General features: G+C 39.1%; 85 protein-coding genes, 2 pseudogenes and 1 riboswitch. Of the genes and pseudogenes, 78 read left to right on the top strand and 9 right to left on the bottom strand.

What is annotated here, in order from left to right:
- Positions 1-258 (top strand): integrase core domain-containing protein (locus BLR54_RS12220; RefSeq protein ID WP_143008443.1); only part of this gene is annotated, 258 nt, incomplete at its 5' end.
- 326 nt (positions 259-584) lie between these two features.
- On the opposite strand, the gene BLR54_RS12215 is transcribed toward BLR54_RS12220, so the two are convergent.
- Positions 585-977 carry a pyridoxamine 5'-phosphate oxidase family protein gene (locus BLR54_RS12215; RefSeq protein WP_090421488.1) on the bottom strand — a complete coding sequence of 131 codons (393 nt, stop codon included), beginning with the start codon at positions 975-977 and terminating at the stop codon, positions 585-587.
- Positions 978-1305: 328 nt separating this feature from the next.
- Here BLR54_RS12215 and BLR54_RS12210 point away from each other — a divergent pair, with 328 nt between their 5' ends.
- From BLR54_RS12210 to BLR54_RS12130, 18 genes are all read left to right on the top strand, one after another.
- Positions 1306-6012: a YDG domain-containing protein gene (locus BLR54_RS12210; RefSeq protein WP_090421487.1), complete on the top strand. Its 4707-nt coding sequence runs from the start codon at positions 1306-1308 to the stop codon at positions 6010-6012.
- Between the two features lie 230 nt (positions 6013-6242).
- Positions 6243-6467: an acyl carrier protein gene (gene acpP / locus BLR54_RS12205; RefSeq protein ID WP_090421486.1), complete on the top strand. Its 225-nt coding sequence runs from the start codon at positions 6243-6245 to the stop codon at positions 6465-6467.
- 2 nt (positions 6468-6469) lie between these two features.
- On the top strand, positions 6470-6949 hold the full coding sequence (gene accB / locus BLR54_RS12200; protein WP_090421485.1) for an acetyl-CoA carboxylase biotin carboxyl carrier protein: 480 nt from the start codon (positions 6470-6472) through the stop codon (positions 6947-6949).
- Between the two features lie 71 nt (positions 6950-7020).
- The gene (gene accC, locus BLR54_RS12195; protein ID WP_090421483.1) at positions 7021-8403 is read left to right on the top strand and encodes an acetyl-CoA carboxylase biotin carboxylase subunit; all 1383 of its coding nucleotides are present in this window, start codon (positions 7021-7023) and stop codon (positions 8401-8403) included.
- Complete coding sequence (locus BLR54_RS12190) at positions 8404-9180, top strand: acetyl-CoA carboxylase carboxyltransferase subunit beta (RefSeq protein ID WP_090421481.1); 777 nt, start codon at positions 8404-8406, stop codon at positions 9178-9180.
- 21 nt (positions 9181-9201) lie between these two features.
- The gene (gene accA, locus BLR54_RS12185; RefSeq protein ID WP_090421479.1) at positions 9202-10053 is read left to right on the top strand and encodes an acetyl-CoA carboxylase carboxyl transferase subunit alpha; all 852 of its coding nucleotides are present in this window, start codon (positions 9202-9204) and stop codon (positions 10051-10053) included.
- Positions 10054-10983, top strand: a complete 930-nt coding sequence (locus BLR54_RS12180; RefSeq protein ID WP_090421477.1) for a beta-ketoacyl-ACP synthase III — start codon at positions 10054-10056, stop codon at positions 10981-10983.
- A gap of 191 nt (positions 10984-11174) precedes the next feature.
- Entirely contained in the window at positions 11175-12110 is a 936-nt protein-coding gene (locus tag BLR54_RS12175) for a nitronate monooxygenase (RefSeq protein ID WP_090421475.1), read from the top strand.
- 24 nt (positions 12111-12134) lie between these two features.
- On the top strand, positions 12135-13085 hold the full coding sequence (gene fabD / locus BLR54_RS12170) for an ACP S-malonyltransferase (protein WP_090421473.1): 951 nt from the start codon (positions 12135-12137) through the stop codon (positions 13083-13085).
- Positions 13082-13807: a 3-oxoacyl-[acyl-carrier-protein] reductase gene (fabG, locus tag BLR54_RS12165; RefSeq protein WP_090421471.1), complete on the top strand. Its 726-nt coding sequence runs from the start codon at positions 13082-13084 to the stop codon at positions 13805-13807. The genes fabD and fabG overlap by 4 nt, the downstream gene beginning before the upstream one ends.
- Positions 13807-15042, top strand: a complete 1236-nt coding sequence (gene fabF, locus BLR54_RS12160; protein WP_090421469.1) for a beta-ketoacyl-ACP synthase II — start codon at positions 13807-13809, stop codon at positions 15040-15042. Before fabG ends, fabF begins: the two co-directional genes overlap by 1 nt.
- Before the next feature lie 177 nt (positions 15043-15219).
- A complete protein-coding gene (gene fabZ, locus BLR54_RS12155; RefSeq protein ID WP_090421467.1) occupies positions 15220-15648 on the top strand; it encodes a 3-hydroxyacyl-ACP dehydratase FabZ in 429 nt (142 codons plus the stop codon).
- A 73-nt stretch (positions 15649-15721) separates the two neighbouring features.
- On the top strand, positions 15722-16180 hold the full coding sequence (locus BLR54_RS12150; protein ID WP_090421494.1) for a MarR family transcriptional regulator: 459 nt from the start codon (positions 15722-15724) through the stop codon (positions 16178-16180).
- Between the two features lie 139 nt (positions 16181-16319).
- Positions 16320-17858 carry a DHH family phosphoesterase gene (locus tag BLR54_RS12145; protein WP_090421465.1) on the top strand — a complete coding sequence of 513 codons (1539 nt, stop codon included), beginning with the start codon at positions 16320-16322 and terminating at the stop codon, positions 17856-17858.
- 61 nt (positions 17859-17919) lie between these two features.
- Positions 17920-18055: riboswitch (FMN riboswitch) on the top strand.
- A 154-nt stretch (positions 18056-18209) separates the two neighbouring features.
- Positions 18210-18854, top strand: coding sequence for an ECF transporter S component (locus BLR54_RS12140; protein ID WP_242871248.1), 645 nt, complete (start codon positions 18210-18212; stop codon positions 18852-18854).
- Positions 18855-18985: 131 nt separating this feature from the next.
- The gene (locus BLR54_RS15010; protein ID WP_176761943.1) at positions 18986-19138 is read left to right on the top strand and encodes a hypothetical protein; all 153 of its coding nucleotides are present in this window, start codon (positions 18986-18988) and stop codon (positions 19136-19138) included.
- 109 nt (positions 19139-19247) lie between these two features.
- Positions 19248-20561 carry a DUF3298 and DUF4163 domain-containing protein gene (locus BLR54_RS12135; protein WP_090421463.1) on the top strand — a complete coding sequence of 438 codons (1314 nt, stop codon included), beginning with the start codon at positions 19248-19250 and terminating at the stop codon, positions 20559-20561.
- 111 nt (positions 20562-20672) lie between these two features.
- Entirely contained in the window at positions 20673-21692 is a 1020-nt protein-coding gene (locus BLR54_RS12130) for an SPFH domain-containing protein (RefSeq protein ID WP_090421461.1), read from the top strand.
- A 196-nt stretch (positions 21693-21888) separates the two neighbouring features.
- On the opposite strand, the gene BLR54_RS12125 is transcribed toward BLR54_RS12130, so the two are convergent.
- Positions 21889-22251 carry a hypothetical protein gene (locus BLR54_RS12125; RefSeq protein ID WP_090421459.1) on the bottom strand — a complete coding sequence of 121 codons (363 nt, stop codon included), beginning with the start codon at positions 22249-22251 and terminating at the stop codon, positions 21889-21891.
- 145 nt (positions 22252-22396) lie between these two features.
- Between BLR54_RS12125 and pepF the strand changes: the two genes are divergently transcribed.
- The gene (pepF, locus tag BLR54_RS12120) at positions 22397-24193 is read left to right on the top strand and encodes an oligoendopeptidase F (protein WP_090421457.1); all 1797 of its coding nucleotides are present in this window, start codon (positions 22397-22399) and stop codon (positions 24191-24193) included.
- Positions 24194-24319: 126 nt separating this feature from the next.
- Here pepF and BLR54_RS12115 read toward each other — a convergent pair whose 3' ends face one another.
- Both BLR54_RS12115 and BLR54_RS12110 read right to left on the bottom strand, forming a co-directional pair.
- Positions 24320-25648, bottom strand: coding sequence for a right-handed parallel beta-helix repeat-containing protein (locus tag BLR54_RS12115; protein ID WP_090421454.1), 1329 nt, complete (start codon positions 25646-25648; stop codon positions 24320-24322).
- Between the two features lie 229 nt (positions 25649-25877).
- Positions 25878-27101 carry a DUF4317 domain-containing protein gene (locus BLR54_RS12110; protein WP_090421452.1) on the bottom strand — a complete coding sequence of 408 codons (1224 nt, stop codon included), beginning with the start codon at positions 27099-27101 and terminating at the stop codon, positions 25878-25880.
- A 335-nt stretch (positions 27102-27436) separates the two neighbouring features.
- Between BLR54_RS12110 and asnS the strand changes: the two genes are divergently transcribed.
- From asnS to BLR54_RS12030, 16 genes are all read left to right on the top strand, one after another.
- Positions 27437-28837: an asparagine--tRNA ligase gene (gene asnS, locus BLR54_RS12105; protein WP_090421450.1), complete on the top strand. Its 1401-nt coding sequence runs from the start codon at positions 27437-27439 to the stop codon at positions 28835-28837.
- Between the two features lie 177 nt (positions 28838-29014).
- The gene (gene asnA / locus BLR54_RS12100) at positions 29015-30025 is read left to right on the top strand and encodes an aspartate--ammonia ligase (RefSeq protein WP_090421448.1); all 1011 of its coding nucleotides are present in this window, start codon (positions 29015-29017) and stop codon (positions 30023-30025) included.
- A 269-nt stretch (positions 30026-30294) separates the two neighbouring features.
- The gene (locus tag BLR54_RS12095; RefSeq protein ID WP_090421446.1) at positions 30295-30582 is read left to right on the top strand and encodes a YerC/YecD family TrpR-related protein; all 288 of its coding nucleotides are present in this window, start codon (positions 30295-30297) and stop codon (positions 30580-30582) included.
- Between the two features lie 68 nt (positions 30583-30650).
- Positions 30651-31259 (top strand): DUF1836 domain-containing protein, encoded by a 609-nt coding sequence (locus BLR54_RS12090; protein ID WP_090421444.1) that lies wholly within the window; start codon positions 30651-30653, stop codon positions 31257-31259.
- A gap of 83 nt (positions 31260-31342) precedes the next feature.
- Entirely contained in the window at positions 31343-33685 is a 2343-nt protein-coding gene (locus tag BLR54_RS12085; RefSeq protein WP_090421441.1) for an ATP-dependent helicase, read from the top strand.
- A gap of 1 nt (position 33686) precedes the next feature.
- On the top strand, positions 33687-35357 hold the full coding sequence (rlmD, locus tag BLR54_RS12080) for a 23S rRNA (uracil(1939)-C(5))-methyltransferase RlmD (protein ID WP_090421438.1): 1671 nt from the start codon (positions 33687-33689) through the stop codon (positions 35355-35357).
- A 116-nt stretch (positions 35358-35473) separates the two neighbouring features.
- Positions 35474-35710, top strand: a complete 237-nt coding sequence (locus tag BLR54_RS12075; RefSeq protein WP_090421436.1) for a hypothetical protein — start codon at positions 35474-35476, stop codon at positions 35708-35710.
- Between the two features lie 126 nt (positions 35711-35836).
- Positions 35837-36703 (top strand): phosphate ABC transporter substrate-binding protein, encoded by an 867-nt coding sequence (locus BLR54_RS12070; RefSeq protein ID WP_176761942.1) that lies wholly within the window; start codon positions 35837-35839, stop codon positions 36701-36703.
- Positions 36704-36712: 9 nt separating this feature from the next.
- Entirely contained in the window at positions 36713-37615 is a 903-nt protein-coding gene (gene pstC, locus BLR54_RS12065; RefSeq protein WP_090421432.1) for a phosphate ABC transporter permease subunit PstC, read from the top strand.
- Complete coding sequence (pstA, locus tag BLR54_RS12060; RefSeq protein ID WP_090421430.1) at positions 37602-38468, top strand: phosphate ABC transporter permease PstA; 867 nt, start codon at positions 37602-37604, stop codon at positions 38466-38468. Before pstC ends, pstA begins: the two co-directional genes overlap by 14 nt.
- A 2-nt stretch (positions 38469-38470) precedes the next feature.
- On the top strand, positions 38471-39229 hold the full coding sequence (gene pstB / locus BLR54_RS12055; RefSeq protein ID WP_090421428.1) for a phosphate ABC transporter ATP-binding protein PstB: 759 nt from the start codon (positions 38471-38473) through the stop codon (positions 39227-39229).
- Between the two features lie 43 nt (positions 39230-39272).
- Positions 39273-39926, top strand: a complete 654-nt coding sequence (gene phoU / locus BLR54_RS12050) for a phosphate signaling complex protein PhoU (protein ID WP_027114864.1) — start codon at positions 39273-39275, stop codon at positions 39924-39926.
- Entirely contained in the window at positions 39910-40572 is a 663-nt protein-coding gene (locus BLR54_RS12045) for an HD domain-containing protein (protein WP_035790314.1), read from the top strand. Before phoU ends, BLR54_RS12045 begins: the two co-directional genes overlap by 17 nt.
- Before the next feature lie 117 nt (positions 40573-40689).
- Positions 40690-42486: a Na/Pi cotransporter family protein gene (locus BLR54_RS12040; protein WP_090421426.1), complete on the top strand. Its 1797-nt coding sequence runs from the start codon at positions 40690-40692 to the stop codon at positions 42484-42486.
- Positions 42487-42495: 9 nt separating this feature from the next.
- Positions 42496-43164, top strand: coding sequence for a response regulator transcription factor (locus BLR54_RS12035; RefSeq protein ID WP_090421424.1), 669 nt, complete (start codon positions 42496-42498; stop codon positions 43162-43164).
- The gene (locus BLR54_RS12030; RefSeq protein WP_090421422.1) at positions 43161-44486 is read left to right on the top strand and encodes a sensor histidine kinase; all 1326 of its coding nucleotides are present in this window, start codon (positions 43161-43163) and stop codon (positions 44484-44486) included. The genes BLR54_RS12035 and BLR54_RS12030 overlap by 4 nt, the downstream gene beginning before the upstream one ends.
- A 2-nt stretch (positions 44487-44488) precedes the next feature.
- On the opposite strand, the gene BLR54_RS12025 is transcribed toward BLR54_RS12030, so the two are convergent.
- Positions 44489-45301, bottom strand: a complete 813-nt coding sequence (locus tag BLR54_RS12025; RefSeq protein ID WP_090421420.1) for a helix-turn-helix domain-containing protein — start codon at positions 45299-45301, stop codon at positions 44489-44491.
- Between the two features lie 206 nt (positions 45302-45507).
- On the opposite strand from BLR54_RS12025, the gene BLR54_RS12020 reads away from it, so the two are divergent.
- The 19 genes and pseudogenes from BLR54_RS12020 (at position 45508) to BLR54_RS11935 (ending at position 60806) form a co-directional block, all read left to right on the top strand.
- Positions 45508-45858: a plasmid mobilization protein gene (locus tag BLR54_RS12020; protein WP_090421418.1), complete on the top strand. Its 351-nt coding sequence runs from the start codon at positions 45508-45510 to the stop codon at positions 45856-45858.
- Positions 45859-46023: 165 nt separating this feature from the next.
- Entirely contained in the window at positions 46024-46218 is a 195-nt protein-coding gene (locus tag BLR54_RS12015) for a hypothetical protein (RefSeq protein ID WP_044931394.1), read from the top strand.
- Between the two features lie 64 nt (positions 46219-46282).
- Positions 46283-46666 carry a helix-turn-helix domain-containing protein gene (locus BLR54_RS12010; RefSeq protein WP_242871247.1) on the top strand — a complete coding sequence of 128 codons (384 nt, stop codon included), beginning with the start codon at positions 46283-46285 and terminating at the stop codon, positions 46664-46666.
- 143 nt (positions 46667-46809) lie between these two features.
- Positions 46810-47823, top strand: coding sequence for an ORF6N domain-containing protein (locus tag BLR54_RS12005; protein WP_090421414.1), 1014 nt, complete (start codon positions 46810-46812; stop codon positions 47821-47823).
- Positions 47824-47837: 14 nt separating this feature from the next.
- Positions 47838-49511, top strand: a complete 1674-nt coding sequence (locus BLR54_RS12000) for a recombinase family protein (protein WP_090421412.1) — start codon at positions 47838-47840, stop codon at positions 49509-49511.
- Between the two features lie 24 nt (positions 49512-49535).
- Complete coding sequence (locus BLR54_RS11995; protein ID WP_090421410.1) at positions 49536-49931, top strand: Fur family transcriptional regulator; 396 nt, start codon at positions 49536-49538, stop codon at positions 49929-49931.
- A 101-nt stretch (positions 49932-50032) separates the two neighbouring features.
- Positions 50033-50449: a TIGR03943 family putative permease subunit gene (locus tag BLR54_RS11990; RefSeq protein ID WP_090421408.1), complete on the top strand. Its 417-nt coding sequence runs from the start codon at positions 50033-50035 to the stop codon at positions 50447-50449.
- A gap of 15 nt (positions 50450-50464) precedes the next feature.
- Complete coding sequence (locus BLR54_RS15120; RefSeq protein ID WP_242871246.1) at positions 50465-50821, top strand: CobW family GTP-binding protein; 357 nt, start codon at positions 50465-50467, stop codon at positions 50819-50821.
- A pseudogene (locus BLR54_RS15115) lies at positions 50775-51287 on the top strand (GTP-binding protein). Before BLR54_RS15120 ends, BLR54_RS15115 begins: the two are co-directional and overlap by 47 nt.
- Positions 51288-51493: 206 nt before the next feature.
- Positions 51494-52750: a Glu/Leu/Phe/Val family dehydrogenase gene (locus BLR54_RS11980; protein WP_090421406.1), complete on the top strand. Its 1257-nt coding sequence runs from the start codon at positions 51494-51496 to the stop codon at positions 52748-52750.
- A 104-nt stretch (positions 52751-52854) separates the two neighbouring features.
- On the top strand, positions 52855-53322 hold the full coding sequence (locus BLR54_RS11975; RefSeq protein WP_090421404.1) for an Lrp/AsnC family transcriptional regulator: 468 nt from the start codon (positions 52855-52857) through the stop codon (positions 53320-53322).
- A gap of 136 nt (positions 53323-53458) precedes the next feature.
- Positions 53459-54757 (top strand): proline reductase-associated electron transfer protein PrdC, encoded by a 1299-nt coding sequence (gene prdC / locus BLR54_RS11970; protein ID WP_090421402.1) that lies wholly within the window; start codon positions 53459-53461, stop codon positions 54755-54757.
- Between the two features lie 13 nt (positions 54758-54770).
- The gene (gene prdA, locus BLR54_RS11965; RefSeq protein WP_090421400.1) at positions 54771-56546 is read left to right on the top strand and encodes a D-proline reductase (dithiol) proprotein PrdA; all 1776 of its coding nucleotides are present in this window, start codon (positions 54771-54773) and stop codon (positions 56544-56546) included.
- Positions 56546-56989 carry a CBO2463/CBO2479 domain-containing protein gene (locus BLR54_RS11960; protein ID WP_090421398.1) on the top strand — a complete coding sequence of 148 codons (444 nt, stop codon included), beginning with the start codon at positions 56546-56548 and terminating at the stop codon, positions 56987-56989. Before prdA ends, BLR54_RS11960 begins: the two co-directional genes overlap by 1 nt.
- Positions 56990-57002: 13 nt before the next feature.
- The gene (gene prdB / locus BLR54_RS11955) at positions 57003-57725 is read left to right on the top strand and encodes a D-proline reductase (dithiol) protein PrdB (RefSeq protein ID WP_090421395.1); all 723 of its coding nucleotides are present in this window, start codon (positions 57003-57005) and stop codon (positions 57723-57725) included.
- Positions 57726-57879: 154 nt separating this feature from the next.
- Positions 57880-58527, top strand: a complete 648-nt coding sequence (locus BLR54_RS11950; RefSeq protein WP_090421393.1) for an amino acid ABC transporter permease — start codon at positions 57880-57882, stop codon at positions 58525-58527.
- A 4-nt stretch (positions 58528-58531) separates the two neighbouring features.
- The gene (locus BLR54_RS11945; RefSeq protein WP_090421391.1) at positions 58532-59272 is read left to right on the top strand and encodes an amino acid ABC transporter ATP-binding protein; all 741 of its coding nucleotides are present in this window, start codon (positions 58532-58534) and stop codon (positions 59270-59272) included.
- A 16-nt stretch (positions 59273-59288) separates the two neighbouring features.
- Entirely contained in the window at positions 59289-59885 is a 597-nt protein-coding gene (locus tag BLR54_RS11940; RefSeq protein WP_090421389.1) for a cytidylate kinase-like family protein, read from the top strand.
- Positions 59886-59924: 39 nt separating this feature from the next.
- Entirely contained in the window at positions 59925-60806 is an 882-nt protein-coding gene (locus BLR54_RS11935; protein WP_242871244.1) for a substrate-binding periplasmic protein, read from the top strand.
- 85 nt (positions 60807-60891) lie between these two features.
- Here the strand turns inward: BLR54_RS11935 and BLR54_RS11930 are convergent, their stop codons facing one another.
- Positions 60892-61758, bottom strand: a complete 867-nt coding sequence (locus BLR54_RS11930) for a LysR family transcriptional regulator (protein ID WP_090421387.1) — start codon at positions 61756-61758, stop codon at positions 60892-60894.
- A 225-nt stretch (positions 61759-61983) separates the two neighbouring features.
- Here BLR54_RS11930 and BLR54_RS11925 point away from each other — a divergent pair, with 225 nt between their 5' ends.
- From BLR54_RS11925 to BLR54_RS11910, 4 genes are all read left to right on the top strand, one after another.
- Positions 61984-63024 carry a proline racemase family protein gene (locus BLR54_RS11925; protein ID WP_090421385.1) on the top strand — a complete coding sequence of 347 codons (1041 nt, stop codon included), beginning with the start codon at positions 61984-61986 and terminating at the stop codon, positions 63022-63024.
- 20 nt (positions 63025-63044) lie between these two features.
- Positions 63045-64262 carry an aspartate aminotransferase family protein gene (locus BLR54_RS11920; RefSeq protein ID WP_090421383.1) on the top strand — a complete coding sequence of 406 codons (1218 nt, stop codon included), beginning with the start codon at positions 63045-63047 and terminating at the stop codon, positions 64260-64262.
- A 13-nt stretch (positions 64263-64275) separates the two neighbouring features.
- Positions 64276-65424, top strand: coding sequence for an iron-containing alcohol dehydrogenase (locus BLR54_RS11915; RefSeq protein WP_090421381.1), 1149 nt, complete (start codon positions 64276-64278; stop codon positions 65422-65424).
- A gap of 154 nt (positions 65425-65578) precedes the next feature.
- The gene (locus BLR54_RS11910) at positions 65579-68149 is read left to right on the top strand and encodes a PEP/pyruvate-binding domain-containing protein (protein WP_090421379.1); all 2571 of its coding nucleotides are present in this window, start codon (positions 65579-65581) and stop codon (positions 68147-68149) included.
- 13 nt (positions 68150-68162) lie between these two features.
- On the opposite strand, the pseudogene BLR54_RS15260 reads toward BLR54_RS11910, so the two are convergent.
- Positions 68163-68264, bottom strand: a pseudogene (locus BLR54_RS15260) (DegV family protein); the annotation flags it as partial.
- A 387-nt stretch (positions 68265-68651) separates the two neighbouring features.
- Between BLR54_RS15260 and BLR54_RS11905 the strand changes: the two are divergent.
- The 7 genes from BLR54_RS11905 to BLR54_RS11875 all read left to right on the top strand — a co-directional run bounded on the left by BLR54_RS11905 (position 68652) and on the right by BLR54_RS11875 (position 74293).
- The gene (locus BLR54_RS11905; RefSeq protein ID WP_090421378.1) at positions 68652-68936 is read left to right on the top strand and encodes a hypothetical protein; all 285 of its coding nucleotides are present in this window, start codon (positions 68652-68654) and stop codon (positions 68934-68936) included.
- A gap of 102 nt (positions 68937-69038) precedes the next feature.
- Positions 69039-69389: a helix-turn-helix domain-containing protein gene (locus BLR54_RS11900; RefSeq protein WP_090421376.1), complete on the top strand. Its 351-nt coding sequence runs from the start codon at positions 69039-69041 to the stop codon at positions 69387-69389.
- A 164-nt stretch (positions 69390-69553) separates the two neighbouring features.
- Complete coding sequence (locus BLR54_RS11895; protein WP_090421374.1) at positions 69554-70336, top strand: hypothetical protein; 783 nt, start codon at positions 69554-69556, stop codon at positions 70334-70336.
- A gap of 100 nt (positions 70337-70436) precedes the next feature.
- Positions 70437-70865: a hypothetical protein gene (locus BLR54_RS11890; RefSeq protein ID WP_090421372.1), complete on the top strand. Its 429-nt coding sequence runs from the start codon at positions 70437-70439 to the stop codon at positions 70863-70865.
- A gap of 233 nt (positions 70866-71098) precedes the next feature.
- Complete coding sequence (locus BLR54_RS11885; protein WP_090421370.1) at positions 71099-71554, top strand: hypothetical protein; 456 nt, start codon at positions 71099-71101, stop codon at positions 71552-71554.
- 123 nt (positions 71555-71677) lie between these two features.
- Positions 71678-73045 (top strand): MFS transporter, encoded by a 1368-nt coding sequence (locus BLR54_RS11880; RefSeq protein ID WP_090421369.1) that lies wholly within the window; start codon positions 71678-71680, stop codon positions 73043-73045.
- Positions 73046-73144: 99 nt separating this feature from the next.
- Positions 73145-74293 carry a substrate-binding domain-containing protein gene (locus tag BLR54_RS11875; RefSeq protein WP_090421367.1) on the top strand — a complete coding sequence of 383 codons (1149 nt, stop codon included), beginning with the start codon at positions 73145-73147 and terminating at the stop codon, positions 74291-74293.
- Here BLR54_RS11875 and mscL read toward each other — a convergent pair.
- On the bottom strand, positions 74290-74736 hold the full coding sequence (gene mscL / locus BLR54_RS11870; RefSeq protein ID WP_090421365.1) for a large conductance mechanosensitive channel protein MscL: 447 nt from the start codon (positions 74734-74736) through the stop codon (positions 74290-74292). The two genes, BLR54_RS11875 and mscL, sit on opposite strands and share 4 nt — an antisense overlap.
- A 198-nt stretch (positions 74737-74934) precedes the next feature.
- On the opposite strand from mscL, the gene BLR54_RS11865 reads away from it, so the two are divergent.
- From BLR54_RS11865 to BLR54_RS11815, 11 genes are all read left to right on the top strand, one after another.
- Positions 74935-76203, top strand: a complete 1269-nt coding sequence (locus BLR54_RS11865) for an SseB family protein (RefSeq protein ID WP_090421363.1) — start codon at positions 74935-74937, stop codon at positions 76201-76203.
- Between the two features lie 109 nt (positions 76204-76312).
- Complete coding sequence (locus BLR54_RS11860; protein WP_090421361.1) at positions 76313-77047, top strand: glycerophosphodiester phosphodiesterase; 735 nt, start codon at positions 76313-76315, stop codon at positions 77045-77047.
- A gap of 31 nt (positions 77048-77078) precedes the next feature.
- Complete coding sequence (locus BLR54_RS11855; RefSeq protein ID WP_090421359.1) at positions 77079-78050, top strand: alpha/beta fold hydrolase; 972 nt, start codon at positions 77079-77081, stop codon at positions 78048-78050.
- A gap of 18 nt (positions 78051-78068) precedes the next feature.
- Positions 78069-79586, top strand: a complete 1518-nt coding sequence (gene clpX / locus BLR54_RS11850; RefSeq protein ID WP_090421357.1) for an ATP-dependent Clp protease ATP-binding subunit ClpX — start codon at positions 78069-78071, stop codon at positions 79584-79586.
- Positions 79587-79767: 181 nt separating this feature from the next.
- A complete protein-coding gene (locus BLR54_RS11845) occupies positions 79768-79971 on the top strand; it encodes a cold-shock protein (RefSeq protein WP_028235478.1) in 204 nt (67 codons plus the stop codon).
- Positions 79972-80107: 136 nt separating this feature from the next.
- Positions 80108-81247 (top strand): transglutaminase domain-containing protein, encoded by a 1140-nt coding sequence (locus BLR54_RS11840; RefSeq protein ID WP_090421355.1) that lies wholly within the window; start codon positions 80108-80110, stop codon positions 81245-81247.
- A gap of 171 nt (positions 81248-81418) precedes the next feature.
- Complete coding sequence (locus tag BLR54_RS11835) at positions 81419-82255, top strand: DegV family protein (RefSeq protein ID WP_090421353.1); 837 nt, start codon at positions 81419-81421, stop codon at positions 82253-82255.
- 6 nt (positions 82256-82261) lie between these two features.
- On the top strand, positions 82262-83464 hold the full coding sequence (locus BLR54_RS11830) for a bifunctional folylpolyglutamate synthase/dihydrofolate synthase (RefSeq protein WP_090421352.1): 1203 nt from the start codon (positions 82262-82264) through the stop codon (positions 83462-83464).
- A gap of 18 nt (positions 83465-83482) precedes the next feature.
- A complete protein-coding gene (locus BLR54_RS11825; protein WP_090421350.1) occupies positions 83483-83953 on the top strand; it encodes a J domain-containing protein in 471 nt (156 codons plus the stop codon).
- Positions 83934-85265, top strand: coding sequence for an MATE family efflux transporter (locus tag BLR54_RS11820; RefSeq protein WP_090421348.1), 1332 nt, complete (start codon positions 83934-83936; stop codon positions 85263-85265). The genes BLR54_RS11825 and BLR54_RS11820 overlap by 20 nt, the downstream gene beginning before the upstream one ends.
- Before the next feature lie 139 nt (positions 85266-85404).
- A complete protein-coding gene (locus BLR54_RS11815; RefSeq protein WP_090421346.1) occupies positions 85405-85767 on the top strand; it encodes a hypothetical protein in 363 nt (120 codons plus the stop codon).
- Between the two features lie 367 nt (positions 85768-86134).
- Here the strand turns inward: BLR54_RS11815 and BLR54_RS11810 are convergent, their stop codons facing one another.
- A complete protein-coding gene (locus BLR54_RS11810) occupies positions 86135-86797 on the bottom strand; it encodes a DUF3879 family protein (RefSeq protein ID WP_090421344.1) in 663 nt (220 codons plus the stop codon).
- A gap of 662 nt (positions 86798-87459) precedes the next feature.
- On the opposite strand from BLR54_RS11810, the gene BLR54_RS11800 reads away from it, so the two are divergent.
- Positions 87460-87840 (top strand): hypothetical protein, encoded by a 381-nt coding sequence (locus BLR54_RS11800; protein WP_090421340.1) that lies wholly within the window; start codon positions 87460-87462, stop codon positions 87838-87840.
- The last annotated feature ends 57 nt before the right edge of the window (positions 87841-87897 follow it).

Raw genomic sequence — 87897 nt, 5'->3', positions numbered from 1 at the left:
TCTAAAAGTTTTAATGAACTTTTACCTTTGTACAACATCGTTCATTCAATGTCCCGTGCTGGAACACCTACAGATAATGCAGCGATGGAGGCAATAAATGGATGGATGAAAGCAGAAATGTTCATGGATCTACATCTTACAAGCACAGAAAATATAGCTGAAGAAATAGCTAATTATATCGTGTTCTTCAATGAGGAACGCCCTGCTTACTCTTTAAACTACCTGACTCCAAAACAATACCGGGAGTACTATGCCTAAAATGAATGACGAAAAATTAGAAATCGTGTCTACTTTTAGTTGACTAGTGCACTTCATATGAATTTGAGATGGTATTTACGGAAAATGGTAGTATATTGAATGTGTTTACCGTAAATGATTTCAATTTAATAAAAATGGTTACGGAAGAAATGATAGAAAACCTATCGTGTTCCGTAACCAGCTTCATTTTACTATTTTTAACCTTTCCTGCGCATGCGATTAAACCTCAAATAATATGACTAGAGGATTAAACATATTGCAAAAATCCAAACACAATGTTGGAACTCAAGCACAGTGTTGGAACTATATATGATAATGTCAATTAATTAAAATGTTACACTGCGTGGAGCTTCTGTAAAGGATGAGAAGGTTGCTGTTGCATTCTTGAAGTAAAGCACCTCTGTGTTGTCATCCTCAGCAGAATACATATTTTGAAGAGAAGGGTATGCGTCAAGCATGCTCTTTTTTGCTTCGATTCTGTCGTCACGTACAAGTTCGCCAGCAACACGAACCCATTTTCCATCAGCAAAGCCACAAATCTCTACCTTAGGATTCTTCTGAATCTGCTTTGATACATCCTTAACCTTACCAGTTTGGATATAAAGCTTATCCTCAAAGATATTGATTGTACCGAAAGGACGAACTCTTGGCTGATCACCGTCAACTGTTGCTAAATAATATGTACCGCATTTCTTAAGAAACTCATAAACCTCTTGCATAATAATCCTCCTATATTATTGATATTTTAAGAATAGGTTCTTGATTTTCATCAGAAAAACAAGAACCTATAGATTACTGCAGACAAATCATGAATTTGTCAGTAGCAATCAACTTTATTTCTGTTTTCTATAGTAATATATCTGACAATAATAATCTAGTATTTGTGGGAAGAAAAAGTATGTATACAATATTTTGCGTATTATTATCAAAAAAGTCAGTCAAATTCGAAAATTTTGTGAACGATATTTAAATCAAGAATTAACTAGCCGATATAATCTTAGAAATGGGTAACTCTATGGAGTTTTTGAAGTATGGAGGGTCACAAAAATGAAAGGAATCAGATTGAGACAGCTGTCAGCACTTGTTATGTCGCTGTTACTCATTGTGACTGGCTTAAATATAAATGCTATAGCAGACGAGCTGAGAGGGTCGTCTGGAAGAATTGTGTCTTTTGAAGCAATTCCAGAAAACGTGCAATATCAAGAGCTTACAGTTGGAGCTAGCATAAATGACATTATTTTTCCTGCAACTTTGACTGCAATTGTTGAAAAAGATGAGCAAATTGAAACCAGGCAATTGAAAGAAACAACTCCTGAAAATGTTGTGCCACAGGAAACAATTGCCCCAGAGGAAGATGAAGTGAGTGAGGATTCAGATGAATCTCCAGAAGAATCGGTAACTCAAAATGAAGAGGTGATTGTAGGCAATTCTGAAGGAGCAGAGGACTCTGAAAATACAGTAAATTCAGATGAGACAGACGGCCTTGGAAATACAGAGAATGCAGATCAGACAGATGAAGAAAGTGAGTCCACAAATGAAAGTGTACCTCAGTCGGAAACAATAACTAATGGGGGGAACTCAGAGGTAGAATCAGGAAGTGGAGAATCTGGAGATGCTGGAAATTCTTCAGAAACAGCTGAGCCAGAAGAACCAATACTAACTGGGATTATGGATAAGCTTTTCCCAAGTATTGTTGCTAAGGCTGAAGAATTAGATGAAGAAGAACCTCAAGAAGAACCTCAAGAAGAACCAGAGCAGATGGAACAACAAGGGGAAGCTATAAAACCTGATGAATATGAGATAGTTACACAGACTATCACTACAACAGAAGCAGTAACCTTTGATGATCTAAAATGGAAAATAGATGCTGATAGAAGCACCTTTGGGAATTTTGATTTCTCCCAGGAATCTACCTATATCATTGTGCCGGAGATTTCTTGGCTATATGAGGTAGCTTGTGAACTGCCAACTATAGTGGTGCAGGTGATACCTGAGATGCAGGCAGCTCCACAGATGAGAATGATGATGCTTGGTGCAACAGCATCGGACCATGAACATAATTGGAACTACACTGTAGATGGAGCAACAGCAACTGCAATATGTGATGTTGAAGGTTGTACTATAGGAGCCCAGACAGCAACTATTACTGTAAATGACATTATTTATGGAGAAGAAACGGTTGTAGCTAGTGTTGTTAAAACTGGTGAGTTCCCTACGGAAGCGTTCTCTGACTCTATTCGTTTTAAAAGCATAGATACGAATATTATCAATTATCCGCAGACAACAGTACCACCAACTGAGTATGGTAAGTATAGAGCCTATGTTAGGTACCAGGATGTTTCATTAAGCATTTATAAAGATTTCAATATATTAGCAAAAGAATTAACAGATAGTGATATCAATCTATCATCAACTAGTTTAACCTACAACGGCATAGAACAGTGGCCAGATGTTATGTATGGCACTACCACATTAGAAAAAGATGTGGACTATGACATTGTGGAGACAGAAAGCAAAACTCCGATTGAAGTTGGAAGCTACACTGTAGATATAACCTTTAAAGGAAACTATTCTGGCACAGCAACTAAGAACTTTAACATAATTCCACAGAACCATGCTATCACTACCACAACAGACGGAAATGGAACTATTTCCTGTGCCTCTACAGCCAAGGCTCGTGATGAGGTAACTATTGAGATTACTCCAAACCAAGGCTATGCCCTTAGAACTCTTACTGCAGAAACAGCCTCTAGCCAGGCAGTAGCCATTACCAAGGATGGAGATAACTACAAGTTCATAATGCCAGAGGAAGATGTGAATGTATCAGCTACCTTCTATCAATATGTTTCGCTGGAGGATGCAGCAGTAACAATTTCAATTACGAGAGATGAAGTCGCAGTGACAGGTTCACCAAGATATGGGGACACTTTGACAACCAGTCTATCTGTAGCTGCCACTGATGTTACTTATAAATGGTACCACCATGATGATATAGAAGCAGGCACACCTGTGGATAACGCCCAGGTTCTTGGAACAGGGACAACCTACCAGGTGGCTGGAACGGATATAGGAAAATCCCTTGTTGTTGTAGCAACTCAAGAAACATGGCTTCCATTACAGCAGACAAATGGAACTCCTATAACAAAGTATGCTTTAACAGCAGCAGTAACCCAAAAGTCTGGGGCGGCCATTACCTCAGAACATGCAAGAGGTTTATTAGATATAGATTATGCAAATGAAACTATAACAGTTAACGATGATGTATATGAGCTTCAGCTGTCAGGTCAGCTTCCTGATTTGCTAGAAGATAATAGTTTTATTGTTAAAGTAAGAAAGAAAGCCTCTGAAGATGGCTATGTTGCAGCAGGCGATTGGGTTGAAGTGACCATAGTTGGAAGACCATCAGCACCATCGGTCACAGGACATAAAGCTAGTACTTCTTCTGCAGAGGATGGCTATATTACAAGCTCAGTGGAGGGACTTGAATACAAAGCAACTGGAGCAACTTCATATTCAAAACTTGCGGCAACAACAAAGCTTACTGCAGGAGAATATCTTGTAAGAGTAGCGGCAACAGTATCGGCCTTTGCAAGTAAGCCTGCAACTGTGACAATTGGAACAAAAGCCACTCCTGAAATCAGCACAACTACAGATATTGTTCTGACCTATGGCAGTGAGGTTTCTGATTTAGTAATGAACAACCGGTGCCAGGCAAAGGTTGAATCAACAGATGTAGCAGGCACATTTGCAATAGTTGGATCGGTTTCAAATCCGTTGTCAGTCAAAACAGAACCATATGAAATTACTGTAAAATTCACTCCGGAGAATACAGAGGAATACAATGAAGTCACTGGCATTGTCAGTGTCACAATCACAAAGGCAACTCCAGTAATCACCTGGCCTACAGCTACAATGCTTACTGTGGGACAGAGCCTTAACGAAAGTACTCTGTCTGGCGGAAGCGGAACACCTACTGGTAGCTTTGCATGGAAGAGTTCAGGCACAGAGATGACAGAATCTGGCCAGCAAAGTTATCCGGTGGTTTTCACACCAAATGATACAGACAATTACAAGACCGCTGAGCAGAATGTGAATGTCCAGGTCAGTGACAAGGAAATTGCAAGTGCTGCAACACCACCTGAAGCAAAGGCAAATCTCATATACAGTGGTGAAACACAGGCTCTTATCACAGCAGGCACTTCAATCACAGGCACGGTGAAGTATTCAACTGCAGAGAATGGTGAGTACACCACCACAATACCAACAGGAAATCTGCCAGGCAACTACAAGGTTTGGTGGATGATAGAAGGTGACAGACTACATGAGAATTCTGCTAAAGCGTCTATAGATGTGACAATGGCAAAGAAGACGCTTACACCGTCGATAAACTCGACCCCAGAGAAGACCTATGATGGAACAACTGACGTATCCATAGATTGGAACGATGTAGAACTAGCCGGAATTGTAACTGATGACGAGGTGTTTGTCATAAGTGGTCAAGCTGCTTTTGAGGATGCAGAAGTAGGAGAAAATAAAGTAATAAATATAACTAGTTTGACCTTGGGCGGAGGTGATAAAGATAACTATGCCCTTGGAACAGATGTCCTTGAAATAACTGGAACCATAAAAGCTACGACAACACCTGCTGGAGGAGGTGGAAGCTCCAGCTCATCTGGAGGTTCAGGTGGTTCATCATCAGGAGGCTCAAGCAGCTCATCATCAGGAGGCTCATCAGGAGGCTCAAGCAGCTCATCTTCAGGAGGAGCAACAGGAGGTTCAGGTAGTTCATCCGCAAGTGGCACATCTTCAGGAAGTGCGAGCGCTGGTGCAACAGGAAAATCAACTGCTTCACCGCAGCCATCTGCCACAACAGGAACCACACCAGCCACAACCCAGCAGGAGCCTGGTACAATCATCGATAGACTGAAGAAAAAAGTATCAGCTAAGAAAACACAAGAGAGGGAAGAGGCTGAAGCGGCTAAAATAGATGAAGAGGACCAGCAGAATCTTGAGAATCAAGCTGAAACTGAAGACACTGAAAATCAGCAAGACCAAACAGACTCAGAACTTGCCCTAAAGGATGTTCCAGTCAGCTTTGAAGTGGGCGAGGGTGCAATTGTAATGCAGCTTGAAAATAGCGATAAGGAGCTTCTTTCAGCCTATTTGCCAGACGCAAAGGCAGCAGCAAAATCCATCCTCACTGAGGAGCAATACTCCAAGGTTGAAGCTGGTAGTATAGTGGAAATTAAAATTGAAATGACCCCTATAAATGAGTCTGAAATTCCTCCAGCTGAAAGAGCTTCAATTGAAATAGGTATGGAGTACCTTAAGAAAGAGGTACCTAATATTCAGATGGCAGATTATATGGACATCAGTATGTACCTGAAGATGGGTAATGAGAGCTGGAACATAGTCTCCGAAACAGTAGAGCCTATTAGCATAGTCATTAAAATTCCTGATACATACAAAGGATTATCGGATGATTATTACATTCTAAGGTTGCATGATGGAGAGTTAACACTTCTTCCAGATCAGGACAATGACAAGGATACTATCACTATATCTACCAGTCATTTTTCTACGTATGCTTTGATGTATGACCAAACAAAAAAGACAGGATTAATGAAGTTTGTAACAGGAGCCAGTGCCCTATCACCAACGGTAAAGAGAAATTTCGCTCTTCTTGTTGGAATCCTAATACTAGCAGTTTCGTTTATCCTACTAAGAAGCAGAAAAATGGCTGAACATAAATAACGTATATACGAAATAGAGACCTTGCAGGTTATGACAAATTCATAGCTTGCAAGGTCTTTTTTTACGCTCATTGCTTAATCAACACACGAGGAATATTTAAAATTTTTTAACTAGTACCTTGACAAGTTATGAAAGTCGAGTATTATATGGGTAGTTGATTAAAATTTTTTAACTAAAATAATTTAAACAACATGTAATTTATTAAATTTTCATTGAAAAGGAGAAAGACTATGTTTGAGGTAGTAAAGGAAGTAATCATCGACACACTTAGCTGTGCAGCAGAGAAGGTAACAATGGAGGCAAATCTTTTTGAAGATCTTGGCGCAGATTCTCTTGATGCTGTAGAGCTTTCACTTGCAGTTGAGGAAAAGACAGGCATCACAATTGATGAGGATGCAATGGCTGAAATTAAGACAGTAGCAGATATCGTTAATTATCTTGAGGCACATAAATAATCATGGATACAAAAGAAATCAAGGAGCTGCTTAAGGCTTTTGATGAGAGCGGCAGCTCATACCTTAAAATCAAAGAAGATGGTTTTGAAATACAGTTCAAGAAGCCAGAGGCTAATCAGCAGGTGGTTGTTGCTGCACCAGTTCAGACGGCACCACAGCAGGTTGCCGTAGCTCCTGTAACTGAAATAACAGAGTCTGTAGCTGCATCAGCAGCATCTGATAAAGCTGCAATTTCACCTGAGGATGGTGAGGTAGTAAAAGCTCCTTTAGTTGGAGTATTTTATTCTGCACCATCTCCTGAGGAAAAACCTTATGTTCAGGTGGGAGATAAGGTTCAGGAAGGTCAGGTCCTCTGTCTTATTGAAGCTATGAAGATGATGAGCGAAATCACCGCACCAAAGGACGGAATTGTAAAGGATATCTTTGCAAAGAACCAGGATGTGGTTGGTTTCGAAGAACCATTGTTTCTTATTGCTGAATAAGAATTCATAGATTTCAGCTGGCCATTTAATAGCTGCCAGTCTGGAATCATCATTTTCATAGGAGAGTAGTTATGTTTAAGAGAATACTGATTGCTAATAGAGGAGAGATTGCTGTTCGAATAATTCGAGCTTGCATGGAGATGAATATTGAATCCGTGGCAGTCTATTCCACAGCTGACAAGGAATCTCTTCATGTAAAGCTTGCTACAAAAAGCATTTGTATTGGACCTGCTCGAGCTCAGGATAGCTATTTGAACATGGATGCCATCATCACTGCCGCTCAGGTTACAGGCTGTGATGCTCTTCATCCAGGTTTTGGATTCCTTTCTGAAAACTCAGAGTTTGTTCGTAAATGCGAAGCAGCAGGAATTACTTTTATTGGACCAACAGCTGATGCAATGGATGCCCTTGGAAACAAGGCCAGCGCCAGACATATGATGATGAAAGCCGGAGTTCCTGTAGTGCCAGGTTCAGATGGACCTGTAGAGGATTTTCATAAGCTTGAAAAAATAGCCAAGAAAATCGGATATCCGGTGCTTATCAAAGCCAGTGCAGGTGGCGGTGGACGTGGAATGCGTCGAGTGTATCAGCCAGAGGATTTGAAAAAGCTTTATGAGGAGGCTAAGGCCGAGACTAGAGCTTGTTTTAATGATGATGAAATGTACATTGAAAAGCTCATTTTGAATCCAAGACACATTGAGTTTCAGATTTTGGCAGATGAGCATGGAAATGTCATTCATCTCGGGGAGCGCGACTGTTCTATTCAGCGAAAGAACCAGAAGCTGATAGAAGAAAGTCCATGTATGTTTATAAAGGATGATCTTAGAAAATCCATGGGAAAGGCAGCGGTTTTGGCAGCAAAGGCAGCCAATTATACCAATGCTGGAACGGTAGAGTTCGTATTGGATGAAAAGAATCACTATTATTTTATTGAAATGAATACCCGTATTCAGGTAGAACATGGTGTCACTGAAGCTGTTACGGGAATTGATTTGATTAAACAGCAGATACGTATTGCTTTTCATGAGCCATTAAAGCTTAAGCAGAAGGATGTGAATCTTAAGGGACATGCTATTGAGTGTCGAATTAATGCGGAAGATCCATCAAAGGGCTTTATGGCAAACACAGGAAAAATTAGCTTCTTGAACGTACCCGGTGGTCCTGGTGTGAGAGTGGATACATTGCTTTACAACGGTTATGAAACTAGTCCTTTTTATGATTCCATGATGGCAAAAATCATTGTCCATGCAGAGACAAGACTTGAAGCTATTAGAAGAATGAGAAGGGCATTGCTTGAGCTAGTAACAGATGGAATCACCACGAATGGAGATTTCGATTATCTTTTACTTCATCATCCAGATTTTGTTAAAGGAAATTATAATGTTAGCTTTATAGAGAATCACTCAGAGGAAATTTTGTCCTGGGATAAAGCTGCCTGTGATGAGGACTTATAAATGAACATAGTAGATCAAAGAAAGAATAAATTTGCAAGATATAAGAATCTAAGGGAAAATCCCGAGGAACTACTTGAGCCTTTAATAAAGCCTGCGAAGGAATATAGTGCTAGAGACAGGATTGAGGATATAGTAGACCAGGGAAGTTTTGAGGAATTTCAGTTTGAATTTCCAGAGACTAATCCCTTGGAGTTCGAAGGCTATGTAGAGAAAAAAGAAGAGCTTAGAGAAGAATTAAACATTCATGATGCAATCATAGCAGGTGAGTGTACCATTGATGATAAAAAGGCTGTTCTTGTAGTAATGGATAAGCACTTCATGATGGCTTCCATGGGAATGGAGCTTGGTGAGGTGGTTTGTCAAAGCGCAGAGCACGCAATGGAAAACAAGCTTCCTCTTATAATCTTTACAGCCAGCGGTGGTGCCAGAATGCAGGAGGGGATTCTTAGCCTGATGCAGATGGCAAAAACCAGTGCAGTAATAGAAAAGTTAAAAAATGCTGGTGGCTTATACATAGCAGTATTGACACATCCTACCACAGGAGGAGTAAGTGCCAGCTTTGCTACTCTTGGGGATATTACCTTGGCAGAAACAGGAGCTTTAGTTGGTTTCGCTGGTCCAAGAGTTATTGAACAAACCATTGGAGAAAAGCTTCCTGAAGGCTTTCAAAGAGCTGAGTTTTTACAGGAACATGGCTTTGTTGATGCAGTGGTTGAACGTGAGAATATGAGGGAGACCTTAGGAAGAATCCTAAGGCTACATCCTAGAGCATGTTAATGTCTTTATGGAGGAAATGAGATGAAAGCAATCGATAGAGTATTAGCAGCTAGAGATAAGGACAGACCAAAGATTACAGATTATATTGATAACGTATTTACGGATTTTTTCGAGCAAAAGGGAGATTTGCTTGGAAAGGAAGATGCCAGTATTTATGGTGGTATTGCCCTGTTTCATGGTAAGCCTGTTACAGTGCTTGGTCATCGTAAGGGAAATGATGTTAACGAAAATGTAACCTGCAATTTTGGTATGCCTGGTCCTGAAGGATACCGAAAGGCCCTTCGAATTATGAAGCAGGCAGAAAAATTTGGTAGACCTATTATTACTTTTGTGGATACTCCAGGTGCTTATCCTGGTCTTGAAGCAGAGATGTACGGGATTTCCCAAGCAATCTCAGGAAATCTTGCAGCCATGAGTTCCCTAAAGGTACCAGTGATTTCTATTGTTACCGGCGAAGGAAGTAGTGGTGGTGCACTTGGAATCGCAGTGGCAAACAGAGTCTATATGCTGGAAAACGCAGTGTATTCCGTGCTTTCTCCAGAAGGCTTTGCATCCATTCTTTGGCATGACAGTGCAAGAAGAGATGAAGCAGCTGAGGCTATGAAACTGACAGCAAAGGATTTGCTGGATTTTGGAGTTATCGATGGAATTATCTCCGAAAGAGGTAGCAGTCTTAAGGTTGTTTCGGAGGATGAAAACGCAAATACGATAATTCGTTTATACGATAGAATTGATAAGCAGATTTCAAAGGCACTAAAGGAATTGGAAGGTAAATCAGGTGATCAGTTGGCTGAGGAAAGATTTGAAAAGTTTAGAAGCTTTGACAGTGCTTTCTTGAAGGCAGACGAATCAGCTAGAATGGAAAATATATAAATGACAGGAATAAAAATAATAGCCACTGGAGCTAGTGCTCCTAAGAAGGTTGTCACAAATGATGACTTGGCAAAAATAGTAGAAACTAGTGATGAATGGATTAGCCAGCGCACAGGAATGAAGGAACGTCATTACGTTGCTGATGGGGAAAATCACACTAAGTTAGCTGAGAATGCGGCAATGCAGGCAATTGAAAAGGCTGGTATTGATAAGTCAGAAATTGGTGCTGTGATTGTTTGCACTGTATCAGCAGATTATTTTTCTCCTTCATGTGCATGCTTGATTCAAGGCAGACTTGGTCTTTCCAAGGATATAATCGCCTTTGATTTAAGTGCAGGCTGTTCAGGCTTTGTGTTTGGACTGGAAACAATTAGAGCGTTAATGATTGCTCGAAACATACAGTATGGCTTGGTGGTTGGAGCAGAGGTTTTATCCAAGAAAATGGATATGACAGACCGTGGAACATGTGTATTGTTTGGTGACGGAGCTGCTGCAGCAGTTGTAAGTCTTTCAGATACCAACTATACTTCGGTAATCGGTGTGGACGGTGATGAAGAAATGATTAACATCAAGTCACCAGATGGATTCATCCATATGGATGGCCAGGGTACCTACAAATTTGCAGTAGCAACAGTACCAAAGGTTATTGAGGAAGTGGTTAATAAGGCAGGGCTCACCTACGATGAAATTGACCACTATGTACTTCATCAGGCAAATCTTCGCATCATCGAATCCATTGCCAAAAAGGTGAAGCAGCCTATGGATAAATTCGTTGTAAATATTGATAAATACGGCAACACCTCAGCTGCCAGTGTGGGCTTAGCACTAGATGAAGCGTTGGAAGACGGACGCATCCGCCCAGGCGAAAAAGTTTTACTTTGCGCCTTCGGAGCAGGCCGCACCTGGGGCGCCGTCGTATTAGAGATGTAAAATATTAAATAATTAAGTGAGCTGTAACGGAACAAAATACAAGTGTTATCAATGAACCCTTGTTGAGCCATCCCTACTTAGATGGTACCAAAGGTAGCATCTTATGTAGGGTAATGAGCGAATAAGAGCGAAAGCGTGGTGAATGATAATACTTGTATTATGTGAGGTTACTAGCGGAATAGAGGTACTTGATGAATTTAACAGATTTAACAGGAACTAAATATCCAATAATTCAAGGTGGCATGGCCAACATCGCCACAGGCGAATTCGCAGCAGCTGTTTCTAACGCAGGAGGCTTAGGTCTTGTGGCAAGCGGAGGTATGGATGCTGAGGCTTTGCGTGAGCAGATTAAAATTTGCAAAAGCAAAACAGATAAGCCTTTTGGTGTGAATTTAATGTTGATGAATCCAGATGTAGAAAACATTGCACAGATGCTTATTGAAGAAAAGGTGCAGTTCATTACAACTGGTGCAGGTAATCCAGGAAAGTATATGGCTGGCTGGAAGGCAATGGGAGCAAAGGTTTTCCCTGTTGTAGCTTCTGTTGCTCTTGCAAAAGTTATGGTTAGATCAGGAGCCGACGCTGTAATCGTTGAAGGTGGAGAATCAGGTGGACATGTGGGAGACATGACAACAATGACTCTTCTTCCTCAGGTGGCTGCAGCAGTAGATGTGCCTATTATCGCAGCTGGAGGAATTGCCAGTGGTGAGCAGATGGCAGCAGTAATGCTTCTTGGAGCTTGTGGTGTTCAGATTGGAACTTGTCTTTTGGTTTCAGAGGAATGTCCAATCCATGACAACTATAAGGAGGCTTTAATCAAGGCAAAGGATAATGCAACAACTGTTACAGGAAGAAGCCAGGGTGCTCCTGTTCGTATTATCAAAAACGAAATGGCCCGAGAGTATTTAAAGCTTGAGGCTGAGGGCGCAGGACGCGAGGAACTAGAGCGAATCACACTAGGCGGACTTCGAAGAGCCGTTGTGGATGGGGATATCATTCGAGGCTCAGTAATGGCTGGTCAAGTATGCGGACAACTTTCAGCCATCCGTCCCGTAGCCGACATCCTTGACGACCTCTACGTAAATGCGAAGCATACGTTATCGAATGCGTCAACTATCGCAATATAGTAACTAAGACTAGGAGAACGAGTAATGTTAGGAATTGTGTATGCAGGCCAGGGTTCACAGCGTGTGGGCATGGGCTTGGACTTTTATGAGAAATATGATGAATTCAAGGAGACTATAGATAACGCCACCGACGCAGTAAAGTCTGTGACTGACATGGATGTGGCGGACTTAAGCTTTAACGGCCCAATGGAGCAGCTTTCAGATACAAAGTATACTCAGCCAGCAATGGTTGCCTTTGCAATCGGTGTTACAAAGCTTCTTCACAAGAAGGGAATCAAGGCTGATTATACTTGCGGTTTAAGCCTTGGTGAGTATTCAGCTCTTTACGAGGCAGGCGTGTTGGAGGAGGATACAATCCTTCAGCTTATTGCAAAAAGAGGAAAGTACATGGCAGAGGCTGCAGAGGGCTTACACGTAAAGATGGCAGCTGTGCTTGGAATGGATAGAGAAACTGTCCTTGAGTGTTGTGACAAAGCAAACAGTGAGCTTGCTGGAGAAAAAATCGTTCAGCCTGCAAACTATAATTGCCCAGGTCAGATTGTTATTTCTGGTGATGCTGTTGCAGTAGATAAAGCAAGCGCATATTTAAAGGAAGCCGGAGCAAAGCGAATCCTTCCACTTAAGGTGAGCGGTCCTTTCCATACAAAGCTTATGAAGCCAGCTGGAGATAAGCTTGCAGAGGAGTTTGAAAAGGTAGATTTCAAGCAGCCAAAGTCTAAGGTGGTGTTCAACTGCTTAGGTAAGGAAAAGAAGGATGAGGATTCTGTTGCAAAGCTTTTGGAGAAGCAGGTTCAGTCTTCAGTTTATCTTGAAGATTCCATCAAATACATGGCAGATGCTGGTGTAGATACAATCATCGAGATAGGACCAGGAAAGGCCATTAGCAAGTTTATTAGTAAGACAGTTGATAATGTAAAGGTTTACTCAATTGATTCAGTTGAGGATTTTGAAAACACATTGGAGGAGTTAGCATGAGTGTAGCCTTAGTTACAGGTGGTAGCCGCGGAATTGGTCGTGTAATAGCAGAGAAGCTTGCACACGCAGGATATGATATTGCTATTTGTTATTCGGGAAATGAATCGGCAGCACAGGAAACAATTGCTGAGTGTAAGAAATACGGTGTACAGGCTATGTACATCAAGGCGGATGTAAGCAACGCTGATGATGTTGCAAATATGTATGAAGAGATTAAATCTCTTATGGGACCAATTGAAGTGCTTGTAAATAATGCAGGAATCACAAAGGATGGTCTTCTTCTTCGTATGAGCGAAGCGGATTTTGAAGCAGTTGTAGATATTAATCTTAAGGGAACCTTCCTTTGCACAAAGGCTGCCATTAAGGACATGATGAAGGCTCGCACAGGAAGAATTATCAATATCACATCAATTGTTGGCGTGGTAGGAAATCCTGGACAGGCTAACTATTGTGCAAGTAAGGCAGGAATCATTGGATTCACAAAATCAGTGGCTAAGGAATACGGTGGAAAAGGAATCACTGCAAATGCAGTTGCGCCTGGCTTCATCCAGACAGCCATGACAGATCAGCTTCCTGATAATGTGAAGGAAGCATATTTAAAGCAGATTGCCCTCGGTCGTTTTGGAACACCAGAGGACATTGCAAACGTTGTTGAATTCTTGGCATCAGATAAAGCGTCCTACATCACAGGACAGGTAATCGAAGTCACTGGAGGTATGTAATGAGAAGAGTTGTAATCACTGGAATGGGAACCGTTAACCCTCTTGCAAATAGCCTTGAGGCCACATGGGAGGCTGTAAAGCAGGGAAAATGCGGAATCGGTCCTATTACACATTTTGATCCTTCGGATTTGAAGGTTAAGCTTGCTGGCGAGGTTAAAAACTTTGATGCAGCCGAAGTTCTTGGACCAAAGGAAGCAAGAAGAATGGACGTTTATTGTCAGTATGCATGTGCTGCAGCAAAGGAAGCTATGGAGGATGCAGCCCTTGATATGGAAAAGGAAGATGCAGACAGAATAGGATGTATCGTTTCTTCTGGTATCGGTGGTCTTTCTACTATTGCAGAGGAGCATTCAAAGGGTGAAACAAAGGGTTATGGCAAGATTTCGCCATACTTTATCCCTATGGCAATCACAAATATGGCAGCAGGTCAAATCGCTATTATGTATGGCTTGAAGGGTATTTGTACATCTGTTGTAACTGCATGTGCCAGCTCAAACAACGCCATTGGTGATTCCTTCCATAGAATTCGTGATGGCTATGAGGATGTTATGGTATGTGGTGGTGCTGAAGGAACAGTTATTCCACTTGCAATCGGCGGCTTCCAGTCAATGAAGGCTCTTTGCACCAGTGAAGATCCTAATCGTGCTTCTATTCCTTTTGATAAGGAACGTCATGGCTTCGTTCTTGGTGAAGGAGCAGGCGTGCTTGTTATTGAAGAGCTTGAGCATGCAAAGGCTCGTGGCGCAAAGATTTATGCAGAAATTGTAGGTTACGGTTCAAATTGCGATGCTTATCATATTACAGCACCTAATCCAGAGGGAGAAGGTGGAGCAAAGTGTATGACACTTGCTGTGAAGGATGCAGGTCTTGAAATGACAGACGTGGATTATATCAATGCCCACGGAACCAGCACAAGCTTAAATGATGCTGGCGAGACACTTGCAATTAAAAAGGCTTTTGGCGACCATGCCTACAAGCTTATGGTTAGCTCAACAAAGTCTATGACAGGACACTTGCTTGGTGCAGCCGGCGCCATCGAGGCTATCATCACATCTATGGCTTTAAAGGATGGCTTCGTACCAGCCACCATCAACTACCGAGAAAAGGATGAAGCCTGCGACCTTGACATCGTACCAAACATCGGCCGTAAGGCAGATATCAACGTAGCCCTCTCCAATGCATTAGGATTTGGAGGACATAACGCATCACTGGTATTTAAGAAGTATATGGGTTAAAAGTTAAGTGAGCTGAGAAATAGAATATAAAGTGTTATCAATGAACCCTTGATGAGCCATCTCTACTTAGATGGTGCGATAGCAGCATCTTATGTAGGGCAATGAGCGAATAAGAGCGAAAGCGTGGTGAATGATAATACTTTATATTCTGTGGATTAGCGGATTATAGGAGTTTATATGCAGTTAAGTAATAGAGAAATTCAAGAGATTTTGCCACACCGCTACCCATTTCTTTTGGTAGACAAAATCGTAGATTGTGAACCAGGCCAATACGCCAAAGGTATCAAGTGTGTATCCGCAAATGAAATGCACTTCCTTGGCCACTTCCCAGGTCACCCTGTTATGCCAGGTGTCCTTATTATAGAAGCTTTGGCTCAGGTGGGTGCAGTGGCACTTCTCACAGAGGAAGAGAATAAAGGAAAGCTTGCTTTCTTTGGCGGAATCAAGAATGCCCGCTTCAAAAAGCAGGTTGAGCCAGGGGATGTTTTAGAACTTGAATGTAAGCTTACAAGCCGAAAGGGACCAGTAGGTTTTGGAGAGGCTGTGGCTTATGTGGATGGTCAAGTTGCTGCAAAGGCAGAAATTTCCTTTGCCATAGGAGAATAATTTAGTTATGATATTTCTAGGAAATAAATATTCCAACGGGAGTAATATATTAAAAAAGGAACAGGTACTAGAAATGTTAGAACAAACACTTTCAGAGGTGTATACCAAGTTTAAGATACACTTCTATCAGGAGATGTTTAAGCAGCTCAACTCACGCGAGACATCTCTTACAACTGTAGAGCTCTTTTGTGTGGAGATTATTCACGCTCTTAAGAATCCTACCATCGCTGAGTTTGCAAACTTTATCAACGTGTCATCGCCAAATGCAGCTTACAAGGTAAACAGCCTTATCCAAAAGGGCTATATCGAAAAGGTGCAGTCTACTGTTGACCGTCGTGAATATCATATTCATGTTACAGACAAATACTACAACTATTTCAATCTTTCTCAAAAGTATGTTAACAAGGTTGTTGAGAGAGCTCAGGATTATTTTTCTGCTGAGCAGGTTGAGATTCTTGATAATATTTTAAAGGATATGTCTAATGAACTTATGACTGAGGTAGTTATTCCTCCAGTAGAGGTTCAACCCTAAAAATTTGTGGTGGATTTAATTTTTCAATAGGATTTGTTGAACACAAGGTTTGAGACTTTTACAGTTTCGAACCTTTTTTTGTTAACTTTTTCTGAAAGTTATTTTGTATAATGATTTCGAGGGAAGGAATTATAATCCAATGAAATTATCACAGCTATTAAAATTCGATAATATAATTGTGCAGTGCCATAACACACCAGATGCAGATGCATTGGCTTCAGGTATGGCTCTTACAAAATATCTTAAAGAAAAGGGTAAAAATGTCTGCTTTGTATACGGGGGCAACTTCGAAATCACAAAGAGCAACCTTAAGCTCATGATCTCCGATTTACAGATAGATGTTCATTATGTTGGTCATCAGGTTCAGCTTGCTCAGCTTTTAGGTCTTAGAGAGCAGGAAATCCCTGAGCTACTTATCACCATCGACAGCCAGTATGGCGAGGGAAACATCCGCAAGTTCAAGGCAAAGGAAATCGCCGTCATCGATCATCATCAGGTTTCAAATCCATTACCAGAGCTTTCAGAGGTTCGTTCATATCTTGCCAGCTGTTCCACTCTTGTGTGGGAAATGCTTAAGGAAGAGGGCTTCTCAGTGGCCGACGATTTAAAGCTTTCAACAGCCCTTTATTATGGTCTTTTAACAGACAGCAACAACTTCTCAGAAATCCATCATCCTATGGACATGGATATGCGAGACGAGCTTAAATACAGTTCTTCTATCATCACAAAATTCAAGAACTCAAACATCTCCCAGGAAGAGCTCCGCATAGCCGGAATTGCGCTTCTTGGCTCAGAATACTATCAAGATAATCATTATTCCATCGTCAAGACAGATCCTTGCGACCCAAACATCCTTGGTATAATTTCAGACATGCTTTTAGAGGTTGAGGATGTAGATTGCTGTCTAGCCTTCACCATTCACGAGGGCGGAGTTAAGCTTTCAGTTCGAAGCTGCGTAAAGGAAGTTAAGGCAGACGAGCTTGCCAAGTTCATCTGTCAGGGCGTTGGAAACGGCGGCGGTCACACTGTAAAGGCCGGTGGTTCAATTATCCGCTCCCTTCTTGAAAAGCAGGAGCTTGAATACAACCCATCATCTATCCAGCAGTTCTTCAGAGAGCGTATGAAGGAATACTTCCTTGATAACGAAATCATCGAAGCTGCTGACTATACACCAGATATTTCAGAGATGGCTGTTTACAAAAGTAGACAGATTAATATCGGTTATGTTAAGGCCTCAGATATTATGCCTGTAGGCTCTCACTTCACCATCCGAGCTTTAGAGGGTGATACAGAAATTAACGTTTCCGAAGATACAATGATTCTTGTTGGTGTAAAGGGTGAAATCTTCATTAGCATGGAGTCAGCTTTCAATGACTATTACAAGGCTTGCGATTGTGCATACACCTATCCAGGTGAGTACGAACCAACCATCCGTAATCTTAAGGATGGAAACAGCACCAGCCTCTTACCATACATAAAGAGTTGCGTTTTTGTAGGAAATGGAAATATCTATGCCAAGGAGCTACAGCGCCGTACGAAGCTGTTCACACAGTGTCATCCAGATGATTATTCACTTGGACGTCCAGGTGATTTCATCGTTGTCACAGGCACAGACTTATCTAAAATCGCTATCATTGATAGAGATGTATTTATGAAAACCTACGAATCGGTGGAATAGTCAATCTTTTCAGAAATTTTATTGCTTAAAACCAAACAATATAGTATGATTTATTCAAATAGGAAATCTTCAGGGCAAGGTGCGAAAACACTTATTTGTTTTCAATTCCTGACCGGCGGTATAGTCCGCGAGTCCTTTGGGACTGAACTGGTGTGATTCCAGTACCGACAGTATAGTCTGGATGGAAGAAGATGTGCAGATTCTATTATTGTACGTTACGCCCTGAGTATATCTCAGGGCTTTTTCTTTATTCAAAGGCTTCCCCTTGAGGGGAAGCTGTCACCGAAGGTGACTGATGAGGTGTAAAAGAAGACTTCCTAGCAAAAATATTAATCTCAGGGAGGATTCAAAATGGATTCAGCATTCAATTCAAAAATGGAGACAAAAACTATGAAGAAGGTAAACGTGCGCAACATGACTGTAACAGCTATGTTGTCAGCAATAGGTTTTATTCTAATGTATCTTGATACAGCAACACCATTTGCACCATCATTTTTAAAAATGGATATATCTGATTTACCAGCATTAATTGCTTCATTTGCATTAGGACCAGTATGGGGAGTGGCAGTTAGTTTAATTAAGAATGTATTACATTTACCAGTATCTAGTTCATCTTGTATTGGTGAGTTATCCAATTTTATTTTATGTTCTTCATTTGTTTTGCCAGCAGGACTTATTTATCATCATAAGAAAACTAAGAAGAATGCAATTTTAGGAGCTTTTGTTGGATTAGTAGTAATGTCTGCTATGGCATTACCTTCAAATTTATTCTTAATTTATCCTTTATATTATAAGATTGGATTTGCAAAGGAAGCTTTAATGGGAATGTATCAGGAAATCGCAGATAAGGTATTCCCATTCATGAATTTGGACTCTATGGCTAAGTGCATTTTATATTTCAATGTTCCTTTTACATTTGTTAAAGGTATGCTTTCAGCTGTAATTACAATTTTTATCTACCAGCCACTTAGACCACTTCTCAAGGGAAACAACTAAAGAATTTTTGCCAAAATAAAGCAGTATTTGCCAAAGGACAGGTTTTCAGTTGACCTGTCCTTTTTTTGTGTGTAGATTGTCTAATTAATAAAGTGGGAAATTAGGTTTAAAAATATTAGGAGAGTTTACATATGGATAAGAAAACACTTATTGAAATAATCGTGATGCTATTAATCACTTTCATATTGATTTGGATCAAACCCTTCAGTACAAGGTATACCTACGACAGATCTGAAGGTAATGCATACACAGAGTATCTAGAAAAGATAGGTATTGAACACTAATCTTCACAATTCATAAAGATTTCTTAAATATCTCTTGATTCTGTTGAATTGAATTCTCACTCAGGTATACTAACCTTAAATCGGATTATGAGAAAAATGGAGGTTAGATATGAAGAGACCAATAGCCTTATTGATTGCATTGACTTTGACTGCATCGTTAGTTGCCTGCAGTAATAATACAAGAGAAGAAAAACAGGAGCCTCAAAGCACTGGAGCAGACAATACCACAATAAATGATGAGCAGCCAGCTGAAAGCTTGCCACAGACAGCTCCTACCTACGCCACAACTTCTGTTAGTTATGAAGAGGGAAGTGAATACTTCACTGGTAGCGTTCAGTGTATTCAGATTACAGATGCTGAACATACAGCCTTAACAAAGGCAGTGGATGATAAGTTTTCTGAGATTGTAAAGAGCTTCAATAAAACCGCTGACGGATTAGTAAAGGAAGCTAACGAAACAAACAAGGATTACAACGAGGATAAAAGCTCAGATGAAGATACAGCTGAGAATATGGTTTTCAACTACAGCTATTATGTTACAGCTGAGGTAACAAGAGCAGATAGCCAGATTTTCAGCATTAAGCTTATTAGCGAAATCTATACGGGCGGTGCACATCCTAGTCACGCTGTAGAGGGCTTAGTTTTCGATTCTAAAACTGGAGACTTACTTTCTCTTGAAGACCTTGGGGTAGATTCAGATATTGCCAAAGATTATATTTTAAATGTAATCAATGAGAGTGATGAGTATGCCAAGGAAAATCTTTTTGAGGAATATAAGGATACTATTCAAAAGGATTTTGAGAAACCAGAAGATACACTTGGTTTATGGCTTGATAACAGAGGTCTTGTGGTTGGTTTCCAAGAATATGACATTTTGCCTTATGCAGCAGGCCTTGCATCTTTCACCGTGCCTTATAGCCAGCTGACAGGCTTCAAAACCGATTATATTCCTGAGGATGGCTTCTATGCCTTTGAATTATCATATTTAGGCTTTATAGATAAGGTTGATTTAGATGGAGATGGACAGCTAGATAATATCTCAATCACAACTACCGTTGAAGAGAATAATTATGGATTCAATACCTACACCTTGAATGTAAAGGATACAAACGTAGTGATAATCGATGGTCATGATGCTAATGGCTATACCTATGCCGAAGGTTATTTTATCCATAGAAAAGATGGAAACTACGTGCTGGTTGCAATGAGTGGTGATTCAGATATTTATCTTACAAAGCTTTTCAAGTATGACAATGATACTCTTCGAGAGGTAGGTTCTGTAGACAAAAGTTTAAAGGCCGTTTACGAGGATTATGTTGAAATGTATGTTTCAACTGCAATCCCAGAAGAGGGGGAAGAGTCTACTGCTGGAAAGGTAATAAAATACAGCTACGACAACACAGGATTTACTGAGAAAGAGTAATAATAGATAATACATAAAGGAGCAATTTTCGTATAGAAACTTGCTCCTTTAATGATTATAATAAAAGGTAATTAGTTAGGTTTAATCACCTAAAAAACAGGAGGTAATGATATGGAATTTATAATTGTTTTACTAGTTCTTCTAGTAGTATTGATTGCCTTTGGAATTCGAATCGTCCCACAGGGATATGTATTTGTTATCGAATTCCTTGGTAAGTATCATGCAACATGGCAGGCAGGTTTCCATGTGATGATTCCTTTCCTTCAGAGAGTGTCAAAGCGCGTTTCATTGAAGGAACAGGTGGCAGATTTTCCACCACAGGATGTTATCACAAAGGATAACGTTATCATGAAGATTGATACTGTTGTTTACTTTAAGGTTGCAGATCCTAAGCTTTACGCTTACGGTGCTGAGCGTCCAATCCTCGCTCTTGAAAACCTTACAGCAACAACACTTCGTAACCTTGTTGGTGAGCTTGAGTTAGACCAGACACTTACATCTCGTGATTCTATCAATGACCGAATGAGAGTTATTCTTGATGAGGCTACTGATCCTTGGGGTATCAAGGTAGGCCGTGTAGAGCTTAAGAACATCATTCCACCTGAAGAGATTCAGCGTTCAATGGAAAAGCAGATGAAGGCAGAGCGTGATCGTCGTGAGACTCTTCTTGAGGCAGAAGGTCACAAGCAGGCTTCAATCACAAGAGCAGAAGGTGATAAGCAGGCTCTCGTTCTTAAGGCTGAAGCTGAAAGAGATGCAGCTATTGCTAGAGCAACAGGTCAGGCTGAGTCAATTCGTCTTGTATACGAGGCAGAGGCTCGCGGTATTGAAATGCTTAAGGAAGCAAACATGGATGAGCGTGTTCTTCTTATCAAGAAGCTCGAAGCTTTAGAGAAGATGGGTGATGGCAGAGCTACAAAGATTGTAGTTCCTACAGATTTGGCATCAGCAGCTGCTGACCTTACCTTCAAGACAGAAATGCTTGGCTTTGGAGAGAGCACTCCAATCGACAAAACAGCTCCAAAGGCTGCCGCTCCTAAGAAGGATGATCCTTGCTGCAGCGACGCCGACAAAGGCGCCACAACTCGTCACTTCGTAGAAGACCACGTAGCTTTTGAAGGGGCTAATTAGAAAACTAAAGATAGCCTGTAGCTATCAAGCTATAATATGTCTCAAGCTCATCGTGTTAGATGAGCGGAGATATATTAGGCTTGAGAGTGTAACAGGCGAGCCATTGGCTATAGAAATAGCCCCTGGGTTCCATCTAAACTGGGTGGTCCAGGGGCTTTTATTATATCAGCGCACAAGGTGCGCAGTTTACAATCTCTTAAATTGATACTACTGAGTATCCATCCTTTAATCCAGGAACCTGAAGATAAGACTTCACATTCAAAACCTTCTTGGTTAGTCGGTGTCCAGTCTGTGTGATTCCATCTGATTCAACCTCATTAAAAATAATATCGTTTCCAGCTTCAATTCCCCTGCGGTCAGTAACGTAATATCTTACTACGCTACCAGCGATGTCGGCAAATTGCTGTTTAGAAACAAGCACACTAACTTCAACGTTTGATGCAGCGCCAGTTGTAAGGGTGTTTGTGTCGGCGTGATAGGTACGACCAAGCTCATCCTCTTTGTTGTTGTTCATTGCATCGCTTAATCCCTTAATTAAATCAGCTCTAAGGTCTGCCATATATTTCTCCTTTTCAAACCGCATTTAGTAGTGTAATCATAGGATACAATTTATTTTTGAATATTCTGTGTAGAAAAAATGAATTATGATAAAATCATAAACAGAGGTTAAAATACAAAGGGTAATTTACGATTGGAGACAAAAAATGGCAAAAGAGTTGATTACTAGAGATCAGGTTCGTGAAGAGGATACCTGGAATTTAAAGGATATGTATGTAAATGTAGCTGCCTGGGAGGATGACTTAAAGTATATCCAGCAGCAGATGGTAGAGCTTGAAAAGTTTGAAGGAAAAGTTTGTGAAAGTGCTGAAAACCTTCTTATGGTATTGGATATAAGCGCAGCAGCTTCCGAGAAGTTTGAACTTGCCTTTAACTACGCAGAAAGACTTTTTGATCAGGATCAGGGAAACACTGAGCATCAGGCAATGTCTCAGAGAATGTTTGGTATGTATGCACAGTTTAGCGCTGCCACAGCCTTCATTTCTCCTGAAATATTAGCTTGCCCAGTGGATAAAATCGAAAAGTATTTTGTTGAAAAGCCAGAGCTTGAACTATATAGAATTCAAATAAAAGAAATTCAGCGTTTGAAGGAGCACACCCTTTCTTCAGAAATGGAAAAGGTGGTGGCTATGACTCAGGAAATGGGCAACACTCCTACCGAAGTTTATAGTGCCTTCAAAAATGTGGATATGACCTTTCCATCTATAAAGGATGAAAATGGAGAGGATGTTGTAATTACAGACGGCCGTTTTGTTCCACTTCTCATGTCTGCAGACAGACGCGTTCGACAGGATGCCTTCAGAGAGTATTATGGAGTTTACAAGCAGTTCTTAAACACAATGGCTGCAATATATAACGGTGAAGTAAAGCAGCATATTTTCTATTCTAAAATTCGTAAATACGAATCAAATCTCAAGGCTGCTGTAGATGAAAATAATGTAAGTCCTCAGGTATATGAGAATCTTGTTAATACCGTAAATGCGAATTTGGATAAGCTTCATGCCTATGTATCTCTCCGCAAGAAGTGTCTTGGGGTGGACGAGCTTCACATGTACGATATCTACACACCTATGATTGCAGATGTGGCCAAGCCTATCAAGTATGAGGAGGCTCAGAAGACTATCTGTGAGGCATTGGCAGTCCTTGGAGAGGACTACGTAGAGCTTCTTAAAGAAGGTTTTGCAAACCGTTGGATAGATGTATATGAGAACAAGGGTAAACGGGGCGGAGCATATTCTGCTACAGCCTACGGTGTACATCCATATATGCTTCTCAATTACAACGATACCTTTGATGATATGTTCACAACAGCTCATGAAATGGGCCATTCAATGCACAGCTATTACAGCAACAAGACACAGCCATATATTTATAGCAATTACAAGATTTTTGTTGCGGAGGTAGCGTCTACCTGTAACGAGATTCTTCTATTAGAATATTTACTTAAGAATTGCACAGATAAGAAAGAGAAGGCATATCTTCTTAACCATTACTTAGATAGCTTCAAGGGGACTGTTTTCCGTCAGACTCAGTTTGCAGAGTTCGAAAAGATTACAAATGAAATGGTAGAGTCGGGTGAGAATCTGAACTCTGAAAATCTTTGTAATTTGTATAAGGAAATCAACGAGAGATATTATGGTACAGATATGATTTCTGATGAGGAAATCGCATACGAGTGGGCACGTATTCCTCATTTCTATTACAACTTCTATGTATATCAGTATGCTACCAGCTTCTGTGCTGCAGTTGCCATAGCAGATATGATTTTAAAGGAAGGAGAGCCTGCTGTGGCTCGGTACAAAAAGTTCCTTTCATCAGGTTGCACGGATGCACCTGTAGAGCTTCTTAAAATAGCGGGAGTGGACCTTACAACACCTGCGCCTATTGAAGCAGCTCTTGCAAAGATGGGGGAGATAGTAAAGGAGCTTGAAAGCTTGGTATAGAAGTTTTTTGGGACTAGTTGGTCCTGACTACAAAAAATGAAGAAAGCAAAAAGATGAGCCTCTAGTGTCGAAGCTAGAGGCTCTTTTGTTATTCATTATTCAATATATTATATTAAGAAGGGGAGGTTAATTATTAACTACGGTTCTTGATGAACCACAGTCGAAAAGTTCATCATCAGCTCCGATAGCAATGGTACGGTCTTCATCGTCGATAGAAACGCCGGTGATTTTCACAACATTGTTTTCTGAGTCTGAAGTGATTCTTGAATTGGATGTATTACCAGTTACTGTATTGCCTGCACTGTTGTCTCCAAAACATTCTGTGTATAGCTCAGCTGCATTCTGAGCAATAAACAGATTGGATGTGATGATATTGGAAGAATCACATGCATATTGGATTACAAAGGCAGTGCCATCAGTATTGTAGACTGTGTTATTAGTGAAGGTGCAATTTTTAGCACAGCCGGTATCATCCACATCATAACCGCCAAAGCTGATTCCAGCCCAGCCGTTATTATTAACAAGTGTGTTATTATTGACTTTAATTCCAGTGGTAACTGTGTCTTTGTGCTCACTGGCGATTTCAATACCGATATCGCAGTTTGTAACATAGTTATCATATATCTGGATGTTTTTGCCGCCATCCACATATATGCCACCGGCACACTTGCTGTCGTAGGTAACATTTACAGCTGGGTCGGAAGAAATGCTATCTACAACATTTTTGAAAATTTTGCCATTTCGTGCTCTATCCAAATCGTTGGAAGAGTCATTCTCAAATCCGATTGCGTCAATGCCGATGTTATCACAGTCATGAATATAATTCTCTGAGATAGCAAAGTTTGACACATTTCCATTTAAAGCAAGAGCTTCGCTATTTCCTAGGTTTAGCTTGTAAAGCTCGCACTTTTTAATAGAGATATTCTCAATTGGTTCGTCTACATCCGCTGCTACCAAAATTCCGTGTGCGTTGTATTCTGTAGAATCTTTAGTGTACAAGCATCCCATGTCGTGTATCTTGCAATTAGTGATGCTGATGTCGCGTGAGCCAGCATCTACTTCTATACCAATAGGAGTAATTGAAGAAGAAGGTTTTTTTAGCTTTAATCCCTTGATTTCAAGATTGTCCACGGTGACGCCTGAGGCTTGGATATAGACCATAGAACTGTCACCTGACGATGGCTTAAGTCTGGAGCCGTCTAGGACCGCTCCATCCTCCGCAAGAATTGTGATACCGTCAGTTTCAACAGAAATCTGTTCAGCGTAGGTTCCTGCTGGAATGATGATGGTATCTCCGCTGTCTGCCATATCAAGTGCGTCCGAAATAGTTGGGGCATCTGAGCCTACTCTAATAGAACTAGAGGCGGCATATATATTAGAAAATGCGGGTGTGCAAGTAACGGCCAACGATGCAGCAAGTACACCAGGGGCCAACATTCTAGTAAAGTCTTTCATAACATTTCCTTTCGCGTGTCCCAATACATAGATTCCTGTGATTAAACACAAGAACCGGACATGTAATTTTCTGATCAGGTAATTACAGATAATACTTTAACACATATTTTCACAAAAATGAAGTAAAAGTTACAAATAAATTACATTTGTTTCTTTAAGGAGAAAATAAAAAGGAGTGAGAATTAATCTCACTCCTTGATTTTACTGGGTTTTATTAGTTAAAAAAGATTTAAATTTGTTCACCATTAAGCATAAAAATTTCATCTGGCTCAATAGGAACACATACACATTTCTTTCCATCAACAAAAGCTGTGGTAACATCAGCAGCCTTTGTATCAGAAACCTTTACAACAATGTCTGCCTGCTTTCCGTCCTCGGTAACACCGTTGACTTCCTTAAGCTGTTTTGTAAGATCTACAACTCGCTCCTTTAGCACATTCTTTTCTACACGAAGCTCATTGTTCTTAAGGGCCTTCTCATCTAGGATTTCTTCTGCAAGAGGAAGCTGCTCCTCAAAGTAGTTTTCAAACTTTGCCTGAATCTTTTCTACCTTTATATCAGAAAGGCCTGAGTCTGTAAGAATGTTTGCAACATCCTGAGGCTCTAAAACGATTGTTTCCTCCTCGCCTAAGCGCTCCTTTTCAACAGTGATGAAGTCTGAAAGATTCTGCTGGATATCAAGCTTTGTCTCGATGGTCTCGTCAGTTTCTTCTCCGAGAGCCTGGTCAAGAATGTTGTTGAAGGCGTTCTTCTTCTGAGTTGTAGTTTTCTTTGAACCACACTCAATACAATTCTCCCAAAATTCTACATGAGGCTCCTTTGTGTTCTTTGTGTAAGCAAGGCAAGCGTGTAAATCTGTAGTACGCTCTGAGAAGCAGGGGAAGGTGAAGGCTGTATCTACAGGCCCAACTACCCAGTCACGGTCTCTAGCGCCAATGCGATTTTCTGCTTCACGATAACCGAGTCCTGGCTTTGAAAGAGCAACTGGACAGATAGCGCAGATGATGTAGTCGTATACTTCCTCAGATTCATCAAGCTTCAAATCGTCAGTGGTCTTTACTGGGATATCATAAGTATCGTGATAGAGAAGAATCAGATAGTTTCCAACGAAGTCGTATGACTCGATAATTCTGTTGTAATACTCTATAAGAAGCTTTTCATCCTGAAGACGTGTCTCACGAAGCTTCATAAGAAGGTCGTGACCGCTTCCTTCGATTTCTCTTTCTGGATCAAATGGAAGCTCTAACAAGTTGTTACCAACAGTTCCTGAAAGAGCCTTGTTTGCAATCTCCAGATATTTGTGAAACTCTTCATCCTCAAGATTAAGGAAGGTTTCTTTGAAGGTGAGCACCATCTCTTTATTGGCGTCTACATAGCAGCCTACCATCTTGTCGAAGTTACAAGAATCCTTCTTAAAACGGCGCTTTATTTCGTTTATTTCTTTTTTATTCATAAATATATCTCCTAATAATTTATGTCGTGATACCTATTATAAGTATGAAAAAAATCTATAGCAAGGGGAAAATAAATGTAGCTTGCACTTGACATTGAAAATCTAAATAACTATACTTTACTCAAATAAAGAAGGGGAACAATCATGGCATTTACATCTATGCTTAATAATCTCAATAATAACAATAATAATTCCGTGAATAATAATCAGGGGATTTAATTTTATTGTGTTGATGAGATTTGAAGATTGTTCAAATATGTAAGAATTTTAAGCCTCATCAAGCGCAAGTTTGATGGGGCTATTTTTAAGCCAATTTATAATAAGGAGTTAGAACAATGAGCGTTAAAACTACAGACGTTAGAACACTTTCAAGAAACTTTGCAGATTACGCTGACAAAGAAGTTACAGTATCCGGCTGGGTTCGTAACATGCGTGATTCAAAGACATTTGGATTTTTAGTACTTGCTGATGGTACATTCTTCAATCCTGCACAGGTTGTTTTCAACCAGGACAAGATTGACAACTTTGATGAGGTTAGACACCTTAATGTTGGTGCAGCAGTTTATGTTACAGGTACTGTTGTACTTACACCAGAGGCTAAGCAGCCATTCGAAATTCAGGCTACAAAGATTGACGTAGAGGGTAAGTCAACACCTGATTATCCTATTCAGCCAAAGAGACATACAATGGAATACCTTCGTACACAGACACATCTTCGTCCACGTACAAACACATTCCAGGCAGTATTCAGAGTGCGTTCTCTTTGCGCATATGCTATTCACAAGTTCTTCCAGGAGCGTGATTTCGTATATGTTCACACTCCACTTATCACAGGTTCTGACTGTGAGGGTGCTGGCGAGATGTTCCAGGTTACAACAATGGACCTTAACAACATTCCTAAGACAGAGGATGGCAAGGTTGATTTCTCACAGGATTTCTTCGGACATGCTACAAATCTTACAGTGTCAGGTCAGTTAAATGGTGAGACATATGCTCAGGCATTCAAGAACATCTACACCTTTGGACCTACATTTAGAGCTGAGAACTCAAACACAACTCGTCATGCAGCAGAGTTCTGGATGATTGAGCCAGAGATTTCTTTTGCTGACCTTGAGGATGATATGCAACTTGCTGAGGATATGATTAAGTTCATTATTAATTATGTTCTTGAGCATGCTCCAGAGGAGATGGAGTTCTTCAACAACTTCATCGACAAGGGACTTCTTGATAGACTTCATAACGTTGCTACTTCAGACTTCGGTCGCATCACATACACAGATGCTGTAGCAGAGCTTGAGAAGCACAACGACGAATTTGATTACAAGGTATCTTGGGGCTGTGATCTTCAGACAGAGCACGAGAGATATCTTACAGAAAAGATTTTTGGAAAGCCTGTATTTGTTACAGATTATCCAAAGGAAATCAAGGCTTTCTATATGAAGCTTAACGAGGATGGAAAGACTGTTGCAGCTATGGACTGTCTTGTTCCTGGTATCGGCGAAATCATCGGTGGTTCACAGCGTGAGGACGACTACGATGTACTCGTTAAGAGAATGCAGGAATGTGGTCTTAAGGAAGAGGATTACCAGTTCTACCTTGACCTTCGTAAATACGGTTCATCACGTCACGCAGGCTTCGGACTCGGCTTCGAGCGTTGCGTAATGTACTTAACAGGCATGGGCAACATCCGTGATGTAATCCCATTCCCACGTACAGTAGGAAATTGTGATCTATAATTCGTAGTTATTTGCAAACAGGGCGACTACATAACCTTGGCAGGCGCGAGCAAGGGGGCCCCATGGGGACAACAGAGGGGACCCACACCGGCGGGGAGTTTCTGTTGTTCCCAATGGGAGTTGACTTGCGGGAGCATGGGAAAATAGAGGGTCGCCATATTAGGAGGACAACAAGTTATGAGCAAAATATACATCCCAGAGGGTTACGCTTCGGCGCTGAATTTAAAAGAGACACAGATTGCAATTAAGAAGGTGAAGGACTTCTTCCAGGCACAGCTTACTGCAGAGCTTAATTTGCATCGTGTTACTGCACCTTTATTTGTAGAGCCTGAGTCAGGTTTGAACGACAACTTAAATGGTGTTGAGCGTCCAGTTGCTTTCGGTGTAAAGGAACAGGGCGATAAAGAGGTGGAGGTTGTTCATTCTCTTGCAAAGTGGAAGAGAATGGCACTTGGACGTTATGGCTTCAATGTAGGTGAAGGTCTTTACACGGATATGAACGCTATTCGTCGTGATGAAGACACAGATAATATCCACTCAATCTATGTTGATCAGTGGGACTGGGAATGTATCATTGAAAAGTCTGCTCGTAACGAAGAGACTCTTAAGAAATATGTAAAGAGCGTTTATGCAGCTCTTCGTGTTACAGAAAAATATATTGCAAATTCGTACGATTATGTACAGTGCATCCTTCCAGAGGAGATTCACTTTATCACTACTCAGGAGCTTGAGGATAGATGGCCAGACCTTGACCACTCTCAGCGTGAGTATGAGGCAGCAAAGGAATACGGTGCAATCTTCCTTATGAAGATTGGAGATTTGCTTAAGTCAGGTGAGAAGCATGATGGTCGTGCTCCTGACTACGATGACTGGCAGTTAAACGGTGATATCATTGTTTACTATCCTGTTGATGATATTTCACTTGAGCTTTCTTCAATGGGTATTCGTGTTGATGAGGATAGCCTTGCATCTCAGCTTAAGAAGGCTGGCTGTGAGGATAGAGCAGAGCTTCCATTCCAGAAGGCAATCCTTAACAAGCAGCTTCCATATACAATCGGTGGTGGTATTGGACAGAGCCGTATTTGTATGTTCTTCCTTCGCAAGTGCCACATCGGTGAAGTACAGTGTTCTTTCTGGCCAGAAGCAGATGTTCAGTATGCTAGCGAAAAGGGTGTTGTTATCCTTTAAAAGACAGATGAGGCGTAGTGTCTTTCTGTGGCAAACAAAATCCTTTACATTTACATATTTTTATCGTAAAATAATCATCGGCTCTCAATTAGGGGGCCGATTTTCTTGTGTAAATATTGCTTCTAGAAATAGCAGCAATATTTTTTATTGTGGTTCTTTACTTTAAAACTTTACTGTGCTAAACTAAAGCTATGCAGAGCAAAGTATTACTGCGTCCAGTTCAGCACAATAGGGTGGGGATTTTGATTTTTAGTAGGAGTATTTAGATAATGAATAAGAAACTAGAAACAGCAGAAATGGATGAGCTCCTTAGAGCCATACTTAGCCTCGAAACCGTGGAGGAGGCATACGAATTTTTTGAGGATCTTTGTACAGTAAATGAAATGGTAGCTATGAAGCAGCGTTTTGAAGTTGCTAAAATGCTTCGCGAGGAGCGTACATATCAGGATATCGCTGACGAGACAGGGGCAAGTTCAGCTACAATCAGCCGTGTGAATCGTGCACTTAATTATGGCAACGATGGCTACGATTTGGTTCTCAAGCGTATTGGAAAGTAATATCAGACATGTTAAAATATGGGATGTGGTTCATAAAACCGCATCTCATATTTTTTTTGGAGGAAGATATGGACAACTCAAGAAAAAGATTAAATTCAATACTTCATCAACTTGCAGAAATAGATTATGTCCATCCAGAGGACATTCCAAATATAGATTTATATATGGATCAGGTTCTAACCTTTTTGGATCAGGAGCTAGGTACAGTTCGTGAAGCCACAGAAGATAAAGCTATGACCAAAACCATGATTAACAACTACACTAAGAATCAGCTTATGCCTCCTCCGGAGAAAAAGAAATACTCTAGAGACCATATGTTGAATCTTATCTTCATATATTATTTCAAGAATTTCCTCGGCCTTAAGGATATCAAAAGTATCCTTGATCCAATCAATGAAAAGTACTATGGAGATAATGAGAGTCTAGATATATTCGACATCTATTGTGATATGGTTGGCTACGAAAGAAGGGTTGCAAAAGAGGTCACCAAGGACATTATTAAAAAATACAATGAGAGCCGTGAGGCTTTTGCTAATCAGGATGAGGAAAGCAAGGATATCCTTCAGGATTTCACCTTTATTTGTCTTCTTTCCTTCGATGTATTTGTTAAGAAAATGATGATTGAACAGTACATTTCTGGTCGTCGTGAAGAAGAAAAGAATACCAAAGAAAAATAATTTAAGGTAGCTAGAATATTCATTCTATGTTACAATATTAGAACATATTTTCGGATTATATCCGGTAGTTAGGAAAAAGTGTTATGGATTTAAGTATGTTAAATGACAAGCAACGTGAGGGCGTTGAGACTATAGACGGCCCAGTCTTGATATTGGCTGGAGCCGGCTCTGGAAAGACTAGAGTGCTCACCCATCGTGTTGCTTATTTAATTGAACAGGGGGTTATGCCATACAATATCATGGCCATTACCTTCACTAATAAGGCAGCTCGCGAAATGCGAGAGCGTATTGATAATATCGTTGGCTTTGGCTCAGATGGTGTTTGGGTTGCCACCTTCCACGCTTCTTGTGTTCGCATTCTCCGTCGTTTTGGAGAGCGCCTTGGCTATGGCAGCAATTTCACAATTTACGATACAGACGATTGCAAGACTCTTATGAAAGAGGTTTGCAAATATCTTCAGATAGATACAAAGCAGTTTAAGGAGCGCACCTTCTTAAACGTGATTTCCGATGCTAAGAACAAGCTTATCGGACCTGAGGAATTTACTAATCGAGCCATGGGAGATTTCAATATGTCTCGCCAGGCCACAGTTTATCGTGAATACCAGGCTCGTCTCCGTCAGAACAATGCTTTTGATTTTGATGATTTGATTATGAAGACTGTAGAGCTTTTGAAGATGGATTCTGAGGTTCAGGCCTACTATCAAAACAAGTTCCATTACATTATGGTGGATGAGTATCAGGATACAAACGCAGCTCAGTTTGAGCTTGTGCGTTTGCTTTCCAGCGGTAGGGAAAATCTTTGCGTAGTTGGTGATGACGACCAGTCTATTTACAAGTTCCGTGGTGCGGACATTTACAATATTTTGAATTTTGAACAGCATTTTCCAAATGCTCATGTAATAAAGCTGGAGCAGAATTATCGAAGCACAGGAAATATCCTTGATGCTGCCAACTCTGTCATCGCTAACAATGAAGGGCGTAAGGAAAAGGCTCTTTGGACAGAGGCTGAGGCTGGTGACAAAATCGAATTCCAGCAGTTTGATAGCGCTTATGAAGAGGCCAGCTATATCGCCAGCAATATTGCCAGCTATGTTCGCAAGGGTGAGGCTGATTATCGTGATTGCGCGGTGCTTTATCGTACCAATGCACAGTCGCGTCTCATAGAAGAAAAAATGATTTACGAGGGCATCCCTTACAAGATTGTAGGTGGTGTAAACTTCTACAGCCGTAAGGAAATTAAAGATGTTCTTGCATATTTAAAGACTGTTGATAACGGTAGTGATGATATCGCTGTACAGCGTATTATCAATATTCCAAAGCGAGGAATCGGTGCTACCACAATCTCAAAGGTATCTGATTTTGCTCGTGAACGTGGTTTGAATTTCTATGAGGCACTTGTTCATTGCGAAGAGATTCCATCCCTTGGAAAAGCTGCTACAAAAATCCAGGGCTTTACAGGCTTGATCGAAAAGCTTCGTAAGATAGCTGATGAGGAGTCGGTTTCTGCGTTGGTGGAAGAGATTTTAGATCAGACAGATTATGTGGCAGAGCTTAAGGCTGAGGGCACTGACGAGGCAAAGGCTCGTATCGAAAATATCGACGAGTTGCTTACAAAGGCAGTTGCCTATGAAAAGGATGCCAGACTTGACGGTGAAGAGCCTACACTTTCAGGTTTCTTAGAGGATGTAGCTCTTGTTGCTGATATTGATAGCTACGAGGAAAGCGACAATTATGTGGTGCTTATGACTTTGCATGGTGCAAAGGGTCTAGAGTTCCCACGTGTATATATGGCAGGTATGGAAGACGGTCTTTTCCCAGGTCAGAGCGCAATCTTTGACGGTGGCGGAGCTGATTCGGAAATGGAAGAGGAACGTCGTCTTGCCTATGTTGGTATCACTAGAGCAAGAGAGCATCTTACCATGACTTCCGCTCGCATGCGAATGGTTCGTGGAGAGACAGCCTTCCACAAGATATCTCGTTTTGTTAAGGAGATTCCAGAGGATTTACTTCATGGCAATCTCTGGGAACCAAAGCCAATGGAGGATTATTCAAGCACTCCTATTGGAGAGTATTCTGTTTATCAGAAGCCAACAGGTTTTGGAAAGCCATTTTTAGGAACAACTTATGGTAGCTCCTCTGGATCAAAGCCAACTAGCAGCTTCAACGGTGGTTCTAGCTATAGCAAGCCAGCCAGCTTCACAGTAGGCAGCTCTACCACGGCAGTAGCCAATAAAAACGGCACTAAAATCGAAAAAGGTGAGTTAGAATATGGCATTGGCGACCGCGTCAGTCATATCAAATTCAAAGAAGGAACAGTTAAAGATATTATTGATGAAGGTCGCGATTACGAAGTCACTGTTGAGTTCGATGGTGTAGGCGTAAAGAAAATGTTCGCGAGCTTCGCAAAGTTAAAAAAGGTGTAATATGAAACGTGGAGAAATAGTACAAGGCAAAGTAGTAAAGGTAAACTTCCCAAACAAAGGTATAGTCGAGACAGCTGAGGGTGACCGCCTTCGCGTAAAGGGCGTTCTTCCAGGCCAGACTGTGTCTGTCCGTGTAAGGAAGTCTTCAAAGGAAAAGGCTCAGGGAAACCTTCTCTCGGTGGATGAGCCATCACCACTTGAGATGGATACTCCTGCCTGTGTTCATTTTGGAAAGTGCGGCGGTTGTACATACCAGTCTCTGCCATATGAGCAGCAGTTAAAGATAAAGGAAGGTATGATTCATGACCTTATGGCTCCAGTTATTGGAGAGGATGTTTGGAATGCTACATATGAAGGCATCAAAGCCAGTCCTAAGCAGTTTGAATATAGAAATAAGATGGAGTTTTCTTTTGGTGACGAAGTAAAGGATGGCCCGCTTACTCTTGGAATGCACAAGAAGGGAAGCTTCTACGATGTTGTTACAGTGGATGGCTGCCAGATTATTGATGCTGATATGAGACGTGTTCTCAACATCACTTTGGATTACTTCGCAAATGCGAAGCAGCCATATTATCGTAAGAATACTCATGAGGGATATCTTCGTCATTTACTTGTCCGTAAGGCAGCAAAGACAGGTGAAATTCTTGTGGACTTGGTTACAAGTACACAGATTTCATCAATCTATGAAATTGCTCTTTTAGAGGGATGGAAACAGGCGCTGATTAATTGTCCAGATTGGGAAGGAAAGCTTACTGGTATCCTTCATACAAAGAACGATAGAGAAGCAGATGTTGTTGCTGATGAAGGTACAGAAATCCTTTATGGCCAGGATTGGTTTAAGGAAGAGCTTCTTGGTTTGTCCTTTACTATTAGCCCATTTTCTTTCTTCCAGACCAACTCCCTTGGAGCAGAAGTGCTCTACAGCACTGCTCGTGATTTCATAGCTTCAGGTGCAGATGGTGCAGAAGTTTATGATCTTTATTCAGGTACAGGTACTATTGCTCAGGTTATCGCACCAGCAGCAAAGCATGTAACAGGTGTTGAAATTATCGCTGAGGCAGTAGAGGCTGCCAAGGAAAACGCCAAGCTCAATGGCCTTGATAACTGCGATTTCATTGCAGGAGATGTACTCAAAGTTTTGGATGATATTACTGAAAAGCCAGACTACATTATTTTGGATCCACCTAGGGATGGTATTCATCCAAAGGCTCTTGAGAAGATTATTGACTACGGTGTAGACTCCCTTGTCTACATTTCATGTAAGCCAACCAGCCTTGCTCGTGACCTTGAGGTATTTCTCGCCCGCGGCTACAAGGTTACACGCCTTGCCTGCGTCGATATGTTCCCTGGAACTTATCATTGCGAGACGGTATGTTTATTGTCCAAACTTCACGAAGCGAAGCATCATATTAACGTTAAGGTTGATATGGACGAGCTTGATCTTACAAGTGCGGAAGCTAAGGCAACATACAAAGAGATTGAGGAATGGGTGCAGGAGCACTACGGATTTCATGTAACAAACCTGAATATTGCACAGGTGAAGCAGAAACATGGAATTATAGAAAGAGAGAATTACAATAAGCCGAAATCTGAGAATAGCAGACAGCCTGGATGTCCGGAAGAAAAGGTTAAAGCAATTGAAGAAGCTTTAAAACATTTTCAGATGATATAAATAAAAACTCGTGACTATCGGTATTTGGTGGTCACGAGTTTTTTTACGTACTTTTTACCAATGTTGATAATAGATTTTACATGTATCTGCTAGCATTGCGCTAGGAGGTGCAGAGCATGTCTAAAATATGGAGTTTTGTAAATGACTTGAAGGTCAAGAAGAATCATAAAATCACAATGTTTATTTGGCTTACAACAATACTATATGGATTAACTGGCGGTTTGATATGGGGATTGATTGGAAGATTGATATTACCTGAAATAACTTGGCTATTTTGCTTTATAGGGTACCCTGCGGTGTTCATGGGACTGTTTGGCGGGGTAATCTATCTATACAATCATGAGTTCATATGATTTTTCAAGACTTTTACTGAACTTTTACATAAAGATGGTTATGGATTTTACATTAGGCGAATATTATTGTCATTGTAAAAAATACGGCGCCAAATTATGTAAGTTTAGAAAGGAATGAAAAATATTATGAAGAGAAGAATAATTGCTATTATGGCAGCAGTAAGCATAATGACATTTGGGCTAGTAGGATGTGGAAGCGAGAGTCCCCAAAGTGCTGATGCTGCAGAGCAGGGAAAAAATGTGGAATCTGTAGAATTAAATGGAACTATTAAACTTGCAGGCTCAACTTCTATGGAAAAACTTTGCGAGGCTATGGCTGAGAGTTTCATGGAGAGAAACCCAGGAGTGACAGTTACCGTTGAATATACTGGCTCAGGTGCAGGTTTGGAATCTCTTGCAGCCGGTTCTGTAGATATCGGAAATGCTTCCAGAGGCCTGAAGGATGAGGAAAAGGCAAGTGGTGCAGTAGAAAATATTGTGGCAATTGACGGTATTGCAGTGATTACTAATAAATCTTGTAGTATCAAGGATGTGACATCAAAGGATCTTGCTAAAATCTATTCGGGCGAAATTACAGATTGGGCTGAGCTTGGTGCTAAGGAGCAGCCAATCATTGTAATTGGTAGAGAGGCAGGTTCAGGCACAAGAGATGCATTTGAAGAGTTACTTGAAGTAAAGGATGGTTGCGTGTATGCACAGGAGTTGGATTCAACAGGAGCAGTTCTTGCAAAAGTAGCAACTACACCAGGAGCAATCGGTTACGTTTCGCTTGATGTGGTTGATGACACCGTGTCAGGATTAAAGATTGATGGAGTGGAGCCAACAGAAGAAGAAATCCTAGCAGGAAATTACATGCTTCAGAGACCGTTTGTAATGGCTACAAAGGGCGAAATGTCAGGGCAGAATGAATTGGTTCAGGCTTGGTTTAACTATATCAATTCTGATGATGGTAAGGAAGTTATCAAACAAGTTGGACTTATTATTCCACAATAAGGGGTATACATGAAGAGAAAAGCATTTATAGAAAAAACTGCCAAAACATTATTCGAGCTTTGTGCAGTAGTGGCTATATTTGCAGTTTGTGCTATTACTATCTATATGTTCATGAAAGGTGCCCCGGCTTTAAAGGAAGTCGGGGTTTTTGATTTACTTTTTAAAACCATATGGAAGCCAACTGCAAGTGAACCATCTTATGGTATTGGATTTATTATTTTGGCTTCGGTAGTAGGAACTACCACTGCACTTTTTCTTGGAGTTCCGATAGGATTGTTAGCTGCTGTATATATATCAGAAATGGCAGGAAAAACAACAGGAAACATTGTACGAACTGCAATAGAATTATTGGCTGCCATTCCATCAGTAATATATGGATTAATTGGAATGATGGTACTTAATCCGATTATGTTTGGATTTGAGCAAATAATATTTGAAGACGATAGTTCTCATCAGTTTACTGGAGGAGCAAACATGCTTTCTGCAATTATTGTACTGACAATCATGATTTTGCCAACGGTAATAAGCGTAAGCACATCGTCGTTAAAAGCTGTATCTGACACTCTTAGAGCAGCGTCGTTAGCACTTGGTGCAACAAAAGAACAGACAATATTCAAAGCAGTTATTCCAGCGGCGAAATCAGGAATACTTACAGGTGTAGTGTTAGGTACAGGTAGGGCACTTGGTGAGGCAATGGCTATAAATATGGTTGCAGGGGGAGCAGTTAATATTCCGTTACCATTTAATTCTGTACGTACTCTTACCACTCAAATTGTAAGTGAAATGGGTTATGCCCAAGGTACGCATAGACAAGTATTATTCACAGTGGGATTAGTCTTATATATTTTTATCATGATTGTGAACTATGCATTGCTAAGAGCAAGGAAAGCGGGGATTGATGATGTCGATTAGTAGAAGAAAGTTTATCGATTGTATCCTGCGTTTTTTAATAAATATCTGCTCGACATTTTCAGTACTTTTGTTACTTGGAATTATTGGATATGTGTTAATAAGAGGGATTTCTGCGGTTAACATAACATTTCTTACTTCAGTAACAAGCGTATTGAAAGGAACTGTGGGGATTGCAGGTAATATTGTAAATACATTACTGATTATTCTTATCACCATGATAATTGCAACTCCAATCGGTGTAGGTAGTGCAATATATCTTAATGAATATGCAAGGTCTGGGAGAGTTGTAACAGCAATAGAATATGCAACAGAAACCTTGACCGGTATACCATCCATTATCTTCGGCCTATTTGGAATGATGTTTTTTGGAGAAAAGCTCGGATTAGGTTATTCACTTTTGACAGGATCTTTAACATTGATTCTCATGGTTCTTCCTTTGATAACACGAAATACTCAGGAAGCATTAAAAACTGTACCAAGTTCGTATCGGAATGGTGCAATCGGACTTGGAAGTGGCAAATGGCACATGATACGAACAATACTTCTTCCAAGTGCTATGCCAGGAATAATCACAGGAGCAATACTTGCCATAGGAAGAATTGTGGGAGAATCAGCAGCACTTTTATTTACAGCTGGAAGTGCCAAGTTATTACCCAAAGGGATTAGCGGACTTTTAGCTAAACCATTTCAGTCTGGAGGAACCCTTACTATTCAGATGTATCTATCTGCCACAAGTGAAGGTGATTTCGAAACAGCATTTGGAATAGCTGTAGTGCTTTTGATTATCGTATTGGCTATAAACCTTGCAACAAAAGCATTAACAAAACGATTTGATGTGACAAGAAAGGAATAGTAATGGGAGAAACAAAAATCAGTGTTAATGATTTGAATTTATATTATGGAAAAAATCATGCATTAAAAAATGTAAGCATGGAAATAAAGGAGAAGGCTATTACGGCATTTATTGGGCCATCAGGTTGCGGTAAATCTACCTTTTTGAAAACTCTAAACAGGATGAATGATTTAGTTGAGGGAGTAAGAATTGACGGGACGGTAAAAATCGATGGAGAGGATATTTATGGTAGAGATATAGACACTACGCTACTTAGAAAAAAAGTAGGCATGGTATTTCAGCAGCCAAATCCATTTCCAATGAGTATATATGATAATGTGGCTTATGGTCCAAGGGTCCATGGCATTAAGGACAAGAAAAAGCTTGATAAAATTGTAGAAGATAGCTTGAGAGGAGCTGCGATTTGGGAAGAGGTGAAAGACAGATTAAAGAAATCCGCTTTATCACTTTCCGGGGGACAGCAGCAAAGAATATGTATAGCCAGAGCTCTGGCCGTAGAACCTGAGATTCTGCTGATGGATGAACCTACATCGGCTCTTGATCCTATCTCTACCACAAAGATTGAAGACCTTATGGAGGAATTAAAAAAGAACTATACAGTAGCTGTGGTCACACATAATATGCAGCAGGCCGTGAGAGTATCGGACTATACTGCATTTTTCCTTGTAGGTGAGATGGTGGAATTTGGTACAACCAAGCAGATTTTCTCTTACCCAAATGATAAAAGAACTGAGGATTATATCACCGGAAGGTTTGGCTAATATGCTTAGTGAATTAGTAAGAATTATAGAAGGGAATATTCGAATGAGAAGTAAATTTGATGAACAGCTTTTAGAACTTAATCATAAGATGATTGAGATGGGAAACAATATAATATCCTCGATTCAGAAGGCTATAGAAGCGTTGGTAGCCCGAGATATTGATCAGGCAAAGCTGATTATGGATGGTGACGCAGAAATTGATCATCTCCAGAAAGTAATCGAAAGTATATGCTTTAATCTTTTGATACAACAGCAGCCAGTTGCAAGAGATCTTCGAACAGTGACAGCAGCAATGAAAATGGTTACTGACATGGAGCGAATAGGTGATCATGCGGCAGATATTTCGGAAATGACTATACTTATGGGGCAGAATAGTCAAATAGATAAGTTTAATCATATTTCAGAGATGGCAAGCGAGACAATGATAATGCTCAATCATAGTATTGAAGCTTATGTAGAAAAGGATGTTGTAAAAGCTAGGGAAGTTATTGAACATGATGATATTGTTGATGAGCTGTTTGTAAAGGCAAAAAAGGATGTTATCCAACTTATCTTAAATAATCCTGAAGAAGGTGAGGAGGCAGCCGATATTTTGATGATAGCAAAGTACTTTGAACGAATAGGGGATCATGCAACAAATATAGCAGAGTGGGTAATTTATTCACTAAAGCAGAAGGAGAATGAAGATGAAGTATAAAGATATTAAAGAGAATGAAGAGGTACTGGCATTAATAGCGAAGGGAAATGAAAACCTTGGAATATTGGGGTATACAGACCATTCAGAAGTACATGCAGCTTTGGTAGCCGAGCGTGCCACCAATATTCTTGAGATTCTTGGATACAGTAAGAAACAGATTGAACTTGTTAAGGTGGCTGCATTTATGCATGACATTGGGAATGCTATCAATCGTAGTAGGCATGCAGAGTATGGTTCATTACTTGCAAATGACATATTAAAGGAAACAGGCATGGATAGGCAGGAGAGACTTACAGTGGTTTCTGCAATCGCCCATCATGACGAGTCAACAGGTGGAGCTACAGATGTAATATCAGCTGCACTCATTATAGCAGACAAAACAGATGTTAGAAGAAACAGGGTGCGTCAGAAACCAAAAGCCAACTTTGATGTTCATGATAGAGTGAATTATGCTGTTACCAAAACAGATCTTATTATTGATAAGGATAAAAAGCAAATTTCATTAAATCTCGAAATTGATGAGAAAATCTGTACCATGTATGAATATTTTGATATTTTTCTCGGTAGAATGCTGATGTGTAGAAAAGCTTCAGAACTATTGGGAGTAACGTTTAGATTAATGGTTAATGGAAATAAAGCATTGTAATAGTAAGCAAAGTTTATAATTTTACATAGATTTTACATAGGACATTCATACATTTTACTTTCATTCAGTATGCTAATAATTGGCGTATTTTTTTAGCATACCCAGAAAGGAATTTGTATGGATATTTTTAATGTTCTAAATATGATAGGTGGGCTATCCCTGTTTCTATATGGAATGAGTATGATGGGGAATGAACTGTCAAAGATGGCAGGCGGAAAGTTGGAAATAATTCTTGAGAAGCTTACTTCAAAGAGGATATTTGCGGTGTTGCTTGGCGCAGGAGTTACGGCAGTTATTCAATCATCATCTGCAACTACTGTCATGGTAGTTGGATTTGTAAATTCAGGCATTATGAAGCTAAATCAGGCTGTAGGTATTATTATGGGGGCAAATGTGGGTACAACTATTACATCCTGGATGCTTTCACTTACAGGAATCGAGGGAAGTACCATTTGGCTTAAGATGCTAAAGCCTTCATCATTTTCGCCTATATTAGCGGCAATAGGTATTATTTTAGTTATGTCAAACAAAGAAGAATCTAAGAAAAAGGATGTTGGTGGAATCTTACTTGGATTTGCGATTCTCATGTTTGGAATGGAAACAATGAGTGGAGCTGTGTCTGGGCTAGCAGACAATACTTCTTTTACAAGAATGATGACAGCTTTTAGGAATCCTATACTTGGAATGGCTGTTGGTGCAATTCTAACGGCAGTAATTCAAAGTTCATCTGCATCTGTTGGTATTTTGCAGGCACTTTGTTCTACCGGAGCTGTACATTATGCAGTAGCGCTTCCGATCATTATGGGGCAGAATATCGGAACCTGTGTAACCTCAATTATTTCATCTGTTGGGGCAAACAGAAACGCACGTCGCTCAGCGATGATTCATTTATATTTTAATCTTATAGGAACAATTATTTTTATGGTTGTATTCTATTCTTTGAATACAGTTATAGATTTTGTTTTTTTAGATAAGGCTGCTAATGCAGCCGGGATAGCTGTGATTCATAGTTTATTTAATATTGGTGCGACAATACTTCTTTTCCCATTTGCGGATAAGCTTGTAAAGCTGGCTGAAATAACCATACCAGATGGAGCAAAAGAGCCGGAGGCTAAAAAGGATTCTATCATTATTGACGAGAGATTCTTGGACAGGCCGGCATTTGCAATGGAATTATGCCGTGGAAAAGTAAGAGAAATGGCAGAGTATTGCCAGAAATCTATCACCTTATCATTGGAAGCCCTATTAGAATATGATAAGCAAAAGGTTAAGGAAGTTAAAAGACTTGAAGCTGTAGTCGATAAGTACGAGGATGCAATTGGCTCATATTTGGTTAAAGTATCAAGTAAGAATATTTCAAAATCAGATAGCCAAAGTATGTCCATTATTTTGCATAGTATCAGTGATCTTGAAAGGATTTCAGATCATGCCTTAGAGATTGTTAAATCAGCAGAAGAAATAAAAGATAAGGGCTTAGAGTTCAAGAAGGGGCAGCTCAGAGAAATGAAAGCTCTTTGTGGAGCCGTTAATGATATATGTGCACTAACAGTTGATAGCTTTTGTAGAAATGATGTAGAGCAAGCTACTCATGTTGAACCTCTTGAAGAAGTTATTGATACACTATGCAAGACCATTAAGGAGAATCATATTAAGAGATTGAAGAAGGGAAAGTCTACTATTGAGATGGGATTTATTTTGGATGATGTATTAACCGGTCTGGAGCGAGTATCTGATCATTGTTCAAATATAGCTGTTGAAATGATAACTATTTTAGACGATGATTATAATACGCATGAGTATTTTGAAAGCTTATCTAGTGAAGGCAGAAAGAGCTTCAACAAGGAGTATGAAGAACTGATTAAGCAGTACCCCATCAGTAAGAAAGAGATAGAACAGTCTAAGGACGCACAATAGGAGAGAAGAATGGCGCTTATTTATATAATTGAAGATGATGACAGCATAAGGGAAATCGAAGAGCTGGCCCTCATAAATGCGGGGCATAAGGTATTAGGATTTTCATGTGCAAAAGATTTTTATGACAAGATGAATGATGTGATTCCGGATTTATGCTTAGTGGATATTATGCTTCCGGATGAGAGTGGCAATGAAATAGTAAAGAAGCTTAGAAAAAATCCTGAGACAAAGATGCTTCCTGTGATTATGGTTACAGCTAAAACAACAGAGCTTGATTTAGTTAGAGGAATTGAGGATGGTGCTGATGATTATATCAAGAAGCCATTTTCGGTTATGGAACTAATCTCAAGGGTGAAAGCCCTGCTTCGTAGAACTCAGGCTGAGGATATAAAAGAACTTAGGCTGGACGAACTAGTTATAAATAATGAAAAGCATGAGGTTACTATCAGTGAAAATCATGTTGAGCTAACCTATAAGGAGTATGAGTTTTTGTCTTTTCTTGTATTAAACAAAGGAATCGTACTGAACCGTGACACTATCATGGAGCAGGTATGGGGAGCTGATTACGAGGGGGAATCAAGAACTATAGACATGCATGTAAAAACTCTTCGCCAAAAATTAGGGGATTATGGGAGTAGAATCAAGACCGTGAGAAATGTAGGATATGTAATCGAATGAAAATAAGAATAAATATAAGACTGGTTGGAATTGCGATATTAGCAATCATCGCAACAGTTATTGGAATTACAATTATATATTACAATCTCTTTGAGGGTCAGGTGCGATCAGATCTATCTGTCAGTGCGAAACTTCTAAAGGATACCCATTATTTTGAATCAGTAGATATTGATGTAGATCAGATAGATTTATCTACTGATTTAGATGAGCTGCGTGTAACTTGGATTGATAAAGATGGAACTGTTTTATATGACAATGATGCCTCAGCGGAGCTATTGCAAAATCATTTTGATAGACCAGAGATACAGGCGGCTTTTGAACGGGGTGAAGGGGAAGCAGTTAGAAGATCTGACACTATGAATGAGGATACTTTCTATTATGCGTTGCGTTTAGATAATGGAACGGTTCTTCGTGTTGCTACCAATGCACAGAGCATTTGGGCGGTATTCATATCAGCGATACCAATTATTTTATTAATTATTCTCCTTATCATTTCAATTTGCATAGCGATTTCTCATCTGCTTACAAAACAGTTTTTAAAACCAATAGAGATGATGGCGGAAAATTTGGAGAATGCTGATTATGAATCACCGTACAGGGAATTGGATCCTTTGGCAGAAATGCTTCGCACCCAGCATACAGATATTTTATCTGCTGCAAAAGCCAGGCAGGATTTTACGGCTAATGTTTCACACGAGCTGAAGACACCGTTGACCGCTATTTCTGGTTATGCTGAATTGTTAGAGGGAGGAATGGTAGGCGCTGAGAAGCAGAAGCATTTTTATCAGGAAATCAGAAAGAATGCCGACAGATTACTTGCATTGATAAATGATATTTTGAGACTCTCGGATTTGGATAGAAAAGATTCTGAGTTACATTTTACCGAGGTTGACTTATATGAGACTGTCTCAGAATGTATGGAAGTCTTATCAGTTAATGCGAAACAAAGAAACGTGACAATAGAGCTTGAGGGGAAAACGAGTATTGTTTGCGGAAACAAAGATATGCTCAAAGAGTTGGTTGAAAATCTGGGGCAGAATGCAATCAGATACAATAATCCCAATGGCAAGGTGAAGATTTCTGTGGGAACAATTGATGGTCAGGTTGCGCTTACAGTTAAGGACAATGGAATAGGAATACCTGCTTCAGAGCAGCAGCGAATTTTTGAACGATTTTATCGTGTTGATAAAAGCAGATCAAAAGCTACAGGTGGAACAGGGCTTGGTCTTGCGATTGTAAAACACATAGTTGAGATTCATGATGCCAAAATTGAGTTAGATAGTGCACCTGGAGTAGGAACGACTATATCTGTGTTGTTTTAGGATTATTTTTTCTTCTTGCCACGTCCACTTCCTTTAACTGGTTTGCAGAGATCAGAGTAGCGCTGCAAAATGTCGGTAAAGGTCTTAAACTCGTATGGATCCATTTTGGTAAAATTGATTTTGAAAAGTTTGCTGTACATAACCATTTGAGCCTGAGTGGCATTGTCTGCAGTTTTTAATTCCTCAAATGAGTCAAGTATATCGTCAACAGGCGTAGTAGCTTCACCGGTTTCTGCGTCTTTGCCATGGGCATCTCTTATATCTTTTGCAATTTTTACTACGTCATTTCCAAGGAGATTGTTAAAGTAGTTGTCTTCAGATATAGTTGCAGCTTCTAAAGTTTTCATGTAATGGTCTTCATCGGAAATGCCTTTATTTTGAAGCCGAACTCTTGTCTGTTCAATCATTTTGTTGATGTTTCGAAATTGCATTCCTGCAAGATTATCAACATAGATTTCCATGTCTGAAAGAAAATTTTTAAAATCTGGATGCTTAATCATTTCACAAATCAATCTGACATTAAGCTTTCCGCTTTTTAGTAAATCTACAGTTTCATCATCCAATCCAAGTTCGTCTACAGGGAACTGATGCTGTTCTCTGTTTTCAGTAAGTCCAAGAAGATAGTCTGATGTTACTCCATAAAAATCTGCAAGCGTGATGATGGCCTTGTGAGAGATTTCTTTGTAATCATCCGTTTCATAATTTCCAAGTGATGCTCTTGATATTCCGGTCTGCTCTGACAATTCTTGCAGAGACAGACCTTTTTCTATTCTCAAATCTTTTAGTTTTTCCTGAATTGATAATTTACACTTCAATGCTTTATTCCCCCAGTGCTTTTCCTAAAGTCCTTGTATATGTAAATCATAACAGAATGTAAGTTTGCTATAAATGATGAATTCCAATATCGTGGAAAATTTTGAGTAGAGCAGCTATTTCCTACCTCTTGGATATACGGAGTTGGGCTTCTAAATCTTGGATAATTAGTCCATGAACAACGATAACGAGAGGAGGTGAAAAGCAAATGTTGTTAAATCAGGGATACGTTCCATGTAACAAACAGATTCATATCAAGATTCCCGAAAATGAATTACAAATGATTCACGACAGGATGGAGCAGGTAGGAATCAAAAACATGAGCGCCTACATTAGGAAGATGGCAATCGATGGATATTACATTCACATTGATTTCAGTGAGTTATTAGAAATCATCAAACTTCTGAAAATTGACAGCAACAATATCAACCAGATTGCAAAAGTTGCCAATTCATGTGGCACTGTAGATAGCAAAACAATTTCTGATATGAAGGAGAATCATGAACGAGTTTTGAAAAAGGTGGAAAAGACTTTCAACAAATATTTGGACATTTACTGACTTCGCTTTTAGCCCGCTTTGCAGGCGTAGCTTGTCGATGAAAATCGGCAATCAGGGGGATTGGGGCACACTCCCCAACAAGCAAAATCGCATCAGGTGTACACCGATGCACTGCTTGCCAATTTGTGAAAGGCCCAAAAATCTCATTTAAGGAAGGGGATAGCTGTGAAGAATAAAGTGATAGTAAAAGACAAAGATGAATGGAGTTCTCTTGCAAACTTTATCGGAAATATAATAGCAAAATACGCTGATGAAATTGATTTTGATTCATTACCGGATCCTGATGTCTATCTTCAAAAAAGATATATATATGAATCTTATAAGGCGTATATGAAGTTCCGTAATAAGAAAACGAAGTAGAACATTGAAGGATATCATGAGGTGTGGTAAAATAAATTCACTAATATGAATGTTATATAAGTGAATGGCAAGCGAGGCATCACTCATGATTATCAGCGAAAGAATTATAAAGGTTTTGAAAGAACGCAATATGACTCAGGCGGAGTTTGCAAAGCAGGTAGGTATTTCGACCAGTACCATAAGCGAATGGAAAAAGAGAAAGACCAATCCTACTGTAGATAAGATAATGGACATCTGTAATGTTTTGCAAATTACCCCGGAGCAACTTCTTACCGGTAAAGGAATTGAGGATGAAGAGGAAATTGCTGCAGCAAGTCCTGAAAGTAAATTCACTCCAGGCGATGTTCAGATGATTGAAGATTATCATAATCTTAAGGAAGAACAGCAGAAGCGTCTTATGGCTTATATGGAAGCCTTGAAGAAGATAGAGAGTCTTGAGGATATGTAGTTAAAATTATTCGATTAAAAATTTGGACCAGTGGTTTGCGGTCGATTTTTTCGACCACAAAAAACATCTTTGTTTGAATATAGAATACATGAAGTCACAATTTGTGACTTCAAAAAAAGAAAATGCAAAGGAATATAGTGTTTATGAAAAATACAACAGACTTACTCACAGTTGAGTCTATTAGAAACTGTGTATATACGATACGCGGGCAACAGGTGATGCTCGACAGTGATTTAGCTGATATTTATGGATATGAAGTCAAAAGATTAAATGAGCAGGTTAAACGAAATATAAACAGATTTCCGGAAGATTTTATGTTTCAATTGACAAGAGAGGAAGTTGATTTGGTGAAGTCGCAAAATGCGACTTCACGGAATGATTCATTATTTGAAGGGCAGGATGGTGGTAGAAGAAAAATGCCTTATGTTTTTACAGAGCAAGGAATCTATATGTTAGCGACAGTTCTTAGAGGTGAGTTAGCTGAGCAACAAAGCATTTTTATTATGCGAGCTTTTAAGGAAATGCGTCATTATATCCGTCAGAATCAGCAGTTTGTAACTCAGTCCGAAATGAGCATGGTTACTGCTAAGGTTTCAGAGTTATCTGTGCAAATGGCAGGAGCAATTGATCATCAGAAGAAAACGGATAAGGCAATTGAAGATATTCAGAAGAGTATTGATACCCTGAATGAAAATTTTGTTTCGGATAAGGATTTTAAGAATTTTATAATCTATAAAGGTCAGAAGTTTGAAGCTGATGTGGCTTACATAGATATCTATCAGCAGGCAGCAAAATCAATTTATGTTGTTGACGATTATATGAATACAAAATCATTGCAGTTATTATCACAGAAGAATCCAGGCGTGGAAGTAATCCTTTTTACGGAGAATGGGCATGGCAAGAGAGGATTTCTTACGACATCTGTGGTTAATGATTTTATAAACCAGTACCCACCGCTTCGGATTAAACCAAATCCGGATTGTCATGATAGACTTATTGTTCTCGATTATGGATTGCCAACAGAGCAGGCATTCCACTGTGGAGCATCAAGTAAGGATGCAGGACGAAAGCTCTGTGCTATTAACAAGGTAGAATCAGTACAAATGATTTGTCCGGTTATTGATGCTTTGTTAAAACTTCCAGATAAAAGTATCTAAAGGAGATGATATTATTGGGGAAAGAAAAAGCAAAAGTATATCTATATACCCGTGTTTCCACATCAATGCAGATAGATGGATATTCCTTGGATGCACAGAAGTCAAGGATGAAAGCATTCTGTGAGTTTAATGAATATGAGATAGTCGGTGAATATGAAGATGCAGGCAAGTCCGGCAAATCTATTGAAGGGCGTGTTGCCTTCAACAACATGATGGAGGACATCAAATCAGGAAAAGATGATGTCTCTTTTGTTCTTGTATTTAAGCTTTCCAGATTTGGCAGAAATGCGGCTGATGTTCTCAATTCACTTCAGATTATGCAAGACTTTGGAGTGAATCTGATCTGTGTCGAGGACGGTATTGATTCATCAAAAGAAGCAGGAAGACTTATGATTTCTGTACTGTCGGCAGTCGCTGAGATTGAGCGTGAAAACATACGTGTACAGACTATGGAAGGCCGTATGCAAAAGGCTAGAGAAGGTAAGTGGAATGGTGGCTTTGCTCCTTATGGATATGCCTTGGTTGATGGAAAGCTTGAAATAAATGAAGAGGAAGCTGTAGCTATCAGAACCATCTTTGACCAGTACGTAAATACAGATATGGGGTCAAACGGAATCGCAAAATATTTGGAAAATCATGGAATACACAAAATAGCCAGACAAAATGGAAAGAATCCACTTTTTGATGCTTCACTTATCCGACGTATTATTCAGAATCCTGTATATTGCGGCAAAATTGCCTATGGCAGGAGAAGAACAGAAAAGGTTCATGGAACAAGAAATGATTATCGTCAGGTTTATAAGGATGATTATTTGCTTGTAGATGGGCTTCATGAGGCTTTAGTATCAGAAGAAGTATGGGAGCAGGCACAAATCAAAGCCGTGGCACAGGCTAAAAAATATGAAAAAGTAAATTCACCTAAAGGTGAGAAAATACATCTTTTATCAGGTGTATTAAGGTGCCCTGTCTGTGGTGCAGGCATGTATGGGAATAAAAGTATTAAGCATAGAAAAGATGGCACAAAGTACAGTGATTATTTTTACTATGGCTGTAAGCATCGCAATATGACAAGAGGGCATAAATGCGACTATCGAAAGCAGGTTTCAGAGACGAAGTTGGATGGTGCGGTAGTTGAAGTGCTTCGTAAGTTGGTGAGCAATAAGAAATTTGCCGGAATGATGCGTGAGAAAATCAATATGGAAGTTGATACATCAGCACTTGATCAGGAAATATATGCTCAGGAAAAGACGCTACGCCAGAGTTACTTGAATAAAGATGCCATACTTTCAGATTTGGACAACTTGGATTATGAAGATAAGCATTACAAGAGAAGGAAAGCAGATTTAGAGGACCGCCTTAGTAAGACTTATGATAAAATCGAAGAGACAGAAAACGTTTTAGTAGAAGCTAAAGCTAAGAAGAGGTCGATACTTGCTGAAAAGGTTTGTGGAGATAATATCTACAAAGCGCTAATCTTTTTTGACAAAATGTATGAGCCGATGAATGAAGCGGAACGCAGGGAGTTCCTGACACAATTCATTGAAAAAGTTGAGATCTACGAAGAAGAGCAGGCTAACGGTCAGTGGCTTAAGTCCATAGAATTCAAGCTTCCTATCATTTCAAAGGATATGAAGATTAGTTTGGACAATGGTTCGCAAATCGAGACGTGTGCACTTTTGTCCAAATAAGGGGGAAGGTTATGAAAGGCGAATATAAAAACAAAGCCACGAAATACAATTATAGAATATCTTAAAGAAAATGCAGATACTAGGTTTACTGCAAGAGACATATATAGAGCTATAAATAGTGATGGCGATATTCTTGATAGGTCAACTATTTATAGAAATCTTGAGAGGCTTTGGAAGGATGGCCAGCTGGTTAAATACAAGGAGAGCGATATAAATGCTGCCTGTTATCAGTATTCGGAAGGCCATGGCTCTTGTCACGATCATACTCATGCGCAGTGTGTGATATGCGGTAAGATTTTTCACGTGGATAATAAACATTTGAAAAAAGCAGCGGTTAGCATGAAAGCAGAGTATGGAATAGAGATTGATTATAGCAAGACTGTCATCATGTGTAGATGTAGCGATTGCATTAACAAGTAAATTTGAACGTTCGCAGATTTGCGGGCGTTCTTTTTTTGAAAACAATTTGCAACAGTGTTGCAAATCTATTGACGAGTTCTAAAATGTAACCTGTCGTTAATGTGGAAGCACCTGAAGATTTTACAGAAGAATTCTTAGCGGATGCGGCAGAAAAGTATGACCCGGATCGAGTTTTTATTGAATACAATGGTATGTGGAATTTAAAGGCTTTTTTAGATATGACAATGCCTGCAGGTTGGTATGTAACAAATGTTTTTGGCCTAGTTGATGCTAGCACATACGAATTGTATTTGAAAAATATGAGACAAACCATCATGGAACCATTAAAGGAAGCAGATGCTCAGTTTATTGGATTTATCGCACAATATGATGGTGAAATACCAAAAGAAGGAGATTGGGTTCATATAGAGGCGGAGATACAAAAGGGCGAGTTGGATGGGCATCAGTTGATTATTCTGTTGAAGGTTTATCAATTACAAAAAGCAGAAAAGCCGGATAATATTTTTTTATATTTTTAGATAAGGAGATTTGTCATGTCAAAGAAGGAAGTACCTATAGTCGTAATTACTGGATATCTTGGTTCAGGAAAAACTACACTTATGCAGAATATCCTGAAACAGGAACAGCGGAAAATTGCGCTTATTGTAAACGATATGGGAAGCATTAACATAGATGCTTCAATTTTAAATAAAACAGGAAATCAAGTTGCGCAAGTAGAAATGGTAGAAATGCAAAATGGCTGTATTTGTTGTACCCTTCGAGATGAATTTATGGCAGAAATAGAACGACTCGCAGTAGATACTACTATTGAAGCTATTTTTGTGGAGGCGTCAGGACGCAGAAATGATTCCATACGTAAATGGCGAAGTGGATTTGGATGTTCTTCTTAATAGAGAGGACTTTGATTTCGATGAAGTAGAGGCCTATAGTGCTGTGCAAAGAGCGCTGAACAATTGTGAGCATGATGATGAAAAGGCGTGTGTTGATGAGTATGGAATATCATCATTTGTTTTTGAAGAAAAGAGTCCTTTTAATAGAGAAAAGTTCAACCAGCTTGTGGAAGATTATCCAGAACAGCTTATCCGCTCCAAAGGATATATTTGGTTCTCAGATGATTAGAAGCATGTGCAACTGTTTGAGCAGGCAGGCCGTAACGCGTCTATCACAGAAGTAACTGAATGGGTTTCAGCTTGGCCCAAAGAGCAGATTGAACCAGTAATCAATGATTTCCCAGATATTATGGATGATTGGGATGAGACTTATGGAGATAGATGTAACCAAGTAGTCTTTATTGGAAAGGGATATGAAAAAGAAGAAATAGTTCAAAGATTATATAAGTGCATTGAAAGTGCATAAATATTTTGTAAGAAAAAGTATTTTATTATTTTAAGTGATATGGCAAAATTTATTTATTTTATCAAGTGAAATAGTAACTTTTAATAACCAAAAAAGGTTTGTGGCAGAATGTATTGTCATTGTAGGAGGCAAGTATTATACTCCGTGGCGTTGAAAACAATACTCCAGCGCTGGATGTTTTAATCAGAACATCAGGAGGAAAAAAGATGGCAACAACATATAATCCATATGAGAATGTTTTAAAGGTAATGGATGAAGCTGTGGAATTAGGTGGACTATCAACTGATACGTATGAGATGATTAGAAATCCTCAACGTGAACTTAAAGTCTATCTACCAATTAGAATGGATAACGGAGCTATTAAGGTGTTTGAAGGTTATCGAGTTCAGCATTCAAATATTAGAGGCCCATTCAAAGGTGGAATTAGATTTCATCAGAATACAGACCTTAATGAGGTAAAAGCTTTAGCTACATGGATGTCACTAAAATGTGCAGTTGTAAATATTCCATATGGTGGCGCAAAGGGTGGTATTACTGTAGACCCTAATAAGCTTTCAAAGAATGAACTCATGCGACTTACTAGAAGATACACTTTTGCAATTGAATCAATTATTGGCCCAGATAAAGATATTCCGGCGCCTGATGTTAATACTAATGCCCAGACAATGGCATGGGTATTAGATACATATAGCATGTTAAATGGAAAACCTTGCCCAGGTGTATGTACAGGAAAGCCACTGGAATTAGGCGGCTCAAAAGGTAGACCATCAGCAACAGGTCGAGGAGTAGTTATTAGTACAAAACTAATATTGGCTGAACATGAAAAGGTGCTTTCTGGTAGTAGAATTGCGATTCAGGGATTTGGAAATGTAGGCGCGAATACGGCACGAATTGCATACCATAGAGGAGCTGTCATTGTAGCTCTTTCTGATGTATCGGGAGCAATCAGATGTGAGAAGGGGCTAGATGCTGACGCTATATCGAAATTTATAGAAGACGGACATGTTTTGGCTGAATATAATCAGGAAGGCGTTGAACATATTTCAAATCAGGAGCTATTACTTACTGATTGTGATGTTTTAATTCCAGCTGCCCTTGAGAATCAAATTACCTCTGAAAATGCCAAAGAGCTCAAATGTAGATTTATTGTGGAAGCAGCAAACGGCCCTACAACAGCAGAGGCTGATGAAATACTTAAAGAAAGAGGTATTATACTAATTCCAGATATTTTTGCTAACAGTGGTGGTGTTGTGGTTTCTTATTTTGAATGGGTACAGAATATCCAAACACTTACATGGAGTAGAGAGCAGATAAATGAAATGTTAGAGGATATTCTTACAAATGCTTTTTCTGAAATGAAAAAAGTTGTTGATGAAAAGAAATGTTCATGGAGAATGGCTGCGTATATTGTCGCCCTTAGTAGACTTATAAAAGCAAATGAGGTAAAGGGGTTATTCCCATAATAGTTATTGCAATAAAATATATTCTCTTGTACTATTTAGGACGTACAAAGAGGTACTACCGAAGTGTAGTGCCTCTTTTTTTATTTGAAAAATGGAGGTAAAAAATGACTATTCCAAAAAATTATACTGAAGAATTAGATGAGATTGATTTTAAAATAATAGAATTGCTTCAAGAAAATGCAAGAATTTCTGCTAAGGAAATAGCGCAGAATGTTTATCTTTCGTCTACATCAGTAGCAACCCGTATAGATAATCTAATAAAGAAGGGCATAATAACAGGCTTTAACGCTAAAGTGAATCCATTAGCTTTAGGCTTTTACACAAAGGCTTTTATTAGCGTTGAAGTGGAACCAAATCAAAAGAAGGAGTTTTATCCATATATAGATGCTATCGATAATATAGTGCAATGTAATTGTGTGACTGGAGATTTTTCAATGTTACTAGAGGTTATGTTTCATAATACAATCGAACTCGATCAGTTTATTGGAGAACTTCAAAGGTTTGGAAAAACAAAGACTTTGATTGTTTTTTCCACTTCGGTTGAACATAGAGAAAAGTATTGGAAAATGTGACATAACACTTTGTTATGGAAGCGATAAGAAACTGTCCTTTTACTAATGAGAGATGGATGTATATACTAGCACTAACTTAAACGGAGATAACAAATCCGTTAATAAAAAACGTATATGCGTTAGAAAGTGTGAAGGGATGAGTGATATTTTTGAATTTCCACTGAAACAGCATATAGGAAATAAGGCTGCCGCTTGTGTCGTCAAAGGAGACGTAATTCACAGGGGGCAGCTTCTTGCATTACAGGGAGAAAGTCTCGGGTGCAATATTTTTTCAAGCGTTTCAGGAACAGTAGTAAAAGTAACAGAAGAAGCAGTATATGTAGAGGCGGATGATAAACAGTCAAAAGATTACATCCCATTAAAGAGTGAAATAGCGTTGGAACTAATCAAGGAGGCAGGCTTGGTTGGTTTAGGTGGCGCAGGCTTTCCTACATATGCAAAGTTTTCAAAGCCTTTCGAAAGTGGAGGGAATGTAATTATTAATGCAGCAGAATGTGAACCTATTCTCAGTCACAATATTAAAAGGATAGAAGAGAATCCAAAGCAGCTTCTCAGAGGTTTGGAAATAGCTATGAAGATTAGTAATGCTAATCATGGTTACATAGCTATAAAGGATTATCACAGAAAAGCAATTGCGGCGTTGGAAAACGTAAATACGAATCCAAAGATTTCAATCACAACACTTGAGAATGTATATCCAATGGGAGAAGAAAGAGCAGTAATTAGAGAAGTCCTCGGAAAGATATTGCCAGTTACATCATTACCCTTAGAGGCCGATGCCATTGTAATTAATGCAGAAACAGCCTGCAGAATGCAAGAAGCAGTAGAATTAAAGAAACCGCTTATAGATAAAGATATGACAGTGGCAGGAAAGCTTACAGGTTGTGAAAAAGAGAACAAAGTTCACGTAATTCTAGATGTTCCTTTAGGCAAAAGAGTATCGGATGTTTTTGAAATGGTAGGTGGGTTAGCTAAGGAATATGGAGAAATAATAATGGGTGGCCCATTTACAGGAAAGAGAGTCAGTTTGGAGGATCCTATTATTAAAACAACTGGCGGCCTAATTGCCACAGAGTGTTTCATGAAAGGACCAGAAAAGATTGGATTATTAGTATGCGCCTGTGGAGCAAATAAAGAAAGAATGGAGCAGCTGGCGGAATCTCTTGAGTCAGAGGTAGTAGGAGTAGAGTACTGTAAACAGGCAATGGAAGTAAAGGGTACTAGAAAATGTGAAAATCCAGGAAAATGTCCGGGACAAGTTGCAAAGGTGTTAGCTCTAAAAAAAGCAGGAGCGCAGGCTTTAATAATCAGTAACTGCACAGATTGTTCTAACACAGTAATGTCTTGTGCGCCTCAGTTGGGGTTACCTGTTTATCATTGCACAGACCAGGCACTTAGGGCTGTTAATCATAAATTAATTAGAAAAATCAAATAAGGAGGAAGAATATATGTCTATTACAAAAGAAACATTAGAACAGCATTTGAAGGACCCAGCAATCTTTTGCTGTAGAAGAGAAAAAGGACTAGTAATTAGCGCAGCGGATTTAGAGGATCCATCATTGTTTGATGATATGGTTGATGCTGGTTTATTAACACTTAGTCCTGAAGGATTAAGGATTGAGCAGGTGCTAGGAAGTACTTTACTTACAGATGTAGAAGCATTAACACCGATTACAGCAGAGGTTTTAGATAAAGTTAATGATGTAAATTCTTCGTCTGAAAAAGAAAAAGCCCCAGTAGTTAATGAGTCAAAACCAATAGTTACTACAAAGATTGGAGGAGAAGGAATGTTACATATAGAAATAGCTAAGGCGGATCATATTGAAGGCTTGAAATTAGATTTGCCTATTGGCAGTGCTACAACTACAGAGTCTTTTGTACCTGCACCAGGAGCAGCCCCAGCTGGAGAAAAAAAGGTTATCAGAACATTAAAGAAAAAGCATATGAAGATCTCTAAGGTAGAATTAGGGGATAAAACATCAATTGTTGATGGAGTATTAACCATCGATAAAAGTGTTGTAGATAAAGCGGTCCTTGAAGATCCGCTTTGTAAGAGTCTTGCACTTGATATTATCTACCCTGATGAAAGACATCAGTATACAGAAACAATTATGGATGTTTGCCCAATCGCTACAAAGGTGGAAGGCGAACTTGGCGAAGGTGTCACAAAAGTTGCTGATGGTGTTGTATTTATGCTAACAGGTGTTGATGAGGATGGTGTTCAGGTACATGAATTTGGTTCCTCAGAGGGATATCTAGATGAGAAAATGTATTTTGGCCATCCAGGTTGCGCTGATGAAAATGACATTATTATAAGATGTCACGCTGTTATTGAAAGACTTACAGGAATGACTAGACCAGGTCCATTTGCAGCTCATAAGTGCCAGGATTATGTAATTCAAACTATTAGGGATGAACTTAAGAAGTATGAAGGTGAAGTAATTAGAGAAGAGATTTGTGAGGATGTTAGAAGAGAAGGAAATCCTAGAGTAGTTCTCGTAAAGGAAATCATGGGACAGGGAGCTATGCATGATAATGTAATTTGTCCAACAGAGCCTTGCGGTATTTTGGGAGGTCAGAAGAACGTTGATTGTGGAAATGTTCCAATTGTGCTAACTCCAAATCAGGTTCGTGATGGCTCTATTCATGCGCTTACATGCATTGGACCAGCTACAAAAGAAATGACTCGTCATTATATTCGCGAGCCACTTGTAGAGGGACTTGCAGCAGATACAGAACTAGATCTTATCGGTGTAATCTTTATTGGTTCGCCTCAGGTAAATGATGAAAAACTATGGGTTTCTGAAAGATTAGGTTCATTATTAGAATCTCTTGATTGTGATGGATGTATCATCACAACTGAAGGATTTGGAAATAACCACATTGATTTCATCCAGCATATTGGTCAGGCAGGTAAGAGAGGAATACCAGTTGTTGGAGTATCCTTCTGTGCATATCAAGGACAGCTTGTTGTTGGAAATGAATATGCAACAGCAATGGTTGAAGAAAACATGGATAAAGGTGGCTTTGAAAATAATGTAGCAGGTTGCTCATGTGTTACAAAGGAAGTTGCTGCCCGTGCAATTCAGATGTTAAAGAATAAGATGGCAGGTGTTGAAATTAAGCCAGCGCCTAAGAAGTGGAATAATGATGTGATTAATGCTAACAATAAACTTCTTGGACTTCCTGAAACAGTACTTTTAGATAATGGAACATTGCACTAATGCTAGATTACATAATCAATCCAATTAAAATGGGAGGCCTTGTAAAAGAGGTGGATGACAGCCAAATTAAAGTCCATCTGCACGGGAGATTGGGTGTTATAACAGTCCCAAAAGAATTGGTAATTACAATGGAAAAACTAGAACCAGGTCATGAGATGGAATTCTACTTTAGTTACATTAAAGTTGTTGAAAATCCATATGATTATGACAGTTCAGATATGGTTACCGAACATGAGATTTCTCCATGTTTACTTGGAGGAAAGATAACAGAAGTGAATGATACTGCTGCTAAGGTGGAGATAATGAATAATCTTGGCACAGTAGCAGTTCCAAGACGCTGGTATTTTACAGATATCCCACTTAAAGAAGGTTCATATGTTGAGTTCTATTTTAGCTGCATGAATCTAGTTGGAAAAAGAGATATACCAGTAGAATCGATATAAGGAGGAAAATGATATGTTAACAACAAAAGAAGGAATGCAGTCAGAAATATTTGTACCAGTTACTCCAAAGCCAGTGTTTTCTGAATTAAAAAAGCCACTTAGCGAATGTAAAGTAGCTTTTATTACAGCTGGTGGAATTCATAAAAAGAGCCAAACACCATTTAATACATCGGGAGATTTTTCATACAGAACAATAGAGTTTTCGACTCCATCATCAGAGCTTATGGTTACTCATGGAGGTTTTGATAACTCGGATATTAATAAGGATGTCAATGCAATGTTCCCTATTGATAGATTACATGAGCTTGTTGATGCGGGATTTATTGGTTCACTTGCTACAGAAACATATACCTTTATGGGAGGTGGTGGAAATGTGGAGAAGTTTAAGAACGAAACAGGACCTGAAATTGCTAGAAAGCTTAAAGACCAGGAGGTGGATATTGTCCTTTGCACAGGTGGTTGTGGTACGTGTCATAGATCTGCCACCATCGTAACTAGATGCTGTGAGGAGCTTGGTATGAGTTGTGTGGTTATTGCTGCGCTGCCACCAATTGCTCGCCAGCAGGGGGCACCAAGAATCACTGCTCCTCACGTTCCAATTGGTTCTAATGCAGGAGAACCAAACAATGTACCTCAGCAGACTGCTATCGTGAAGGAGTCATTAGAGTGGGTTCGTGATTGTCCAAGCTATAACCAGATGAAGGTACTTCCTTACGAATACAGACATAATGTATAAGTAGGATTAATAATCATAATGATAAGCATAACCATTTCTTATTAGACAGTGATTTAAGTCAATGATATATTAATACAAATCTTGAACAAAGGCGTTCACACGTAAGGTTACTTCGTGTGGGCGCTTTTGTTTTTATAAAAGGGAGGATCGCAAAATGAATTTAAGCTTTTTATCAAAGCTTTTGCCAATGTTATTTGTTGGATTAAAAGTTACAATCCTCATTGCTATTGTAGGTATTTTTCTTGGATTTATTTTAGGTACAATTGCTGGTTTTGCTTTAGAAAGTAAATATAAATTTTTTAGGGGAGTAGCAAATATTTATATATGGGTTATTAGAGGAACACCTCTAATTGTACAGGCTTTATACGTTTATTATGTTATTCCAAAACTTTTTGGAATAGATTTGGAAAGTAATACTGCCGGAATACTAGTAATTACATTGAATTCAGGAGCTTTTATTGCAGAGATAGTTAGAGGGGCGTTGAATGGCATTGACCCAGGTCAACGGGAAGCAGGTGTTTCCTTGGGACTGACTCCAACTCAAACCACATGGCATATTATTGTTCCACCAGCATTTAAGTCCATTCTACCAGCATTGTTTAATCAGTTTATTATTTCTGTTAAGGATACTGCTCTCTTATCAGTAATAGTTGTAAATGAAATAACTCATCAGGCGCAAAACTACGCGGCTTTAAGCTATAAAACAATTCCTACCTATACAACATTGGCTTTGTTTTATTTGACACTTATTTCAGTTTTAATCATTTTACAGAAGATGGTGGAGAGAAAGATATCGAGGTGATGCTATGGAACCATTATTAAAGATAAATAATATAATGAAAAGCTTTGGAGACTTAGAAGTGCTAAAAGATATAAGCATGGATGTTAATGAAGGAGAAGTGATAGTTGTAATAGGCCCTTCTGGTTCCGGCAAAAGTACATTTCTCAGATGCATTAATCAGCTAGAAACACCTACAAGTGGTGAAATTTGGTATAAGAACAAAAATGTAATGGACCCAAGTCAAATCTCTTTAAGAGATTTTAGAGAAGAGGTTGGTATGGTGTTCCAAAGGTTTAATCTTTTCCCAATGAAGACAGTTCTTCACAATGTAATGCTAGCTCCTGTTCTTACTAAAAGAAAGAATAAAATTGAAGCGAAAGAAAAAGCAATGGAGCTTTTAGCCAAAGTTGGCTTAGCCGATAAGGCTACTGTGAAACCAGTAACACTTTCTGGAGGCCAGCAACAGAGAGTCGCCATCGCAAGGGCGCTGGCAATGGAGCCAGTAGCATTACTATTTGATGAGCCTACATCGGCCCTTGATCCGGAACTTGTGGGAGATGTGCTTAAGGTAATGAAGGATTTGGCAAAAGAAGGTATGACCATGATAGTGGTAACTCATGAAATGGGATTTGCGAGAGAAGTGGCAGACAGAGTTATTTTCATGGCTGATGGTTATATCGTGGAAGAGGGAAAGCCGGAGGATATTTTTACTAATCCCAAAAACGAAAGAACTAAAGCTTTCTTATCGAGGGTTTTGGAAAACTAGTGATTGGAGGATGAACATGGGAAAGTATTACATTACTATAGCGAGACAATTTGGTAGTTTAGGTAGGCCAATTGCTAAGGAACTATCTGAAATGCTTGGCATTGAATATTACGACAGAGATATTGTTGAAGCTGCATCAAAGGAATTAAAGCTTCCTGTTTCAGTTATACATTCTGAGGAAGAGAAAAGTGTCAAGAGCAGCTTTTTGAATATGCTTTTTCCATTAGGTACAGATAGCATAGATAAGCAAGATAAGATTTTTGAGGCTCAAAAAAAGATAATTACAGATTTTGCTGAAAAGGATTCGGCTATATTCGTCGGCAGATGTGCGGATTATATACTTAAAGATTACCCAAATGTTTTAAATATCTATATTTATGCTCCTGAAAAAGAACGTTACTTGAATTGTGTAAATGCTCTTAAAATGTCTCCAAAAGAGGCTAAAAAAATGATGGAAGAAGTAGATAGAGCCAGAGAACAATATTGGCATCGATATGCAGGACATTCTCCAGCAGATTTCGAGTATACTCATTTAATGATTAATTCAAGTTTGTTTGGAATTCATGATACATCAAAAATCCTTGCAACTATCGCGAAGGATAGATTTATGTAGGGTTTATTTATAAGCAGATTAACAAAGGAGGACTAACGTATGAAGATTAGAATGGTGAAAAGAATTGTTGGGACTTTGCTGGCATTGGTAATGCCTTTGTCCATGGTGGCATGTGGTGAGGAAGAAGCAGCAGAGACTACAGAAAGCGTTGTAGAGACCGCTGAAGATTCTGCTGAATCATCTGCACCAGAGTCTGTAGAAGGTGCGCTAAAGGGGGTTACATTGTCATTTGGTACATCAGGATTATTCGCTCCGTTTTCTTATTACGATGAAGATGGAAATCTAATAGGATTTGATATTGATTTCTGTAATGCACTACAAGATTACTTAGGTTTTGAGATTGATGGTGAGATGCAAGCAATGGACTATTCTGCACTTGGAACATCCTTGGCCGAGGGTAAGTTAGATTTTGGTATGGCAGCCCTTTGTGCAACAGATGAACGAAAAGAGGTGATGAGCTTTACTAATACATACTGTGATTCAGGATTATCAATTGGTATTAACACTGAGACATCTCCGTCTGAATTGAATTCTGTAGATATGCTTTCAAGTGGAGATTACAAACTTGCTGTTGAAAAAGGAACAGCTTCACATATGTACGCACAGAAGATTGGTGTGCCAGAAAGTTCACTTGAGGTTCATGATGAAATTACAACAGCTTATGAATCATTGGAGCAGGGCAAGGTTGATGCAGTAATGCAGGATACACCTGGTTTAGCTTATTATATTAAGACCGCTGATGATACAAAAGTAAAAATTGTTGGAGAACCATTTAATCAGGGGCAGTCTCCATATGCAATTGCATTTTCATTCGATTGTGTAGACAAAAATCCTGAGATTGTAGAAATATTCAATAAGGCTGTAGAAGATTTAATTGCTGATGGTACATATGATGAGCTTTCAAAGAAATGGCTTGAATAAAGGTAACTATCTCATTCCATAATATACATTCCAAACAAAGGCTGTAGTAAAAACTACAGCCTTTTGGATGTTAGAAATAAAACATCTAATCAATTTCTTCAATCAATAAGTCTATAAAATGGCGAGCAGCAGGAGAAAGGGCGGTAGAAGCTCTATAAGCAACACCTAGTTCTCTAGAATAGGGTGGATCAAGTGGTAAAGCCAAATAGTCAAAATCAATTCCTTCAACTACTAGTTTTGGTAAAATAGATAATCCTAGGTTATTAGAGACCATAGAGACAATTGCGCTATCGTCTTTTGAGGAATACTTCATGTTAGGCACGACACCTGAATCATCTAATGCGTAATGAATATCATAGTCAGTTCCTTCAGCTGAAATAATAAATGGTTGTTGGTGCATGCGAGTGATAGGAAATGAGGATACATTTTCCCCAACATAATCCTTTGGAAGAACCGCAATAAGAGGGTCGTCTGCAATATGAATCCATTCCAATTCATCAGTATTCCTTCGGCTCATAAGACCAAAATCTGCAATGCTGTTATTCACCCAATTTATTATTTCATCAGTCCCACCCTCAAGTAGCTCAACTTCAATTCCGGGATATTGATGTTGAAACCTGTTTAATACTTTTGGTAGCCACATCCTAGAAGTGGAAGCGAATGATGCTATGGTTAGATGGCCAATATCAAGGCCATTAAGAGACGCTACAGTCTGCTCTAGTTGCTCATTTATTGAGAGCATTCTTCTTATAATAGGCAGGAGAACTTCTGCATTGGCAGTAAGCTCTATGCCCTGCCTGGTTCGATTGAAAAGAGGGAAACCTAGCTCTTGCTCCATGGATTTTAATATATGACTGACGCCAGGTTGAGTGTATCCCATTTTTTCGCCGCTTCTTGTAAAATTCTTCGTTTCGGCAATATCTGCAAAAAGAACGTACTTATTAATCTCCATAATCATATCCCTCCTATATCTAGTAATAAAAAAGGAGGCATTCCCGAAATGGGAAATGCCTCCTTTGGCTTGAGTTATTAGTTGACATTATACGTAATGTCACCATAACTGTCTAGAATAACTTTACTATTCAGTCATTACATTTTCGAATGATGTGTATTCAAAATAGTCAGTTTACAAAAAAACGTATTAATAGCATTATTGGACAAAAAGGAGGAGGCAGATATGGAGCTAACACCTAAATGTAAAGAATATGCATATCATTTAAAAACTATAGATTCACATACAGAAGGAGAATATACACGGATCTGTTATGAAGGTTTTCCTAAGTTGGAAGGTACAACAATGATGGAAAAGAAAAAATATCTTATGAAAAACTATGATTTCCTTAGGACAGCATTAATGCTAGAGCCGAGAGGCCATAGAGATATGTTTGGAGCAACGCTAACAGAGCCGGTTCATGAAGAGGCAGACTTTGGAGTAATTTTCATGGATAGCGGGTCCTGCTTAAATATGTGTGGACACGGAACTATCGGAACGGCATCCATGTTGGTTGAAACTGGACTGGTGGAGGTGACAGAACCTTATACATATGTGGTTTTAGATGCACCTAGTGGACTTATAAGAACCAAGGTTCATGTGGAAAAAGGAGAGGCGCTAGATGTTAGTTTATTGAATGTACCTGCTTTTTTGTATAAAGAAAACTTATCAATCAATATCGATAGGTATGGAGAAATCATTTTTGATATATCCTTTGGAGGTTCTTTTTTTGCATTGGTTAATGCCGAAAAAATTGGGCTTGATTTGGAAATAGAAAATATGGAAGAAATTACAAAGCTTGGCATGGAACTTATTTCAAAGATTAACAAACAGGTTGAAATAAAACATCCATATTTGGATATTACTACAGTGGATTTGGTGGAATTTTATTCTCACACAAACACAAAACAAGCAGATATGAAAAATTGTGTGATTTTTGGAGACGCTCAAGCAGATAGAAGTCCTTGCGGCACAGGGACATCTGCAAAGCTAGCTGCATTATATTCAAAGGGGGAATTAAAGCTCAATGAAAAATTTGTATACGAAAGTATCACCGGCTCTTTATTTACTGGAACTGCAGTTGAAGAAGTGGATGTGGCAGGCATGAAAGGGATTATACCAAGAATTAATGGTAGTGCTTGGATAACAGGGCTTAATGAATGGATTATTGATGAAAATGATCCATTGAAATATGGATTCCTTTTGGGGGAACATCAAACAAATTAACTAAATAGGAGGACAAAATTATGAAACTCAATGACACAGGATTAACAGCACAGGACATTAAAGACAAAGTAAGTAAATATATGATTGAAACCTATGAGCGTTTTGATTTCATTGCAGAGACAGCTAAGGAGCAGTACATCTATGATGAAAAGGGTGAAGCATATTTAGATTTTTACGCAGGTATCGCAGTAAATTCAGCTGGTAATTGTAACGAGAAGGTTGTAGAGGCAGTAAAGGATCAGGTTTCAGATATTATGCATACCTTCAATTACCCATATACAATTCCACAGGCACTTCTCGCCGAGAAGGTTTGTACTACAATTGGAATGGATAAGATTTTCTATCAGAATTCAGGAACAGAAGCTAATGAAGCTATGATAAAGATGGCCAGGAAATATGGTATCGAAAAGTATGGTCCTAACAAATACCATATCGTTACTGCAAAAATGGGATTTCATGGACGTACTTTTGGAGCTATGTCTGCAACAGGACAGCCTGGTAATGGATGTCAGATTGGTTTTGGTCCTATGACTTATGGATTTTCATATGCACCATATAATGATTTACAAGCATTTAAGGATGCATGCACAGAAAATACCATTGCTATTATGGTTGAGCCAGTTCAGGGCGAAGGAGGTGTACATCCAGCTACTAAGGAATTTCTTTGCGGCTTGAGAGAATTCTGTGATGAAAATGGAATGCTTCTTCTCATTGATGAGGTTCAGACAGGATGGTGCAGAACAGGTGCTCCAATGTGCTTTATGAATTACGGCATCAAACCGGATATTGTTTCTATGGCAAAAGCTCTTGGAGGTGGAATGCCTATCGGTGCAATCTGCGCAACAGAAGAAGTAGCAAAAGCTTTTTCAATGGGATCACATGGAACTACATTTGGCGGACATCCAGTTTCCTGCGCAGCAGCCTTAGCTGAAGTAAATGAGCTTCTAGATAGAGATTTGGCTGGAAATGCTAAAAAAATTGGTGACTACTTCATGAAGAAACTTGCAGCAGAATTACCACATGTGAAGGAAGTTAGAGGTATGGGCTTATTAGTGGGTGTTGAGTTTGATGATAGTATTTCTGGAGTGGAAGTTAAACATGAATGTTTGCATAGACATCTTTTGATTACAGCTATTGGGGCTCATATGATTCGTATGATTCCACCACTTATTGTTACTGAGGAAGATTGTGATAAAGCGGTTGCTATTATAAAGGAATCTGTTGAAGCTTTACTATAATAGGAGGCGCTTTATGAATGATTTTACATTTTCAATTCCGCAAAAAGTTATAGTTGGAAAAGGCTCATTGGAAAAGGTTGGACAGATTTCAATTAATCTAAATGGTAAGCATGCATTTATTATTTCTGGTCCCAATTTGGAAAAGATGGGAGTTGTATCAAAGGTAGCTCGTATTCTTTATGAAGTCTCAATAGAGGTAGACTTTTTCACTGATATCGAAGCAAATCCCTCTGTTACAACAGTAGATAAAGCAACCAGAGCTTTTATAGAATCTGGGGCTGATTACATTGTTGCACTTGGCGGAGGCTCTCCTTTAGATGTGGCCAAGGCTGTGGCTGTCGTTGCAAAGTATGGAGGCTCTATCACAGATTACGAAGGAGCGCATAGGGTCCCGGGTAAAGTAGTGCCAATGATTGCAATCCCTACCACTGCAGGTACGGGATCTGAAGTTACTGCTTTTTCTGTAATAACGGATCACATAAGGGATTATAAGCTTACAGTTTTTAGTTATGAGTTGATTCCAGATTATGCAATTCTAGATCCAGAACTAATAATGACATCACCAGCATCAGTTGCTGCAGCATGTGGAATCGACGCTTTTATTCACGCGGAAGAATCATATATTTCAAGAGATGCATCACCATTTACTGAAGCTATGTCGGAAAAAGCGATGGAGTTAATTGGGAGAAGTATAAGACAATTTGTGGCTAATAGAGAGAATGAGGCGGCAGCAGAAGATATGCTGCTGGGTTCCTTATTTGCAGGAATAGCTTTTTCGTGGGCAAGGTTAGGAAACGTACATGCTATGAGCCATCCTGTCAGCGCTTATTTTGATGTTCCGCATGGTGTGGCTAATGGAATACTTCTTCCAACAATTGCAAAATATAATTCAACATCTGATGAAGGAAAGTATTTAAAAATATATAATTACATATCGGTAGAACCAGTTACTAAAGAGCGTTTTAAGCCAGAAATGCTTGCAGACGCTTTTAGAAAGTTAAATGCTGAGCTTGGAATCCCAGCTAACTTAGCTTCTGTAGGTGTAAAGGAAGAATATATAAAGGCTATGGCTGAGGATGCTATGAAAAGCGGCAATATCATGGCAAATCCAAGGAAAACTGAATATGAAGATATTGTAGAATTATATAAAGACGCAATGTGACATATCGTATATAAATATCTCACCTCTGTTTTATTGTAATCACCTGCTATATCGTGATAAAATGATATTGAAGCAGACAATGTAGTCTCATCAGGGACTCAATGTCTGCTTTTTTGTCTATATACACGTTCTTCTAAAGAAAAGGAGATTTGTTATGGCAGCATTTGAAAGAATTAAATCAGGGATTCCAAAGATGGATGAAGCACTTGATAACATTAGGCTTGGGGATAATGTAGTATTTCGAGTGACAACTCTAGAGGAATTCAAAGTTTTTCTAAATCCATACATAGAGCAGGCTAAGATTGATAAAAGAAATATAATCTATTTCAGATTTGCAAGTCATGCGCCATTAGTTGAAGACTGCCCAGAAATAAAGCGTATAGATATTCCTTTGTCCCACAGATTTGAGACCTTCACAGTTGATATCCATAATGTTATTGCTGATGAGGGATTGGATGCATTTTATGTGTTTGATTGTTTATCAGAACTTCAAGCAGCTTGGGCTACAGATTTGATGATGGGAAATTTCTTTAGAGTGACTTGTCCGTTTCTATTTACATTGGATACTGTAGCATATTTCCCAGTGCTTAGAGGAATGCATTCCACTTATGCAATTAATAAAATAAAGAACACGGCGCAGGTATTTATTGATGTTTATTCAGATGACAAAAATATGTATGTTCGTCCTGAAAAAGTATGGAATAGACATGATGAAAAAATGCTTATGCCGCATATTTATGACAAAGATATCGGTGATTTTTACCCAATAATTGATGGCGTTCAATCCAGTCGTTTTTATCAAATTCTTGGAAAACTGCAGCGCTCTCAAAAAGACCAACATTCAGACTATTGGGATAGATTTTTTAATAAAACAAAAGCTTTATATGAAAGCGGTCAGGATGTTAAAGAGTACGGGGACAAAATGTGCAATATCATGATGACTCGTGATGAAAAAATGCGTCTTATGGTAAAAGAAAATTTTACGCTTGAAGATTATTTTGAAGTTCGAGAGCATATGATTGGCACAGGCATGATAGGTGGAAAATCCTGTGGAATGCTGCTTTCGCGAGCAATAGTAAGAAATAAGCTGCCTGAAATATATGAAAATATTGAGCCTCATGATTCATTTTATGTAGGTTCTGATGTTTACTACACATATATCGTTGATAATGATTTCTGGGATTTAAGGGTCAAACAAAGAACCGAAGAAGGATTCTTTACATTGGCAGAACAATTTTCCAAGGAACTTCTTAGCGGTTCTTTTGATAATGCAATCGAAGAGCAGTTTAGGGACATAATAGAATATTATGGACAGGATCCATATATTATTCGCTCAAGTAGCATTCTAGAAGACGGTTTTGGAAATGCATTTGCAGGGAAGTATGAATCAGTATTTTGTGCTAATCGTGGTACAGCTGAAGAGCGATTACTAGAGTTTGAAAATGCAGTTCGAACAGTATATGCCAGTACAATGAGTCTTTCGGCATTGGAGTATAGAAAGAGACGAGGGCTAGAAAAACGCGATGAGCAAATGGCGCTATTAATTCAAAGAGTTTCGGGTTCATATTATGGAGATAGCTTTATGCCTTGTGCAGCTGGTGTTGGCTACTCATATAGTCCATACAAATTTATAAAAGAAATTGACCAAAGCAAGGGAATGCTTCGACTGGTAATGGGACTTGGTACATCAGCTGTAGATAGAACAGAAGGTTCATATCCTAGACTTGTTAGTTTGGGAGCGCCTGAGAAAACTGTATATACGAATTCGGCAGATATGCATAAGTTTTCTCAAAGAAAAATAGAGGTGGTAGATACGAAGAGCAAGAGCTTAAAACAGCTTGAAGTAAAGGAATTACTTCCTAATATCACTTTCTATCACAAGACTATGCTGTTGGATTATGATTATGAAGCAGAAACTCATCTGCGTGAAGTTGGAAGAAACGATGAAGTTATGTTTGTATCATGCAGAGGACTGGTCAAACGGCCGGAGATAATGGGGGCTCTTAAGAATATAATGGCCTGCATCCAAGCTGAATATCAACATCCGGTGGATATAGAATTTGCTATCAATCTCTCTGAAAATGACGAGTATATGATTAATCTTCTTCAGTGCAGACCACTTCAGGTTCATAAAGATTTAGGAGTAGTGCAAATTCCAAGTGATATTGGAAAAGACCGGATAATTCTTGAGAGTTACGGATGCTCCATGGGACTTTCTAGATCGACAAAATTAGATATAGTAGTCTATGTTAATCCAATCGAATATTACAATATGCCTCATTATGAAAAAGTTAAAGTAGCTAATCTTATTAGTAGAATAAATGGCTTTATTTCTGAGAATGATAAGCGAGCTTTTCTTATGTGCCCAGGCAGAATAGGCACATCATCACCGGAGCTTGGTGTACCAACTACTTTTGCTGATATAAGCGGTTTTGAAGCTATATGCGAGATGGAAGAAAGAAAAGCTGGATACAATCCAGAGTTATCATATGGAAGTCATATGTTTCAAGATTTGGTGGAACAGGACATTTTGTACACAGCAGTATTTTCTGGAAAAGAAGGTACGATTTTTAATCCAGAATATCTTAAAAGCTATGATAACATCACTGAGAAATTTGAGGGTGGTGATGAATTGAAAGATATTGTACAGGTCTATAGTGTCAGTGATGAAAATCTACAAATATTTAATGATTTAAAAACAGAGCACTTTTTATTAACAGGCTAAATCTAAGGGGAGCTTAGCTTGTGCGAGGAGCTCCCCAAAAGAAGATTGATACTGTGCCAGGACCAGAATGGCTACCGATGGTAGTGCCAATATTGTTGATTAGCACTTTGCCGTCGCTTTCAAATGAAACTATAATTAGTTGTGACAATAAAAATGCGCTTGAGAGTATCGCAGAATTGACAAAGCTTGATTAGCATATGTAGTTAAAATGGATATATTTGGATAGTTGATTGTATAAAACTAATTAATAGTAGCATCAGATTACTTATTGTAAATACTAATCTGATGCTATTTTTTACTAAAAGACTAACCTAATGTTTTTTTTATTTATGCTGTTGACTCGAGATTTGAGATTTTGCTTAGACATTTATTGCTGACAAATTTTTAGGAATATGATATATTATTCGGGTAACCGTATGAGATGTTCGATTAAACGAATTGATTTGGAGGATAAATAGATTTTTGAATACAAGTAGAAATGTGACAATTGTAAAGGATGCAGATGGAAAAAGCAAAAGCAAATGCTTTTGTTGCACTTAAAGAATTAGTTGCAATTGCCAACAATAAATCTGAAACTCCAGATTATGGTGATAAGCATGGGAAGAAAGCTAAAAATGGATGGTATCGATACGATGTAAGATTTGGAATTCCTGTTTATAATCAAGAGGGAGAACTGGAACGATATAACGTATTCAGAGCAAGAATGTTAGTACGTTGTGAAGAGAATGAGCAATTGTATCTGTATGATTTGGTTCAAATAAAAAAAGAAACGAGCGCGCCGCTTTAGCATATGCTGTACGGTTGAAAACTTCGTTTCTTTACTATGATATTAAAATGTAAAGATGAAAAAGTCAATATGTTATTAAATGATTTTTAAAGGAAAACGAATATGACAATAACAGAACGAATTTTTTGTTTATTAAAGCAAAAAGGAATGACACAGAAAGATTTTTCTATTGCAACAGGTATTGCTCCTAGTACTATTAGCGATTGGAAGAGGAAAGGCTTTACACCGTCAGCTGATAAGATTATGGATATTTGTGCTGCGCTTAATGTATCTCCTGAACAACTTCTGACAGGAACGGGCATTGATAGTGTTGAGGATTCAGTTGAGTATCAGTTGGATTATCAAGGAAAGCAATTAATAGCTGAATATGGAGAACTGAATAGTGATGCGAAGAAACGCCTGATGGCTTATGCCAAGAAGCTAAGAGAGTTGTCACAAATGGAAGAATTATAAGAATGATATTTTAAATCTTAAACTTATCGAATTCGATGGGTTTAAAAAGTTATGGCGGATTACAAAAACAGTTTGATTCAATAAATATCCATATTTTCATACTATTTTCGTATAATTAGATTTGTGATATATAAAAGAGCCTATTTTAGAAGGAGACTGGTGCATTGTCTAACAAGCTGATAAAGGAACCTAAGCGCGAGGAACCAAAAAGAAAGAAAAATAGACTAGCTCCTAAGTATTATCAAGGAATGGTAGTCCCAATTACTATTTTTCATATTATTGTTGGCGTAATTGCAATAATAGATTATTTCTTTGGTGATTGGGATGTGTTACAAACAATGGTCATTTGGTATCCATTGTTGTGCGCTTTTAGAGTAATGTCCTTTAAAAACTTTTGGGAGTTTAGTAATAGTGTCAGTGATCATCATGGCTTAATTAGTATAGCTGGAGTTGTGGCTGTTATTGCTAATTTTTCCATTTTATTCAAATTTAGTTTAGCCATGGATGTGGAAGGTGGGACAAACCGTTTGCTGTTTGTAATTTTTGCTACGGTCTGCTTATATATACTAGCTTCTTTGTTCAGAATATATGTTGTGAAGGTTAAGAATCGGTATATAGATGATTTTTTTGATGCTGTGTGGCTTGTCCTAATCATAGGAGTAATCTGTGTGGGAATATCATCTGTTGGAGTAGGAATGGTTTTTACAGATGGTAGACCAACAACCGAAACTGTTAAAGTAATTGAGAGAGATAAGAGTGTACATCATAGTCGAAGATCTAGTTCAATAACCTACAGTGTCGAAATAAGGCACGATAATGGGGATGCGGAGAACTTTCAAGTATCTAGAAATGTATGGAAAAATGTTGAATATGGAGAACCAGCAAGTATAAAAACTTATGACTGTATATTTGGATACAAGATTAGGAAGCTTGAAGTAGAAGACTAAATCACAGAACAATAACAAGAAAAAATTCCTGTGACACGAATGTGATATTTACAGTGCTAATATGACCCTATCGTAAATAAAGAAAAGGAGGATGGAAATAATGAAAAAACTATCCAAGTTTAGGGGAACATTATTAGCTACAGTAATTATCTTTGGTATGGGAATTTTTTTCAAGGGGACGACGTGCACAGTATACGCGGCTCAGGTTTCATCTTTTTCTGTGAAGGAATCACAGTTTGTAACTGGAGTATATGGAAAGAGTGATGATGGACAGGAAATGGTTCTTGCACTTTATAATAATGGAAAGAAAGACATCGCATTTATTCGTGATGGTAATACCAAATTCTATGGCACCTACACAGTTACTCCTAAAACAATGACAGGGACAACCTATGCTGAGCGTTTTGACGTAAGTGGTGTAACCTTCACATATTTTGAGATGGATAATAGTAGATTTATCATTACAGATGAGAGTGTTGTGTATGCTCTTGAAGATATTTCTGCTTATGAAGTTGAACAGCTCAGATGAGACTGAAAATTGATTGTATATAGAAGAATAAAGTTTATTATTGACGTATATAAGCATGTAGATTAGTATTAAAACCAACAGTGGATAAGGTTAAGACTCATATCGATTCTGATGATTAAGTAAATAAGATTTCTTTGGGAACGGGTTTTTTACCGCGAGTCATATAATATGGAGCGGGTTGCTCGTTCTTTTTCTTTATTATTGTAGAGAATAATTTTTTTTAAGAGGTAGAAATGAAGAAGCAGATATGTTTACTAGTTATTATGATGTTGATAACCACTAGTTGTGGCGGACAAAAGCAATTAGAATCTGATGATAAGGAATCTAAAACCGATGTGGAAGAAATTGCAGAAGACACACAAGATCAAGTAAAAGAAGAAATTGTAAATGTGCTTGATGACTTTAATGATTTTGTAGAAGTGTCTTTTGAACATAAAGAATATCCATCAATAGATGATGGCAAGCCTGATTACAGTGGTATTTACTGCATAGACAATTATTCAACTACATATGGATGCTGCAATATTATTAAACAGGAAGATGGTTCCTATTACTGCAGTGTTTATGAAGCTCGAGCCTTCAATTATGAGGTAAAAGCTGATAATAAATCTGGAAACATTTTAGAGAATGAGACAGGTTTATGCAATAGGAAACTAAAACTTGAAAACTCAGTTCCTTATAAGGTATAATCAAAGTAGCCTAATTACTATAGATTCTTGCTGGCAATTCCTTGTTCTGCCAGCAAGAAGTCATAATATGTAGTGTTAAGCTGCTTTTTTATTAATAAGGTTTTACATTAGGGGGATTTTTCAATGAAACAACTAAAACCAATTACAAACAAGCTGTTATGGATATTTGCCCTGGGGCAGTTTGGCTGGAGCTTGCTTTCAGGTGTGGTATCAAACTGGATGGTTTATTACTACACAGGCACACCATCTGAGCAGAATCCAAACACTGGTATTTTTGCTGCAGGCATCACACAGAATCCAATCTTTTTTAAGCTTACACTGTTTGGCCTTGTGCTTGCAGTTGGTCGTATATTTGATGCTGTGACAGACCCACTTATTGCAGGTTGGTCTGACAGAAGCAATTATAAAGGAGGCCGCCGTATTCCTTTCATGCGTGTTATGGCTATTCCATTTGCTCTTTGTACAATTGGTCTTTTCACAATTCCACAGACTTCAAATCAGGGGCTGAATGATACTGCATTGTTCATTCTTTTGATGGTGTTCTATCTGTTTATGACTATGTTCTGCACACCATACAATGCTCTTATTGCAGAGCTTGGTGACACACAGCGCCACAGAATTAATGTTAGTACTTACATTTCCCTTACCTTTATTGTTGGTCAGTCAATTTCATTCTTGCTTCCAAATCTTGCAGGAGCTCTTACGGGTTCCTTTGGTCAGGCAGGTGGTATCAGAATGGCTGTTGCAATTATGGCCACAATCGCTTGTCTTGCCATGTTGTTCCCAGCGTTTTACATTAATGAACGCGACTACATCGACAGCAAGCCTAGTGACACAAAGCCTTTCAAATCACTTGTTAAGACTTTCTCAAACGGCCAGTTTAGACGCTTTGTTGCCAGTGATGTGATTTACTTCTTCGCGCTTACCCTTTTCCAGACAGGTCTTGCTTTTTATGAGACACAGCTTATGGAAATCGAAGATACATACACCTTCCTGCTTACAGCAACAATGACTTTCATTAGTGTTTGCTTGTATCCGGTTGTAAATATCCTTGCAAAGAAAATTGGAAAGAAGCAGCTTATTATCATAGGTTTCTTTGCATACAGTGTAGTTTTCCTTATCACTACAATGTGTGGTGTGGGACTTCACTGGGGCTTTATCGTAGCAGTTACAGCTGCCATTCCTATGGCAATCCTTGGTATTTTGCCACAGGCTTGTGTTGCTGACGTTGCCGAGCTTACCAGACTTGAGACAGGTGAAGACAGAAGTGGTATGTTCTTTGCAGCTCGTACCTTTGCTTTCAAGATGGGCCAAGCTATTGCTATGGTTGTATTCACATCTGTTACTGTTTCTGGAACAAAGCAAAGCTACAGAACTACAGCACTTATCGCCTTTATCACCTGCTTCATTGGTGCCTGCATCTTCTTCACCTTCAATGAGAAAAAGATTCTTAGTACCATCAGAGAGCTTAAGGGGAGCGACGAAATCTAGAGACCGAATTTTATAATAAATAAACATAACAAAAACACATCTTGTTGGTAGAATTACACTAATGAGATGTGTTTTTTTCATCTAAGGAGGGAAGGTTAGATGATTAAAAAAAGCTTTTTGTCTTTGATACTTGTTATGTTTATGGGCGTTACTTTGATGAGTGGTTGCGGAAATACGGAAAACTCCTCAGCCACTGAAGAGAAGGAAGAGTCTAAAACTGAAGTTCAAACAGATGAGAATGCCAATATCGAAGATAAGGAGGAATATCCAGGTTTTGAAAAGGATTCAATCATTGGAGTATCTCTTCCATGGCTTGGAACCCAGAACTGGACTGAGGCTCAAACTATGTTTACAGATGAGCTTACAGCAGCTGGTTACACACCAATAATCAAGCAGGCTGATCAGAAGGTGGAAACTCAACAAGAGCAAATTCAGTCCATGATAGATGAGGGTGCAAAGGTTATTGTTGTTGGTCCTGTGGATAGCACCAGGCTAAGCGAGGTTCTTGAAAAGGCTAAATCACAAGGAATATATATTATTGGATATGATCGCATTTTAGAAGAGACAACCGGTGTAGATGGTGTAGTTCAGTATAGTAGTTTAAAAACCGGTGAAATTCAAGCAAAAGCTCTTTTGGAGGGCTTGGAAAAACTTAAAGGTGAAGGTCCATACAATATAGAGTTGTTCGGTGGAAGTCCAACTGACCCAAACGCACCAAACTTCTTTAAAGGTGCAATGGCTATCCTTCAACCAATGATTGATGATGGAACTATAGTAGTGGTTTCAGGGGAGACTGATTTTGAAACCTGTGCAACTGAAGGCTGGAACAACGAAAAGGCGAGGGAAAGAATAGATAAGTTATTGAAGGATCATTATTCTGATAAAGATATAGCTGGAGTTCTTTGTCCAAATGATGGTATCGCTAGAACAGTAGTGATAGAATGCGAAAATGCTGGACAGCAGGTGCCTGTGGTTTCGGGACTTGATGCTGAGGATGAATCTGTAAAGTGGGTATGGCAAGGCCGCCAGTATTCAACGGTGGCAAAGCCTACAAGTGGATTGGTTAAAAAGACAATGGAGATTATAAACTCTCTTCAGGCTGGAAAGGGTATGCCAGGTACCAGTGCATCTGCAGGAAATGGACGAATTGTAGTGCCAATCTATGAATTACCACCAGTGCTTGTGACAAAAGAAAACGCCCAGGAGGTCTTTGAAGATGATCCTGCGCGTTTACAATTACTGAATTAAAGCTGTGCTGTACAGTGTGGGCAGCGAGTTGCTTTGATATTTATTTTGCTGAAGCAGTAAGGACAATCCTTTTCGGTTGGAGCTGCTGCTTCGGCTTCTTCTTTATTTTTCTTTACAAGAGCAGTAGCTCTTTCTGTAGCTCTGTTAAGTCCCTTAATGATGCAGAAAATAACAAGTGCTGTAATAAGGAAATTGATTATTGCAGTGATGAAATTTCCATATAGAAGTGTAGGTGCATTTTCACCTGTTCCAAGTGTAACCTTTAACTGCGAGAAGTCTGTACCACCAAATATCCCAAGGATTGGTGTGAGAATATCCTCGTTTAGAGATGTTACGATAGCAGTAAAAGCGCCACCAACGATAACACCGACAGCCATATCCATCACGTTTCCACGCATGATGAAATCTTTAAATTCTGTAACGAAACCTTTTTTTTCGCTCATGACTACCTCCCTTTATGTGTGAATTATTCATCTAACTTTATATATTGTAGCAGTATCATTATTAAATAAAAAGTAATTCATTAAAATTATTCAACAAAGACAAATACCTTAGTTTGTCAGGTTTTATTTATAGGTCAAGTAGGCTATAATATCATTACTATGTCTAAGTAGGAATATATAAAACTAGGAGATTATGTTATGGGTTTATTTGACAAGAAAAAGACAGAAGAGAATATTGCTGTAGAAGATACTGATGTTACATCAACTGTTGATGCAGGAAGAAGATTTCACGTTCTTATAGAAGGCGTTACCAGCATGCTTGATGGTAATGGCAGCATTGTTACAGGTCAGCTTTTTGGAAAGATTGCAAAGGGCGACAAGGTATATGTTTGCATGGCGGCAACACAGCCAATCCAGTGTGAGGTACAGGCAATCGAGGCTACTGTTGATGGTCGTAGCACTATTGTAAACGAAGCAGAGGATACAGCTGTTTCCCTTCAGCTTACACTTCCAGATGATGCAAATGTTAAGAAATACGCTATCGTCACAAATATTGCTCCACAGGAAAAGCTTGATCCAAAGGTATCTGTTGAAAATCCTGCTCTTGCTGGAATTATCAACGGTTTACAGGTACATGCTGAAGACAATGTTTTCCATGCAGCAGTTGCATATTGGGTAAGCCATGCTCGTTTCATTACACCTATCAAGATGGACATTGCTCCAGAGGTTAATGAGCAGGGCGTTGCTGTTATTAAAAAGGATACAAAGATTGGCTTCTACATGCTCAAGTCAACAGTAAAGCTTGCTGGCACACCAGAGGGTTCAGAGAGCATGGTTCTTCCATTGTTTACAGACTGGACTTCACTTCGCAATTGGGAAGGCTTAGCAAAGAATGGCGAGAGAATTCACACTCAGGTTCTTACTTTCCAGGATGTTTACGCTATGCTTAAGCGTGGCGGTGCTTACGCTGGTATTGCAATCAATCCATTCAACAAGATTCCTTGCACATTGCCAGTTCCATATCTTGATACAATCACTGGCACACCAGGATACCAGGCAGAGTTTGGCCCAAAGAATCCTGCACCAGAGGGACAGGCAAATGTCCAGGAGCAGAAGATTAAGGCTGGACAGAAAATTCTTCTTGGAGTACCAAAGGTATGTGAGGAGAATGATGCTATCCGTCAGAAGCTAGTAGAGTATGGACAGTCACATCAGGAAATTCACTCAATTTCTTTCCTTACAAAGATTGAGGAGGAGACAAAGGTGGTTCGTCATCTTGTGGTCCTTGAGTTCCCACAGGATTATGCAAAGGATGATATGAAGGGACACATGGAGGCAATTTATCAGGAATTAAATCCATTGGCTCATGAAATCACTCAGATTGAATATGCAATCAAGGGTTCAATTCCAGCAATTGATGATGTGGTAAATCAGCACCAGGAACAGATGTTGATTTATACAAAGTAAGGACTTCAAAGGTATTATGAAGCGCAGATTTTATAGAACAAGGTTATTACTTAAAAGGATACGTGTAGGATTTTACAATCTACGAGGTATCAGAAATAGAGGCACCAATATGAATAGACCTTTAGTATGGGCACACAGAGGCGCCAGCGGTTATCTTCCAGAAAACACTATGCCAGCATTTGAGAAGGCTGTGGAAATGGGAGCAGACGGAATAGAGCTTGATATCCACAAGACAAAGGATGGACAGCTGGTGGTTATCCACGATGAAAAAATCGATAGAACCTCAAACGGCAAAGGCAACGTTGCTGACTACACTTTAGAGGAGCTTAGAAAATTCAACTACAACTCTACACATCCAGAGTGTAAGCATGCTGACATTCCTACAATGCGAGAGGTTTTTGAGCTGATTAAGCCAACTGATCTTATGATTAATATCGAGATTAAGACAGGTGTTATTTTCTATGACAACATCGAGGCTGATATCCTTGCTATGACAAAGGAATTTGGTATGGAGGATAGGGTTTTATACTCATCCTTCAATCATTACTCTATAATGAAAATAAAGGAACTGGATCCTAGTGCTCGCACAGGCTTCCTTTACAAGGATGGTATTCTGAATATGCCAGAATATGGTAAAGAGCACGGTGTTGAGGCTTTGCACCCAGCATATTTTAATGTTCAGTATCCAAACTTTGTAGAGCGTGCTCATGAGCTTGGTTTAAAAATCAATTCATGGACCATCAACACAAAGGATTATATGAAAATGGCCTGTGATATGGGCCTGGATGGAATCATTACAAATTATCCAGATGTAGCATTAGAAATAGTAAACAGTAGAGCTTAGAATTTATCACCTAGCTTTTCGAGGGGCTACTATGAAATTAATTGAAGACTTAATTATAAAGGAAGAGGATTTTGCCAAGAAAATGGAAGGCGAAATCCTCCCTTTTCTAAATGAACATTCTAAAGAGGGGTATATTACAGCAAAAGATGGCTTGAAACTCCATTACAGGTTTATGGTGAATCCTAAGGAGGAGGCTGCTATTGTAATCTCCCATGGGTTCTGTGAGTTTATTCCGAAATACGATGAGCTTTTATATTATTTTTATGAAATGGGATATTCGGTGTTCATCATAGAACACAGAGGACATGGCTTCTCAGATAGGCTTGTAGAGGGTTTTTCAAAGGTTCACGTAAAGCACTTTGAGGATTATATCTCTGATTTCAACCTATTCATTGAGAAGATTGTAATACCAGAGAGCTTAACAGAGAATCTCTATCTGTTCGCTCATTCTATGGGTGGCGGTGTAGGCGCAATGTATTTGGAAAAACATCCAGATGTTTTCAAAAAAGCAGTACTAACATCACCTATGCTTCAGCTTAAGGTAAACACTAGTCACAAGTTTTTGCTAGCTTTGGTTTGCAAGATTTCTGGTCTTCCTATAATAAACAAGCTATATTTGCCAGGTCATCACGACTACAACAGCACCTACAAATATCCTCGGTGTTCTATGATGTCAAAGCCTAGATACGACTATGTCTTTAACCTTCGAGAGGAGGAACCTCATTACAGAACAAGTGGGGCTACCTTCGGTTGGGGACGAGAGGCTTTTAATGTTTATAAAAAAATTCTTAAAAACGCCCATTTAGTAAAAATTCCTGTTATACTAATGCAAGCGTCACAGGATTCACTTGTTGCTCCTGAGGGCCAAGGTAAGTTTTCTGAAGCGGCAGCAAATTGCAAGCTCATTCGTTTTGAGGGTGCAAAGCACGAGATTTTCAATGCCACTGATGATATTATCCTTGAATACTACAAGACAGTGTTTGATTTTTACAAAAACCCGTAAATGGGTAAGGAGATTTATATGTCAGATCAGGATTTTAGAGAGTTTGATCCAGAAAACTCAAATGGAACAGATATTTCAGACGAAGTAATTGAAGAGGTCACAAACGGAAGCGGACACAACAGCTCCGAGACCAATGATGAAAATAAAGAAAAAAAGCCAACAGAATTTTGCTATATGTGTCGTAGACCAGATACAATCTGTGGTCCACTTATTAAGATGGCACCTGGTATGGGTGTTTGCTCAGATTGTATGCAGAAGACCTTCGATTCCATGGGCAACTTTGGCTTTGGCGGAGGCGACAATTCAAAGAGCAACGTGGATATGAGCAAAATGCCAAATATCAGCTTTTTGAACTTGGGTAATCTTTTTGGAGAAGGCCCTAAGGTGAAAAACGCCCACGGTTCATCTACTGCAAAGCAGGATGAGAAGAGACCTGAGCCAGCCATCGATATCAACAACATCATCCCACCTCACAAAATCAAGGAAAAGCTTGATGAGTATGTAGTAGGTCAGGATTATGCTAAAAAGGTAATGTCAGTAGCTGTTTACAACCATTACAAGCGTGTTGCTACAGGTACTATGGACGATATTGAAATCGAAAAGTCTAATATGCTTATGCTGGGACCAACAGGTTCGGGAAAGACTTATTTAGTTCGTACTCTTGCAAAACTTTTGGATGTACCTCTTGCTATCACTGATGCTACTTCTCTTACAGAAGCAGGCTACATCGGTGATGATATTGAGTCAGTTGTCAGCAAGCTTCTTGCAGCAGCAGGAAACGATGTTGAGCGTTGTCAGCAGGGTATCATCTTTATCGATGAGATTGATAAGCTGGCAAAAAAGAAAAATACAAATCAGCGTGATGTTAGTGGTGAGTCTGTTCAGCAGGGTATGCTTAAGCTCCTTGAGGGCGCAGATGTTGAGGTTCCAATCGGTGCTTCCAGCAAGAACGCTATGGTTCCTACCACTACAATCAATACTAGAAATATCCTTTTTATCTGTGGTGGTGCGTTCCCAGCTATGGACGAGATCATCAAGGCAAGATTAAACAAGCATTCATCTATGGGCTTCATGGCAGATTTGAAGGATAAATATGATGATGATAAAAATATCCTTCAGAAGGTTACTGTAGAAGATTTAAGAGAGTTTGGTATGATTCCTGAGTTTATTGGACGTCTTCCAATTGTCTTTGCTACAGAGATGTTAGATGAGGATATGTTGGTTCGTATTCTTAGGGAGCCAAAAAACGCTATCATAAAGCAGTATGCAAAGCTTCTTGAACTTGATGAAGTTAAGCTTGAATTTGAGGATGAGGCGCTTCATGCAATTGCACGAAAGGCTCTTGATAAAAAACTTGGTGCAAGAGGTCTTCGTTCAATCATAGAAGAGTTCATGCTTGATATTATGTACGAGATTCCAAAGGATGATAATATAGGTCAAGTCATCATTACAGAAGACTATATTGAGAAAAAAGGTGGACCTAGAATCCTGGTTCGTACTGCAGGAATGATACCTGAAAAAGCTGCAGCAAATTAAAATATTTGTATGTTGAAGTTATGTTCTCCGATGGGCATTTGAAATTAATGGTGAATAAGTAACGTTTTGGAAAATTTGTTCAAAATATTCGGACATTTCCTTTACTTTGATAAAGCGTTCTGTTACACTAAATCTAGTCGAACATAGGGTTTGGCAAGTAATATATTGGAGGTACTTTAGCATGAGCAAAGGTACAGTTAAGTGGTTCAACAATTCTAAGGGCTACGGTTTTATTTCAGACGAGGCTGGTAACGATGTATTCGTTCATTTCAGCGGAATTAATTCTGAGGGGTTCAAGACTCTTGAAGAGGGCGCTACAGTTGAGTACGAAGTAACTGACGGAGCAAAGGGACCACAGGCTGTTAACGTAACAGTTGTACGTTAATCAGAATTCATTTAATCATAAGTTTGGGATACCTTTGGTTGTGTTATGAAAAACAGGCTTTAAGGCAATACAAAGATGATTAAGGGGAGAGGCAGCGTAATTGTTTTGATTACGCTGCTTTTTTTTAGGAGGATTTTTGAAACGATTAATTAGAGCATTTATATCTACTTTAATTTCACTTATATTGGCCAGTGTTATTTTTGTTTTGGGCTGCTATGTCCTGAATAGGTACAAGTCGGATGAAGTGATTAGTCCAATGTTGGATGAGCCTGTTGTGGTGGAAAGCGTATCTTATGATAGATATGCATATCAACAGCTGTCAGACGAAGAGAAACAAACATATGACCAAATCTACAATTGTATAAACGAATATGATGACAAGATTACAGTCTCTACCAAAAGCAGTTCTGTATTACAAAGGGCCTACGAAGCAGTTATGGCAGACTATGGTGACTTGTTTTGGGTAAGTGGTTATCAGTACAACACCTACACCTCTGGAGAGTCTGTGGATGGTGTGGAGTTTCTGCCTAAATATACAGTGTCAAAGGAACAGCGTGACATTTACAAGGCTACCATTGAGGAAACTGCAAATGAGTGGCTTTCTGGAATAAGTCAGGATGCTAGCGATTTTGATAAGGCTCTCTATGTTTTTGAAACCTTGATTCAAAAGGTAGATTATGATACAGAAAGCCCTGAAAATCAGAATATTCTTAGTGTTTTCCTTTATCAGTCTACAGTTTGTCAGGGGTATGCAGATGCTGCCTGGTACTTGTTGGAAAAGCTTGGAATAAAGAGCACTGTTATCACAGGAACAGCGAATGGAGAAAGCCATGCCTGGAACCTGGTATATTTGGACGGCGCTTATTACTATATGGATGTAACTTGGGGAAATAGCCGTTATCTCAATGGCAACAATGAAAAAACAAAGCGTGTAAACTATGCGTATTTGGCCATGACCACAGAGGAGATAAGCCAGAACCATGTAATTACATCTTCTTTTGAGGTACCAGAATGCCTTTCAAACGTTGATAATTACTTTGTTCATCAGGGGTTATATTATGATTGGTTTGGGGTGGATGCCATTGGAAATCGACTTGCTCAGTCCTATAATGCCGGTGATAAGGAGATTTCATTAAAATTTAGCAGTTCTGACCTATATTCTAGGGTAATAAGCTTTTTTATAGATGATAATCACCTATCAGACTACATTCAGGGCCAAATATCTGTCTATTATTTACTAGATGAGAACGCAAATGTACTAACAATTCAGTGGTAATGCGCGATTTTTGACACATGTGGTTTTAAATACTACATGTTGAAATAATAAAAACTATTTACGTGGAAAAGGCCTAGTGCTATAATCTTCTCGAGGATAATTATGACTTCTTGTCGGCAGAGTATTGTACTGCCTAAAAGAAGCTATCCATTATTTATTCGGAGGATTACCATGTATAAAATCATTTTAGACAGTTGTGGAGAGCTTACAGAGGAGATGAAAGCTGACGGCCGCTTTGTTAATGTTCCACTTACTTTAGAAATAGATGATGAGCAGATAATCGATGACGAGACTTTTGATCAGGCTAGCTTCATCCAGAAGGTAAAGGCCAGCCCTAACGCACCAAAGTCAGCGTGTCCATCGCCAAATGCATATATGCTTGAGATGGAATGTGATGCAGATAATATCTATGTTGTTACATTATCAGCAGAGCTTTCAGGTTCTTACAACAGTGCTTGTCTTGGAAAGGATTTGTTTGAGGAAGAGGATGATTCTAAGAACATCCATATTTTCAATTCAAAGTCAGCATCCATTGGTGAGACACTTATTGCTATGAAAATTGCAGAGTGTGAGAATGCAGGAATGTCTTTTGAACAGGTTGTTGAGGCTGTTGATGCTTATATCGAGCAGCAGCATACCTTCTTTGTACTTGAGACACTCGAGACTTTTAGAAAGTCTGGACGTTTATCAGGTCTCAAGGCAGTTATTGCAGACACTCTTAATATCAAGCCTGTTATGGGCTCCACAGACACTGGATATATCCAACAGCTTGCAAAGGGACGTGGCATGGCTCAGACCATCGATAAGATGACAAAGTGTGTTATGGATGTTACTACAAATTGCGAAGAGCGTATTGTTGCAATTTCTCATTGCAACTGTCCAGAACGTGCTCTATCATTAAAGAAAAAAATGGAGTCGTTGGCCAACTTTAAGGATATCTTCATTGTAGACATGCGTGGCGTCAGCACTATGTATGCAAATGATGGTGGAGTAATTTTGGTCGTATAATTAAGCATGACATACGAACAGATAGTAAATACAATTGATAATAAACGCCGATTTGGTAAGGCATGTGGGCGAGATGTTACTACAGAATTCATGGAGGTCTTAAGGCATCCAGAAATGGGTAAGCATATCATCCACATTGCTGGAACCAATGGCAAAGGTTCAGTAGCAGCTTTTGTGAGTAGTATCTTACAGGCTGCTTCTTTTGCGTCTGAAAATCCTTTTAAGGTGGGATTGTTTACATCACCACACTTAATAGATTATACAGAGCGAATTCAGATAAATGGCAAACAGATATCCAGGGAGGATGTTACACGAATTGGTGGGCAGCTTCTGGATATTAAGCTAGAGCTAGAGCCTACAATGTTTGATTACTGGCTAGCTATGGCCTTGATCTACTTTAAGGAACAGCAGGTGGACTATATAGTTCTTGAAACTGGCCTGGGGGGGACAAAAGATTCTACTAACGGCTTGGCGCAGCGGCCAGAGGTTTGTTGTATCACCTCTATTGGCTTAGAGCACACTCAGTACTTGGGGAACACTCTTGGTGCCATTGCAGGGGAGAAAGCTGGCATAATTAAGAAGGGAGTGCCAGTTGTAATTGGTCAGATGGATTCTGAGGCAGAGACAGTAATTGAAAATCGTTGTCAGGAACTTGGCTGTAACCTTATTAAAGCTACTTCTGTGGACAAAAATCAAGAATTGGGATTATTTGGTGAATATCAGCGCAAAAATGCGGCAGTTGCTGTGGAAACAGTTAAATGTTTGCAAATTAATATAGATAATCAGACGATTGCAGATGGTCTTGCAAATGCCAAATGGCCTGGAAGGATGCAAATCATATCCCGTAAGCCTTATATTTTGGTGGATGGGGCCCATAATCCTTCTGGAGTGAGGGCTCTCTATGATAGTTTGACTGCGGAATTTCCAAATGAGAGATTTTCATTTATAATGGCAGTAATGGCAGATAAAGATTATGTGGAGATGGCTCAGATAATCAGCCCAGTGGCAGAATCTATATTTACAGTTACTGTGGATTCGGATAGAGCCCTTCAGGCTAAGAAATTGGCAGAAGAGTTATCGGATTTATCCATCAACGCAAAGTCCTGCATCTCTTATGAGCAGGCCCGGGATTTATCTGTGGAAACAGGCCTTAGGACTATAGTTTTCGGTTCTCTTTACTTTATTGGAGAAGTATTGAAGGATTATTAATAGACGGGGAATTGGGTTATGATTAAAACGCGCACAGAAGCACTTAGGACCCTTGGATTAGGGCCAAATGCATCTCAGGAAAAGATAAAAATGGCCTATAAGGATTTGGTAAAACGTTGTCATCCAGATGTAACTGGTAGTGATGATGCCACCCTTTACAATAAAATTGTTGAGGCCTATCAGTTTCTTTGTGCAGATGCGGGTCAGCGACCTTTAACTCATTCAAAGGTGGTAGGAAGAACCACTTCAAGATACTCTTCAAGCAACGCTGACTATGCTGCCTTTCAAAAGAAGATGGAAAAGCAGAAAAAGCGTAAGGCTCAGGAGTTTGAACAGAAGCAAAAGGATCTTTCTGCAATGTACGAAAAGCAGGAGGCAGACTATAAACGAGCTATGGAGGCCATTGATGCAATCAGGGCAGCCAGAGCTATTCAGTCCATGATTTGGGCTAACGGACTAGGGAAGGATAATGAGGATAAAAAAGAATAATCTCACAGTAAATATATTTTGGTCGGTTGTAATGGTTGCATTACCTACCATGTTAGAGCAGATTCTGTCTGTTCTTATGCAGTATGTAGATACAGCTATGGTAGGGCACTTAGGGGCTAACGCTACAGCCGCCGTTTCAACATCAACGACTATTACTTGGCTCATTGGTAGCATACCAGTTGCTTTTGGTGTTGGAGCAATGACACAGATAGCTCAGGCTATTGGCGCAGGAGAGTCTCATAAGATATCTCAGGTGGCAAAACTGAGCCTTTTTTTTGCTGTGGGTGTTGGTGTAGTTGTTGAGGCTATTTGTCTTGTTTGCTGTCCTTTCGTGGCAGGATGGATGGGAGCTTCTGAGGCTATCTCTGAGGCTGCAACTCGCTACTTCTTTTGGGTATCAGTACCTATAGTATTCAAATCCTTGAATATTGTACTTGCCTCGGCTATCCGTGCCACCAAAGATACCAAAACCCCTATGTACATAGGCATTGGGGCCAATCTTTTAAACGTGGTATTAGATTATGTTTTTATCTATTGGTTTGCATTGGGAGTAGATGGAGCTGCTTATGCCACCTGTATCGCAGCCGTGGCTGGAGGTGTGTGTACCCTTATAGCCTTCTTAAAGCATAAAGAGTTTAGGTTCGAAGGAAAATTCTTTGAGATTGACAAAGAAAGTGTGACCCGTATGTGGAAGCTGGCGTTGCCAGTGCTTTTGATAAATGTGGCTTCCACCTCAGGATACGTGGTCTTTGCAGGATTAGTGTCTCATATGGGCACAATAATTTTTGCTGCCCACAGTATTGCTGTTGGTGCAGAAGAGCTGTTTTACATTGGAGGATATGGCTTCAAATCCGCTGCTAACACTATGGTTGGAATATCGTATGGTGAGCAGAACTATGAGAAGTATCGCGCAGTTTGTCGAAGCAGCATTATTGCTACAATTGGAATAATGACTATCAGCGGTGTTTTGCTGTACGCTTTTGCAGGAAATCTGATGGGCTTTTTCACTAATGATCCAGAAGTAATAGCTTTAGGCACAACTGTGCTTAGAATGGTTGCCTTTAACGAGCCTTTCTTCGGCCTATATATTATTTCTGAAGGTATCTATTACGGCCTTGGGCGTACTCGTTATCCATTTATTATTGAGTGTTGTGGCATGTGGCTGGTTCGCATTTTATCCACCTTCATTGGGATTCATTTCTTTGGGATGGGCTTGATTTACGTTTGGTGTTGTATGATTGCAGATAATGTTTTGAAGGCGATTTTCCTTACGGTTCCTGTTAGAAGATTGTGGGCAAAGGCGAATTCATAGATTTCAGGTGTCAAGGTTTCTCTTCGAGGAGAGGCGTTATAAAATATAAATTTATTTCAAATAATAGTTGACATATAACGTTTTAGATGTTAAAGTGTTGCCAATTGAGAGTGAAAAATTAGTATGAAAGAGGTGAAGTATGGAACTTACAACACTTAACAAAGAATATAAATTATTACGTGAAGAAGTTGAAGAAAAATTTGTTAAGATGAGCATGATTGATGCTAATATAAATTTGGTGGAAGAGTATTGGATTACTTCAGACCATACTTTGGGGAATGCGACAGCTTATTTCAGCACTTATGAAATGGGTATTGAGTATGCACTTGATCGTGTTGATTATAGAATGACACTTAATGCAGATGGTCAGAAGCCATTTATCATTTTAGTTAACGGAAAAGCTATTAACACTTACGGCCAGCTTGAAGCTTTCCTTAATGGCGAGTTTAAGATTAAGGCTGACAATGTGGTTGAAAGCAACGTATTGAGATTATATTCATAATTGAATTTATTGAGAGTAGAAGCTCTAGTGGTTAGATGAAGGCTAGCCATTAGGGCTTTTTTATTTAGGTCGTCCCGTCTCGATTGAAGTGCTCTTTAATACAAAAAAAGTCACCCAAATTTGGGATGACTTTTTTGTATTAAAAGAGCGCGAGACGGGACTCGAATATTGGGTGTGTTCACAAACACTAGTAAAAAGGAGGTTTGCAGGACTGTCATTTTTATCTGTACCCTTTTTGTACCCCTATATTGAATCCTTATATATAAGTATTATCAATAATAAATTTTGAATTTTAAATTCGATACCGTGGTAGTCAATATTTTAACAAAAGAGCCATTAGCTCAATAACAAGCTAATGACTCTCAATCTATAATGATATATCAAATCCTTTACTCACAAGATTAGTACCATACTCACCTTGAGTTTTCACAAGTGATGCTTCGATATCTTTTCTTGAAATCTTATTTATGATACTTGAGTCAAACGATTGACCGATCTGCCAGTTTGGATTTTCCTTTTTCACTGCATTATAAAAAGCCATTTTATAAGCTTGCTCATACTGACCAAGCGTCCAGGTCCCCTTTAAACGTTTATTGATACTAGTGCTCCGTTGATAGCCTTCGAATATCTCAGAACGTCTGGTAGTGTCACCATTCGAAACACCATTCTCTTGAATATAATGCCTCTTTGTTTCTTGGAACATCTTTTCTTTCCATTCTTCTGGAACATCAATGATTTGATGAGCCTCTTCAAGACTTACTCCATCCATAGACATTCCTGCAACTCCACCAGGTCCATTTAATAGATTCCCTTTGGAATCATACCACTGCATATGCGCTCTCATGTTAGCTTCACGTCCACCGAGCATTTCATACAGCATTTTTTGCTCTGGTGTCATCATCATTTCAGCTTCTAAGATTCCAGCAAGGTTATCCTTGGCAGCAGCTTTATATTGCAAACTATTTTTATTTATAGTTTTATACTGATAATTGTCTTGGACTCCATGTCCATTAATTCCTGTAATACCCATAGAGATAAACCTCCTTGTGTTGATACAGAGCAAATCCTTTTGCCCACAACATCCCTATATCTATATCGGTATTTATCAATAATAATTTAGTCCAAACAAACAATATCTTTTGTACGTCAAAATCTTTTAATATAGCTTATTTAGACTTTTAAAGGAGAGCATCATTGCCCTCCTTGTTTCATTATTCACTATTCAGTTATCTCAGCTATATTACTCTTTTATTCAACGAATTCTTTCCCATAAAAAACATTCCAATATTATGAGCGTGAGACGGGGTGCGGGTGTCCAGTGGACACCTCTGCGAAGCAGAAGCACCGACTGATCCGGCAGACGGGACTCGAATATTGGGTGTATTCGCAAACACTAGTAAAAAGGAGGTTTGCAGGACTGTCATTTTTGTCTGTACCCCTTTTGGAACTATCATTCTACATACATAGAGTGTAATAAAATGTATATTCCTCTTTTTTAACAGCGTTCATTTGCAATTTGCAATTTAATAATAACTTCAAAAATTATCAACAAAGTAAACGGTAAATCATGAGTACCTCGTTCCATTTGTTCAGATTTGAGATAATTCTGTATAACAACTATGGATTGTATGGAAACTATGGACATAGTTCTCATACAAGTCATAAAACCCGAACATACAGGAGGATACTCATATGAAAAATTCAGCTGCCTTAAAAAAACAGATGCGTTATCAGCAATGGGTTGAAGAAGTTAAAGACTTCAATTCCAGACCCAAAGACATGACAGTTCGTGAATGGTGTGCCATTCACGATATTAAACCACCAACGTTCTATGATCACATGCGAAGAGTTCAGGACTATTTCGCAGGTCAGCTTCAGTCTATAGATGAATCTAATCAGATGGTTGTTAGTGAACCTACTTTTGTTGAAATATCACCTGCTATCACTGAACCAAAACCAGTAACGTATGGAGTAGCTTCAATCATTTGTGGCAATGCTCGTATAGAAATATCAGAAGATATTTCGGAAGAGTTTCTATTAAAACTGATAGGAGCAATAAGCCATGCTCAATGACACTACCAGTTTTAAGAAGATATACATTGCTACAGGTTACACTGATCTTCGCCAAGG

The organism is Pseudobutyrivibrio sp. YE44 (assembly GCF_900104335.1).
In the GTDB taxonomy this organism is placed as follows: domain Bacteria; phylum Bacillota; class Clostridia; order Lachnospirales; family Lachnospiraceae; genus Pseudobutyrivibrio.
The sequence above is the reverse complement of the archived record's forward strand: the minus strand, read 5'-3'. Positions and strand labels throughout refer to the sequence as shown.

Coding starts and splice junctions, on each gene's coding strand:
- BLR54_RS12215 (WP_090421488.1), bottom strand. CDS start 977: ATGCAAGAGGTTTATGAGTTTCTTAAGAAATGCGGTACATATTATTTA.
- BLR54_RS12210 (WP_090421487.1), top strand. CDS start 1,306: ATGAAAGGAATCAGATTGAGACAGCTGTCAGCACTTGTTATGTCGCTG.
- acpP (WP_090421486.1), top strand. CDS start 6,243: ATGTTTGAGGTAGTAAAGGAAGTAATCATCGACACACTTAGCTGTGCA.
- accB (WP_090421485.1), top strand. CDS start 6,470: ATGGATACAAAAGAAATCAAGGAGCTGCTTAAGGCTTTTGATGAGAGC.
- accC (WP_090421483.1), top strand. CDS start 7,021: ATGTTTAAGAGAATACTGATTGCTAATAGAGGAGAGATTGCTGTTCGA.
- BLR54_RS12190 (WP_090421481.1), top strand. CDS start 8,404: ATGAACATAGTAGATCAAAGAAAGAATAAATTTGCAAGATATAAGAAT.
- accA (WP_090421479.1), top strand. CDS start 9,202: ATGAAAGCAATCGATAGAGTATTAGCAGCTAGAGATAAGGACAGACCA.
- BLR54_RS12180 (WP_090421477.1), top strand. CDS start 10,054: ATGACAGGAATAAAAATAATAGCCACTGGAGCTAGTGCTCCTAAGAAG.
- BLR54_RS12175 (WP_090421475.1), top strand. CDS start 11,175: ATGAATTTAACAGATTTAACAGGAACTAAATATCCAATAATTCAAGGT.
- fabD (WP_090421473.1), top strand. CDS start 12,135: ATGTTAGGAATTGTGTATGCAGGCCAGGGTTCACAGCGTGTGGGCATG.
- fabG (WP_090421471.1), top strand. CDS start 13,082: ATGAGTGTAGCCTTAGTTACAGGTGGTAGCCGCGGAATTGGTCGTGTA.
- fabF (WP_090421469.1), top strand. CDS start 13,807: ATGAGAAGAGTTGTAATCACTGGAATGGGAACCGTTAACCCTCTTGCA.
- fabZ (WP_090421467.1), top strand. CDS start 15,220: ATGCAGTTAAGTAATAGAGAAATTCAAGAGATTTTGCCACACCGCTAC.
- BLR54_RS12150 (WP_090421494.1), top strand. CDS start 15,722: ATGTTAGAACAAACACTTTCAGAGGTGTATACCAAGTTTAAGATACAC.
- BLR54_RS12145 (WP_090421465.1), top strand. CDS start 16,320: ATGAAATTATCACAGCTATTAAAATTCGATAATATAATTGTGCAGTGC.
- BLR54_RS12140 (WP_242871248.1), top strand. CDS start 18,210: ATGGATTCAGCATTCAATTCAAAAATGGAGACAAAAACTATGAAGAAG.
- BLR54_RS15010 (WP_176761943.1), top strand. CDS start 18,986: ATGGATAAGAAAACACTTATTGAAATAATCGTGATGCTATTAATCACT.
- BLR54_RS12135 (WP_090421463.1), top strand. CDS start 19,248: ATGAAGAGACCAATAGCCTTATTGATTGCATTGACTTTGACTGCATCG.
- BLR54_RS12130 (WP_090421461.1), top strand. CDS start 20,673: ATGGAATTTATAATTGTTTTACTAGTTCTTCTAGTAGTATTGATTGCC.
- BLR54_RS12125 (WP_090421459.1), bottom strand. CDS start 22,251: ATGGCAGACCTTAGAGCTGATTTAATTAAGGGATTAAGCGATGCAATG.
- pepF (WP_090421457.1), top strand. CDS start 22,397: ATGGCAAAAGAGTTGATTACTAGAGATCAGGTTCGTGAAGAGGATACC.
- BLR54_RS12115 (WP_090421454.1), bottom strand. CDS start 25,648: ATGAAAGACTTTACTAGAATGTTGGCCCCTGGTGTACTTGCTGCATCG.
- BLR54_RS12110 (WP_090421452.1), bottom strand. CDS start 27,101: ATGAATAAAAAAGAAATAAACGAAATAAAGCGCCGTTTTAAGAAGGAT.
- asnS (WP_090421450.1), top strand. CDS start 27,437: ATGAGCGTTAAAACTACAGACGTTAGAACACTTTCAAGAAACTTTGCA.
- asnA (WP_090421448.1), top strand. CDS start 29,015: ATGAGCAAAATATACATCCCAGAGGGTTACGCTTCGGCGCTGAATTTA.
- BLR54_RS12095 (WP_090421446.1), top strand. CDS start 30,295: ATGAATAAGAAACTAGAAACAGCAGAAATGGATGAGCTCCTTAGAGCC.
- BLR54_RS12090 (WP_090421444.1), top strand. CDS start 30,651: ATGGACAACTCAAGAAAAAGATTAAATTCAATACTTCATCAACTTGCA.
- BLR54_RS12085 (WP_090421441.1), top strand. CDS start 31,343: ATGGATTTAAGTATGTTAAATGACAAGCAACGTGAGGGCGTTGAGACT.
- rlmD (WP_090421438.1), top strand. CDS start 33,687: ATGAAACGTGGAGAAATAGTACAAGGCAAAGTAGTAAAGGTAAACTTC.
- BLR54_RS12075 (WP_090421436.1), top strand. CDS start 35,474: ATGTCTAAAATATGGAGTTTTGTAAATGACTTGAAGGTCAAGAAGAAT.
- BLR54_RS12070 (WP_176761942.1), top strand. CDS start 35,837: ATGAAGAGAAGAATAATTGCTATTATGGCAGCAGTAAGCATAATGACA.
- pstC (WP_090421432.1), top strand. CDS start 36,713: ATGAAGAGAAAAGCATTTATAGAAAAAACTGCCAAAACATTATTCGAG.
- pstA (WP_090421430.1), top strand. CDS start 37,602: ATGATGTCGATTAGTAGAAGAAAGTTTATCGATTGTATCCTGCGTTTT.
- pstB (WP_090421428.1), top strand. CDS start 38,471: ATGGGAGAAACAAAAATCAGTGTTAATGATTTGAATTTATATTATGGA.
- phoU (WP_027114864.1), top strand. CDS start 39,273: ATGAGAAGTAAATTTGATGAACAGCTTTTAGAACTTAATCATAAGATG.
- BLR54_RS12045 (WP_035790314.1), top strand. CDS start 39,910: ATGAAGATGAAGTATAAAGATATTAAAGAGAATGAAGAGGTACTGGCA.
- BLR54_RS12040 (WP_090421426.1), top strand. CDS start 40,690: ATGGATATTTTTAATGTTCTAAATATGATAGGTGGGCTATCCCTGTTT.
- BLR54_RS12035 (WP_090421424.1), top strand. CDS start 42,496: ATGGCGCTTATTTATATAATTGAAGATGATGACAGCATAAGGGAAATC.
- BLR54_RS12030 (WP_090421422.1), top strand. CDS start 43,161: ATGAAAATAAGAATAAATATAAGACTGGTTGGAATTGCGATATTAGCA.
- BLR54_RS12020 (WP_090421418.1), top strand. CDS start 45,508: ATGTTGTTAAATCAGGGATACGTTCCATGTAACAAACAGATTCATATC.
- BLR54_RS12010 (WP_242871247.1), top strand. CDS start 46,283: ATGGCAAGCGAGGCATCACTCATGATTATCAGCGAAAGAATTATAAAG.
- BLR54_RS12005 (WP_090421414.1), top strand. CDS start 46,810: ATGAAAAATACAACAGACTTACTCACAGTTGAGTCTATTAGAAACTGT.
- BLR54_RS15120 (WP_242871246.1), top strand. CDS start 50,465: ATGTCAAAGAAGGAAGTACCTATAGTCGTAATTACTGGATATCTTGGT.
- BLR54_RS11980 (WP_090421406.1), top strand. CDS start 51,494: ATGGCAACAACATATAATCCATATGAGAATGTTTTAAAGGTAATGGAT.
- BLR54_RS11975 (WP_090421404.1), top strand. CDS start 52,855: ATGACTATTCCAAAAAATTATACTGAAGAATTAGATGAGATTGATTTT.
- prdC (WP_090421402.1), top strand. CDS start 53,459: ATGAGTGATATTTTTGAATTTCCACTGAAACAGCATATAGGAAATAAG.
- prdA (WP_090421400.1), top strand. CDS start 54,771: ATGTCTATTACAAAAGAAACATTAGAACAGCATTTGAAGGACCCAGCA.
- BLR54_RS11960 (WP_090421398.1), top strand. CDS start 56,546: ATGCTAGATTACATAATCAATCCAATTAAAATGGGAGGCCTTGTAAAA.
- prdB (WP_090421395.1), top strand. CDS start 57,003: ATGTTAACAACAAAAGAAGGAATGCAGTCAGAAATATTTGTACCAGTT.
- BLR54_RS11950 (WP_090421393.1), top strand. CDS start 57,880: ATGAATTTAAGCTTTTTATCAAAGCTTTTGCCAATGTTATTTGTTGGA.
- BLR54_RS11945 (WP_090421391.1), top strand. CDS start 58,532: ATGGAACCATTATTAAAGATAAATAATATAATGAAAAGCTTTGGAGAC.
- BLR54_RS11940 (WP_090421389.1), top strand. CDS start 59,289: ATGGGAAAGTATTACATTACTATAGCGAGACAATTTGGTAGTTTAGGT.
- BLR54_RS11935 (WP_242871244.1), top strand. CDS start 59,925: ATGAAGATTAGAATGGTGAAAAGAATTGTTGGGACTTTGCTGGCATTG.
- BLR54_RS11930 (WP_090421387.1), bottom strand. CDS start 61,758: ATGGAGATTAATAAGTACGTTCTTTTTGCAGATATTGCCGAAACGAAG.
- BLR54_RS11925 (WP_090421385.1), top strand. CDS start 61,984: ATGGAGCTAACACCTAAATGTAAAGAATATGCATATCATTTAAAAACT.
- BLR54_RS11920 (WP_090421383.1), top strand. CDS start 63,045: ATGAAACTCAATGACACAGGATTAACAGCACAGGACATTAAAGACAAA.
- BLR54_RS11915 (WP_090421381.1), top strand. CDS start 64,276: ATGAATGATTTTACATTTTCAATTCCGCAAAAAGTTATAGTTGGAAAA.
- BLR54_RS11910 (WP_090421379.1), top strand. CDS start 65,579: ATGGCAGCATTTGAAAGAATTAAATCAGGGATTCCAAAGATGGATGAA.
- BLR54_RS11905 (WP_090421378.1), top strand. CDS start 68,652: ATGGAAAAAGCAAAAGCAAATGCTTTTGTTGCACTTAAAGAATTAGTT.
- BLR54_RS11900 (WP_090421376.1), top strand. CDS start 69,039: ATGACAATAACAGAACGAATTTTTTGTTTATTAAAGCAAAAAGGAATG.
- BLR54_RS11890 (WP_090421372.1), top strand. CDS start 70,437: ATGAAAAAACTATCCAAGTTTAGGGGAACATTATTAGCTACAGTAATT.
- BLR54_RS11885 (WP_090421370.1), top strand. CDS start 71,099: ATGAAGAAGCAGATATGTTTACTAGTTATTATGATGTTGATAACCACT.
- BLR54_RS11880 (WP_090421369.1), top strand. CDS start 71,678: ATGAAACAACTAAAACCAATTACAAACAAGCTGTTATGGATATTTGCC.
- BLR54_RS11875 (WP_090421367.1), top strand. CDS start 73,145: ATGATTAAAAAAAGCTTTTTGTCTTTGATACTTGTTATGTTTATGGGC.
- mscL (WP_090421365.1), bottom strand. CDS start 74,736: ATGAGCGAAAAAAAAGGTTTCGTTACAGAATTTAAAGATTTCATCATG.
- BLR54_RS11865 (WP_090421363.1), top strand. CDS start 74,935: ATGGGTTTATTTGACAAGAAAAAGACAGAAGAGAATATTGCTGTAGAA.
- BLR54_RS11860 (WP_090421361.1), top strand. CDS start 76,313: ATGAATAGACCTTTAGTATGGGCACACAGAGGCGCCAGCGGTTATCTT.
- BLR54_RS11855 (WP_090421359.1), top strand. CDS start 77,079: ATGAAATTAATTGAAGACTTAATTATAAAGGAAGAGGATTTTGCCAAG.
- clpX (WP_090421357.1), top strand. CDS start 78,069: ATGTCAGATCAGGATTTTAGAGAGTTTGATCCAGAAAACTCAAATGGA.
- BLR54_RS11845 (WP_028235478.1), top strand. CDS start 79,768: ATGAGCAAAGGTACAGTTAAGTGGTTCAACAATTCTAAGGGCTACGGT.
- BLR54_RS11835 (WP_090421353.1), top strand. CDS start 81,419: ATGTATAAAATCATTTTAGACAGTTGTGGAGAGCTTACAGAGGAGATG.
- BLR54_RS11830 (WP_090421352.1), top strand. CDS start 82,262: ATGACATACGAACAGATAGTAAATACAATTGATAATAAACGCCGATTT.
- BLR54_RS11825 (WP_090421350.1), top strand. CDS start 83,483: ATGATTAAAACGCGCACAGAAGCACTTAGGACCCTTGGATTAGGGCCA.
- BLR54_RS11820 (WP_090421348.1), top strand. CDS start 83,934: ATGAGGATAAAAAAGAATAATCTCACAGTAAATATATTTTGGTCGGTT.
- BLR54_RS11815 (WP_090421346.1), top strand. CDS start 85,405: ATGGAACTTACAACACTTAACAAAGAATATAAATTATTACGTGAAGAA.
- BLR54_RS11810 (WP_090421344.1), bottom strand. CDS start 86,797: ATGGGTATTACAGGAATTAATGGACATGGAGTCCAAGACAATTATCAG.
- BLR54_RS11800 (WP_090421340.1), top strand. CDS start 87,460: ATGAAAAATTCAGCTGCCTTAAAAAAACAGATGCGTTATCAGCAATGG.